The organism is Methylobacterium sp. Leaf466 (assembly GCF_001425565.1).
Taxonomy (GTDB): Bacteria; Pseudomonadota; Alphaproteobacteria; order Rhizobiales; family Beijerinckiaceae; genus Methylobacterium.
In genome coordinates, this window is the sequence record NZ_LMRC01000023.1 from 55,631 (window position 1) to 170,973 (window position 115,343).

At 69.2% G+C, this 115,343-nt stretch carries 87 protein-coding genes and 1 tRNA gene (1 of these 88 cut by a window edge); 54 read left to right on the forward strand and 34 right to left on the reverse strand.

Annotated elements, in window-relative coordinates; translation table 11 throughout:
• Positions 1–441: 441 nt before the first annotated feature.
• On the reverse strand, positions 442–1,281 hold the full coding sequence (locus tag ASG59_RS09920; protein ID WP_056408664.1) for an aldo/keto reductase: 840 nt from the start codon (positions 1,279–1,281) through the stop codon (positions 442–444).
• Positions 1,282–1,502: 221 nt separating this feature from the next.
• On the opposite strand from ASG59_RS09920, the gene ASG59_RS09925 reads away from it, so the two are divergent.
• The 6 genes from ASG59_RS09925 (at position 1,503) to ASG59_RS09950 (ending at position 10,031) form a co-directional block, all read left to right on the forward strand.
• Positions 1,503–2,600 (forward strand): adenylate/guanylate cyclase domain-containing protein, encoded by a 1,098-nt coding sequence (locus ASG59_RS09925; RefSeq protein ID WP_055879394.1) that lies wholly within the window; start codon positions 1,503–1,505, stop codon positions 2,598–2,600.
• The gene (locus tag ASG59_RS09930; RefSeq protein ID WP_056408667.1) at positions 2,597–3,061 is read left to right on the forward strand and encodes a YaiI/YqxD family protein; all 465 of its coding nucleotides are present in this window, start codon (positions 2,597–2,599) and stop codon (positions 3,059–3,061) included. The genes ASG59_RS09925 and ASG59_RS09930 overlap by 4 nt, the downstream gene beginning before the upstream one ends.
• A gap of 2 nt (positions 3,062–3,063) precedes the next feature.
• Positions 3,064–3,804: a DNA repair protein RecO gene (recO, locus tag ASG59_RS09935; protein ID WP_055879401.1), complete on the forward strand. Its 741-nt coding sequence runs from the start codon at positions 3,064–3,066 to the stop codon at positions 3,802–3,804.
• A gap of 45 nt (positions 3,805–3,849) precedes the next feature.
• Positions 3,850–6,099, forward strand: coding sequence for a DNA topoisomerase IV subunit A (parC, locus tag ASG59_RS09940; RefSeq protein ID WP_056408670.1), 2,250 nt, complete (start codon positions 3,850–3,852; stop codon positions 6,097–6,099).
• A gap of 900 nt (positions 6,100–6,999) precedes the next feature.
• Positions 7,000–8,301, forward strand: a complete 1,302-nt coding sequence (locus ASG59_RS09945) for a Gfo/Idh/MocA family oxidoreductase (protein WP_056408672.1) — start codon at positions 7,000–7,002, stop codon at positions 8,299–8,301.
• A gap of 203 nt (positions 8,302–8,504) precedes the next feature.
• Positions 8,505–10,031, forward strand: a complete 1,527-nt coding sequence (locus tag ASG59_RS09950; RefSeq protein WP_056408675.1) for a carbohydrate porin — start codon at positions 8,505–8,507, stop codon at positions 10,029–10,031.
• A 16-nt stretch (positions 10,032–10,047) separates the two neighbouring features.
• On the opposite strand, the gene ASG59_RS09955 is transcribed toward ASG59_RS09950, so the two are convergent.
• Positions 10,048–11,448, reverse strand: coding sequence for a TAXI family TRAP transporter solute-binding subunit (locus ASG59_RS09955; protein WP_056408888.1), 1,401 nt, complete (start codon positions 11,446–11,448; stop codon positions 10,048–10,050).
• 98 nt (positions 11,449–11,546) lie between these two features.
• Here ASG59_RS09955 and ASG59_RS09960 point away from each other — a divergent pair, with 98 nt between their 5' ends.
• The 4 genes from ASG59_RS09960 (at position 11,547) to ASG59_RS09975 (ending at position 16,310) form a co-directional block, all read left to right on the forward strand.
• Complete coding sequence (locus ASG59_RS09960; RefSeq protein WP_055879417.1) at positions 11,547–12,116, forward strand: regulatory protein RecX; 570 nt, start codon at positions 11,547–11,549, stop codon at positions 12,114–12,116.
• 90 nt (positions 12,117–12,206) lie between these two features.
• The gene (locus tag ASG59_RS09965; protein WP_055879420.1) at positions 12,207–13,418 is read left to right on the forward strand and encodes a putative DNA modification/repair radical SAM protein; all 1,212 of its coding nucleotides are present in this window, start codon (positions 12,207–12,209) and stop codon (positions 13,416–13,418) included.
• Between the two features lie 152 nt (positions 13,419–13,570).
• The gene (locus ASG59_RS09970) at positions 13,571–14,968 is read left to right on the forward strand and encodes a UdgX family uracil-DNA binding protein (protein ID WP_056408890.1); all 1,398 of its coding nucleotides are present in this window, start codon (positions 13,571–13,573) and stop codon (positions 14,966–14,968) included.
• A 190-nt stretch (positions 14,969–15,158) separates the two neighbouring features.
• Positions 15,159–16,310: a YihY/virulence factor BrkB family protein gene (locus ASG59_RS09975; protein WP_055879423.1), complete on the forward strand. Its 1,152-nt coding sequence runs from the start codon at positions 15,159–15,161 to the stop codon at positions 16,308–16,310.
• Positions 16,311–16,322: 12 nt separating this feature from the next.
• Here ASG59_RS09975 and ASG59_RS09980 read toward each other — a convergent pair whose 3' ends face one another.
• On the reverse strand, positions 16,323–17,513 hold the full coding sequence (locus tag ASG59_RS09980; RefSeq protein WP_056408677.1) for a PQQ-dependent sugar dehydrogenase: 1,191 nt from the start codon (positions 17,511–17,513) through the stop codon (positions 16,323–16,325).
• Between the two features lie 147 nt (positions 17,514–17,660).
• Between ASG59_RS09980 and ASG59_RS09985 the strand changes: the two genes are divergently transcribed.
• From ASG59_RS09985 to polA, 3 genes are read left to right on the forward strand one after another with little or no spacing between them, the layout of a single operon-like run.
• A complete protein-coding gene (locus ASG59_RS09985; RefSeq protein WP_244472225.1) occupies positions 17,661–17,975 on the forward strand; it encodes a nucleotidyltransferase domain-containing protein in 315 nt (104 codons plus the stop codon).
• Positions 17,965–18,315, forward strand: coding sequence for a HepT-like ribonuclease domain-containing protein (locus ASG59_RS09990; protein WP_056408679.1), 351 nt, complete (start codon positions 17,965–17,967; stop codon positions 18,313–18,315). Before ASG59_RS09985 ends, ASG59_RS09990 begins: the two co-directional genes overlap by 11 nt.
• 43 nt (positions 18,316–18,358) lie before the next feature.
• Positions 18,359–21,367, forward strand: coding sequence for a DNA polymerase I (gene polA, locus ASG59_RS09995; RefSeq protein ID WP_056408682.1), 3,009 nt, complete (start codon positions 18,359–18,361; stop codon positions 21,365–21,367).
• A 360-nt stretch (positions 21,368–21,727) separates the two neighbouring features.
• Here polA and ASG59_RS10000 read toward each other — a convergent pair whose 3' ends face one another.
• Positions 21,728–22,141, reverse strand: coding sequence for an NADH:ubiquinone oxidoreductase subunit NDUFA12 (locus ASG59_RS10000; RefSeq protein ID WP_056408684.1), 414 nt, complete (start codon positions 22,139–22,141; stop codon positions 21,728–21,730).
• A 511-nt stretch (positions 22,142–22,652) separates the two neighbouring features.
• On the opposite strand from ASG59_RS10000, the gene ASG59_RS10005 reads away from it, so the two are divergent.
• Positions 22,653–26,384 (forward strand): vitamin B12-dependent ribonucleotide reductase, encoded by a 3,732-nt coding sequence (locus ASG59_RS10005; protein ID WP_056408685.1) that lies wholly within the window; start codon positions 22,653–22,655, stop codon positions 26,382–26,384.
• 481 nt (positions 26,385–26,865) lie between these two features.
• Positions 26,866–30,045: a glycosyltransferase gene (locus ASG59_RS10010; protein WP_156399202.1), complete on the forward strand. Its 3,180-nt coding sequence runs from the start codon at positions 26,866–26,868 to the stop codon at positions 30,043–30,045.
• Between the two features lie 186 nt (positions 30,046–30,231).
• Here ASG59_RS10010 and ASG59_RS10015 read toward each other — a convergent pair whose 3' ends face one another.
• From ASG59_RS10015 to ASG59_RS10025, 3 genes are all read right to left on the reverse strand, one after another.
• Positions 30,232–31,188, reverse strand: coding sequence for an MBL fold metallo-hydrolase (locus ASG59_RS10015; protein WP_082523843.1), 957 nt, complete (start codon positions 31,186–31,188; stop codon positions 30,232–30,234).
• Between the two features lie 234 nt (positions 31,189–31,422).
• Positions 31,423–32,631, reverse strand: a complete 1,209-nt coding sequence (locus ASG59_RS10020) for a murein L,D-transpeptidase family protein (protein WP_056408689.1) — start codon at positions 32,629–32,631, stop codon at positions 31,423–31,425.
• 273 nt (positions 32,632–32,904) lie between these two features.
• Complete coding sequence (locus tag ASG59_RS10025; RefSeq protein WP_056408691.1) at positions 32,905–35,448, reverse strand: ATP-binding cassette domain-containing protein; 2,544 nt, start codon at positions 35,446–35,448, stop codon at positions 32,905–32,907.
• 137 nt (positions 35,449–35,585) lie between these two features.
• Here ASG59_RS10025 and ASG59_RS10030 point away from each other — a divergent pair, with 137 nt between their 5' ends.
• Positions 35,586–36,002 carry an HIT domain-containing protein gene (locus tag ASG59_RS10030; RefSeq protein WP_056408892.1) on the forward strand — a complete coding sequence of 139 codons (417 nt, stop codon included), beginning with the start codon at positions 35,586–35,588 and terminating at the stop codon, positions 36,000–36,002.
• A 4-nt stretch (positions 36,003–36,006) separates the two neighbouring features.
• Positions 36,007–36,933 (forward strand): NAD(+) diphosphatase, encoded by a 927-nt coding sequence (nudC, locus tag ASG59_RS10035; RefSeq protein WP_056408693.1) that lies wholly within the window; start codon positions 36,007–36,009, stop codon positions 36,931–36,933.
• On the opposite strand, the gene ASG59_RS10040 is transcribed toward nudC, so the two are convergent.
• From ASG59_RS10040 to ASG59_RS10055, 4 genes are all read right to left on the reverse strand, one after another.
• Positions 36,903–37,529 carry a thioredoxin family protein gene (locus ASG59_RS10040; RefSeq protein WP_056408695.1) on the reverse strand — a complete coding sequence of 209 codons (627 nt, stop codon included), beginning with the start codon at positions 37,527–37,529 and terminating at the stop codon, positions 36,903–36,905. The genes nudC and ASG59_RS10040 overlap by 31 nt on opposite strands.
• A 5-nt stretch (positions 37,530–37,534) precedes the next feature.
• On the reverse strand, positions 37,535–39,706 hold the full coding sequence (locus ASG59_RS10045) for a protein-disulfide reductase DsbD domain-containing protein (RefSeq protein ID WP_056408697.1): 2,172 nt from the start codon (positions 39,704–39,706) through the stop codon (positions 37,535–37,537).
• A 215-nt stretch (positions 39,707–39,921) separates the two neighbouring features.
• Positions 39,922–41,751: an aminopeptidase P family protein gene (locus tag ASG59_RS10050; RefSeq protein ID WP_056408699.1), complete on the reverse strand. Its 1,830-nt coding sequence runs from the start codon at positions 41,749–41,751 to the stop codon at positions 39,922–39,924.
• A 52-nt stretch (positions 41,752–41,803) separates the two neighbouring features.
• Entirely contained in the window at positions 41,804–42,721 is a 918-nt protein-coding gene (locus ASG59_RS10055) for a 50S ribosomal protein L11 methyltransferase (protein ID WP_056408701.1), read from the reverse strand.
• 156 nt (positions 42,722–42,877) lie between these two features.
• Between ASG59_RS10055 and ASG59_RS10060 the strand changes: the two genes are divergently transcribed.
• The 5 genes from ASG59_RS10060 (at position 42,878) to ASG59_RS10080 (ending at position 47,023) form a co-directional block, all read left to right on the forward strand.
• On the forward strand, positions 42,878–43,111 hold the full coding sequence (locus ASG59_RS10060) for a hypothetical protein (RefSeq protein WP_056280649.1): 234 nt from the start codon (positions 42,878–42,880) through the stop codon (positions 43,109–43,111).
• A gap of 37 nt (positions 43,112–43,148) precedes the next feature.
• Positions 43,149–43,937: a molybdate ABC transporter substrate-binding protein gene (gene modA / locus ASG59_RS10065; protein ID WP_056280651.1), complete on the forward strand. Its 789-nt coding sequence runs from the start codon at positions 43,149–43,151 to the stop codon at positions 43,935–43,937.
• A 37-nt stretch (positions 43,938–43,974) separates the two neighbouring features.
• On the forward strand, positions 43,975–44,673 hold the full coding sequence (gene modB, locus ASG59_RS10070; RefSeq protein ID WP_056280655.1) for a molybdate ABC transporter permease subunit: 699 nt from the start codon (positions 43,975–43,977) through the stop codon (positions 44,671–44,673).
• The gene (gene modC / locus ASG59_RS10075) at positions 44,670–45,785 is read left to right on the forward strand and encodes a molybdenum ABC transporter ATP-binding protein (RefSeq protein ID WP_056408703.1); all 1,116 of its coding nucleotides are present in this window, start codon (positions 44,670–44,672) and stop codon (positions 45,783–45,785) included. The genes modB and modC overlap by 4 nt, the downstream gene beginning before the upstream one ends.
• Positions 45,786–45,958: 173 nt before the next feature.
• Entirely contained in the window at positions 45,959–47,023 is a 1,065-nt protein-coding gene (locus ASG59_RS10080) for a nucleotidyltransferase domain-containing protein (RefSeq protein ID WP_082528719.1), read from the forward strand.
• A gap of 4 nt (positions 47,024–47,027) precedes the next feature.
• On the opposite strand, the gene tolB is transcribed toward ASG59_RS10080, so the two are convergent.
• The 6 genes from tolB to ASG59_RS19910 form a co-directional block, all read right to left on the reverse strand.
• The gene (gene tolB, locus ASG59_RS10085; protein ID WP_056408894.1) at positions 47,028–48,359 is read right to left on the reverse strand and encodes a Tol-Pal system beta propeller repeat protein TolB; all 1,332 of its coding nucleotides are present in this window, start codon (positions 48,357–48,359) and stop codon (positions 47,028–47,030) included.
• A gap of 186 nt (positions 48,360–48,545) precedes the next feature.
• On the reverse strand, positions 48,546–49,943 hold the full coding sequence (gene tolA / locus ASG59_RS10090) for a cell envelope integrity protein TolA (protein ID WP_056408705.1): 1,398 nt from the start codon (positions 49,941–49,943) through the stop codon (positions 48,546–48,548).
• Between the two features lie 14 nt (positions 49,944–49,957).
• Positions 49,958–50,398 carry a biopolymer transporter ExbD gene (locus ASG59_RS10095; RefSeq protein ID WP_055879494.1) on the reverse strand — a complete coding sequence of 147 codons (441 nt, stop codon included), beginning with the start codon at positions 50,396–50,398 and terminating at the stop codon, positions 49,958–49,960.
• A gap of 28 nt (positions 50,399–50,426) precedes the next feature.
• Positions 50,427–51,143: a protein TolQ gene (gene tolQ, locus ASG59_RS10100; RefSeq protein WP_055879495.1), complete on the reverse strand. Its 717-nt coding sequence runs from the start codon at positions 51,141–51,143 to the stop codon at positions 50,427–50,429.
• Positions 51,144–51,463: 320 nt separating this feature from the next.
• Positions 51,464–52,753 carry a UDP-N-acetylglucosamine 1-carboxyvinyltransferase gene (murA, locus tag ASG59_RS10105; RefSeq protein WP_055879498.1) on the reverse strand — a complete coding sequence of 430 codons (1,290 nt, stop codon included), beginning with the start codon at positions 52,751–52,753 and terminating at the stop codon, positions 51,464–51,466.
• Positions 52,754–52,823: 70 nt separating this feature from the next.
• Positions 52,824–53,012 carry a hypothetical protein gene (locus ASG59_RS19910; protein WP_082494285.1) on the reverse strand — a complete coding sequence of 63 codons (189 nt, stop codon included), beginning with the start codon at positions 53,010–53,012 and terminating at the stop codon, positions 52,824–52,826.
• Between the two features lie 383 nt (positions 53,013–53,395).
• Here ASG59_RS19910 and hemA point away from each other — a divergent pair, with 383 nt between their 5' ends.
• Positions 53,396–54,685 (forward strand): 5-aminolevulinate synthase, encoded by a 1,290-nt coding sequence (gene hemA, locus ASG59_RS10110; protein ID WP_244475689.1) that lies wholly within the window; start codon positions 53,396–53,398, stop codon positions 54,683–54,685.
• Positions 54,686–54,824: 139 nt separating this feature from the next.
• Here the strand turns inward: hemA and ASG59_RS10115 are convergent, their stop codons facing one another.
• Positions 54,825–56,006, reverse strand: a complete 1,182-nt coding sequence (locus ASG59_RS10115; protein WP_082528720.1) for a type II asparaginase — start codon at positions 56,004–56,006, stop codon at positions 54,825–54,827.
• A gap of 387 nt (positions 56,007–56,393) precedes the next feature.
• Between ASG59_RS10115 and ASG59_RS10120 the strand changes: the two genes are divergently transcribed.
• Entirely contained in the window at positions 56,394–58,370 is a 1,977-nt protein-coding gene (locus tag ASG59_RS10120; RefSeq protein ID WP_055879500.1) for a CoA-transferase, read from the forward strand.
• A gap of 75 nt (positions 58,371–58,445) precedes the next feature.
• On the opposite strand, the gene thrB is transcribed toward ASG59_RS10120, so the two are convergent.
• Positions 58,446–59,411 carry a homoserine kinase gene (thrB, locus tag ASG59_RS10125; protein ID WP_056408709.1) on the reverse strand — a complete coding sequence of 322 codons (966 nt, stop codon included), beginning with the start codon at positions 59,409–59,411 and terminating at the stop codon, positions 58,446–58,448.
• A 100-nt stretch (positions 59,412–59,511) separates the two neighbouring features.
• Positions 59,512–60,510 carry a 4-hydroxy-3-methylbut-2-enyl diphosphate reductase gene (gene ispH / locus ASG59_RS10130; protein ID WP_055879505.1) on the reverse strand — a complete coding sequence of 333 codons (999 nt, stop codon included), beginning with the start codon at positions 60,508–60,510 and terminating at the stop codon, positions 59,512–59,514.
• A gap of 264 nt (positions 60,511–60,774) precedes the next feature.
• On the opposite strand from ispH, the gene ASG59_RS10135 reads away from it, so the two are divergent.
• From ASG59_RS10135 to ASG59_RS10145, 3 genes are read left to right on the forward strand one after another with little or no spacing between them, the layout of a single operon-like run.
• Entirely contained in the window at positions 60,775–61,857 is a 1,083-nt protein-coding gene (locus ASG59_RS10135) for an acyl-CoA dehydrogenase family protein (protein WP_244475693.1), read from the forward strand.
• Positions 61,858–61,873: 16 nt separating this feature from the next.
• On the forward strand, positions 61,874–62,566 hold the full coding sequence (locus ASG59_RS10140; protein ID WP_244475690.1) for a cytochrome b/b6 domain-containing protein: 693 nt from the start codon (positions 61,874–61,876) through the stop codon (positions 62,564–62,566).
• The gene (locus ASG59_RS10145) at positions 62,559–63,305 is read left to right on the forward strand and encodes a molybdopterin-dependent oxidoreductase (protein WP_056408896.1); all 747 of its coding nucleotides are present in this window, start codon (positions 62,559–62,561) and stop codon (positions 63,303–63,305) included. Before ASG59_RS10140 ends, ASG59_RS10145 begins: the two co-directional genes overlap by 8 nt.
• A gap of 109 nt (positions 63,306–63,414) precedes the next feature.
• On the opposite strand, the gene ASG59_RS19915 is transcribed toward ASG59_RS10145, so the two are convergent.
• The 6 genes from ASG59_RS19915 to ASG59_RS10170 all read right to left on the reverse strand — a co-directional run bounded on the left by ASG59_RS19915 (position 63,415) and on the right by ASG59_RS10170 (position 74,933).
• Positions 63,415–65,601: an NERD domain-containing protein gene (locus tag ASG59_RS19915; protein WP_082528733.1), complete on the reverse strand. Its 2,187-nt coding sequence runs from the start codon at positions 65,599–65,601 to the stop codon at positions 63,415–63,417.
• A gap of 186 nt (positions 65,602–65,787) precedes the next feature.
• Positions 65,788–67,014, reverse strand: a complete 1,227-nt coding sequence (locus ASG59_RS10150) for an acyl-CoA dehydrogenase family protein (RefSeq protein ID WP_056408714.1) — start codon at positions 67,012–67,014, stop codon at positions 65,788–65,790.
• 66 nt (positions 67,015–67,080) lie between these two features.
• A complete protein-coding gene (locus tag ASG59_RS10155; RefSeq protein WP_056408715.1) occupies positions 67,081–67,737 on the reverse strand; it encodes a haloacid dehalogenase type II in 657 nt (218 codons plus the stop codon).
• Positions 67,737–69,266: a murein biosynthesis integral membrane protein MurJ gene (murJ, locus tag ASG59_RS10160; RefSeq protein WP_056408717.1), complete on the reverse strand. Its 1,530-nt coding sequence runs from the start codon at positions 69,264–69,266 to the stop codon at positions 67,737–67,739. The genes ASG59_RS10155 and murJ overlap by 1 nt, the downstream gene beginning before the upstream one ends.
• Before the next feature lie 180 nt (positions 69,267–69,446).
• On the reverse strand, positions 69,447–73,223 hold the full coding sequence (locus ASG59_RS10165) for a glycosyltransferase (protein WP_082528721.1): 3,777 nt from the start codon (positions 73,221–73,223) through the stop codon (positions 69,447–69,449).
• 588 nt (positions 73,224–73,811) lie between these two features.
• A complete protein-coding gene (locus ASG59_RS10170; protein WP_056408721.1) occupies positions 73,812–74,933 on the reverse strand; it encodes an ATP-dependent RecD-like DNA helicase in 1,122 nt (373 codons plus the stop codon).
• Positions 74,934–75,085: 152 nt separating this feature from the next.
• Between ASG59_RS10170 and ASG59_RS10175 the strand changes: the two genes are divergently transcribed.
• Complete coding sequence (locus tag ASG59_RS10175) at positions 75,086–75,325, forward strand: hypothetical protein (protein ID WP_055879532.1); 240 nt, start codon at positions 75,086–75,088, stop codon at positions 75,323–75,325.
• A 107-nt stretch (positions 75,326–75,432) separates the two neighbouring features.
• Here the strand turns inward: ASG59_RS10175 and hemF are convergent, their stop codons facing one another.
• The 3 genes from hemF to ASG59_RS10190 are packed head-to-tail and all read right to left on the reverse strand — an operon-like array spanning position 75,433 to position 77,653.
• On the reverse strand, positions 75,433–76,359 hold the full coding sequence (gene hemF / locus ASG59_RS10180; protein ID WP_055879536.1) for an oxygen-dependent coproporphyrinogen oxidase: 927 nt from the start codon (positions 76,357–76,359) through the stop codon (positions 75,433–75,435).
• 32 nt (positions 76,360–76,391) lie between these two features.
• On the reverse strand, positions 76,392–77,126 hold the full coding sequence (locus ASG59_RS10185; RefSeq protein ID WP_056408723.1) for an aspartate/glutamate racemase family protein: 735 nt from the start codon (positions 77,124–77,126) through the stop codon (positions 76,392–76,394).
• 59 nt (positions 77,127–77,185) lie between these two features.
• The gene (locus ASG59_RS10190) at positions 77,186–77,653 is read right to left on the reverse strand and encodes a tRNA (cytidine(34)-2'-O)-methyltransferase (protein ID WP_055879543.1); all 468 of its coding nucleotides are present in this window, start codon (positions 77,651–77,653) and stop codon (positions 77,186–77,188) included.
• 102 nt (positions 77,654–77,755) lie between these two features.
• Here ASG59_RS10190 and ASG59_RS10195 point away from each other — a divergent pair, with 102 nt between their 5' ends.
• The 14 genes from ASG59_RS10195 (at position 77,756) to coaA (ending at position 91,345) form a co-directional block, all read left to right on the forward strand.
• On the forward strand, positions 77,756–79,621 hold the full coding sequence (locus ASG59_RS10195) for an ABC transporter ATP-binding protein (protein ID WP_056408725.1): 1,866 nt from the start codon (positions 77,756–77,758) through the stop codon (positions 79,619–79,621).
• Positions 79,622–79,793: 172 nt separating this feature from the next.
• Entirely contained in the window at positions 79,794–81,743 is a 1,950-nt protein-coding gene (locus ASG59_RS10200) for a PAS domain S-box protein (RefSeq protein WP_056408727.1), read from the forward strand.
• 221 nt (positions 81,744–81,964) lie between these two features.
• On the forward strand, positions 81,965–82,540 hold the full coding sequence (petA, locus tag ASG59_RS10205; protein WP_244472229.1) for a ubiquinol-cytochrome c reductase iron-sulfur subunit: 576 nt from the start codon (positions 81,965–81,967) through the stop codon (positions 82,538–82,540).
• Between the two features lie 52 nt (positions 82,541–82,592).
• Complete coding sequence (locus ASG59_RS10210) at positions 82,593–83,882, forward strand: cytochrome b N-terminal domain-containing protein (RefSeq protein ID WP_055879554.1); 1,290 nt, start codon at positions 82,593–82,595, stop codon at positions 83,880–83,882.
• A gap of 21 nt (positions 83,883–83,903) precedes the next feature.
• Positions 83,904–84,797 (forward strand): cytochrome c1, encoded by an 894-nt coding sequence (locus ASG59_RS10215; protein ID WP_055879558.1) that lies wholly within the window; start codon positions 83,904–83,906, stop codon positions 84,795–84,797.
• A 258-nt stretch (positions 84,798–85,055) separates the two neighbouring features.
• On the forward strand, positions 85,056–85,931 hold the full coding sequence (locus ASG59_RS10220) for an S-methyl-5'-thioadenosine phosphorylase (protein WP_056280695.1): 876 nt from the start codon (positions 85,056–85,058) through the stop codon (positions 85,929–85,931).
• A gap of 123 nt (positions 85,932–86,054) precedes the next feature.
• Positions 86,055–86,642, forward strand: coding sequence for an imidazoleglycerol-phosphate dehydratase HisB (gene hisB / locus ASG59_RS10225; RefSeq protein WP_055879566.1), 588 nt, complete (start codon positions 86,055–86,057; stop codon positions 86,640–86,642).
• A 33-nt stretch (positions 86,643–86,675) separates the two neighbouring features.
• Positions 86,676–87,161, forward strand: a complete 486-nt coding sequence (locus ASG59_RS10230; protein ID WP_056408729.1) for a DUF2628 domain-containing protein — start codon at positions 86,676–86,678, stop codon at positions 87,159–87,161.
• A complete protein-coding gene (gene hisH / locus ASG59_RS10235; protein WP_056408731.1) occupies positions 87,158–87,820 on the forward strand; it encodes an imidazole glycerol phosphate synthase subunit HisH in 663 nt (220 codons plus the stop codon). Before ASG59_RS10230 ends, hisH begins: the two co-directional genes overlap by 4 nt.
• A 45-nt stretch (positions 87,821–87,865) precedes the next feature.
• Positions 87,866–88,609, forward strand: a complete 744-nt coding sequence (gene hisA, locus ASG59_RS10240; RefSeq protein ID WP_056280701.1) for a 1-(5-phosphoribosyl)-5-[(5-phosphoribosylamino)methylideneamino]imidazole-4-carboxamide isomerase — start codon at positions 87,866–87,868, stop codon at positions 88,607–88,609.
• Between the two features lie 40 nt (positions 88,610–88,649).
• Positions 88,650–89,132 carry a DUF29 domain-containing protein gene (locus ASG59_RS10245; RefSeq protein WP_056280703.1) on the forward strand — a complete coding sequence of 161 codons (483 nt, stop codon included), beginning with the start codon at positions 88,650–88,652 and terminating at the stop codon, positions 89,130–89,132.
• A gap of 62 nt (positions 89,133–89,194) precedes the next feature.
• Positions 89,195–89,986 (forward strand): imidazole glycerol phosphate synthase subunit HisF, encoded by a 792-nt coding sequence (hisF, locus tag ASG59_RS10250; RefSeq protein WP_056280705.1) that lies wholly within the window; start codon positions 89,195–89,197, stop codon positions 89,984–89,986.
• A 19-nt stretch (positions 89,987–90,005) separates the two neighbouring features.
• Positions 90,006–90,329: a phosphoribosyl-ATP diphosphatase gene (locus tag ASG59_RS10255; protein ID WP_055879585.1), complete on the forward strand. Its 324-nt coding sequence runs from the start codon at positions 90,006–90,008 to the stop codon at positions 90,327–90,329.
• Between the two features lie 32 nt (positions 90,330–90,361).
• Positions 90,362–91,345 carry a type I pantothenate kinase gene (coaA, locus tag ASG59_RS10260; protein ID WP_055881099.1) on the forward strand — a complete coding sequence of 328 codons (984 nt, stop codon included), beginning with the start codon at positions 90,362–90,364 and terminating at the stop codon, positions 91,343–91,345.
• A 15-nt stretch (positions 91,346–91,360) separates the two neighbouring features.
• Here the strand turns inward: coaA and thpR are convergent, their stop codons facing one another.
• The gene (gene thpR, locus ASG59_RS10265; protein ID WP_055879588.1) at positions 91,361–91,918 is read right to left on the reverse strand and encodes an RNA 2',3'-cyclic phosphodiesterase; all 558 of its coding nucleotides are present in this window, start codon (positions 91,916–91,918) and stop codon (positions 91,361–91,363) included.
• A 37-nt stretch (positions 91,919–91,955) separates the two neighbouring features.
• The gene (locus ASG59_RS10270; protein WP_055879591.1) at positions 91,956–93,794 is read right to left on the reverse strand and encodes a chloride channel protein; all 1,839 of its coding nucleotides are present in this window, start codon (positions 93,792–93,794) and stop codon (positions 91,956–91,958) included.
• Positions 93,795–93,956: 162 nt separating this feature from the next.
• Here ASG59_RS10270 and ASG59_RS10275 point away from each other — a divergent pair.
• Positions 93,957–94,033, forward strand: a tRNA-His gene (locus tag ASG59_RS10275).
• A 247-nt stretch (positions 94,034–94,280) separates the two neighbouring features.
• Here the strand turns inward: ASG59_RS10275 and ASG59_RS10280 are convergent.
• Complete coding sequence (locus ASG59_RS10280) at positions 94,281–96,239, reverse strand: polysaccharide deacetylase family protein (protein WP_056408733.1); 1,959 nt, start codon at positions 96,237–96,239, stop codon at positions 94,281–94,283.
• 266 nt (positions 96,240–96,505) lie between these two features.
• Here ASG59_RS10280 and ASG59_RS10285 point away from each other — a divergent pair, with 266 nt between their 5' ends.
• The 6 genes from ASG59_RS10285 (at position 96,506) to ASG59_RS10310 (ending at position 106,901) form a co-directional block, all read left to right on the forward strand.
• Positions 96,506–98,107: a hypothetical protein gene (locus tag ASG59_RS10285; protein WP_156387504.1), complete on the forward strand. Its 1,602-nt coding sequence runs from the start codon at positions 96,506–96,508 to the stop codon at positions 98,105–98,107.
• 197 nt (positions 98,108–98,304) lie between these two features.
• Positions 98,305–100,530 (forward strand): tetratricopeptide repeat protein, encoded by a 2,226-nt coding sequence (locus tag ASG59_RS10290; RefSeq protein WP_056408736.1) that lies wholly within the window; start codon positions 98,305–98,307, stop codon positions 100,528–100,530.
• Between the two features lie 106 nt (positions 100,531–100,636).
• The gene (locus tag ASG59_RS10295) at positions 100,637–101,689 is read left to right on the forward strand and encodes a HEAT repeat domain-containing protein (protein ID WP_055879604.1); all 1,053 of its coding nucleotides are present in this window, start codon (positions 100,637–100,639) and stop codon (positions 101,687–101,689) included.
• A 19-nt stretch (positions 101,690–101,708) separates the two neighbouring features.
• Positions 101,709–103,145: a glycosyltransferase gene (locus ASG59_RS10300; protein ID WP_244472231.1), complete on the forward strand. Its 1,437-nt coding sequence runs from the start codon at positions 101,709–101,711 to the stop codon at positions 103,143–103,145.
• Positions 103,146–103,511: 366 nt separating this feature from the next.
• Entirely contained in the window at positions 103,512–105,587 is a 2,076-nt protein-coding gene (locus tag ASG59_RS10305; RefSeq protein ID WP_056408738.1) for an EAL domain-containing protein, read from the forward strand.
• Between the two features lie 162 nt (positions 105,588–105,749).
• Complete coding sequence (locus ASG59_RS10310) at positions 105,750–106,901, forward strand: diguanylate cyclase (RefSeq protein ID WP_056408740.1); 1,152 nt, start codon at positions 105,750–105,752, stop codon at positions 106,899–106,901.
• 36 nt (positions 106,902–106,937) lie between these two features.
• Here the strand turns inward: ASG59_RS10310 and ASG59_RS10315 are convergent, their stop codons facing one another.
• Complete coding sequence (locus ASG59_RS10315) at positions 106,938–110,081, reverse strand: ATP-binding protein (RefSeq protein WP_162245449.1); 3,144 nt, start codon at positions 110,079–110,081, stop codon at positions 106,938–106,940.
• A 353-nt stretch (positions 110,082–110,434) separates the two neighbouring features.
• On the opposite strand from ASG59_RS10315, the gene ASG59_RS10320 reads away from it, so the two are divergent.
• Positions 110,435–110,821: a response regulator gene (locus ASG59_RS10320; protein ID WP_056408744.1), complete on the forward strand. Its 387-nt coding sequence runs from the start codon at positions 110,435–110,437 to the stop codon at positions 110,819–110,821.
• On the opposite strand, the gene ASG59_RS10325 is transcribed toward ASG59_RS10320, so the two are convergent.
• The gene (locus tag ASG59_RS10325; RefSeq protein ID WP_056408746.1) at positions 110,743–111,309 is read right to left on the reverse strand and encodes a VCBS repeat-containing protein; all 567 of its coding nucleotides are present in this window, start codon (positions 111,307–111,309) and stop codon (positions 110,743–110,745) included. The two genes, ASG59_RS10320 and ASG59_RS10325, sit on opposite strands and share 79 nt — an antisense overlap.
• A 642-nt stretch (positions 111,310–111,951) precedes the next feature.
• Between ASG59_RS10325 and ASG59_RS10330 the strand changes: the two genes are divergently transcribed.
• From ASG59_RS10330 to ASG59_RS10345, 4 genes are all read left to right on the forward strand, one after another.
• Complete coding sequence (locus ASG59_RS10330; RefSeq protein WP_056408898.1) at positions 111,952–112,701, forward strand: FkbM family methyltransferase; 750 nt, start codon at positions 111,952–111,954, stop codon at positions 112,699–112,701.
• Positions 112,702–112,842: 141 nt separating this feature from the next.
• Entirely contained in the window at positions 112,843–113,982 is a 1,140-nt protein-coding gene (locus ASG59_RS10335) for a transglycosylase SLT domain-containing protein (protein ID WP_055879628.1), read from the forward strand.
• 327 nt (positions 113,983–114,309) lie between these two features.
• Positions 114,310–114,855 (forward strand): response regulator, encoded by a 546-nt coding sequence (locus ASG59_RS10340; protein ID WP_055879631.1) that lies wholly within the window; start codon positions 114,310–114,312, stop codon positions 114,853–114,855.
• Positions 114,856–115,051: 196 nt separating this feature from the next.
• Positions 115,052–115,343 carry the 5' end (the start) of a transglutaminase family protein gene (locus ASG59_RS10345; RefSeq protein ID WP_056408749.1) on the forward strand. The gene runs 629 nt beyond the window's last position, so the window shows 292 of its 921 coding nt (coding positions 1–292); it begins with the start codon at positions 115,052–115,054; its stop codon lies off the right edge, out of view.

A 115,343-nucleotide genomic window follows, 5' to 3' on the forward strand; every position in this document is an offset into this window, starting at 1 on the left:
TTCCGCTTTCGGGCGCTTGGCTGGAGCAGCCCTAACGCCTGGAGCCGATCAGCCCACCCGACAAAGCTCGTGTATGTGCTTTGTACGCAGCAGACCCGTATCATTTTCCGCGCAATACTCGCCAAAAATGGGGAGAAGACGATGCGAAAAAACCTTATCGCGACCTTGATCCTCGCTTTTATCGTATCCGGTTGCTCAACGTCGAATACGAGTGGTCGGAACCCGGATCGCGACAACGCATCCTCCCTTGACCCTAGCCGATCGAAGTCGTGTTACGGCGGCCCTGTTTACGTACCTTGTTAGCTGTTCCGCCAACCAGAAAAATGGCGCTCGCAACCGCAATGTTCGCTTGGAGGCGGAATGTCTGCTTCTGGCCGAAGGGCTGAGGTCCGTTTGCCACCCATTCCAGTCGCTCGGCCGCCACACCGATCGAGCTTCACCCTAAAGCATCGGCAAACTACGCGGCTGCGTCCCACGCGGAAAAGCCGCGTCGATGGCCATGAGGTCGTCCCGGTCCAGAACCAGCGCGGCGCCCGCCGCGTTCTCGACGGCGCGGTCCGCCCGGGCGGTCTTGGGGATCGTGAACACCCCCTCGAGCCGGGTGAGGAACGCCAGGGCGACGGCGTAGGGCGTGGTGCGGTGGCGGGCGGCGACCTTGGCGAGGACGCGGCCGCCGGTGGTGGCGGGACGCGGGAAGGAGCCGCTGCCGAAGGGCGAGTAGCCCACCACCGCGACGCCGTTGGCCCGGCACCAGGGGATCACCGCATGCTCGATCGCCCGCTGCCCGAGGTGGTACAGCACCTGGTTGCAGGCGATCACGCCGGGGCCGGCGATCTTCAACGCCTCGTCGAGCTCGGCGACATCGCAATTGCTCACGCCCCAGGCCAGGATCTTGCCGGCCGCCTTGAGGTCCTCGAACCCGGCGATGGTCTCGGCCAGGGGATGCCGGCCGGGCCAGTGCAGCAGGTAGCAATCGAGCCGGTCGGTGCCCAGGCGCCCGAGGGAGGCCTCGCAGGCCTTCACCACGCCGGCCCGGGTGGCGTGGTCCGGCACCACCTTCGAGACCAGGAAGACCGCGTCGCGCCGGCCGGCGATGGCCTCGCCGACGATGGCCTCGGCGCCGCCGTACATCTCGGCGGTGTCGATATGGGTCAGGCCCGCGTCGAGCCCGGCCCGCAGCGCCGCCACCGCCTGGTCGCGCGGGCCCGCGTCGATGCCCCAGGTGCCCTGCCCGATCACCGGGACGCGCGGTCCGCCCCGTCCGAATTCCCGTTCCGCCATCGGTTCAAGGCTCCGTCCATCGCCGACCCCGGGACGCCCCGCGGCCTTATTCACGCCATCATGCGCCGGTGATCAAGGAACCGGCTTGGATGCAACGCACAGGGCGGCGTATCGCAGCATCACCGAGGACCGACCGTGAGATTGCCCGCCCCGCTCCAACGTCGCGACGGCCGGCCGGGCGGCGCACGCGTCGGGGCCCGGCCCGCTCGGGCGGTGTCCTGATGCTGCCGCAGCACCGCTGGTTCTGGGTCGTGATCCTCCTCGCCTGCGGCGGGGCGGGGCTGCTCTACAACATGCTGTTCGCCGCCGGGGCGACGCCGCTGGCCGGCCTCGCCTACGGCCTGGCCGTCGGCGGCACCGTGCTGGCCTTCGACCGGGGGTTGATCCTGGCCGGCCTCCAGGCGCGGATGCGCCGGCTCCCGGCCTGGTTCTACGTGCCCGCGGCCGAGATCGCCTACGTCCTGATGATCGCGCTGGGCATCGCCGTCGGCGGCGTCGTGGTCTGGGCCCTCGGGCTCACCCACGACAGCCTGGCCGACGCCGTGCGGATCACCCCGCGGGTGCTGGCCTATTCGCTGGCCGTCTCGGCGCTGCTCGTGTTCGTGATCCGCATGCGCGACCTCATCGGGGGCGAGGTGTTCGTGAACTTCCTCGTCGGGCGGTACCACCGGCCGGTGCGCGAGGAGCGCATCTTCCTGTTCCTCGACGTGGTCGGCTCCACCGCCTTCGCCGAGACCCACGGCGACCTCAAGGCCCAGGCCTATCTCGGCGCCATCTTCGCCGCCATGGCCGAGCCGGTGCGACGCAACCTCGGCTCCACCGACGACTACATCGGCGATATGGCGATGATCACCTGGCCGATGGAGCGCGGCCTCAAGCGCGGGCGCTGCGTGGCCTGCGTGTTCGACGTGCTCGACCGGCTGGAGGCGGAGGCGGAGATCTGGAAGGCCCGCTTCGGCACCGTGCCGCGCCTGCGCGCCGCCCTCCACGGCGGCTCCGTGGTGACGGCCGAAGTCGGGGTCGACCGGCACAAGATCGCCTATTTCGGCGACACCGTGAACGTCACCGCCCGGATCGAGACCCTGTGCCGGCCGCTGGGCACCGAGATCCTGATCTCGGACGACCTGCTCGCACGATTGGGCGGCCTGCCGCCGGGCATCAGCGCCCGCTCGCTCGGCGCCCATGCCCTGCGCGGGCGCGGCGCCCCGCTCAGCGTCTCGACCCTCGAGCGGGGCGCCCCCGCCCAGCCGGAGGCGATCGCGGCGCAGGGGCGGGCGGAGGAGGTCGTCCCCTCCCGGATCGCGGCCTCGGCCCGATGAGCGCCATCGTCGTCTACATCGACGCCGACGCCTGCCCCGTGAAGGACGAGACCTACCGCGTCGCCGAACGCTACGGCCTCCGGGTGGTGATGGTCGCCAACAGCTACATGCAGCTCCCCCGAGCCGACTGGATCGAGCGGGTGGTGGTCTCCGACGGGTTCGACGCCGCCGACGACTGGATCGCCGAACGGGCGCGGCCGGGCAGCATCGTGATCACCTCCGACGTGCCGCTGGCCAGCCGCTGCGTGAAGGCGGGCGCCGAGGTGCTGGCCCCCACCGGCAAGCCGTTCAGCGAGAACTCCGTGGGCATGGCGCTGGCCACCCGCAACCTGATGCAGGACCTGCGCGAGGCCGGCGCCATCACCGGTGGGCCCAAACCCTTTTCGGCGCGGGACCGCTCGGCCTACCTCGGCGCCCTCGACCGTACCGTGGTGCGCCTGAAGCGCGGCGGCTTTGGCTGACGATGCAGTGGACCGACGAAGGGCTTGTGATCGGCCTGCGCCGGAACGGCGAGACCGCCATCGTCCTCGACGTGCTGACGCCCGGCCACGGCCGCCACCTCGGCCTCGTCCACGGCGGCCGCTCGCGGCGGATGCAGCCGGTGCTGCAGCCGGGCAACCACGTCCGGGTGACCTGGCGGGCACGCCTCGACCAGAGTCTCGGCGCCTTCGCGGTCGAACCGATCGCCGCCACCGGCCTGAACCTGATCGGGTCGGCGCTGGCCCTCTACGGCATCGGCCACATGACCGCCCTGCTGCGGCTGCTGCCCGAGCGCGACCCCCATCCCGACCTCTACGCGGCGGCGCAGGTGCTGCTGGCGCACCTCCAGGACGAGGTGGTGGCGCCGATCCTGATGGTGCGGTTCGAACTCGCCATGCTCGCCGAACTCGGCTTCGGCCTCGACCTGTCGGCCTGCGCCGCCACCGGCGGCAACGACGCCCTGATCTACGTCTCGCCCCGCAGCGGACGCGCCGTCAGCGCCTCGGCCGGCGAGCCCTACCGCGAAAAACTGCTCGCCCTGCCGGCCTTCCTGCGCGCACGCGGCGAGGACGCGCGCATCGCAGCCCCCGACGCGCGATCCGTTACGGAGGGGTTTACCTTGACGGGATACTTCCTCGACCAGCACGTCTGGGGACCGCGCGGCCTGAGGCCGCCGGAGGAGCGGGCGCGATTCGTCGCGCTCGGCAAAGCCGCGGACCGTTGATGTTCATGCTATGTTCCACGTGAAACACACGCCCCGGAGTCCCTGATGGGCCAACCCTTCGAGCCGCGATCCGGCGACGGCATCGAGAGCGTCGAACTGAAGTCGGCGCTGGAAGAGCGCTACCTCGCCTATGCGCTCTCCACGATCATGCACCGGGCGCTGCCGGACGCCCGCGACGGGCTCAAGCCCGTCCACCGACGCATCCTGTTCGCCATGCGGCTCCTGAAGCTCGACCCGACCTCGGCCTTCAAGAAATGCGCCCGCATCGTCGGCGACGTCATCGGCAAGTACCACCCCCACGGCGACACCGCCGCCTACGACGCCCTGGTGCGCATGGCCCAGGACTTCGCGCAGCGCTATCCGCTCGTCGACGGCCAGGGCAACTTCGGCAACATCGACGGCGATAACCCGGCCGCCCAGCGCTACACCGAGGCGCGGATGACCGAGGTCGCGCGCCTGCTGATGGAGGGGCTCGACGACGATTCCGTCGACTTCCGGCCGAACTACGACGGCCAGGAGGAGGAGCCCATCGTCCTGCCGGCGGCCTTCCCGAACCTGCTCGCCAACGGCAGCCAGGGCATCGCGGTGGGCATGGCGACCTCGATCCCGCCCCACAACGCCGCCGAACTCTGCGACGCGGCCCTCTACCTGATCGGGCACCCGGAGGCGACCTCGGGCCAGCTCCTCACCTTCGTGAAGGGGCCGGACTTCCCCACCGGCGGCATCCTGATCGATTCCGCCGAGTCCATCGCCGAGGCCTACCGCACCGGGCGCGGCGGGTTTCGCGTGCGCGCCCGCTGGGCCAAGGAGGACCTCGGCCGGGGCACCTGGACCATCGTCGTCACCGAGATCCCCTACGGCATCCCCAAGGCGCGGCTCATCGAGAAACTGGCCGAACTCCTCCAGGAGAAGAAGCTGCCGCTGCTGGCCGACGTGCGCGACGAATCGGCCGAGGACGTGCGGGTGGTGCTGGAGCCGCGCTCGCGCAGCGTCGATCCGGTCATCCTGATGGAATCTTTGTTCCGGCTCACCGAGCTCGAAGCCCGCGTGCCCCTCAACATGAACGTGCTGGTGGGCGGCCTCGTCCCCAGGGTGATCGGCCTGGCGGAAGCCCTGCGCGAATGGCTCGACCACCGCCGCGTCGTGCTCCAGCGCCGCTCGCGCCATCGCCTCGGCCAGATCGAGCGGCGCCTCGAGATCCTCGGCGGCCTGCTCGTCGTCTACCTCGACCTCGACGAGGTCATCCGCATCATCCGCGAGGAGGACGAGGCCAAGCCCGCCCTGATCAAGCGATTCGACCTCACCGAGGTGCAGGCCAACGCCATCCTCGACACCCGCCTGCGCAGCTTGCGCAAGCTCGAGGAGATGGAGCTCAAGCGCGAGCGCGACGCCCTCACCAAGGAGAAGAACGGCCTCGACGAGCTGCTCGGCTCGGACAAGCTGCAATGGTCCGACATCACCAAGCAGATCCGCGCGGTGAAGAAGACCTTCGGCCCCGAGACCAAGCTCGGGGCCCGCCGCACCACCCTGGAGAACCCGCCCGACACCGCCGGCATCGACTTCGCCTCCGCCATGGTCGAGCGCGAGCCGATCACCGTGATCGTCTCCACCAAGGGCTGGATCCGGGCGCTCAAGGGCCACGTCACCGACCTGTCGGGGGTCGCCTTCAAGGGCGACGACGCGCTCAAGCTCAGCTTTCCCACCGAGACCACCGCCAAGATCCTGGTGCTGGCCTCCAACGGCAAGGTCTTCACCCTGGAGGCGGCCAAGCTGCCCGGCGGGCGCGGTTTCGGCGATCCGATCCGCCTGATGGTGGATTTCGACGACGGCACCGAGATCGTCGCCGCCCTGCCCTACCAGCCCGGCGGCCGGTTCCTGGTGGCGGCCAGCGACGGGCGCGGCTTCCTGGCGCCGGCCGATGCCCTCGTCGCCAACACCCGCAAGGGCAAGGGCGTGATGGGCCTCGACGCGCCCGCCACCGCCGCCCTGCTGGTGCCCGCACAGACCGGCGACCACGTCGCCGTGTGCAGCGCCGACCGGCTGCTCCTGGTGTTTCCGATCACCGAGATGCCCGAACTCGTGCGCGGCAAGGGCGTGCGCCTGCAACGCTGCCGCCAGACCACGCTGTCGGACGCCTGCGTCTTCACCCTGGCCGAGGGCCTGCCCTGGCGCGACGCCGGCGGCCAGCCCCGCCTCGCCAACGCCGCCCTCCTGGAGCGCTGGATGGGCCACCGCGCCGACGCCGGCACGCTGATGACGCGCAGCTTTCCGAAGTTCGAGCGGTTCGGGAAGTGAGGGTGAGGTGACGTCGCTGCGGCAGCGATTTTGCCGGTGTGGAGGGTCTACATTTGGGAGGTGCTTTGGACGTCCGGTGTGGGTTGGGAACCCGACGTTGACTCTTCGCCCTGAAGCGAACGTCCCGCCTTTGACCCTCAAGAGCACCGTTGATCCTTAAGAGCAATTGGCGTGCTAGTGGTGGAAATCTGACAGATGGTACCCACGCCCACCGTCCGCGATGGGTGGAGAACTGCCGTCCGCTACTCTATTGGTGGTGCGTCACCGGAGCCGAAGGGTGCGATTTTCTGAGACTTGCATATGTTGATCTTCGATGTGCTGCTTGAATGGGTCGGGCATCGGACCGCTCGGTGGCTTCTCCCAACCATAAGTCTAGGGATCATAACGGCGGACGACATTCTTTCGAACAAACTCGGGTTTAATTGGTTCGGCTTTCAGCAGACCAAGGAAGGCTCACTTCTATGTTCGGCTACTATGTCAGCCTGGATAGGTTTGATCTTCTGGGCCTTGGTGCTCGTTCTAGTTTTAGCCCTTCTTGGCGCGAGTTGAATGTGCATCCTACTGACCGCTTTGGGTCGATTTCGCTGAAAAACCCAGGACCGGATAAAAGCAGCATCGCGGGCTGCTCCAGACGTAGAAGATCGTACCATCGCATCACTTGGAGACCGCCGCGTTATTGGGATTGCACCGGCAATGAGAGACGAACTTTCTCCGAATTGCAACCTTAGATGACGCCTATTGTGCTATATCCGAGTTTTTCAAGAAAATCGGTCGAAAGCCGCCATCCAAATTCGACGTTATGCCAACCTCGTCTTCCGCTCCAGCATCTCGACGGTGCCGGAACTCGCCCTCCGCGCCCGAGGTTGACCGAGCCTCTCCCAAAACAAGCGGCACAGGTTCATGGCGAGCGATTCGACTCTTTCACGACGCCGTCTCATCCAGGCCGGCTCGGCGGCAGTCACCGGGGTGGCGCTGGGTGCGGCGGCTCCGGCCCGTGCCGCCGGGCCGTCGAGACCGGCCGATACCGGTGTGGTCGAGGACGGGCGGGTGACCTTTCCGAACTGGCGCGGCGGCGGCGACATCACCCCGCCGCCGCCGCCGGCCCCGATGCCGCCGGGCGAGCGCGTCGGCTTCGCCGTCGTCGGCCTCGGGCGCCTGAGCCTGGAGGAGCTGCTGCCGGCCTTCGCCCAGACCAGGAAGGCCCGCGTCGTCGCCCTGGTGTCCGGCTCGCCGGACAAGGCGCGGCTGGTGGCGGGCCAGTACGGCATCGCTCCCGATGCGGTCTATGGCTACGACGACTGGGAGCGCATCGCGAAGAACCCGGCGATCCGCGCGGTCTACGTCGTGACGCCCAACGGCCTCCACCGCGAGCATGTCCTGGCCGCGGCCGCCGCCGGCAGGCACGTGCTGTGCGAGAAGCCGATGGCCAATTCCTCGGCCGAGGCGCGGGAGATGATCGCGGCCTGCGAGGCGGCCAAGGTCAAGCTGATGATCGCCTATCGCTGCCAGTACGAGCCCTTCAACCGCGAGGTGACGCGCCTCGCCCGCTCGGGCGAGTTCGGCAAGCCCCGGATGATCCAGGCGTTCAACGGCCAGACCACCGGCCTGCCCGAACAATGGCGCCTCAGGAAGGATCTCGCCGGCGGCGGCGCCCTGCCCGACATCGGCCTGTACTGCCTCAACGGGGTGCGCGCGCTCCTGGGCGAGGAGCCGGTGTCCGTCAGCGCTCGGCTGCATTCGACGCCCGGCGACAAGAAGTTCGCCGAGGTCGAGGAGAGCGTCGCCTTCACGCTCACCTTCCCCTCCGGCGTCATCGCGCAATGCGCCACCAGCTACGGCGTCCATGAATCGCGCCGGTTGCAGGTGCATACCGAGCGCGGCGACATCGACCTGCGCAATGCCTTCGCCTACCGCGGCCAGCGGCTCGTGGTCTCGCACCCCGACGGCAAGGTCGAGGCCCGCGACGAGCGGGTGCTGGCGCAGAAGAACCAGTTCGCCCTCGAGATCGACCACATGGCCGACTGCATCCTGAGCGACCGCCGCCCGCACACGCCCGGCGAGGAGGGCCTGCAGGACCATGTGGTGATGGAGGCGATCTACGAGGCCGCCCGCACGGGGGCGGTGGTGACGGTGGCGCCCCCCGCCGGGGCGGCGGCCGGGCTCGACGCGACGCGGGGGCCGCAACCCGAACCGGCGGGGTGATCCCGACCGTTTCGCGCATGGCGGCAGGGGCGCCGCCCGTCCGGTCGACCCTGTGGCACGCCGGCACTGGCCGCGTGAAAAACGCCCGCGCGGCGCTGCGAGGCGGATAACGGCGGTCAGGCCGGTTGCCGATCTGTCACGACGGCGTGATAGATCGACGCGACCGGCGGTTGTCGCCCTTCCACGAGCCGTTTCGAGAGACGATGAGGCGCTTCTTCCGGTTGCGGGTGCTTGCCGTCGCAGCGCCCCTTCTCTGGCTCGCTCTCGCGCAGACCCCCGTCCTCGCCCAGAACGGCGCTGACGCGGCCGCCGCGCGGCTCGCGCGTGTCGCTCGCGAAGGTGTGCGCATCGGCTCGCCGCTCGGCGCCGGCGACGATCCGCAGACCTCGGTGGCCCAGCCCGAAGCCTCCGGCAAGCCCTCGGCCAACCTGAACACCTCCATCGAGGGGAGTCTGGGCGCCTACGGCGATCCCCTCGGCCTGCGCGCGTTCCTGCGCACCCGGGGCATCGAGTACAGCCTGACCTACATCGGGGAGAGCCTGGGCAACGCCACCGGCGGATCGCGCCGCGGCGCGATCTACCAGGGCCGGCTCGACGTCCAGTTCGACGCGGATCTCGAAAAGCTGATGGGCTGGCAGGGCGCGAGCTTCCACACGAACTACTACCAGATCCACGGCACCGGCCTGTCGCGCTACTTTCTCAACAACATCATCGCCGTGAGCGCGATCGAGGCGCTGCCCTCGTCCCGCCTCTACGAGCTCTGGCTCGACCAGAGGCTCTTCGACGGGCAACTCAGCCTCAAGGTCGGCCAGATCGCCGCCGACACCGAGTTCGCGGTCAGCCAGACCGGGACGCTGTTCGTCAACTCGACGTTCGGCTGGCCCAACATCATGGCCGACGTCCTTCCCAGCGGCGGTCCGGTCTACCCGCTCGCCGTTCCGGCGGTGCGGGCGAAGTATGTGCCGAACCAGAACTTCTCGCTCCAGGTCGGCATCTTCGACGGCGACCCGTCCGGCCCGGCCCGGCCCGACAACGATCCCGACCCGCAGCGCCGCAACCGCACCGGCACCAACTTCCGGACAAACGACCCCGCCCTGGTGATCGCGGAGGCGGCCTATGCCTACAACATCTTGAGCGGCGATCTCGGCGAGCCGGGCACGGTGACGCTGGGCGGCTGGCACCATTTCGGCCGCTTCGACAGCCTGCGGTTCGACGATGCCGGCGGCCGGCTCGCCGACCCCGCCACCACCGGCATCGCCAGGCGCTTCCGGGGCGACAGCGGGATCTACGGCATCGTCGACCAGACCCTCTACCGCGAGCCCGACGACCCCAACGACGGTGCCAGCGCCTTCGTGCGCGTCTCGGGATCGCCGGGCGACCGCAACCTCGTCGACCTCTACGTGGACGCCGGCATCGCCTACAAGGGCCTGTTCAAGGGCCGCTCCGACGACACCGTCGGCATCGCCTTCGGCCTGTCGCGGTTCTCGCGCAGCGCACGGGGCTTCGACCTCGACACGATCCTGGCCACCGGCGTCCCGGGCTCGCGCCGCAGCAGCGAGGCCGTCATCGAGGCGACCTATCAGGCCGTGCTCGGCCCCGGCGTGACGGTGCAGCCGGACGTCCAGTACATCTTCCGTCCCGGCGGCGGCATCGCCAACCCGCGCGATGCCAACGGCGCGCGCATCAGGAACGCCGCCGTGTTCGGCCTGCGCGCCATCGTCCGGTATTGAGGCGGGCGCTAGCCCGTCACTCCGCGGCGGGCATCCGAAGCGAGACGAGGCGCGTCTTGCGAAGGAGGGTCCCGTCACCCGCCTCCACGCCGTCGAGGACGCGCCGCGCGTCGGCGATGGCGGCATGGACGGCGTCGATGGCCAGGATCAGGGCACTGACCGTGCGGTTGTCGATCGCCCGCTCGCGCGCCTGCCGGACCACGTCGGCCACGAGGTCGTCGGTCTCGGTCACCAGCCCGTCGAGGTCGGAGGGAAAGCGCGCCGTGCGGACCTCCTTGAGGATGTCGAGGAGGCGGTCGAGCACCACGTCGATGCGCTCGCGGCGCTTCCTGGCGAGGCGCTGGCCGAGCCAGGCGACGCCGGAGCCCAGCGTGCCGCCGAAGAAGGCGACCAGGTAGATGTAGTCCTCGTAGCGCTCGAAGAGGGTCTGCTGCTCGCGCTCGAAGTAATCCACCGCGCCGGGGTGGTTGGGCAGCCGGGCGCTGGTGGCGGCCACCGTGCTGTCGAACTCGGGCGCCTTCATCTGGTTGGCGAGGGGGGCCGCCGTGGCGAGTTTCGATCGCCATTCGAACAGGTGCTGGACGACGGAGGCCACCGAGACCCGACTGATGCTGCCCCGGGCCATCAGGCGATAGGAGGCCCCCACCGTCTTGATGTCGTCGTCGGGGCGCTTGGGCCGTCCGCCGAAGGTCCCGGCCGGGATGGTGGTCGCCTGCAGCTCCGGCATCCGCTGCACGATGGCCTCGCCGTCGGGCACCGCGACGAAGCCCACCGCCTTGTCGGCGGAGGCCATCTCGACGGCGCGCACCGTCGAGATGGCGGCCTTCGAGGCCGGGGCCGCGATCACCGCGACGGCATCGACCCGGTTCTCCTGCACCGCCTTCGTCACCTCCGACGGCTTGAGCGGCACCAGCACGACATGGCTCGACCCCAGGAGGGCGCCGCCTTCCGGCTCGGCCGCCGCGGTGAGGTCGTAGAAACCCAGGAGGCTCGTGAGGAACGGGATGTCCGCCCCGTGTCGCTCGACGATGCCCAGACGCTTGCGGGCGAGATCGGGAAAGCTCTCCAGCCCCTGCGCCTGCGGCGCGACGATGAGCAGGGCCTCGTCGTGGAGGATCGCCAGGGTCAGGCCGTTGTCGGGCAGGAGCACGTCCGGGCGCACCACGGCGAGGTCGGCGCGGCCGGACTGCAGCGCCCTGGCGCTGTCGCGCACGTCGTCGAAATGCTGGACCTTGAGGCGCACGTCCTCCCGGGCCCGCGCCAGGGCCTGGGCGTAGACGTCGAGGAGCGCCGCCTCGGCGCCGTCGCGCGGGCCAACCGCGACCACGAGGGTGTTGGGACGCGACAGGTACACGATGGCGCCGGCCACCGCCGCCAGCCCCAGGGCCAGCAGGAAGAGGACCCATTCGCGCCTCAGGAGGATTGACGGCGTGCCCAGTGGTCGGCCCTTCCTCGGTTGCCTCGCCTCACCCTCGTCCATCAGCCCGCCGAACCCGTCAGGATCATGATGAAACCATGGCCGATGATGAACCCCTGACCCGGCGGAACGTTGCGCCGCCCAAACCGGTCACCCCGGCCTATCTCGAGCGCGTCGCCCTGCACTACCTCGAACGCTACAGTGCCTCCGTCGCGATGCTGCGCGCCGTCCTCCTGCGTCGCGTCAAGACCCGCTGCCGCCTGCGCGGCGAGGAGCCCGGCGCCTTCGCCGACCTCGTGGAGGCGACGGTGGCGCGGGCGGTCGCCGCGGGTCTGGTGGACGATTCGCGCTTCGCGCAGGCTCGGCTCGCAAGCTTGCGCCGGCGTGGCGCCTCCTCACGCATCGTCCGGGCCAAGCTGGCGGCCAAGGGCGTGCCTCGCGACCTTGTGACGGACGCCCTCGGCAACGAGGCGACGACGGCGGAGGAGGACGGGGTGCCGATCGAGGAGGAGGCCGCCCATGCCTACGCCAAACGCCGGCGCCTCGGCCCGTGGCGCCGGCCGGACCTGCGCGGCCCGTCGCGCGACCGCGACATCGCGGCCATGGCGCGGGCCGGCTTTTCGTATTCGCTGGCGAGCCGGATCGTGGACGCGGAGGCGGAGAAGTGACGGGCCTTCTGCCGCCCGCAAATGGTCGCACGCGGGCCGCCGCGGCGATCGGAGCTTGAACGAACCGGGAACGGGGAGCATCTTCGACCGATGGACGAAGCCCTCGCCAAGAAGCTGCGCATCCTGGCCGATGCGGCCAAATACGATGCGTCCTGTTCCTCGTCCGGTGCGCCCCGGCGCAAGGCCGGCGCGGGCGAGCTCGGCTCGACCACCGGCGCCGGCATCTGCCATGCCTACACACCGGACGGGCGCTGCATCTCGCTCCTCAAGATCCTGCTCACGAACTACTGTCTGTTCGATTGCGCCTATTGCATCAACCGGCGCTCCTCGAACGTCGCCCGCGCCCGATTCAGCGTGGCCGAGGTCGTGACGCTCACGGTGGAGTTCTACAAGCGCAACTACATCGAGGGGCTGTTCCTCTCGTCCGGGATCATCAAGTCGCCCGACTACACCATGGAACTGCTGACGCGGGTCGCGAAGTCCCTGCGACGCGACCACGGCTTTCGCGGCTACATCCACCTCAAGTCCATCCCCGAGGCGAGCCCGTGGCTGATCGAGGAGGCGGGGCTCTACGCCGACCGGCTGTCGATCAACCTCGAACTGCCCACCGAGGCGAGCCTCGAACGGCTGGCGCCGGAGAAGAGCGGCCCGGCGATCCAGGGCGCCATGGCGCAGATCGGTGAGCGCATCGTCGAGGCCAAGGCCGAGAAGCGCCGCTTCTCGCCGGCCGGGCAATCGACCCAGGTGATCGTCGGTGCCGATGCGACCACGGACGAATCGCTGATCCGCAAGAGCGCGCACCTCTACGGCTCGTACAAGCTCAAGCGGGTCTACTACTCCGCCTTCAGCCCGATCCCCGAGGGCTCCTCGATCCTGCCGCCGTCCCCGCCGCCGCTGCAGCGCGAGCATCGGCTGTACCAGGCCGACTGGCTGCTGCGGTACTACGACTTCTCCCCCGACGACGTGGCGGACGCCACCGACGAGGGCATGTTCGCCCTCGACATCGACCCCAAGCTCGCCTGGGCCCTCAAGAACCGCCACCGCTTTCCCGTCGACGTGAACACGGGTGAGCGCGAGATGCTGCTGCGGGTGCCGGGGCTCGGGGCGCGGGCCGTGGACAAGATCCTGCGGGCACGGCGCCACACCCGCCTTCGCCTCGACGACGTGGCGAGGTTGACCTCCAGCCTGAAGCGGGCGCGGCCCTTCCTCATCGCCGCCGACCATCGCCCGACGCAGCTCACCGACAGGCTGGACCTGCGCAGCCGGCTCGCCGAACCGGCAAAGCAGCTGAGTTTGTTTTGAGCGAGCACGGGAAAGTGCGCGCCTCCCCTTCCCCTTGCGGAGGGGGATCGAGGTCGGGGGCGGTTCCGCTCGGTGAGCGGCAGGGTCGCCCGCCCGCCACCACCTCCGGCTCCAGCCCGCAGGGGGGAGGAGCGCACGTTTCGCTCCGCGCGATCACCCTGCGCCCCGGCGCCGATCCCGACGGATTTCGCGACGCCGCCCGCCGCCTCGTCGCGGAAGGGGTGCCGCCGGATTCCGTGTCCTGGCACCTGGGCGGTGCGCTCGATCTGTTCGGAACGGACGCGAGCGACACGCCGGCACCGCCCCTCGCCCTGCCGCGCGGCGTCGGCGACCTCGTCAGGATGGTGGTGCCGCACAGCGACCCGGAGCGCTACGCCCTGCTCTACACCCTGGTCTGGCGCATCCTGCACGGGGAACGGCGGCTCCTGGAAATCTCGAGCGATCCGCTGGTCCACCGGCTCGAGCGCATGCGCAAGGCCATCGCGCGCGACCTCCACAAGATGCACGCCTTCCTGCGTTTTCGCCGGAGCGAGGACGCCGGCATCGAGCGCTTCGTCGCCTGGTTCGAGCCCGACCACCACATCCTCGGTGCCGCCGCGCCGTTCTTCGTCGATCGCTTCCGCTCGCTGACCTGGTCAATCCTGACGCCGGAGGGCTCGGCCCATTGGGACGGCACGGCGCTGTCGTTCGGGCCGCCGGGCCGGCGCGAGGACGTGCCGGCGAGCGACGGCTTCGAGGCCGGCTGGCGCGACTATTACGAGAGCACCTTCAACCCGGCCCGCACCAACCTGCGGGCGATGCGCTCGGAGATGCCCAAGAAGTACTGGCACAACATGCCCGAGACGGCCGCCATTCCCGGCCTCGTCCGCGCGGCCGCCGCCCGGACGGAGGCGATGATCGAGCGAGGACCGCAGATGCCCGTCAAGCGCAACCCGGCCCGCGCCGTCGCCGCCATGGGCGACCAGGAACCCAAGAGCCTGGAGGCGCTGAACGCGATCATCCGGCGGTCGGAGCCGCTGGTGCCCGGCGCGACCCAGGCGGTGCTGGGCGAGGGCCCGCCGGGAGCCATCGTCGCCTTCGTCGGCGAGCAGCCCGGAGACCAGGAGGACCGGCAGGGACGCCCCTTCGTCGGGCCGGCCGGCCAGCTGCTCGCCCGCGCCATGGCCGAGGCCGGGATCGACCGGGGCCAGGCCTACCTCACGAATGCCGTCAAGCACTTCAAGTTCGAGGAGCGCGGCAAGCGCCGCATCCACCAGAAGCCCACCGCCGGGGAGGTGAGCCATTACCGCTGGTGGCTCGACCGCGAGCTCGACTTCGTGGCGCCCAGGCTCGTGGTGGCGCTGGGGGCCACGGCGGTTCTCGCCCTGACCGGCAAGGCGATCCCGGTGACGCGGGCGCGCGGGCCGGCCGATTTCGCCAAGCCCTATGCGGGGTTCATCACGGTGCACCCGTCCTACCTCCTGCGATTGCCGGACGAGGCGAAGGAGGAGGCCTACGGCGATTTCGTCGCCGACCTGCGCCGTATCCACGACATCGCGGCAAGTCTGTAGGACCACCTCCGGTTGCCGGCATCTGATCGTCCACCGGGGGCGGCGGGCCAGAATCTTACCGGACCGAACCGAGACGTGCCTTTCCCGACGCGAGATCGCACCGTTACGGACGGAAACATTGCCTGAACGGTCGTGTTGACTGGCGATCAAGCCCGGCCCGCGGCGGCCGGCGTCAGCGACAGGCGGCGGCATGGCCCATTCGAACGATCCACGACCTTCTCCCGATTCCTCGCTCGGTTCCTCGACGGTCTGGAGTCTCGCCATGGCGACGGCCCTGATCGGCCTCGTCGTACTGCCGCGCCGATCCGCTCCCGCCGGTGCCGTCCCCGCTCCGGCGGGGCCGGTGCGCGAACCTTCCCCGTCCCATGCCGGAGCCGACGCCGAGCAGGTGGCCGCCGAGGAGCCGGATCGCGGCCGCGGTGCGCAGACCCCCTCCGCGATCCCTGTCAAGGGCTGGAAGGACATCGCGATGCGGGTCTACGGCGACATCAAGGAGAACCGGATCGTCTCCGTGGCCGCGGGCGTGACCTTCTACGTGCTGCTCGCGATCTTCCCGGCGATCGCGGCGCTGGTGTCCTGCTACGGGCTCGTCGCCGATTCAGCGACCATCAACGAGCAGATCGCCAGCCTGCAGGGCATCCTGCCGAGCGGGGCCCTCGAGATCGTCGGCGAGCAGGTCAAGCGCATCAACGAGAAGGGCGACACCACGCTCGGCCTCACCTTCTTCACCGGCATCGTGCTGTCGGTGTGGAGCGCCAACGGCGGCATGAAGGCGGTCTTCGATGCCCTCAACGTCGTCTACGAGGAGCGCGAGACGCGCAATTTCGTCTGGCTCAACCTGCGCTCGCTCACCTTCACCGCCGGGGCGCTGCTGTTCGTCGTGCTGGCCCTGGTGGCCATCGTCGTGCTGCCCGCGGTCTTCGCCCTGGTGGGTCTCAGCGAGAAGGCCTGGTTCATCGCGCTCCTGCGCTGGCCGGCCCTGCTGCTGGCGGTGCTGGGCGGGCTGGCGCTGCTCTACCGATACGGCCCCAGCCGCGACGCGCCGAAATGGCGCTGGGTGACCTGGGGCAGCGCCGTCGCCGGCATCCTCTGGCTGGCGGCCTCACTGCTGTTCTCCTGGTACGTCTCAAACTTCGGCAAGTACAACGAGACCTACGGCTCGCTCGGTGCGGTCGTCGGCTTCATGACGTGGATCTGGCTCTCCACCACCATCGTGCTGGTCGGGGCCGAGATCAACGCCGAGATGGAACACCAGACCGGCGCCGACACCACGGTGGGCAAACCGCAGCCCCTCGGAACCCGCCGCGCCCGCATGGCCGATACCATCGGGGCGGCGAGCTGACCGGACGCCGGATCAGCCCTCGTGGCTGATCCGGTAGACGATGCCGTGCTGGTCGTCGCCGAGGTAGAGGCTGCCGTCCTTGGCCACCGCGAGGCCGAACGGGCGGGCGAAGCGCGACCAGCCGCTCGGCCCGCCCTCGGTGAGGAAGCCGGACACGAAGGGCTCGATGGAGACCGGCCGCCCCTTGTCGAACCGCACCCGCAGCACCTCGTAGCCGCTCGGGGGCTTGCGATTCCATGAGCCGTGCATCGTCACGAAGGCGTCGCCGCGGTACTCCGCCGGGAACTGGCCGCCGCGATAGAAGGCGAACTGCATCGAGGAGGCGTGGGCGGTCCAGGTGAGCACCGGCCGCTCGCTGTCCTTGTCCCACTGCTCGAGCGAACTCTTGGGTACCTCGCGGTAGAGGTTCTTCATGCCGTTGCCGAAGATGTAGGGCCAGCCGTATTTCTTGCCGGGCTCGATCCGGTTGAGCTCCTCGGGCGTCTCGTCGTCACCGTGCCAGTCGACCCCGTCGTCCCAGCCGTAGAGGGCCTTGGTGGTGGGCTCCCAATCGAAGCCGATGGTGTTGCGCAGGCCCGAGGCGACGATCTCGCGGCCCGAGCCGTCTGGCTTCATGCGGACCATGGTGGCGTTCTCGGGGTTGCGCTCCTCGCACTCGTTGCAGGTGGAGCCGAGGCTGGCATAGAGCCAGCCGTCCGGCCCGACCGCGATGGTGCGGTTGGGATGCTGGCCGGCGTCGGGCAGGTCGGCGACGAGCCGCCGCTCCGGTCCGAGCCCACCGTCTGCCATGAGCGGCGCGGAAAAGATCTCCTTGACGGTGACGTAGAACAGGCGGCCCTCGTGGATGGCGAGGCCGTGCACGTCGGGCTTCGTCAGCACCACTTTCCGTTTCGCGCCGTCGCCGGCCTCGATCCGGGTGACGGTGCCCGCATCGCGGTCGCTGACGTAGAGCGCGCCGTCCGGGGCCACCACGATGACGCGCGGGGCGCCGAGGCCGGTGGCGAAGGGCGCGATGCGAAAGCCCGGCGGCAGCTTCAAGGATGCGATGCGCTCGGGCGTCGCCTCCAGGGGTGCGGCCTTGACGACGTTCGCCTCGATGCGCGTGCTGCCGGGGGTCTGCAGCGCCTGGGCCAGGGCGGGCAGGGATGCGACGGAGAGGGTGAAGGCAAGGGCGAGGCGGGTCGGACGGCGGGCCGGTGTCATGGAGATCCTGTCGGATGGTGGGTTTGGAGATCCAAAACGGGAACGCCGCTCGAAAATCCGCTGTTCCGCCACGCGACATCGGGGCTCGCGGGACCCGTTTCGATCGGGAGGCGGCGCGGCGCGGATGCCCTTCTTCGGGACCTCGATATGGGTTATCACCGCCTTATGGATCGAGAGACGGCCATCGCCATACTTCGCAAGCACGAAGGCGAACTCCGCCGCCGCGGCGTGCGCCATGCCGCATTGTTCGGATCCACGGCACGGGGGGAGGCATCGATGTCGAGCGACGTCGACGTCATGGTCGCCCTCGACCGCGAGACGGTCCGCGATCTCTACGATTACGTCGGGGTGGTCCACTTCATCTCGGATCTGTTTCCGATTGCCGTGGACGTCGCGAATCGTGATGTCCTGAAAGCCTCCATCCGCGACAAGGTCGAGCAAGACGCGATCCATGCTTTTTGAGCGGGAGCGCGATGCACTGATCGATATCATCGAGAATGCGAAGGCGGCCGAGGAATTTACCACCGGCATGACCTTCGAGGCATTCGCCGTAGACCAGAAAACGGCCTATGCCGTGGTTCGGTGCTTGGAGATCATCTCCGAAGCGAGCCGGCGCCTCAGTTCCGAAACGAAGGCGCGCCATCCCGACCTCCCTTGGCGGATCATTGCCGATCTCGGGAACGTCTATCGTCACAGCTACCATCGCGTCGAACCGGACATGGTCTGGTTGACGCTGAAAGACCGTCTCGGTGCCCTCGTCGCTGCCTGCCACAGCGAAGTGGCGCCTCCGCCCGAGGTTTGAGCAAGACCGCTCACGCCTTTGAAGACACGAGCGTTCTGATTCGATGACTGGCGTTTCCGCAAACTCTCCCGTCGGCCCCGGCGACCAGATCATCCTGGTGGACGGCTCGTCGTTCATCTTTCGCGCCTACTTCCAGTCGATCAACCAGGACCAGAAATACAACACCCGGCCCTCGGACGGCCTGCCCACCGGGGCGATCCGGCTGTTCTGCACCAAGATCGCGCAGTTCGTGCAGGAGGGGGCGGCGGGCATCATGCCGACGCACCTGGCCATCGTGTTCGACAAGTCGGAGGGCTCGTTCCGCAAGGAGCTCTATCCCGACTACAAGGGCCACCGCCCCGATGCGCCCGACGACCTCAAGCGGCAGATGCCGCTGATGCGCGAGGCGGTGCGCGCCTTCGGCCTCGAGCCGATCGAGCTTGAGCGCTACGAGGCCGACGACCTCATCGCCACCTATTCGCGCCAGGCGGAGGCGCGGGGGGCGGGCGTCATCATCGTCTCCTCCGACAAGGACCTGATGCAGCTCGTGGGGCCGCTGGTGCGGTTCTACGACTTCGAATCGGGCGTGAAGGGCAAGCCGGGGCACCGGCCGGAGCGCAACCTCGACCTCGAGGCCATCGTCGCCAAGTGGGAGGGCCTGCAGCCCGACCAGATCGGCGACGCCCTGGCGCTCATCGGCGACACTTCCGACAACGTGCCCGGCGTGCCCGGCATCGGCCTCAAGACGGCGGCGGCCCTCATCAAGGAATACGGCAGCCTCGACGCGCTGCTGGAGCGGGCGGGCGAGATCAAGCAGCCCAAGCGCCGCGAGACCCTGCTGGCGAGCATCGACCAGGCCCGGCTGTCGCGAAGGCTCGTGGCCCTCGAGGAGAACGTGCCGCTGCCCGTGGCCCTCGACGACCTGCGCATGCCCGCCCCCGACCCGCAGAAGCTGGTGGGCTTCCTCAAGGCGATGGAGTTCAACACGCTGACCCGGCGCATCGCCTCGATGCTGCACGTGGACCCGGAGACCGTGAAGCCCGATCCGGCGCTCCTGCCCGGCAAGGACGGCGGCGAGGCGGCCCCGTTCGAGGCGGCGTCCCCCGGCGGCGAGGTCGATCCCTTCGCCGACCTCGGCCTGCCCGACGGTGCGCCCAAAGCCCGCATCCCGGGCGAGGCGACGCCCTCCGCCCTGGTGGCGGCCCGCGCGGCCGAGGCGACCAACCCGATCGACACCACCGCCTATGAGACGATCTCGACCCTGGAGCAGCTGGACGCCTGGATCGCCGAGGCGCGGGAGGCCGGCGTGGTGGCGGTCGACACCGAGACCGACGCGCTCGACGCCAACAACGCCGGCCTCGTGGGCGTCTCGCTCGCCGTGGCGCCGGGGCGGGCGGCCTACATCCCCTTGAAGCACACCGGCGGCGACGACCTGTTCGGCGAAGGCCTGCTGCCCGGCCAGATTCCCTTCGAGGCGGCGCTCGAAGCCCTCAAGCCGCTCCTGGAAGACGAGGGCGTGCTCAAGGTCGGCCAGAACCTCAAGTACGATTGGGTGGTGCTGGCGCGCCACGACATCCGCATCGCGCCCCTCGACGACACCATGCTGATCTCCTACGTGCTCGACGCCGGCAAGGGCGGCCACGGCATGGACGAGCTCGCCCGGCGTCACCTCGGCCACCAGCCGATCGCCTTCTCGGAGGTGACCGGCACCGGCAAGGCCAAGATCACCTTCGACCGGGTGCCGCTGGACAAGGCCACCGCCTACGCGGCCGAGGACGCCGACGTCACCCTGCGCCTGTGGCGGATGATGAAGCCGCGCCTCGTCGCCGAGCGGCGGGTCGCCGTCTACGAGACGCTGGAGCGCCCGCTGGTGCCGGTGATCGCGCGGATGGAGGCGCAAGGCATCCGCATCGACCGGCAGATGCTCAGCCGCCTGTCGGGCGACTTCTCGCAGATCCTGGTCCGCCTGGAGGAGGAGATCCAGGAGGACGCCGGCGAAAAATTCCAGGTGTCGTCGCCCAAGCAGATCGGCGACATCCTGTTCGGCAAGATGGGCCTGCCCGGCGCCAAGAAGACCGCCAACGGCCAATGGGCGACGCCGGCGACCCTGCTGGAGGAACTCGCCCAGGCCGGGCACGAGCTTCCCAAGAAGATTCTGGAATGGCGCCAGCTCGCCAAGCTGAAGTCGACCTACACCGACAGCCTGCAGCAGCACGCCGACCGCCGCACCGACCGGGTCCACACCTCGTTCTCGCTGGCGGCCACCACCACGGGCCGGCTCTCCTCCTCGGACCCGAACCTGCAGAACATCCCGATCCGCACGGAAGAGGGCCGGCGCATCCGCCGCGCCTTCGTGGCGGCCGAGGGCAACCGGTTGATCTCGGCGGACTACAGCCAGATCGAGCTGCGCATCCTCGCCCACATCGCCGACATCCCGCAGCTGCGCCAGGCCTTCGAGGACGGCATCGACATCCACGCGGCCACCGCGAGCGCGATGTTCGGCGTGGCGCTCGAGGACATGACCTCGGACCTGCGCCGGCGCGCCAAGACCATCAACTTCGGCATCATCTACGGCATCTCGGCCTTCGGGCTCGCCGACCGCCTCGGCATCGGCCGGGAGGAGGCCTCCGCCTTCATCAAGCAGTACTTCGAGCGCTTCCCCGGCATCCGCGCCTACATCGACGACACCAAGAGGCTGTGCCGCGACAAGGGCTACGTCACCACCCTGTTCGGCCGGGTCTGCCACTATCCGCAGATCCGCTCCAACAATCCCAACGAGCGCGCCTCGGTCGAGCGCCAGGCCATCAACGCCCCGATCCAGGGCTCGGCCGCCGACATCATCCGCCGCGCGATGATCCGCATGGAGGACGCGCTTCGCGCCGAGCACCTGAACGTCCGGATGCTGCTGCAGGTCCACGACGAACTGGTGTTCGAGGCCCCCGAGGACGAGGTCGCCGCCGCCCTGCCGGTGATCTCGCGGATCATGGTCGAGGCGCCGGCCCCGGCGTTGACGCTACGGGTGCCGCTGGTGGTGGAGGCGCAGGCGGCCGGGAATTGGGAGGAGGCGCATTGACGAGCGATCGGTCGAGCCGTCGCTGATCGGTCAGCCGTCGAACGCCCTGTCGTCGCCAAGGAAGTGCCGATTCGCAGCGATGGGAGCACTTCGCAGAACTGGGAGAAACGCCCCTCGGTGCGCGGTTCCTCCGACCGATCCGCCTCATCCTGAGGGGTACGGAGCGACGCGGAGGCCTCGCAGGAGGATTCCAGGAAGCGCATCGGGTTCTGGAGCCCTCCTTCGAGGCCGCTGTCGCGGCACCTCAGGATGAGGTCGCAGATGGGAAGGACGACATCGAAGCGGCCAGGTGTGTCGGACGATCGGCCGTCGTCAGTCTTGCCCGGATCTTCGGTCAGCCAAGGCGCCCGCTGAGGCCTGTCAGTTCGGCGTCCACGGCACGTAATCGCCCGCCGATACCGGCCGGCCGTCCGGGTTGAGCTGCGAGCCCTTGGGGCGATAGGCGGCCGCCGTGCCGGTCAGGTTCTCGACATGGGGTTTCTGCCACTCGCGCGGGCTGTAGGCCTCCTCGCTCGGGGCGACGTCGCCGTTGTGGCAGAGCCAGGCGCGCCAGCCGGGCGGGACCTTCGAGGCGTCGGCGTAGCCGTTGTAGACCACCCAGCGCCGCTCGGTGCCGACCGAGCGGTCGATCAGCGGGCCTTGCGCCTTGTAATAGGTGTTGCCGGCCTCGTCGGTGCCGACGAGCTGGCCGCTGCGCGCCGTGTAGAGCGCCAGCGACATCGTCTGCCCGTTCCACCAGGTGAAGATGCGCAGGAGCGTGTCCTTGAGAGCCATCGCCGTCGCCTGAAGGGGGCGTAGGCGCCCCGTCTGTGTGATCGCGCGGGACTATGGTGAGGGGGGACGGGGAAGTCCAGTCGCGGCCCGCCCCCGGCCCCGGCTGCGACCGGAATCCCACACCCGCCCGTTAACCAGGCCCGGAGCCCGGCCGATGTCGTCCCGGCCTGTGCGCCGACAATTTTTCCGGGCGGATTCCGCCAAGCGAAAACAGCACTTACCGGTGGCCTCGCGATATCCACAGGATTTGCATCGCCGACACAACATCTAGTCGGGAACGTAGCCGGCGCACACTAGTTGTTGACGCAAGCGGTCCGGTCGCGATACGGTCCTCTCGTCGCCGAAGCGGTCGTATCGAGCGGGCGGCACAACGGTCTTCGTCGTTTTTGCAAGAACGGCGCATCGCGCTTTCGCCGATGCGCGGCGTCGTCACGCCATGACCGCGGCACCGGCCGCGTCGGGGCGCGGCGGCATCGTCGATGGTCCTCGACACCTTAAGGAACACAGGTACATGCGGTTCGAGCGGCGCCACACCACGGCCGGGCAGTCCCCCTACGCCACGATCCCCTTCCGCAAGACCCTGAGCGAGATCCGCAACCCGGACGGCTCGGTCGTCTTCCGGCTGGAGGGCATCGAGGTCCCCGAGAGCTGGAGCCAGGTCGCCAGCGACGTGCTGGCCCAGAAGTATTTTCGCAAGGCCGGGGTGCCCGCCCGCCTCAAGAAGGTGGAAGAGAACGACGTGCCGTCGTTCCTGTGGCGCTCGGTCGCCGACGAGGCGGCGCTCGCTTCGCTGCCCGAGGCCGAGCGCACCGGCTCCGAGACCTCCTCGACGCAGGTGTTCGACCGCCTGGCCGGCTGCTGGACCTATTGGGGCTGGAAGGGCGGCTACTTCACCTCTGAAGAGGACGCGTCGGCGTTCCTCGACGAGCTGCGCTTCATGCTCGCCCGCCAGATGGTGGCGCCGAACTCGCCGCAGTGGTTCAACACCGGCCTGCACTGGGCCTACGGCATCGACGGCCCGGCGCAAGGCCACCACTACGTCGACTACCGCACCGGTGAGCTGACGAAGTCGGCCTCGTCCTACGAGCACCCGCAGCCGCACGCCTGCTTCATCCAGGGCGTCCAGGACGACCTCGTCAACGAGGGCGGCATCATGGACCTGTGGGTCCGCGAGGCGCGCCTGTTCAAGTACGGCTCGGGCACCGGCTCGAACTTCTCGATGCTGCGCGGCGAGAACGAGAAACTCGGCGGCGGCGGCAAGTCGTCGGGCCTGATGTCCTTCCTCAAGATCGGCGACCGGGCGGCCGGCGCCATCAAGTCCGGCGGCACCACCCGGCGCGCGGCCAAGATGGTCATCGTCGACATCGACCACCCGGACATCGAGCAGTACATCGACTGGAAGGTGAAGGAGGAGCAGAAGGTCGCCGCCCTCGTCACCGGCTCCAAGATCGTCTCCAAGCACCTCCAGGCGGTGATGAAGGCCTGCACCCAGTGCGAGGCCGAGGGCGACGCCTGCTTCGACCCCGAGCGCAACCCGGCCCTCAAGAAGGCGGTCAAGGCCGCCCGCAAGGAGATGGTGCCGGACGCCTACACCAAGCGCGTCATCCAGTTCGCCCGCCAGGGCTTCACCAAGATCGATTTCCCCGTCTACGACACCGATTGGGATTCGGAGGCCTACCTCACGGTGGCCGGCCAGAACTCCAACAACTCGGTCTCGCTCACCGACGACTTCCTGCGCGCCGTCGATGCGGATGCCGATTGGGAGCTGAAGGCCCGCACCACCGGCAAGACCACCAAGACCCTGCCGGCGCGCGAGCTGTGGGACAAGATCGGCGAGGCCGCCTGGGCGTCCGCCGACCCGGGCCTGCACTTCAACACCACCATGAACGACTGGCACACCTGCCCGACGGCCGGCCGGATCCGGGCCTCGAACCCGTGCTCGGAGTACATGTTCCTCGACGACACCGCCTGCAACCTGGCATCCGCCAACCTGCTGACGATGTTCGACCGGGGAACCGGCCAGTTCGACGTGGAGGCCTTCGAGCACCTCAACCGCCTCTGGACGGTGGTGCTCGAGATCTCGGTGATGATGGCGCAGTTTCCGTCGCGTGAGATCGCCGAGCTATCCTACCGCTACCGCACGCTGGGGCTCGGCTACGCCAACATCGGCGGCCTCCTGATGAGCATGGGCCTGCCCTACGATTCGGACAAGGGCCGGGCCATGGCCGGGGTGCTCACCGCGATCATGACCGGCGTGGCCTATGCCACCTCCGCCGAGATGGCGGGCGAACTCGGGGCCTTCGCGGGCTACGACGAGAACGCCGACGCCATGCTCAAGGTCATCCGCAACCATCGCCGGGCGGCACATGGCGAGGCGGGCGGCTACGAGTTCCTCTCGATCGCCCCGGTGCCCCTCGACATCGCCAACGTGCCCCAGGCGAACCTGGTCGACCGGGCCAGGGCCGCCTGGGACCGCGCCCTCACGCTCGGCGAGGAGCACGGCTATCGCAACGCCCAGGCGACGGTGATCGCGCCCACCGGCACGATCGGCCTGGTGATGGATTGCGACACCACCGGCATCGAGCCGGACTTCGCGCTGGTGAAGTTCAAGAAGCTGGCCGGCGGCGGCTATTTCAAGATCATCAACCGGGCGGTGCCGGACGCCCTGCGCTCGCTCGGCTACCGCGAATCGGACATCGCCGAGATCGAGGCCTATGCGGTCGGCCACGGCTCGCTCGGCCAGGCGCCGGCGGTCAACGCCGGTTCCTTGCGCGCCAAGGGATTCACCGACGACAAGATCGCCGTCATCGAGGCCGGACTGAAGTCGGCGTTCGACATCAAGTTCGTGTTCAACCGCTGGACGCTGGGCGACGACTTCCTGAAGGACGTGCTCAAGATCCCGGCCGACAGGCTCGCCGACCCGACCTTCGACCTCCTGTCCTTCCTCGGCTACGCGAAGAAGGACATCGAGGCGGCCAACACCCACATCTGCGGGGCGATGACGCTCGAGGGAGCCCCCTTCCTCAAGCCCGAGCACTACGCGGTGTTCGACTGCGCCAACCCGTGCGGGCGCATCGGCAAGCGCTACCTCTCGGTGGAGAGCCACATCCGCATGATGGCGGCGGCCCAGCCGTTCATCTCGGGCGCCATCTCCAAGACCATCAACATGCCCAACGACGCCACGGTGGAGGATTGCAAGAACGCCTACCGGCTGTCCTGGACCCTGGCGCTCAAGGCCAACGCCCTCTACCGCGACGGCTCCAAGCTGTCCCAGCCCCTGAACTCGGCCCTGATCGCCGACGAGGAGGAGGACGCCGAGGAGGCCATCGAGGCGCTGGTGGCCCAGCCCGCCACCGCCAAGGCGGCGCAACTCGCCGAGAAGATCGTCGAGCGGGTGATCGAGCGCGTCGAGCGCATCCGCTCGCGCGAGAAGCTGCCTGACCGGCGCAAGGGCTACACCCAGAAGGCGGTCGTCGGCGGGCACAAGGTCTACCTGCGCACCGGCGAATACAACGACGGCCGCATCGGCGAGATCTTCATCGACATGCACAAGGAGGGCGCCGCCTTCCGAAGCCTGATGAACAATTTCGCCATCGCGATCTCGATCGGCCTCCAGTACGGCGTGCCGATGGAGGAATACGTCGACGCCTTCACCTTCACCCGCTTCGAGCCGGCGGGTTTCGTGCAGGGCAACGATGCCATCAAGAACGCCACCTCGATCCTCGACTACGTTTTTCGCGAATTGGCGATTTCGTACCTGGGTCGGATGGACCTTGCCCACGTCGACCCCTCGGAGATCGGCAACACCGTGATGGGCAAGGGCGAGGGCGAGGGCGCGAGGGTGGGCGACAAGCCCGAGCAGGCCGCCTCCACGGTGGTCTCGCGCGGTCTCGTGCGCGGCTCGGCCGACCGCCTCACCCTGATCCAGGGCGGCCCGGCCGGCGGCAGCGTCGGAATCGGCTCGCCGGCGGCCGGCGTCACGGCTCCGGCCGGCGGCGTGGTCCATGCCCTGCGCGGCGCCACGGCCCTGAAGGCGGAACCGGTGGCGGCGGGCCACGCCGAGGCCCTCCTCGACGCCCTCCCCTTCGCCAAGGCGGAGCGCACGGTCTCCGACCGGCGCGCGGAGGCCAAGATGAAGGGCTATGTCGGGGAATCCTGCCCCGAGTGCGCGAACTTCACGCTGGTCCGCAACGGCACCTGCCTGAAGTGCGACACCTGCGGCGGCACGACGGGGTGTTCGTGATCGCCGCCACTCGTCGGAACGCCGTCTGACAAGCACGTCCCGTGTCGCGTTCGGACCATCGGTCCGGCGAACCATGACAGACGAAGGGCGCCGATCCGTCGGCGCCCTTCGTCTGTCGCCGGGGACGACCGCCGCGGGAATGGGGACTGTCTCGAAATAGCTCGACACAGCCCCCGGGCGAGGGGTCGGCTCACGGCCGATCCGCGAATCGGAAACGGTGCCCGGGCGGGTCGTCGGGCCGACGGGCGGTCGCCACCCGGCCGCGGCCCGCAAACTGCGCCGCCGCCCCTACCTGTCGATGTGCGAGCGCCCTATTGCGCTGGTAATCCGCAGTCGATAGCACGTGATGCCACCAATGTGTCACGTAGCGCGCATAGACGCTCTTGCGTGCAGAATCGACTCAGGATTGGGTTTCGCCGATATGACTTTGCCGTAGTCCTTTGCAAGAGCATACGACGGACGTGCTTTAGTCATTTCGGATTTGAACGGCTTTTCTGACACATATTCTATCCAGGCCGGCAACAGCATTTATCCGTTGCATCCGACCAAGGAAAATCTACCGCGCCTGCTGACGGGAGGAAACGTTCTCCTCAACCATGATTTTTCGAATGGCGTCGACAACTGGATAGCCCCCGCCGCTCTTCCGCCGACCGTCAATTTCGGGACCGATTTTTCCGAAGACACGCGCCTCGTCGAAATGTCGGCGGCTTACTTGACCGGCTCTACCGCAAGTCCCTCCTTCAGCGTCGTTTATCGCGACCCCCTGTTCGGCGAAGACATTCCGATCGATGCCGGCAGGATGTACGGCTTCACGGGTTTCTTCGCGGCCCATCGCGCACTGGCGCGTGTCGAAGTCGCGTTCTTGAACGCGGACCAGCACGTCATCGACGTCGTTTCGAGCACGGTCAACGAGCACCTGGGTGGCCCGGACCGTGAGAACTGGCAGTTCGTCGATCTGAGGGGCCAGGCACCTGCCGGCGCGGAAACGCTGCGCCTCGGCATTCGTTTCCTTCGCCATCACAACGGCGTGCGGGGAATGAACTTCTTCGTTTTCTTCACCGACCTCGGTCTTCGCATCGGCAACCAGCCCACGTCGGGTGACGGCGGTGGCTTGGAGGACGGCTGGACCCGCAACCTGCTCGCCGTCATCGGGGGCCAGTCGGATGCCAAGGTCTATCAGGCCGAGCTCGACCTGGATCGGATCAACAGCGAGAGATCGACGGTCTATCTTGCCGCGAATCATCAAGGACAGGCTGAGCAGGCCGTCGTCTACGACGCCATCTCCATGCAGGATCAGAGCAAGGCGGCGCTGACCATCCTCGGGGGTCGGACCCTCAGGGTGAATCTGGACGGCGTGTCGAACTGCAGCCTGTACTGCGATGGCCTGCGATTGGACGGTCTCGTCAGCTGGGGCGAAATCTCGGAACGATACTTCGTTCTGCCGGAACGATTGCTGGACGGGCAGGTCCATCTCTTCGACGTTCGAGACTTCGCCGGCATCGCGTTCCTGTATCGCGACTACCAGTTCGTCCCCTGCCACGTCACCCCCTGGCACATCCTCCAGGAACATACGGCACCGCGCCTGCCGACCCATCTGGCCCCGGCGGCGGCGGACCGGTATCGCGCGCTCCAGGCCCACCTCAGGCATGGGATGGACGCGACGTTCCAGGGGCGCCTGCACCACGTCCATGGCGTGGTCGTCCAGGGCTTCGATTTCAACAAGAACTTCGCCGAGATCGAATTTCCGCGGCACGCCGACCCGCAGGTCACGATCGTCATTCCGGTCCACAACAAGTTCGAGGTCACGTATTTCTGCCTGTGCGCGCTCCTGCTCGCCCACAACAAGACGTCATATGAAGTCGTGGTGGTCGACGATGGCTCGAAGGACCGAACGCTGAAGCTCGACGCCGTCGCCAAGGGCATCACGATCGTCAGGAACGAGATCGGCCTCGGCTTCATCGGCGCCTGCAACAGGGGCGCGCTCGAAGCCCGCGGCAAGTACGTCCTCTTTCTCAACAACGATACCGAGCCGACGGTCGGCTGGCTCGACGAACTCCTGGCGAGCTTCGATCTCTTCGACACCGTCGGGCTGGCGGGCTCCGAGCTCGTCTATCCCGACGGATCGCTCCAGGAAGCGGGCGGCATCGTCTGGGGAAGCGGCAACCCGTGGAACTACGGGCGCAGCCAGAACCCCCACGAACCGCGCTACTCCTACACGCGCCAGGCCGATTACCTCTCCGGCGCGGCGATCATGCTGCCGCTCACCGTTTGGAACGAAGTCGGCGGGTTCAGCGAGGAGTTCAAGCCGGCCTATTTCGAAGACACCGACCTCGCGTTCAAGGTCCGCAAGCACGGCTACAAGACGCTGTATGTCGCCACCTCGGTGGTCTACCATTTCGAGGGCGTCACGGGCGGCACCGACGTTTCGTCGGGGGCTAAGAAGAACCAGGAGATCAACCGGCCGAAGTTCAAGAGCAAATGGGTGAGCGACTATCGCAAGAACGGGCGCGAGGGCGAAACCCCCGACCTCGAGAAGGATCGCGGCATCATCGGCCGGGTCCTGTTCATCGATTTCCAGACGCCCAAGCTCGACACCGATGCCGGAAGCTACGCCGCCATCCAAGAGATGAAGATGGTCCAGGCGCTCGGCTACAAGGTCTCGTTCCTGCCGCAGAACCTCGCCTACCTCGGGCGGCATACCGAGACGCTTCAGCGCCTCGGGATCGAGACCTATTACGCGCCGTTCTACCAATCCATTTCGGAAGTCCTCGAACGGCACGGGCGCGAGTTCGATGCCATCTACATGACCCGTTACTATGTCGCGAGCCATTGCGTCGAACTCGCCCGCCGTCTCGCCCCGCAGGCGAAACTGATCATGAACAATGCCGATCTGCATTTCCTGCGCGAACTCCGCGCCGGTATCAACCTGGGCGATCGCGCGCAGGTGGATCGGGCGCTCCAGGTTCGTGACGACGAACTGGCGGTGATGCGCGATGTCGATCTGACCTTGAGCTACAACGGCGTCGAACATGCCGTCATCATGAGCCACAACCTCGATTCCACCCGCGTCATGTACGTCCCGTGGGTCGAGAAGATCGCGACAAACGTGGCGCCGTTCGAGGGCCGCTCCGGCGTGGCGTTCCTGGGGGGCTTCAACCACCATCCGAACCGCGAAGCCGTGGCCTTCTTCGTGAAGAGCGTGATGCCGAGACTGAGAAACCTGTCGCCGGCGATGGATTTCAACGTCTACGGAAGCAACGTGTCACCCGACGTCACGGCTTTGGCCGCAAAGGACGTCGTCATCCAGGGATATGTCGAGGACGTCTCCGAAGTCTACGATCACTGCCTCGTGTTCGTCGCCCCTTTGACCAGCGGCGCGGGCATCAAGGGCAAGGTCCTCGGTGCCCTGGCGCACGGCGTGCCGTGCGTGCTCTCGCCGCTGGCGGCCGAGGGAATCGGGCTTCGCCACGGCTATGACTGCTTGATCGTCGACGATCCGGCCGATTGGGCGGACGCCGTCACCCGCCTGTCCAAGGACAAGGACCTGTGGACCTTGATGTCCCAGAGGGGACAGGACCTGATCCGCTCGACGTATTCGTTCGAACTGGGCGTCAAGACGATGCGCAAGGCCTTCGAGGCGGTCGGCCTCTACATGCCCTGACCCGTCCCCCGGGGTCCGCCCCGGTTCGGACGCGCTGGTTGAGGGCGCCGGATCCGGCCGGTTGGAAGATCGGCCGGAGTGCTTCCGTTTCCGGTCGATCACGTCGTGACGTGGGACATGGGCTTCGTTCGAGCGCCGCGCGGGCTCGCCGACAGGGCCACCGCTTTCATCGGGCGGTGTCCGGGTTCAGCCCGTCCGCGCCAGCGGCGGCGTCCCCCACCCCGACGCGAGGGCGCCCACCTCGACCATCTGGCGCTCGCGGGCGATGAAGGCGGTCGGCATCACGCCCTGCATCTCGGCCTCGATCCGCCGCAGCATCGGGTCGGTGTGGGCCGGGTGCAGGTGGATGATCGCCATGGCGGCGACACCGGCGGCCTGTGCCAGTTCGGCCCCCTTCTGCCAGGTGGAATGACCCCAGCCGCGGCAGACCGGGTATTCGCCCTCCGTGAACATGCCGTCGTAGACCATCAGGTCGGCGCCGCGCACGAACTCCGTCAGGGCGGGGTCGGGCCAGGGGTCCGAATGCTCGATGTCGCTGATGATGCACAGGCGGCGTCCGCCGTGCTCGAAGCGGTATCCGGTGGAGCCCTGGGGGTGGTTGAGCAGGATCGTCTCCACCCGCATCCCGTCGGAGAACACCAGCGGCTCGCCGGCCCTGAAGCCGTGGTGCGCCAGCTTGGCCGGCATGCAGGCGAGGGTGACCGGGAACAGCGGCGGCGAGAACAGCCGGTCGAGGGCGGCGGTCGCGCAGGCGCCGTCGAGGTTGCCGCAATAGGTGTTCACGGTCCGGTTCGGGTCGAGGATCGCCGGCTTGAAGAACGGCAGGCCGGCGGTGTGGTCGAGGTGGAGGTGGCTGAACAGGAGGTCGATCTCCTGCGGCAGGCCGGCCCGGTGGTGCAGCCCGCAGGCGTTGAGGCCCGAGCCGGCATCGAGGATGAACAGGCGCTGCCCGCACCGGATCTCGAGGCAGGGCGTGTTGCCCCCGAACTCCTGGTAATCGGGCCCGCTCACCGGCGTGGAGCCGCGCACGCCCCAGAACCGGAGCGACAGGCTACGGTCCCCCAGGGCCGCGACTTCGGCGGCGGCCGCCTCGGCCCGGTGATCGCCGAAGGGACCTGTCTCGATGGCGTTGCACTGCGTCATGGACCGTCAACCACTCGCCGCGATCCGTCCGGTCGCGGTCCCATATCCGGTGTTCCGGGCTCGGCCTCTCCTGTGAAGGGCGCCGGTGCTGCGACGGGCCCGGGCACGTCGCACTCCGCCCATCATTGGCCTCATCGGTTTCGTCATCCTGAGGTAGTGATCCGGCCATGCCGCCGATGTGCGTGACCGCACACGGGCCGGAGGCCGGGCGGCGGCTGGCATACCACACGACCGTCACCGTTGCGCAAGCACCTCCACCGCCCGTGCGGGCGCCGGGGCCGCCGGGGGCACCTGTCCGGCCAGGGTGGCGGCCACCACGGTGGGCAGGGTCTGGGCGTAGCGGGTGAGGAGGGGCGCGAACGGCGCGGGCGCCGCGTCGTAGGCGGGCACGAAGGTCGGCGCCCGCCACGGGGCATGGTGCGAGTTGCGTGCGATCCAGAGCGACCACACCGCCTCGGCGACCTGCACCGGCGCACGCCGGGCGGGGATCACCACCACCTCCTGCCCGGCGTAGGCCAGGGCCTCGGGCCGGCTGAGCATGCCGACGGCGCCGCCCCGGGCCGAGAAGGCGGCCCAGAACGGATGCTGGCCCCCGTCCGAATAGGTGGTGCGCACGGCCGCCACCCCGTCGGCGACGAGGCCGGCGATGCGCGCGTCCTCCTCGGCGCGGCGGGCGGCCACCTCGCGTTCGCGCTGCGGGTCCCTGGAGGGGGCGAAGACGTAGCGCCCGGCCGCGACCCCGGTCACCAGCTCCTCGCCCGAGGCCTCGAACCGGTCCGACCCCTCCTTCAGTTGGCGCCAGAACGGATACTCCGGGTCGGTGCGGTGGCGGGCGAGGTTGGCCGCCGTCATCCGGAAGGGGAAGGATTGGAACTGGAAGGCCGCCTGGCCGCCGGCCAAGGCATCGCGGGCGATGGCGAACAGTTCGCCAGCGACCGCATCGGTCATGGCGAAGCACCCCATCGAGGAGCACACGCCGTGCACCATCACCGCCGAACCGGTGTAGCCGTGGGCGCGGTCGTAGGCGTTGGGATAGCCGACGTCGAAAGACAGATAGTAGGCCGAGTTCGGGTTCATCTGCGACTTGGCCACCGTGTAGAACCCCTCGGGGGTCTGGCGGTCGCCGGTCTTGCGCTTGGGGCCGAGCTGGCCCGACCAGCGGCAGATCGGATAGGTCTTCACATGCACGAAGCGACCGCTGCCGGCCCGCTTCCAGACCTCGATCTCGGCTTCCTTCTTGTAGGCCCGGAACAGCACCGGCGCCGCGGCGGTGGTGCCCTTGGCGGCCATCAGCGCCAGGGTCGCCCCCGGGATCGGCGCCAAAGCCTTGGCCGGCTGCGCCGCCGCCTCGCGCGCCAGGCCCGCGACCAGGATCAGCAGCACCCCCACGGCGACCCGCCCGAGCCGGCCCCGCGCGACCGCCGCCTGTGAAGAGGAATCCATACGGGCCCTGGGGGAGAAGCGAACCGCCGGCCCGACACCGGACCGGCCCACGCGCGAACGACTTTTAGGTCTTGCATCCCATTGGGGCGGGAAATGGACGGGGGACGTCGCCTAGCGTGCGTGGTTCATGGCATCCAATAAAGGTTCGGAGCCGGCCTCGTTCCACTTCTTCCCGGACGGTGTCAATCAAGGCTTTTGATCGACCGGATTTCTAAAAACGGACAGACCAAAGAGCGGTTCAAAATCAAATCGCCGATCAAACGTTGAGCCAACTCACCCCACCACCGAAACCACCCCCCGCTCCACCCCCAACACCCGGTCGAACGGCGTGTCCGCATCCAAGAACCCCGCGTCCGGCAGGCACACCACGAGGCCGGTGCCGGCGCGGGCCGTGCGCAGGGCGGTGAGCTTGGCGCGGACGCTGTCGGGCTTGCGGTCCTCGAAGGCGATGGCGACCACCACGATGTCGGGGCGGCGCACGAGGCAGCGGGCGAGGTCGATGGCGATGCGGGTGCGGGCATCGATGGCGTTTTCGCCGAGACTCGCGCCGCCGCCGCCGAGACCCGGCTCGACCCGGCTCGACAGGCCGAGCCGATAGACGCCGGGCTCGAGCCCTTGTTCAGAGAGGACGCGGCGCACCAGGGCACGCACCCTGACCTCGGCGCCGGCCTCCTCGCCGTTGATGCGGCCGAACAGGATGTTCTCCTCGAAGCTGGCGGCGGGGTTGAGGAGGGCCGGATCGTAGAAGGCGATGCCGGGGCGCAGGTGCGCCGGCATCATCGCCCGGAACGAGTGGCGGGCGGCCACGATCCGGTCCTCGAAGGCGGCGTCGACGAGGCCGAAGCGGTGGCGGGTCTCGCTGTAGAGGAGGGCGAGCCCGATCAGGCGCTCGCGGTCGCGCTGGCCGGCGGGGCCGCGCCGCCAGCCCCGCGCCTCCGGCTGGCGGGCGACGAGGTCCTCGAAGAAGCCGCGCTCGGCCGCGGAAAACAGCGAGAACGCGTCGAACAGGGGGTGGTCGTCGGGCAGGTCGGCGAAGATCTCGACGGTGGAGCGCGCCACCTGCAGCCCGACCTCCACGAGGGGGCGGGTCAGGTCCTCGGCCTCCAGCACCGCGCGCAGGTAGGGGTGGCGGCAGAGGGCGCCTCCGATGAAGGCGGGGTCCACCGGCTCGCCGAACAGGATGTTCTCGCCCACCGTCGCCTGGTGGCCGTAGCGGGCGGGGTCGAACGGTTCGACGAAATGCGCGGCCCCGTCGGCGGCGAGCGCATCGCGCACCGCCTGGCGGGCGGCGACCACGGCCAGCGACAGCAATGGATCGGCCACCGGATCGACGGTACCCTCCAAGCCGCGGGCGTAGACGAAGGCGTCGAGCCCGGTCTGGTGCAGGATGGCGACGAGTTCGGTCTCGGAGGGCACCGCCTCGGGGGCGGCCCCGTAGAGCAGGTTCTGGCGCAGGGTGCCCTCGATCAGGATCGCCTCGGCGCCGGCGAGCGCGATGCGCCGGGCGCGCTCGGCGGGGTCGAGGGCGCGCAGGTCGGTGCCGGCGTAGAGCACCGCGCCGGCGGTGGGCTCGAGCTGGCCCGCCAGGAGGGCGGCGAGCACGCGGCTGCCGCTGCCGGCGCCGCCCAGGATCGCCACGTGGCCGGGCATCGGTACCGTGACGGTGACGCCGGTGAGGCGCTCGCCGGTGACCGGGTCGTAGGCGCCGGCCCCGGCCACCGCCAGAGGCCCCGCCTCGGGAAAGGCCGCACCGGCCGCGCCGGGGGCCAGCCGCGCCTGGAGGCCGCGCAGGCTCAGGGCGATCTCCAGGAACACCGGCGCGGCGGCGACGTGGACCAACCAGAGGCGCAGCACCACCGAGATCGCGACGACGGCGAGCACGAAGGCGCCCCCGGTGGCGGCGAGCGCGCCGACGTCCACGCTCTCGCCCTCGGCCGCCGGCCCGCGCCACAGGGAGGCGGCGAGCGCGATGGCCGGCAACAGGATGCCCAACGCCATGGAGGGCGCCCGCGCGTAGGCCAGGGCCGATTCGGACGCGGTCAGGGCCTCGCGCGCCACCCGCCCCTTGGCGCCGATGCGGGCCCGCTCGAAGGCCGCCGCACCGTGCGCCCGCACCGCCGGCATCCGCCGCACGAGGTCGGCCAGCGCGCGCTCGGCCGCCGCGCTCTCCCGGCGGCGCAGGGCCGAGCGGGCCTCGCTGCGGCGCAGGATCAGCGCCCGGGCGAGCCCGGCCGCGAGCAGACCGAGGGTCACCGCCGGCACCAGGCGCGGCGCGGCGAGATAGGCCAGGATCAGGGTGAGGAGGACCGACCCCATGGCCAACGCCGGGGCCAGGATGCCGAGGCCCAGCAGCATGTCCATCCGCGCGAGCAGCTGGCCGACGAGCTGGGTCAGGCCGCGCACCTCGTCGCGGGCGGCGGCCGGCGCGCGCAGGATCGCATCGGTGACGCGGCCGTTGAGGCGCTGGAGCGCCCGCGTCTGCGCGCGAAAGCACAGCCGCCCCACCGCCCAGCCCAGGGCGGCGGCCAGGGTGGCGGCCAGCGCCAGCCCGACGAGGGCGGCCAGGGTGAGTTCGACCACGGGCAGCGGCCAGCCCGGTAGTAGCACCGTCGGCTCCGCCCGCCCCGGCCAGGCGACGACCACCCGCAGGAACGGCACGATGCCCGCCTTGGGCGAGACCAGCACGGCGACGAGGTCGCGCAGGCACAGCAGGGTCGCCAGCGCCAGCGGGCCGCCAGCCCCCAGGGCGAGGGCGAGGGCGAGGGCGTGCTGGCGTCTCGCGGAATGCCAGGTGAAGAGGATCGGCCCGCGTTCCATCCCTGCCCCTGAGCGCCGCTGTCAGGGCCCCTTAGTGGATTGCGGGTGGGGGGAAAAGCGTGTCGGCGCACCTGACCCGCGCGCCGGTCGCCTCGCGGCATCGCCCCGGGCGCGGTTTCGCCCTACATCGCGTCGTCATGACCGATGCCTTCGCCCTCGACCCGCGCCTTTCCTCCGACACCGTGCACCTGGGCGACCTCGCCCTGTGCAGCGTCCTCCTGATGGACGACGCCCGGTTTCCCTGGCTGGTGCTGGTGCCGCGCCGGGCGGGCGCCAGCGAGATCACCGACCTCACGCCGGAGGACGGCACCGCTTTGATGGCCGAGATGCGCCTCGCGGTGGGCGTGATGCTCGCCCTGGCCAAGCCCGACAAGGTCAACGTCGCCGCCCTGGGGAACGTGGTGCCCCAGCTCCACGTCCACGTGGTCGGGCGGTTCCTGTCGGACCCGGCCTGGCCGGCCCCGGTCTGGGGGGTGGGCACGCCCTCCCCCTATCCGGCCCATGCCCGCGCCCAGATGGTCGAGCGCATCGCCACCCTGTTCGCGGCGGCCTGAGCCGATGGCTGATCGCCCCGACTACGGCCTCGGCTATGCCCGGAGCCGCCTCGTGCGCCACTCGGCCGAGCGCGAGGCGCCGCCGTTTCCGCCCGAGGCCGCCGAGGCGCTGACCGTCTGCGTCGCCCCCGACGGCATCGTGCTGTCCGGCGACACCGCTCTGCTGAGCCACGACCTCGCTCCCGGCGCGGGCGAGCGCAGCCTGACGATCTACCTCGGCCGGGTCGACGGGCGCCCGGTCTTCGCCGCCGCACTGACGGCAGAGGCCGGTGGGCGCTTCGACGTCGTGGACCTGCGCTCCCTCGCCTCGGCCGGCCGCGTGGCGCCGGACGAACTCGGGGTGGTGGCCACGGCCCGGTCGTTCCTCTCCTGGCACGCCAGGAACGGCTTTTGCGCACACTGCGGCACCGCGACCGCGGTGGCGGCGGCCGGCTTCAGGCGCGACTGCCCGGCCTGCGGCGCGCATCATTTCCCTCGCACCGATCCGGTCGCGATCATGCTGATCACCCGCGGCGACGCCTGCCTGCTCGGCCGCGGCCCGCATTTCCCGCCGGACATGTACTCGTGCCTCGCCGGCTTCATCGAGCCGGGCGAGACCATCGAGGACGCGGTCCGTCGCGAGAGCTTCGAGGAGGCCGGGGTGAGGATCGGCGCCGTGACCTACCTCGCCTCGCAGCCCTGGCCGTTCCCGTCCTCGCTGATGATCGGCTGCGTCGCCGAGAGCCTCACCGAGGCCATCACCCGCGACGCCGCCGAACTCGAGGACGCGCGCTGGTTCTCCCGCGACGAGGTCACGGCGATGATCGTCGGGGCCCATCCCGGCGGCCTTTCAACGCCGCCGCCGATGGCGATCGCGCATCTCCTGATGCGCAGCTTCGTCGCGGGAACGACCGTCGCCGCTTACGAGGAATACTTCACCGAGCAGCCGTAGGGCTTGGAGGTCTTCACGCTCACCGGCTTGCCGGCCGCGACCTCGGTCAGCGCCGCGTCGACGTAGTTCTTGGCGGTCTTGAGGTCGTCGAGGTTGGCGGTGGGCTTGTCGTCGATGGCCCCGTTGTAGACGAGAGTGCCGTCCCCGGTGATGACCACCATCTGCGGCGTGGTGCGGGCGTCGTAGGCCTTGCCGACGGTGCCCGTCGTGTCGAGCACGACGGCGGTGGGCGCGGCACCGCGCTCCTGGGTCAGGCGGTTGGCCTCCTGGCCTTCGACCGCGCCCTGCTCGCCGGGGGCGGAGGAAATCACGGTGAGCCAGACCACGCCGGCCTCGGTCCACTTCTTCTGCAGGGCCTGCATCGCCTGCCCGCCGTACATCTTCTTCACGAACGGGCAGTCGTGATTGGTCCATTCGAGCACGACGGTCTTGCCGGCGTAATCGGAAAGCCGGACGGCCTTGCCGTCGGCATCGGTGGCGGTGAAGACCGGGGCCGATTTCCCGATCTGGGGGCCCGCGGCCTTCGCGGCGAACGGCAGGGTCAGCAGGGCGGCGGCAACGGTCAGGGTCAGGCAGCGGCGGCGCGTGGTCGTCATCACTCTCACCTCGTCAAGGTCGCATCGAAAGCCGCGCTGCGGTCGGCGACGGCCAGGGGCAAAGGCTCCAGGGCGGCAAGGACCGCGCCCTGGGTGAGGATCTGCGGCAGCACGGCCGGTGCGGCTCCGCTGCCGTAGAGGAGATAGAGCGGCACGCCGTTGCGGCCATGCTTTTCCAGGAGCCGGGTGATCTCGGGGTTCTGGTTGGTCCAGTCGCCCTTGAGGTAGGTGACGCCGCGCGCCTTGAACGCCGCCTGCACCGCGTCGGTGCGCAGCGCCGTGCGTTCGTTGACCTGGCAGGTGATGCACCAGGCCGCCGTCATGTTCACGAACACCGGCTTGCCCGCGGCCACCAGGGCGTCGAGGCGGCTCTGGGTGAACGCTTCCGTGCCGCCGGCGACAGCCGTCCCCTCCGCCCGGTCCCGGTCGAGCCCGAGGGTGAGGGCGGCGACCGCCACCAGGGCGGCCACGGCCGCCCCGCGCCCGATCGCCCGCCCGGTCGGGGCGGCCGCGCCGGCCTTCTCCCAGGCCCAGGCGGCGAACCCGACGAGGACGAGGCCGAGGAGGGCCGAGAGCAGCCCGGTCGAGCCGACCTGCTGGGCCAGCACCCAGATCAGCCAGGCGGCGGTGGCGTAGAGCGGGAAGGCGAAGGCGCCCTTGAGCACGTCCATCCAGGCGCCGGGCCGCGGCAGGCGCCGCACCGCCGCCGGCCAGGTGGTGAGCACGAGGAACGGCAGGGCGAGGCCGAGGCCCAGGCTCGCGAACACGGTCAGCGCCACGCCGGCCGGCTGCGTCAGGGCGAAGCCCACCGCCGAGCCCATGAAGGGAGCGGTGCAGGGGGTCGCCACCACGGTCGCGAGGACGCCGGTGAAGAACGAGCCCGACAGGCCGGACTTGCGGGTGAGCCCGTCGCCGATCCCGGCGACCGAGCCGCCGAGGTGGAACACCCCGGACAGGCTCAGGCCCATGGCGAACAGGAGGTAGGCCAGGCCCGCCACCACCAGGGGCGATTGCAGCTGGTAGCCCCAGCCGATCGACGCCCCCGCGCCCTTCAGGGCGATGAGCAGGCCGGCGAGCCCCAGGAACATCGCCAGCACCCCGGCGGTATAGGCCAGCCCATGCAGGCGCACCCGCGCCGGCGGCTCGCCGGAATGGCGCACGAGGCTGAGCACCTTGATCGACAGCACCGGGAAGACGCAGGGCATCAGGTTGAGGATGATGCCGCCGAGGAAGGCGAGTCCGGCCGCCCCCCACAGGGTCAGGTCCGCCTCGGCGGGCGGGGGCGTCGCCACGGCGGCGTCGGCGGCGACGGGCACGGCCGAGACGGGCGGCGGCGGTGCCTCGCCCAGGGCGAACGACCGGGCCAGGGTCCCCTCCGGCGTCACCTCGTCGAAGGTGAGGACGCCGGGCAATTCGGCAGGCGGGGTCGCCTCGATGGTGGCGCGCGTCAGCGTCAGGCGCAGGCCGCGCCCGTCGACCGCGACATCCTGCGGGGCGGCGTGTTCGACGGCGGTCTCGGCATAGGGGAAGAAGGCGACGTTGCGGATCGCCTCGGGCGTCAGGCCGGGAGCCTCGAGGCTCACCACCAGCCGCTCGCCGTCCCGGCTCAGGGACGAGGGCCACGGCGAGGGTTTGGGCAGCGCCGCGCGGGCCTTGGCGAACAGGGCGCGGTTCTGCGGGTTGGGCGCGGCACTCGCCCCCTCCGGTGCGACGGGGACCGTCAGGCGCAGGTCGGCGGTGCCGGGCACGCATTCGCGCTCGCACACGAGGTAGCTGAGGCGGCCCGAAAGGGTCACGGGCTTGCCCGGCGCGAGATCGGCCGGGGGCGTCACCGTCGCGAGCAGCACGACCTCGTTCTCGAAGCCGAAGTTGACGAGGTGAGCCACCGGGATGCGGCTCGGGGTCGGCCAGTCGATGGCGCCGGCCGAAAATCCCTGCGGCAGGGTCCAGGCCATCTCCGGCGGCAGGCCGGAATCGCCGGGGTTGCGCCAGTAGACGTGCCAGTGCTCCCGCATCGCCATGCGGATGCCGATCGCGAACGGCTCGCCCGCCCGGATCGCGCCGGGCTCGGCCACCAGGCTGGCCTTGACGAGATCGGCCGGGAGCTTGAGGCCCTGGGCCGAGGCGCCGGACAGGCCGGCGATGGCGATGAGCAAGAGGGCGAGAAGCCGGGTCATCCGCGTCCTTCGGTTACACGCCTCTCCTCCCCCTTGCGGAGAGGAGTTGGAGGTGGGGTGGCCGGGGGACCCTGCGTCGAGACCGGCCGAACCACCCCGACATCCCCGCCCCCTCCCCGAAGGGGGGAGCGCCGTCAATCACCGCGACGTGTGCCTTTGTACATAGGCGCCGCAATTCCGCCGGCCAACGCGAGACCGCGGGACTGCGGCAAAGCCTACCGCTGGTTCGCCGCTCCGAGCGGCCGGGTTACGTCGTCGAGCCACGCCCGCGTCGCCGGCTCGAGGCCGGGGGAGAGCGCCGCGCGCACCCGGGCGTGGTAGGCGTCGATCCAGGCGATCTCGCCGGCATCGAGGAGACCCGTGTCGATCAGGCGCGGGTCGTAGGGGGCGAGCGTCAGGGTCTCGAAGCCGAGCATCGGCCGCTCGGCGCCGGCGATGGCCCGGGTCTCCACCAGGATCAGGTTCTCGATGCGGATGCCGTAGGCACCGGCGCGGTAGTAGCCCGGCTCGTTCGACAGGATCATGCCCGGCACCAGGGCGACGTGCCCGGTCTTGGCGATGCGCTGCGGCCCCTCGTGCACCGAGAGGAAGGCGCCGACGCCGTGGCCGGTGCCGTGGTCGAACTCGAGGCCGGCCTGCCACAGGGGCTGGCGCGCGAAGGCATCGATCTGCGCGCCGGTGGTCCCCTGCGGAAACACCGCGCGGGCGATGGCGAGGTGGCCCTTGAGCACCCGGGTGTAGCGGTCGCGCATCTCCTCGCTCGGGGTGCCCACCGCCAGGGTGCGGGTGATGTCGGTGGTGCCGTCGGCGTATTGGGCGCCGGAATCGATCAGGAACAGCTCGCCGTCCCGGACCGTGCGGTCGGTGCCCCGGGTGACGCGGTAGTGGACGATGGCGCCGTTGGGGCCGCTGCCCGAAATGGTCGGGAACGAGACGTCGCGCAATTCGCCGCCCCGGTCGCGAAAATCCTCCAGCGCCTCCACGGCGGCGATCTCGGTGAGGGAGCCGGCCGGCCGCCCATCGACCCAGGCGAGGAAGCGGGCGACCGCGAGGCCGTCTCGGTGGTGGGAGGCCCGGGCGCCGTCGATCTCGGCGGCGTTCTTGGCGGCCTTCATCGCCGCGATCGGATCGGGACCGAGATCGACGCTCGCACCCGCCGACTCGATCCGGCCCTTGAGCGCCACCGCCGCCGTGGCGGTGTCGAGGCGGATGCGTCCCGTCGTCAGGCCGGCGAGGGCGGCGGCGAAGGCGGCGCGCGGATGGATGTCGGCCAGCCCCGCCAGGGCGTCGCGCAGGTCAGGTGCGATGTCCTGCGAGGTGAGGAACAGCGCGGGCCGGCCCTCGCGGGGCAGGATCGCGTAGCCGAGCGCCAGCGGGGTGTGGGCGATGTCGGCCCCGCGCAGGTTGAACGCCCAGGCGAGGTTGTGGGGATCCGAGACGACCAGAGCGTCGCAGGCCGCCGTCTCCAGCACCGTGCGGATGCGTGCGAGCTTGCCCGCCACCGGCTCCCCGGCCAGGGCCTCGGGATGCAGCACCACCGGCCCGGCGGGTGCCGCCGGCCGGTCCGGCCAGACCGCATCGACGGGGTTGGCCTCCACCGCCCGGATCGTGGCGCCGGCCTTGGCCGCCGCCTTCTCCAGGCGGCCGACGCCTTCGGCGGTGTGAAGCCAGGGGTCGTAGCCGAGCACGGCGCCGGCCGGCAGATGGCCCGAGATCCAGGCCTCGACGGTGGTCTCGGCCAGCGCCACCGGGGTGATGTGGGCGGTGTCGACCTGCTCGGGGGCCTGCAGCGTGTAGCGCCCGTCCACCACCAGGGCCGCGGCATCCAGGAGGACGATGGCGGTGCCGGCCGAACCGGTAAAGCCCGTGAGCCAGGCGAGGCGCTCGGCGTTGGCCGGCACGTATTCCGACTGGTGCTCGTCGGCGCGCGGCACCACGAACCCGTCGAGGCCGGCCCCGCGCAGGGCATCGCGCAAGGCCCCGAGGCGGGCGCCACCCTCGCGGTGGCTCGGATCGTCGAAGGTCTGGAAGCGGCGGCGGCTCATCCCGCCAGGGTTAAGGCCGGCGTCCGCCACCGGCAAGCCGGCGAGGACGGTCTCAGAACGGCCGCGCCGCCGCACCGCCGCGACGCAGGACCAGGGTCGCCCAGCCCTCGATCAGGCCGTGGGCGGCCAGATGAAAGCCGCGGTGGCGGTAGGTGGAGAGCACGCCCGGCACGTCGCGCTCGATCAGGCCGGACAGGATCAGCACGCCGCGGCCGGAGACGGTGGCGGTGAGCGAGGGGGCGAGGCGCTTCAACGGCCTGGCCAGGATGTTGGCGAAGACCACGTCGAACCGGCGCGGGCGGTCGGCCAGCGCATGGCGCACGCCCGGCCCCTGGTAGAGCCGCACCAGGGGACCGAGCCCGTTGAGACGGGCGTTGCCGCGGGCCGTGAACACCGCCTCCGGGTCGAGGTCGCCGGCGATCACCGGCTTGCGCAGGGCCTTGGCGGCGGCGAAGGCGAGGATGCCGGTGCCGGTGCCGACATCGAGCACCTGCCCCGGCCGGCCGCGCTTGAGCACGGCGGCGAGCGCGCGCAGGCAGCCCAGCGTGGTGCCGTGGTGCCCGGTCCCGAAGGCGAGCGCCGCCTCGATCTCGATGGCGAGGTCGTTGACCCGCACCGTGTCGCGGTCGTGCGAGCCGTGGACGAGGAAGCATCCGGCCCGTACCGGCTTGAGGCCCTCCAGGGAGGCGCGCACCCAATCCTGCTGATCGATGGTCTCGAAGCTCGCCGCATCCGCCTGGTCGCCGACCACAGGGCGGATCATGTCGCGGATCATGGCCTCGTCGGGGGCGTCGGCGAAATAGGCCTCCAGGCGCCAGGTGCGGCCATCCTCGGCCTCGAAGGCGGCCACCGCCGTCTGGGTCGGATCGAACATCTCGCCGAGGAGATCCGTCATCGCCCGCGCCGAACCCTCGTCGGTCATCAGGCGCAGGACGTGTGTCGGGCGGTGGGGGGGCAGGCCTTCGAGCATGGTGCCGGCTCTATCACCGGCGAAGCTCCGCCGCCACCGGCGGCTTGCGTTCTTGAAACGTTCCAATCTTGCGGCGGCGCCGGAACACGGCAACGGGGGTCCGCGTTTTCGGTGGCTTCTCCGAGGTCGACCCGACATTCGAGGGTGCGTGTGCGTATGACGAACAAGAAAGCCGGCCGCAAAGCGTCGGTGGTGCTCGCGCCCGGGTTGTCGCTGCGGCGGCGGCGGGGACGCAAGACCGGGATGGAAACGTTGGGGGCACAGGCGCTGGCGGCGCCGGTGCCCGGGCCGCTGCTGGTTCTCCTGAGCCGGCTGCATCGCCGCGAGGACGTGTCCCATGACGAGGCCGAGGCGGCCGGCGGCTTGCCGCCGCGCAACCGCGACCTATGATGCCGCCGCCCCGCCACCGGGTCGACGGAGACGCTCGATGACGACTGCCACGCGACGACTCTGCCTCGCTGCCCTCCTCGCGATGACGCTGGGCGCGACACCGGTTCGCGCGCAGACGCCCGTGGTGGTGTTCGCCGCCGCCAGCCTGAAGAACGCCCTCGACGAGGCCGTCGCCGCCTGGTCGAAGGAGACCGGCAGGACGGCGAGGGTCTCCTATGCGGCCTCGAGCGCGCTCGCCAAGCAGATCGAGGCCGGCGCGCCGGCCGACCTGTTCTTCTCCGCCGACCTCGCGTGGATGGACGACGTGGCGGCCAAAGGCGGCATCCGACCCGAGACCCGCGTCGACCTCCTGCGCAACGCCCTCGTCCTGATCGCCCCCAAGGACGGCCCGGAGGCGATTCCCCTCGTGCCCGGCCTCGACCTCGCCGCGCGCCTCGGCGGCGGCCGGCTCGCGGTGGCCAACGTCGATGCGGTGCCCGCCGGCAGGTACGGCAAGGCGGCGCTGGAGAGCCTCGGGGCCTGGGCCGGCGTCAAGGACAGGCTGGCCCAGGCCGAGAACGTGCGCGCCGCGCTTCTTCTCGTCTCCCGCGGCGAGGCGCCGCTCGGCATCGTCTACGCCACCGACGCGGTCTCGGATCCGAGCGTGCGGGTCGTGGGCACATTCCCGACCGGCAGCCATCCCCCCGTGATCTACCCGTTGGCGCGCACCAGGGACTCGACCCACCCGGACGCGGCGGCACTGCTCGGCTACCTGCGCAGCGCGCCGGCGCGGGTGTTCTTCGAGCGGCAGGGTTTTGGCGTGATCGGCGCCGAGAACAGGACGTGAGCGCTTCGCGCGCTTTGTCATCACCACGCCGACCATCGTGACGGCCTGGCTCGGCCTCACGCCCGACGAGACCACCGCCATCTGGCTCAGCGTGAAGGTCGCCTCCATCGCGACCCTGGCGAGCCTCGGGCCGGGGCTGGCCGTCGCCATGCTGCTGGCGCGGGGAAAATTCGTCGGGCGAGCGTTCCTCGACGCCCTCGTCCATCTTCCGCTGATCCTGCCGCCGGTGGTGACCGGCTACCTGCTGCTGCTGACGTTCGGCCGGCGCGGCTGGGCGGGCGGGGTCCTGGCCGATCTCGGCATCGTGTTCTCGTTCCGCTGGACCGGGGCGGCGCTGGCCTGCGCCATCATGGGATTCCCACTGATGGTGCGCGCGATGCGCCTGTCGATCGAGGCCGTCGACCGGCGCCTCGAGCAGGCGGCGGCGACGCTCGGCGCCCGGCCGCTCGCGGTCTTCCTCACGGTGACGCTGCCCCTGAGCCTGCCCGGCATCCTCGCCGGGGCGGTGCTGGGGTTCGCCAAGGCGATGGGCGAGTTCGGCGCCACCATCACCTTCGTCTCGAACATCCCCGGCGAGACCCAGACCCTGCCCTCGGCGATCTATACCCTGACGCAGGTCCCCGGCGGCGAGGCCGGCGCCCTGCGCCTCACCCTGATCGCCGTGGCCATCGCCCTCGCCGCGGTGCTGGCCTCCGAGGTGCTGGCGCGGCGCCTCGCAGCGCGGATCGCGGGATGACCCTGTCCGTCGCGGCCGGCCTGACGCGGGGCACCTTCGCCCTCGACGTGGCGTTCGAGACCGGCCCGGGCCTCACCGCGCTGTTCGGACGCTCGGGATCGGGCAAGACCACGGTGATCGACCTCGTCGCCGGCCTCGTCCGGCCCGACCGCGGCCGCATCGTCCTGTCCGGCGAGACGCTCCTCGACACGCAAGGCGGCGTCAGCGTGCCGGCGCACCGGCGCGGCATCGCCACCGTGTTCCAGCAGGCCCGTCTCCTGCCCCATCTCACGGTGCGCCAGAACCTCGGCTACGGGCGCTGGTTCGCGCGGGCGCGGCCCGAGACCACCGGCCTCGACCCCGATACGGTCGTCGCCATCCTCGGCATCGGCCATCTCCTCGCCCGCCGTCCCGCCGGCCTGTCCGGGGGGGAGGCGCAGCGGGTCGCCATCGGCCGGGCGCTGCTCAGCCGACCGCGCCTCCTCCTGATGGACGAGCCGCTGGCCGCCCTCGACGAGGCCCGCAAGGACGAGATCCTGTCCTGCATCGAACGCCTGCGCGATGCGGCCGGGATCCCCATCGTCTACGTGAGCCACGCCGTCGCCGAGGTGGCGCGGCTGGCCGATACCGTGGTGGTGATGGAGGCCGGCCGCATCGCCGCCTCCGGCCCGGCCGATGCGGTCCTGCGCCGGACCGACCTCGTCCCGGTCGGCGACGGCGAGGCGGGGGCGGTCCTGGACCTCGTCGTGGCCGCCCACGACGCGGACTCCGGCCTGACGCGGATCGACGGGCGCGTCGGCACGCTGACGGTGCCGCGTCTCTCCCGGCCCGTCGGCAGCGCAGTGCGGCTGCGCATCCCGGCGCGCGACGTCCTCGTCGCGCTGGCGCCACCGGTGGGCCTGAGCGCGCGCAACGTCCTCCGGGGCCATGTGCTCGGCCTCGTGCCCTCGGTAGCGGCCACGGTGCTGGTCGAGATCGACTGCAACGGCGCCGTCCTCGCCGCCCGCCTCACGCGCGCCTCGGCACGCGACCTTCGCCTCGAACCGGGCCGACCGGTCTTCGCCATCGTCAAGAGCGTCGCCTTCGACCCGCAGGATGTGGGTCGCGGCCGGCCGCCGGTGATCGAGATCTGACGGGCGGCGCACTGGGGCTCGCCCACTTACCCTCCCAGCAGCGCCGATGAATTATCCCTTTTTGATCGCGTTCGGCGTCAAAAAGGGATAATCACAATCGAGACAAAGGCTTGCAGCGGACGACGGACGATCATTCGTTCCCTGGGCTCGATCGGTACGGCTGGGGGGATAGCATGCGGCCCTACAGTGAGTTGAACGGAGACCAGGCCCGCCAGGCGATCGATGTCGAGCAGGTGCTCGCCGCCTATCGCACTGCTTGGGAGCGACACCACCGTAGTTTTACGGGTTCGATGGCCTGGAAGTCCGTCAGCGGTCATCGCTACCTCTACCGGAAGCGGCAGGGCATCTGGTCCTCGCTCGGAGCACGCAGTCCGGAGACCGAACGGATCCATCGCCAGTTCCTCATCGGACGCCTGCAGTCTCGCTTTCGCGTCGCTCGGCTGGCCAAACGCCTCGATGCGATGGCCCCGGTGAACCGCGCCCTTGGCCTTGGGCGCGTACCGGTCATAGCCGGACGGATCCTGCGGCGGATCGATCAAGCCAAGCTCGGAGACGCCGCCCTCACGGTCGTCGGCACCAACGCCCTGTTCGCGTACGAACGCTTGTGTGGCGTTCAGGTCGCGAGCGGCCATCTGGCGACCGAGGACATCGACCTTCTCTACGACGCAAGGGTACGCCTGAAGCTCCTCGCGCCCGACATCGCCCGTGAGGGAGTGGTGGGCCTGCTGAAGAAGGTCGACCGCTCCTTCGACATCCTGGGCAAGGGCGGGTTTCGGGCCGTGAACCGCGATGGCTACATGGTCGATCTGATCGCGCCGATGCCGAGGAACAGGATGGCATCGATCCATCGTGCCCGATTGGGATCGGACGACAACGATCTTCAAGCCGTCGAGATCGAGGGCCTCGCCTGGCTCGTGAACAGTCCGAAAACCGCCGTCACCGTCGTCGATGAGCGCGGCTATCCCTTGACGATCACAGTGCCGGACCCTCGCGCCTTCGCCCTGCACAAGGCGTGGCTCGCAAAGCGCCCCGATCGTGATACCCTCAAGCGATCACGCGACGCCGCCCAGGCCAGCCTGGTGGCCGAGCTCCTGACCACACGCCTGCCGCACCTCCGGTTCGACGATCCGGCTCTCGGCGCCCTTCCCCTCGCCCTTCGCGACGAGGCGGAGGGGCTGATGGGCGGTCTTGCCGCCGCCCACGAGGAGGACGACGGCGCGCTGACCCCGGGTTGGTGAGGCCCTACTTCCCCGCCAGCAGCGGCGACCAGCTCGGGTCCGAGGCGTAGGAGGGGGTCGGCACCGGCTGTTCGACCTTGCCGGTGATGTCGACCATGTAGAGCTTGCCGCCGCCCTCGCCGCCCGGATCGCGGAAGAACACCACGTACTGGCCGTTGGGCGCGAAGGTCGGGCCCTCGTTGTGGAAGCCCTCCGTGAGCACGCGCTCGCCCGAGCCGTCCGGCTTCATCACGCAGATCGCGAAGGAGCCCTTGCGCTGCCGGGTGAAGGCGATGAGATCGCCCTTGGGCGACCAGGCCGGCTGCGAGGCCGAGCCGTCGCCGAAGGAGATCCGGGTCGGGTTCGAGCCGTCCGCCCCCATCACGTAGATCTGCTGCGAGCCGCCCCGGTCCGATTCGAACACGATCCGGCCGCCGTCCGGCGAGTAGGTCGGCGAGGTGTCGATGGCGTTGCCGTTGGTGATCGGCGTCTGCGCCTTCGAGCCGAGGTCCATGCTGACGATGTCGGCGTTGCCGCCCTGCTGCACGCTCATCACGATGCGCCGGCCGTCGGGCGAGAAGCGCGGGCTCGTGCTCATCGAATCGGCCCGCCCGATGGCCTGGCGCGCGCCGGTCTCGAGGTTGACGACCTGGATGCGCGGCTGCTGGCCCGTCGCCTGGGTCATGTAGGCGATGTCCTGGGTGGCCGGCGAATAGCGCGGCGCCACCACCGAGGTCTCGCCGCTGGTGAGCGCGCGCACGTTGGCCCCGTCCTGGTCCATCACCATCAGGCGCTTGCGGCGGTTCTCCTTGGAGCCGGATTCGTCGACGAAGGCGATGCGGCTGTCGAACCATGGCCCGAGGCCGGTGATCTTGGTGTAGACCGAGTCCGACACGAGGTGCCCGGTGCGCCGGGCGTTGGCCGGGTCGGTGCCGTACTGCTGGCCGGTGATCTGCTGGCCGCTCGTCACGTCCCACAGCCGGAACTCGACCTTGAGCCGCCCCGAGGCGTCGCGCCCGACCCGGCCGGTGACCAGGGCCTGCACGCCCGCCGCCCGCCATTTGTCGAAGCCCGGCACCGCATCGAAGCCCGGCGCCTCGGGGAACTTGCCCTTGTCCAGCGGCGTGAAATAGCCCGAGCGCCGCAGGTTGTTGGTCACCACGCTCGACACCAGCAGGCCGAGGCTGGCGTCGCCGGAAAACTCGGTGATCGCGATCGGCATCGGCTGGAACGCGCCGCCGCCGATGCGCAGTTGCAGCTGCGCCTGCGCCGGGGCGACGAATCCCAGGCAGACGAAGGCCAGGGCGGCGAGGAGCGTCGCGAGGGCGAACGGGCGTCGGTGAGAGCTGTGCGGCATGGTCCAATCCGAGAAGGTGTCGAAGCATCGCACGAGCGTGAGGCTGGCGCGTCGCACTCGCCTCCCCCCGTGTGGGGAGGAGTTGGAGGTAGGGGTGGTCCGCTGGTTGGGGGCGGCAGGGTCAGCCGGCCACCCCCACCCGCGATCCCTCCCCACGCGGGGAAGGGACGGGCGAGACACCGGCGCTTACGCCCGGGAGAACTCGAACTCCGCGTTGATGGCTTTCCAGTCGTTGTAATAGGGCGCGTATTGGGCCGGGATGCGGTAGGGCGCGCAGCGCCGCACCGCGCGCAGGGCCGCCTGCGCGATCGACTGGTCGATGGCGTTGGCGCCGCCGCGCAGGAGCCGCGGCTCGGTGGACAGGGTGCCGTCCTGGTTCAGGCGGATGTCGAGCATCGGCAGCACGACCCCCTGCGCCGCGCCGGGAGGCGCCGAATAGCACCGCTCGATCTGCTGCTGCAGCATGCCGACCAGCGCTTCGCGCAAGGACGGTGACAGGCGCTGCGAGGTGCCCGTGGCGGCGCCCAGGGCCGCCGTGCGCTGGACGTCGCGGCCGGTGGCACCGGTGGATTGCGAGGCCGCCTTCGAGGCGAGCAGCTGTTGGATGTCGCCGGCGCTGAACTTCTCGGCGAGCTCGGCCTGCTTGCGCGCCTTGGCCTCGGCATCGGATTTCGCTTTTGCCTCGGCGAGCGCCTTGGCCTTCGCCTTGGCGGCGGCCTCGGCCTTGGCCTTGGCGGCCGCTTCGGCCTTGGCCGTCGCCTCGGCCTCGGCGGCCTCCTTCTGGCGTTCGGCCTTGGCTTCGGCCACGGCCTTCGCCTGTTCGGCGGCCGCCCTGGCCTGCGCCTCCGCGACGGCCTTGGCCTGGGCTTCCGCCTTCGCCTTGGCGGCTTCCCTAGCCGCTTCTCTGGCCGCTTCCTTGGCCGCCTCTTTCGCGGCTTCCTTCGCTGCTTCCTTGGCGGCTTCGGCCTTGGCCTGTGCCTCGGCCCGCTCCATCAGTTCGGCCATCTGCTCGCGCTTGACCGCCTCGGCCTTGGCGGCTTCCTTGGCCGCTTCCTTGGCGGCCTCTTTCGCAGCCTCCTTGGCCGCGGCCTTCGCGGATTCCTTGGCGGCTTCGGCCTTGGCGGCGGCAGCCTTGGCCGCGGCCTCCCTGGCGGCCTCGGCCTTCGCGGCTTCGGCTTTCGCGGCCTTCTCCGCCGCCTTGGCGCGCTCGGCCTCCTCCACGGCGGTGGGATCGGCCTCGCTCACGCGCAGGGGCATCTCGTCGGCGGCGGCGACCTTCATCTCGGGCGGGCGCTTGGGAGGCGCCGGTGCATCGACCGCGGCGTTCTCGGGCTCGCGTTCCTCGGGCTTGTCGGAGGCACGGTCGGCGCGGGGTTTCGCCTCCGGCTGCGGCGTCTGTCCGTCGCGCGCGCCCTTGGTCAGTTCGGAGAACTGCTGCTCGGTCATGACCTCGACGGGCACGCCCTCGTCGGCATCCGGCAGGGCCGGCGCGGCGACGGCGAACAGCGCGGCGGCCAGCAGCGCCACATGGGTGGCGGCCGAGATCCAGACGCCCGGCTGGCTGCGGTCGAAGGGGAGCTGCACCGGTGCCGCGCCCGCTACTTCTGGTCCGGCTCGGTGACGAGGGCGACCTTCTTGAAGCCGCCTCCCGTCACGATCGCCATCACCTGGGCGACCCGGCCGTAATCGACCCGCTTGTCGCCGCGCACGAACACCCGCTCCTCGAATCCGGCCTTGGCGGTCTCGGTGAGCTTGCCCACGATGGTCTCGTCGGTGAGTTCGTCCTCGCCGAGGAAGATCTGGCCGCTCTGGCGGATCGACAGGGTCACGGGCTTGGTGTCCGAGTTGAGGGGGCTCGCCTTCGATTGCGGCAGGTCGAGGGGCACGCCCACCGTCATCATCGGCGCGGCCACCATGAACACGATGAGCAACACCAGCACGACGTCGATGAACGGCGTCATGTTGATCTCGTTGATGGCGCCGCCGCGACGGGCGCGCCGCCGGCGCTTGCCGCCGCCCTGTACCGCTCCGTGGGCCATGATCGTCGTCCTTCGGGGCTCTTCGGGGTCAGGCGACGAGGGACAGCCGCTCGTCGATCTGCCGCGAGAGGATGGCGGAGAACTCGTCGGCGAAACCCTCGAGCCGCGACTGGAACTTCGAGACCGAGGATTGCAGCTTGTTGTAGGCGAGCACCGCGGGGATGGCCGCGAACAGGCCGATGGCGGTGGCGAACAGCGCCTCCGCGATGCCCGGCGCCACCACGGCCAGCGACGTGTTCTTCGAGGCGGCGATGGCGGTGAAGGCGGTCATGATGCCCCAGACCGTGCCGAACAGACCGATGTAGGGGCCCGCCGAGCCGATCGAGGCGAGGAACAGGAGCCGCGATTCGAGGCGCTCGACCTCGCGCTGGATGGTCACGTCGAGGACCTTGTCGATGCGCTGCGACAGGCTCTGGATCTGGCGGCCCGAGCCCTCGAACGAGCGCTTCCACTCGCGCATGGCCGCCACGAACAGGGCGCCGAGCCCGATCGGCTGGCGGTCGTTGAAGGAGCGGTAGAGCTCCTCCAGCGAGCGGCCGGACCAGAACGCCTCCTCGAAGGCGTCCATCTCGGCCTTGGTGCGGCGATACAGCAGCGTCTTGTCGACGATCACCGACCAGCTCCAGACGGAGGCGCCGATCAGGCCGATCATCACCGCCTTCACGACGAAGTGGGCCTGCCAGAACAATCCGAACAGGCTCATGTCGGCTGCGGGCAACGCCTGCATGGCATCGGCGGAGGTCATGGCGGGTCCTCGTCCAGGGTCGCCGGTACGGCCGTCCCTCGCGCTCTCGACGATCCGAGCGGTCGATCCGCCGAGCGGCCGATCCCTTAGGATCGATGCACTTGGAATCGCGCGGGATTCTGTCGAAAGTATGGGTCGGCCACCGGGCGGTCTCGCCACCCTGCATGACGGCATAGGGTTAACGCTCCCTTGCCGGGGCTCGGGATGCCGCCCGCGAACGCTGCATCGCAGCATCGGCGAGCGCCCGGGCCTCGAACCTCAGCCCGCCAAGCCCCGGACCGCCGTGCGCGAAACGTCCGGGGCCACGAGGGACGGCGGGATCAGCTCCGCTCGCGCCGGATCTGGGCGCCGCAGCGGCCGAGCTTGGCCTCCAGGGCCTCGAAGCCGCGGTCGAGGTGGTAGACCCGGTTGATCTGGGTCTCGCCCTCCGCCGCCAGCCCGGCGATGACGAGGGAGACCGAGGCGCGCAGATCGGTGGCCATCACCGGCGCGCCCCGGAGGCGCTCGACGCCCTCGACGATGGCCAGGTCGCCCTCCAGCCGGATCCTGGCGCCGAGGCGGGCCAGTTCCTGCACGTGCATGAACCGGTTCTCGAAGATGGTCTCGCGGATGTGCGAGCGGCCCTTGGCGAGGGTCATCAGCGCCATGAACTGCGCCTGCAGGTCGGTGGGGAAGCCCGGGAACGGATCGGTGGTGACGTCCACCGCGGCGATGCCGCCGCCGTTGCGCCGGATGCGGATGCCGTCGGCGGTGGAGGTGACCTCGGCGCCGGTGGTGGTGAGGATGTCGAGGGCGCTGTGCAGGAGGTCGGCGCGGGTGTTCTCCAGGGTGACGTCGCCGCCCGTCATCGCCACGGCCATGGCGTAGGTGCCGGTCTCGATCCGGTCGGGCAGCACCTCGTGGCGGGCGCCGTGCAGGCGCGAAACGCCCTCGATGGTGATCCGCGGCGTGCCGGCCCCCTCGATCCTGGCGCCCATCTTGGTGAGGCAGGCGGCCAGATCCACCACCTCCGGCTCGCGGGCGGCATTCTCGATCAGGGTCGAGCCGTTGGCGAGCGCGGCCGCCATCAGGGCCACATGGGTGCCGCCCACCGTGACCTTGGGGAAGTCGATCTCACCGCCGCGCAGGCCGTTCTTGGCCTTGGCGATGACGTAGCCGCCGTCGATCTCGATGGTGGCGCCCAGGCGCTCGAGCGCCATCAGCAGCAGGTCCACCGGACGGGTGCCGATGGCGCAGCCGCCCGGCATCGAGACCTTCGCCTCGCCGAAGCGCGCCAGCAGCGGCGCGATCACCCAGAAGCTCGCCCGCATGGTGGAGACGAGGTCGTAGGGCGCGGTGGTATCGATGACGTTCGAGGCGGTGAGCCGGATGGTCTGGCCCGTCTCGGTGGTCTGGCCCGGGCGCTTGCCCACCACCATGTGGTCGACGCCGTGGTTGGACAGGATGCGCAGCAGCGCCTGGATGTCGGCGAGCCGCGGCACGTTGACGAGTTCGAGGGACTCGCCCGTCATCAGGCTGGCGATCATCAGGGGCAGCGCCGCGTTCTTGGCGCCCGAGATCGGGATCACCCCGTGGAGCGGCGCGCCGCCGGTGATGTGGATACGGTCCATCGTCGTCCCTTGTGGGCGGGTGGCGCGCTCGGGCGCCGGTCGCCGGTTCCTTCAAGCTCGATGCGCCGAGCTATACGGTATTTCGTGGTCGAAAAGGGGAAGCCGGCTCGTCACCGGCATCCGGCGGGTCGCGGCGGCCCCCGTCCCGCCCCGGCGGCGGGGCCTCGGCACGGGCCCGCGACTGATCCTTGCGCCGCCGCAGGTTGTCGCGCAGGGCCGCCTTGAGTCGGTCCGCCCGGTCGTCGGTCTTGTCGGCCATCCGTCGGTCCGTGTGGCTGAAATGCCCTGCCCGAGGCCCTCGCGATGCCGGCCTCGCGCGACCCTTCGTCGCCATGACGCCGTAGCGGCTTTCGCGCGATCCCTCAACGGATGCACACCAGGGCCGCTTGACGCGACTTGAACCAATTCCAGATTGGCCTGTATCGTCAGGAGCGCCGGAGACCCCGGCACACCGATCGAATGTTAACGTCAGCCGAGGCAGAATCAGACGGCGCCACCCTCTTCCGACGAAGACCGCCGGCGCCGCGGCTCCCGACTCCCGGGGGCCAACACTGTGAGAGATCTGCCCGACCGGCCGCGCGATAGCACCGCACGGCCCGACACAGCCCATAAGGACGGTTGCCCGTGAATCGGATGCCCGCGATGACCCAGATCGTCCCGATGACGACTCTGACACAGGACTCAGGCTCCAGCCGCACCGACTACGACGCCTACTTCCGGTCCGCCCTCGACCGCCTGCACGGCGAGCGCCGCTACCGCGTCTTCGCCGACATCGAGCGCATCGCCGGCCGCTTTCCCATCGCGCACTGGCGCCGGCCCGACGGGGCGACCTCCGAGATCACGGTGTGGTGCTCGAACGACTATCTCGGCATGGGCCAGCACCCGGACGTGGTCGGCGCCATGACCCAGACGGCCGCGCGCTGCGGCGTCGGGGCCGGCGGCACCCGCAACATCGCCGGCAACAACTCGCCGCTGGTGGACCTCGAGCGCGAACTGGCCGACCTGCACGGCAAGGAGGCGGGCCTCGTCTTCACCTCGGGCTACGTCTCGAACCAGGCCGGCATCTCCACCATCGCCAAGCTGCTGCCGAACTGCCTCATCCTGTCGGACGCCTTCAACCACAATTCGATGATCGAGGGCGTGCGCCATTCCGGCTGCGAGAAGCGCGTCTTCCGCCACAACGATCTCGCCCATCTCGAGGAGCTGCTGCGCGCCGCCGGCGACCGGCCCAAGCTGATCGCCTTCGAGAGCGTCTACTCCATGGACGGCGACGTCTCCGACATCGGCGCGATCTGCGATCTCGCCGACCGCTACGGCGCCATGACCTACCTCGACGAGGTCCATGCGGTCGGCCTCTACGGTCCGCGCGGCGCCGGGATCGCCGAGCTCCACGGCGTGATGCACCGGGTCGACGTGATCGAGGGCACGCTCGCCAAGGGCTTCGGCTGCGTGGGCGGCTACATCACCGGATCGACCATCCTGTGCGACGCGGTGCGCAGCCACGCACCGGGCTTCATCTTCACCACCGCGCTTCCCCCCGCCATCGCGGCGGCGGCCCGCGCCTCGGTGCGCTACCTCAAGCGCTCGGGCACCGAGCGGGCGGCGCACCAGCGCCAGGCGGCGCAGACCAAGCGCGCCCTCGAGGCCGCGGGCCTGCCGGTGCTGCCCACCCAGACCCACATCGTGCCCCTGATGGTGGGCGACGCCGAACTGTGCAAGGCGGCGGCCGACCACCTGCTCGAGCGCCACGCCATCTACATCCAGCCGATCAACTACCCCACCGTTCCCAGGGGCACCGAGCGCCTGCGCATCACGCCCTCGCCCTTCCACGACGACGCCCACATCGCCCGCCTGACGGCGGCGCTGGTCGAGACCTGGGACACCCTCGACCTGCCGCGGGCCGGCACGGTGTTCGTCGAGGCGGCGGAATAGGCGGTCGATCCGCCGCCCGCCGCCCCGGGGCTCCTCATCCCCTTTCCGGTTGATCACTTCGTGATGCGGACATGGGCTTCGCTCAGGCGCCGCGCGGGCTCGGTGATACGGTTCCCACTTGATTTGAGCGGAAACCATATCAGTACTGCCAAAAAATCCGCTGCAGCTCCTTGCTGTCCTGGGTCTTCGTCAGCGCCACCGCCGCCAGGATCTTGGCCTTCTGCGGGTTGAGGTCGTGGGCCACCACCCAGTCGTATGTGTCGTCGGGCTGCTCGGCGTTGCGCAGCACGAAGCCGTCGCCGACCCGCGACGAGCGGATGACCTGCACGCCCTTGGACCGGATGTCCTTGAGGGTGTCCACGAGGTAGCCCGCCACCGAGCCGTTGCCCGTCCCGGCGTGGACGATCGCCTTGGCGCCGCCGGCCACGGCGGCGGCGTAGGGCGCCGGGTTCATGTTGCCCGAGCCGTAGACGATGGCGACCTCCGGCAGCGTCTCGATGGCGTCGATGTCGAACTCCGAGGTGGTGCCGTGGCGCTTGACCGGTGCGCGGAACCAGTAGGTCTTGCCCTCCACCACCATGCCGAGCGGACCCCACTGGCTGAAGAAGGCCGAGGGCTTGATGTTGACGCGCTTGGTGGTGTCGCGGCCGGCCTGGATCTCGTCGTTCATCGTCAGCAGCACGCCCTTGGCCCTGGAATCCTTGGCCGCGGCCACCACCACGGCGTCGAGGAGGTTGAGCGCCCCGTCCGCCGAGATCGCGGTGGAGGGGCGCATCGAGGCGACCATCACGATGGGCTTGTCGGTCTTGACCACGAGGTCGAGGAAGAAGGCGGTCTCCTCCACGGTATCGGTGCCGTGGGTGATCACCACGCCGTCGACGTCGTCGCGCTTGACCAGGGCCGACACCTGCTTGGCGAGCTGCACCAGCTGGACGTTGGTGAAGCTTTCCGAAGCGATCTGGAAGGCCTGCTCGCCGCGGACCTCGGCCACCTGGGCGATGGCGGGCACGGCGGCGATCAGCTTGTCCACCGGCACCTTGGCGGCCTGGTAGGTGGCGCTGTTGGCGGCATCCGCCCCGGCGCCGGCGATGGTGCCGCCGGTGGCGACGATGACGACGCGGGCCTTTTGCCCGGCCGCCGCGGGCTTGTCCGTCGCCGCCGCGGGCTTCTCCGTCGCCGCCGCGGGCCTGTCCGTCGCCGCCGCGGGCTTGCCCGGATCAGGCCCCTCGAGGGCACGGGCGCCGCCGCCGGCGAGGAGGAGGGCGGCGAGGCTCGCGCTCGCGAACAAACGGAGGTGGGGGGCGGGCGCCGAACGAGTCATGCGAGGGTCTCCTGGGGCGTGTCACGGCGCCGGGCCGCAGGCCGCGCGGCGCAGGCCAGCCATAGTGCAAAAACGTGGCCGCCGGCACCAGCGGCCCGACGCGAGCAGGCGGCTTCGACGGACCGGCCGGCGCGTCGAGCGTCTCCGGCCAAGATTCGGCCGGTCACATCCTGCGCTGCACCATGAACTGGCGGCATCGCGGCACTATAGTCGCGATGTCCGCGCCGTTCTGCTGGTCGACCAGGCAAGCAGTGGCGGTTCTTTACGGTCCGGTGAAGAAATTTGACTGGACTTCCCGCCGGCCTGCGGCAAAACCTCATGCCCTTGAGCGATTGTGCCGGCGCTCGCCCCGAGGGTGGACGTGCGGCGAGTGAGGGCGTCTCGCCGATGAAGAAGAACAAGGTGATCTCGGCCGAGGAAGCGATCGCGCTGATCCGGCAGAACGACGTGGTCACCACCACCGGCTTCGTCCAGAGCTGCATTCCGGAGGCCCTGCACGCGGCCCTCGAGAAGCGGTTCGTCGACACCGGTGCGCCGCGCGACCTCACCCTGATCATGACCGCCGGCGCGGGCGACAGCAAAGGCCTCGGCACCGGGCGCCTGCACCACGAGGGCCTGCTCAAGCGCGTCATCGCCGCCAATTTCGGGCGGATGCCGAAGGTCGCCAAGGCCGCCCAGGAGAACAAGATCCTCGGCTACAACCTGCCCCAGGGCGTGATCTCGCAGCTCTACCGGGCTTGCGCCGCCGGCCAGCCGGGGCTGTTCTCGAAGGTCGGCCTGCAGACCTACGTCGACCCGCGCCACGGCGGCGCCAAGGTCAACACGGTGACCAGCGACGACATCGTCAAGCTCGTGGAGGTCGATGGCGAGGAGTGGCTGTTCTACACCGCCACCAAGATCGACGTGGCCTTCATCCGCGGCACCTCGGCCGACCCCTCGGGCAACATCTCCTTCGAGAAGGAGGCCCTGACCCTCGACTGCCTCGCCCAGGCGATGGCGGCGCGCAACAACGGCGGCATCGTCATCGCGCAGGTGGAACGCATCGTCGAGGACGGCTTTTTGCTGCCCAAGGACGTGCGGGTGCCCGGCATCCTGGTCGATTGCGTGGTTCTGGCCGAGCCCGAGATGCATCGCATGAACTACGGCGTGCAGCACGATCCCGCGCTCGCCGGCCAGATCCGCGTGCCGGTGACCGGCATGAAGAAGATGGCCCTCGACGCCCGCAAGATCGTGGCGCGCCGCGCCGCCTTCGAGCTGCCGCCCAACGGCGTCGTCAACCTCGGGGTCGGCGCGCCCGAGGGCATCGCGGCGGTGGCCAACGAGGAGAAGGTGACCCCCTACATCACGCTCACCACCGAGGCCGGTGCGGTGGGCGGCGTGCTCGCCTCCGGGTCGAGCTTCGGGGCGGCCACCAACGCCGACTGCGTCATCGACCAGAACCAGATGTTCGATTTCTACGACGGCGGCGGCCTCGACATGACCTGCCTCGGCTTGGCCGAATGCGACCAGCACGGCAACGTCAACACCAGCATGTTCGGCGGCCGGCTCAACGGCTGCGGCGGCTTCATCAACATCAGCCAGAACGCCCGCTCCGTGGTCTTCGCCGGCACCTTCACGGTGGGCGGGCTCGAAATCGCCATCGAGGATGGCAAGGTCCGCATCGTCCAGGAGGGACGCTCGCAGAAATTCCTGCCGGCGGTGGAGCAGATCACCTTCAGCGGCCCCTACGCGCAGTCGCGCTCGCAGCCGGTGATCTACGTCACCGAACGCTGCGTCTTCCAGCTGCGCGAGGAGGGCCTCGAACTGATCGAAGTCGCGCCGGGCATCGACATCGAGCGGGACATCCTGCCCCACATGGGCTTCCGGCCGATCATCAACCAGCCCTCCCTGATGGACGCGCGCATCTTCCGCGACGAGCCGATGGAGCTGTTGTCCGACCTCCTCAACCTCAACCTGCCAGAGCGGGTGAGCTACGACAGCGAGCGCAACATCCTGTTCCTCAACCTCGAGGGCTGGCACTGCCGCGTGAAGAGCGACATCGACGACCTGCGCAAGGTGCTGGTCGACGCCTGCAAGAAGGCGGGCAAGCGCGTCAACTCCGTGGTCAACCACGACGGGTTCCGGATCAACGAGAACCTCTACGACGACTATGCCAGCATGATCCAATACCTGTCGGCGAACTACTACCTCACCACCACCCGCTACGCGACGAGCGCGTTCCTGCGCCTGAAGATGGAGGAGGCACTGAACCGCCGCGGCCTCGCCCCGCACGTGTTCGAGCGCAAGGAAGACGCGCAGGCCTTCCTGGAAGGCGCCGACCGCAAGATAAGGCGCGCTTCGACCATCATCGCATCGGCGGCGTAAGGGACCGAATCCTCCCGTGGGGCGGGGAGCCGCCGTTCCCCTGCCCCACGGAGACAAGGGAAGAGCGACCGGCGGCTAATCCGTCCAGCCGTAGTCCTCGGCCCGCGTCGCGCCGCGGTGGAACGTCAGCCTGCGATCGTATTCGAGGGGATCCTTGGGCTGCACCAGGGCGCCGGGCGGCACGTTGAGCCAGTCCACCAGCCGGGTCAGCATGAAGCGCAGGGCCGCACCCCGGCACAGGATCGGCAGGGCCGCGACCTCGGCCGGCTCCAGCCGGCGCACCGCTTGGTAGCCGGCGATCAGGGCCTCGCCCCTGTCGCGATGAAATGCGCCCTCGGCATCGAAGCACCAGGCGTTGAGGCAGATCGCCAGATCGTAGGCGAAGGCGTCGGTGCAGGCGAAGTAGAAGTCGATCAGCCCCGACAGGGCGTCGCCGATGAAGAACACGTTGTCGGTGAACAGGTCGGCGTGGATGACCCCGCCGGGCAGGCCCTGCGGCCAGCCGGCCTGGAGCACGGCGAGGTCGGCGCGGGTGCGGGCGGCGAGGCCGGGCGCCACCGAATCGGCCTGCGCCTCGGCCTGGGCGAACAGCGGCCCCCACGCCTCCACCGACAGGCCGTTCGCGCGGACCATGGGAAAGTCGGCTCCGGCCGCGTGCAGGCCGGCCAGCGCGCGGCCGAGTTCGGTGCAATGGTGCAGGCCGGGGCGCTTGACCGATACCCCTTCGAGGAAGCTCACGATGACCGCCGGCCGGCCGCACAGGCGCCCGAGGGCCTCGCCGTCGCGCCGGCGGATCGGCTGCGGGCAGGCGAGGCCGCGGGCGCAGAGGTGCTCCATCAGGTTGAGGAAAAACGGCAGGTCGCCCTCGTTCACCCGCTTCTCGTAGAGGGTGAGGATGTAGGAGCCGGCGGTGGTGTGCAGGAAGAAGTTGGTGTTCTCGACACCCTCCGCGATGCCCTTGAAGGAGAGCGGCGTGCCGATGCCGTAGCCGGCCAGGAAGGCGGTCAGGGCCTCGTCGGAAACCTCGGTGTAGACGGCCACGGCGCGAGTCGCTTCAGTTGTCCGGTCTGCCAAAACGAAGGGGCGCCTGAGAAGGCGCCCCGGGGCTATTCCGGCCGATGCCGGCAGAGGGCCTGCCGCGTCAGGCGGCGGCGTCGCTGCGCAGCTCGCGCGGCAGCGGGAACGACATGTCCTCGACCACCGTCGAGACCGTGTCCACCGTCACCTCGTAGCGGGCGGCGAAGGCGTCGATGATCTCCTCCACCAGCACCTCGGGCGCCGAGGCGCCGGCGGTGAGGCCGAGGCGGCGGATGTTGGTGAAGGCGTCCCAGTCGATCTCCTCGGCCCTGAGCACCAGGCGGGTGATGGGGCAGCCGACCCGCTCGGCGACCTCGCGCAGGCGCTGCGAGTTCGAGGAGTTCGAGGAGCCGACCACGATCACCGCATCGACGAGCGGCGCCACCTGCTTGACCGCCTCCTGGCGGTTGGTGGTGGCGTAGCAGATGTCGTCCTTGTGCGGCCCGGTGATGCTCGGGAATTTCTTCTTGAGCGCCTCGACGATGTGGTGGGTGTCGTCGACCGAAAGCGTGGTCTGCGTCACCCAGGCGAGGTTTTCGCGGTTCTCCGGCTCCAGGGCGGCGATCTGCTCCAAGTCCTCGACCAGGGTGATCGAGCCCTTGGGCAGCTGGCCCATGGTGCCCACCACCTCCGGGTGGCCGGAATGGCCCACCAGCAGCACGTGGCGGCCACGCTTGTGGTGGATCTCGGCCTCGCGGTGGACCTTGGTCACCAGCGGGCAGGTGGCGTCGATGGTTGTGAGCCCGCGCGCATCGGCGTTGTTGGGCACGGTCTTGGCGACGCCGTGGGCGGAGAAGATCACCGGAGCGGAGCCGTCCGGCACCTCGTCGAGCTCGCGCACGAACACCGCACCTTTGCGCTTCAGGCTCTCGACCACGTACTTGTTGTGGACGATCTCGTGCCGCACGTAGACCGGCGGCCCGTAGATGGCGAGCGCCCGCTCCACCACGTCGATGGCCCGCACCACGCCGGCGCAGAAGCCGCGCGGCGCGCACAGCAGGATTTCCAGCGGGGGCTTTCCCGATCCGGAGGCAGGCGCAGTCAGTGTGGTGATATCGCTCATGATAACCGGGATGTGGCGAGGCGGGGCCGCCCCTGTCAACCGCTTATAGCGGGAAACCGCGCGCGGGGCACCGTCGCCGTCGCCAAACGCATGGCGAGGCTCACCGCGGCGGGAAACGGCAGGGTCGGCTCGGGGCGAAATCCGCACCTCCGCCTGGACCTCTCGGCCGCCCGCCCATGTTACATTGGGATGAACGACGCCGTTCCCATCCGAATCCCGGGCAGCGCCATGCGGATCGCCGCCACCGCCCGAACGGTCGGCATCATGGCCGCCGAGCGGGCCGATGCCCTCGACCGGTCCGGCGCGTTTCCGTCCGAGGACGTGGCGCTCTGCCACGAGGCCGGGCTGCTGGCGGCCCCCCTGCCCGCCGACCTCGGCGGGCTCGACCTGTGCGCCCCTCGGCACGCCCCGATCCTCCTCGACGTGCTGGCGCACGTCGGGCGCGGCAGCCTCGCGCTGGGGCGGCTCTACGAGGGGCACGTCAACGCGCTGGCGCTGGTGCTGCGCTACGTGCGGGGGCCGGTCGCCGAGCGCCTGGCGGCGGACGCCCGCGCCGGGCACCTGTTCGGCGTCTGGAACACGCAGCCGCCGGAGGGCGGGCTCGCCATCGACGGGCCGGCGGCGGCACCCCGGCTCGTCGGCTGCAAGTCGTTCGCCTCCGGCGCCGGCTCGGTCACCCGCCCCCTCGTCACCGCCCGGCTGCCGGACGGGCGCCAGCAGATGCTGGTGGTCGATCTCGAGGCCGGCACCCGGATGGACCTGTCGGGCTGGCGGGCGCACGGCATGCGCGCCTCCGCCTCCGGCACCCTCGACTTTTCCGGCATCCCGGTCGATCCTGCCATGACGGTCGGCGAGCCGGACGACTACTTTCGCGAGCCGGATTTCTCGGGGGGCGCCTGGCGCTTCACCGCCGTGCAACTCGGGGGGATCGAGGCGGTGTTCGACGCCATGCGCGCCCATCTCGTCGCCACCGGCCGCGGCGGCGACCCGCACCAGCGCGCCAGGGTCGGCGAGGCCGCCATCGCCGTCGAGACCGCCCGCCTGTTTGTCGGCCGCGCGGCCGACCTGATCGCCGAGGGCACGGCCGCGGCCGACCGGCTCATCGCCTACGTCAACCTCACCCGCCTCGCGGTGGAACGGGCCGGCCTCGACGTCCTGGAGAAGGCGCACCGCTCGGTCGGCCTTTCCGGCTTCCTGCAGGACCATCCCCTGGAGCGGCTGAGCCGGGATCTCGCGACCTACCTGCGCCAGCCGGGGCCGGACCGGGCGCTCACCGATGCCGCCGCCTACGTGCTCGCCGACCCCTCCCCCGCCGATGCTCTGTGGCATGGGCGGGACACGGCCTGAGGCCATGGGCGGGACGATGACGGACACAGCGACCGTCCTGCGTCACCCGCTCTGGCTCCGCTTGACCCATTGGGTGAACGCGGCCGCTTTCCTGGCGCTGGTGGTCAGCGGCATCGCGATCCTGCTGGCGCTGCCGCGCCTGTTCTGGGGCGAGACCGGCGCCAACGGCGCGCCCGCCGCCTTCGACCTGCCGCTGCCCGTCAACCTCGAACAGACCGGCTGGGGCCGCAACCTGCATTTCCTCGCCGGCTGGGTGCTGGTGCTCAACGGGGCGGTCTACCTCGTCACCGGCGCCCTCACCGGCCGCCTGCGCCGCGCGGTGGTCCCCGACCGCGACCAGATCGCCCCCGCCCGCCTCGCCCGCGAGATCGCCGACCACGCCCGGCTCACGCCCGCCCGCGGCCGCGAGGCGCTACGCTACAACGCCCTGCAACGGATGGCGTATTTCGGCGTCATCGCGGTCCTGATCCCGACCATGATCCTCTCCGGGCTGACCATGTCGCCCGGCGTCACCGCCGCCTACCCCGAACTCTTCACCCTGTTCGGCGGCCGCCAGTCGGCCCGCACCGTCCATTTCATCGCGGCGTGCCTGCTCGTCCTGTTCCTCGTGGTCCACGTCGCGCAGGTCTTCGTCGGCGGCGCCCGCAACCTGATGCGGTCGATGATCACCGGCCGCTTCACCGTCCCGCCGGAGCGTGCCGATGCCTGACCCCTTGCTGTCGCGCCGGCGCCTGCTCGCGGGCGCCTCCACCCTGGCCGGCGCCGGCCTGCTCGGTGGATGCGAGGCGCCCGTGCTGGGCCGGCTCACCAGCCCCTACGACCTCAGCAACGGCCTCACCTTCGCGGTCCAGCGCTGGCTGCTGCGCGGCCAGCCCCTGGTCCGCGAGTTCGGCCCCGAATCGATCTCGCGCGTCTTTCCCACCATCAACACCACCGACCCGGACAACGCCGACTACCGCCGCTCGAAGGCGCAGGCGTTCGCGGATTGGCGCCTCCCGGTGGGCGGCCTCGTCGAACGCCCCGGCGCCTTCTCGCTGGCCGAGCTGAAGGCGATGCCGGCGCGCACCCAGATCACCCTGCATGCCTGCGAACAGGGCTGGTCGGCCATCGCCGGCTGGACCGGCGTGCAGCTTCCGCACCTCCTCGCCCACGTCGGGCTAAAAGCCGAAGCCCGCTTCATCGTCATGCGCAGCGTCGACGGCTGGTGGGACAGCTACGACCTGTTCGACGCCCTCCACCCCCAGACGATCCTGGCCTACGGCATGAACGGCGCCGATTTGCCGGTGGCCCACGGCGCCCCCGTGCGGCTGCGGGTGGAACGCCAGCTCGGCTACAAGAGCCTCAAGTACCTGTCGCAGATCGAGGCGGTGGACCGCATCGACGGACTGGGCCAGGGGCGCGGCAGCATGGTCGCGGAGCTGGGGTTTCCTTGGTACGCGGGGATTTGATTTCTGAAAATTGACAATTATTTAATAGCGCAGCGCCCATTTGCTTATTTCGGATATTTTTCAAATTATTCATATTATATTTAAAAAAATTGTAAATAAATAAAATTTATCAATTTAAGCAGCAATTTTTATATTTTCTTCCACTTCCGCATGGGCAACGCTCATTTCGTCCGACCTTATGTCTTTGAAGATTTGCCGATAGTGTTGATAACGGCACCATTGGCACCCTCGCCCAAGACTTCAGGGCCTTCTCCATGTCTGCATCAATATTCCATTTCTCTTTTATAGCGAAAATTCTTCTAATTGCTCCGGAGCCCGGCGAAAGCAAAACTCCGTACCAAGAATCTGACTTTGTATCATACTTTCTCAATCTACAGTGAAGCGATAAAATTTCCTGCGCAGATAAATCTGAGTGCGCGTTAACATGAATAGTAAAACCAGATTTATCGATCTCCGAAGGAACCGATAAGTCATGGCTTGTGTTATTAAATAGCGCGGATTTAATAATTTTATTTAGACCGTTATTGATATGGCTTGCCGCATCCGAACTTGTTTGTAAAAGCAACATTCCAAGATCAACTAATTGTGGCGCCGCACTTAGTTGGATTTCGGAAAGCAATTTTCCAATTGGAGTGTTTTCGAAGCGTGTCAGAATCGCGTTTGGATTTTTGTCACCAGGAATTCCAAGCCTCCGTGCTGACATAGCTATATCGACACAACTGGCAAAATCATCTGCTAAATTTACTAAATTGTATTTATCTTCGAGCCATAGGTTATGCTTTAAATGATAGCCCAGCGCAACAATTTCATTAGATATAACTATATTTTCGTTAAACCTTGTGCGTAATGTCAAGTAATTTAAAAATTCTAGTGGATTATCTAAAATCTCAGATAATGTGTCCATAAAGAAAATATCCGAAACTATTGGCGGTCTTATAAATTCATTTGTATCTATATTCAGAAACTGCCGTGCTTGCATTGCCAGTGCCGGGTAATGATCAGATAGTATACAAAATGGAAAGATGATTGTTGGTCTTTCTTCAAGAATTATTTCACTGCCCGAATTTGAAATTAATTTGTATTCACCATCAAGAATTGCACTTGAGCATGCTAAAGCTTGGTCATAAGCCTCGCGGATTGCTTTTTTGAAGTCGCTTTTTAATTGTTGATCGTTACCTTTGCGCGCCTCAATAGTAAGACACTTGGATTTTGTTTGCGCAACAATCGCCCTGGAACCATATATAACTAAGACATCTATCTCCGCAAACCGATTTTTTCCTTTATAAATATTTACATTTTGATAAACATTTTGTGCGCCAAACACATGCGATAAACGATCAGCTAGAAACTTTTCCGCGAAGTATCCACGGTTTCGAAAAGCTGTTGCGCTATAGGATTTATCGCTGCCCATCCAAAAAAACGGTGTTTCGCTTAACGCTTCAAGTAAACTGTAATGCTGAAATGAAATATAGTAATTATCTGAAAGTTTTATAATAGGCGTAGAATTAGCCTCATTGAATGCGCTTATGCTTGAAAAGGCAGCGTTCCTTTTTTTACGATCGCTACAAAAAGCATTGATCACACATTCGATTGTTTGACTATTAATTCCTGTCGATTTCTCTAAATATTCTAAGGAGATAAAAAAGCAGTGTAAACAAGAATCTACATATTTAGACTGAAGCGTCGTAGTTATTTGATTGGCTTTCATTTTTTGAATTTGCTGTTTACCGATAGCTTTGAAGACTACACATGCCTCGTCAATCGTGAACCCAAAATTTATCCTAAGCCATTCATTATCACAAGAATATTTCAACCTTGCAATATTCTCGTACTGAAAATTATAGGCCGATTCTCCGCTATAAAAAATTGGCTCCCGCAAACCTTGGGCAGTACTAAATGGATCACTTCGATCCATGTTATCCAAATTGCCACTTATCGATTGGAATGCTTTTGTCCAGGGCTTCTGCATGCTCAAATGAATCTCATGCAAAAGAGCCTCAGATTCTTCGATATAATTTCTAACAATTTTAGGATGAGGAGTGCTAGGATCAATATCTTCTTTCAAAACTAAGCCAATCAGAGTTGATATCTCTGTTGTAAGCAATCTATTAGGTGAATATTGGCTCTGTAAATCATTTTCAGTAATTTCTTGGCCGAAGTATTTAATCAGATTATCTCTCCAGCAAAAATAAGCAATGGCGTGTATGTAACCGGCAGAGCAGCATAATTTTTTGAGATCGTCAAAAATTTCATTTTCAGGGCGCGCCGTAAGTGGTGTAAGATCTTTGTTGTGCATTTCCAAAGCCTATCAATTGTTTGATTGATGCTCGATAAGAAAAATATTCTTAATTATATTAAATTTTTATAGTGTGTTACGATTTATTTTAATTGAACATAGCTTTTTGTTTCGAATAGTAACATATTTCGATAAAATTTGTGCTTTTTTAATTGAAGCAGTACTACTAAGATTATTCTCTGAATTTCACCCCTTCGGCAACATCCGATCACTGATGATCCGCTTCTGGATCTCGCTCGTCCCCTCGAAAATCGTCGTCAGCCGCGCATCGCGCCAATAGCGCTCCACCCGCCGCTCGGTGGTGTAGCCGTTGCCGCCGTGGAGTTGCATCGCCTGGTTGGTGACGCGCACGGCCATCTCGGTGGCCAGGAGCTTGACCATGGCGGATTCGCTCTCGGCCGGCTCGCCCTCGTCGAGGAGGTGGGCGACCTGTTGCCAGTAGGCGCGGGCTTGGTTCACCTCGGCGGCCATGTCGGCGAGCGCGAAGCGCAAGGCCTGGAATTCGCCGATGGGGTGGCCGAACTGCTCGCGCTCCTGGAGGTAGGCCTGGCTGTCCTCCACCGCCGCGCGGGCGACGCCGACGGCGCGGGCGGCGGTGTGGACGCGGGCGATGTTGAGGCCGCGCTGCACCGAGGCGAAGCCGCCGGAATCGGCATCGGCGCCGCCGTCGCCGTAGAGGCCGGTGAGGCGGTCGCCCTCGGGCACGCGCACGCCGTCGAGCGCGAGTTCGAAGGTGAGGAAGCCGTGGTAACCGATTTTGTCGATGACATGGCCGGTCATCCCCTCGGGGAAGGTGCCGGGCTGCTTGACCACGAGGAACGGCTCCAGCCCGGCCGAGCGCGGCTCGCCCTCCTTCGGGTCGCGGGTGCGGGCCAGGACCTCGACGAAGTCGGCCGCCAGCGCGAAGCCGGCCCAGCGCTTGGTGCCGGTGAGCACCCAATGGTCGCCGTCGCGCACCGCGCGGGTCTGGACGCCGGCCAGATCCGAGCCGGCGGTGGGCTCGGACAGCGCGATGCCGCCGATCCATTCGCCGCGGGCGGATTTGCGCAGGAGGGCGATGCGGCGCTCGTCGTCGAGGGTCTGGGTGCCGAGCCCCTGGCCGCGCGCCAGGATGCTGCCCACCGAGAGCCAGGCGCGGGCGAGTTCCTCGGAAACGAGGCAGTACTCGAACACGCCGAGCCCCATGCCGCCGTGCTCCTTCGGGATGGTGAGGCCGAACCAACCTTTTCGCGCCATCGCGTCGATGAGGGAGCGCGGCATCTCGGCCTTCTGCGGGTCGAGCTCGTCGGCGATCGGCATCACCACGTCGGCGGCAAAAGCGCGGGCCTCCGCCTGCAGCGCGACCCGTGCCTCCGTGCGCCAGGGCGAATGCAACTCCGGGGGGCGAGGCGCGTAGCGCTCCGGCTTCGACATGTATCCTCCAGATTGTTTTTTTGACGCGACAGGTGCAAGCGCCGAGCTCGCCCGTCGGTTCCCGCGTCAGGCCAGGGCGTCGAGGGTGGCGATCACGGAAACGGGCGGGAAATCGGGATATTCGTCCGCCAGGCCGGCCCGGTTCACCCAGATCGCCTGGAACCCGAAGGCGGCCGCGCCGGCCACGTCCCAGCGGTTCGAGGAGACGAAGCGCACCGCCCCGGGCGCCACCCCGAACCGTTCGGTCACGAGGGCGTAGGCCGCCGGCGCGGTCTTGAAGGTGCCGGCGGGCTCCACCGAGAGCACCGCGTCGAGGCGCGCGCCGATGCCGGCGGCGTCCACGGCGCGGGCCAGCATCGCCGCGTCGCCGTTGGAGAGGATGGCGGCGCGCCGCCCGGCCGCGCGCAGGGCATCGAGGGTGGCGGCGACCTCCGGATAGGCGTCGAGATCGCGGTAGGCGTCGAGGAGGCGCGCGCGCAGGCCCTTATCGACGGCGGGGTGCCGGGCGAGCGCATGGTCGAGGGCCCGCTCGGTGAGGGTCCAGAACGGGCAATAGCGGCCCATCAGGGCATGGACCCAGGAATACTCGAGTTGCTTGGCCCGCCAGACCTCGGAAAGCCTCGCGGCGTCGGGGCCGATGGCGGGGGCGTGGCGGGCCACCGCCGAATGGACGTCGAGCAGGGTGCCGTAGGCATCGAACACCACGAGCGGGGTCTCGGTCATCATCGTCTCCTCAGGCGCAGGCCGCACAGGCGCAGGGTCGCCAGCAGCAGCGCCCCATAGACAACGCTGCCGGCGAGCCCGAGGGCGGCGAGGACGGCCAGATCCCGGAACCCGAGGCCCGCCGGCATCCAGCGCTCGGCCAGCGGCAGGCCGTAGACGGCGGTGGCCGTCAGCCCGAGGCAGGCGACGGCGACGCCGACGAGGGTGATGCCGAAGGTCCGGTCGGGCGCGGTCCATCCCCGCCGCCAGGCGAGGCCGACGAGGAGGGCGAGGTTGACCCATTGGCCGATGGCGGTGGCGAGTGCCAACCCGGTGACGCCGTAGGGACCGGTGAGCACGATCTTGAGGCCGACGTTGATGGCGATGGCGGTGAGCGAGGCATAGAGCGGCGTCGTCGTGTCCTGGCGGGCATAGAAGCTCGCCACGGCGCTGCGCACCAGCACCACCGCCGGCAGGGCCAGCCCGTAGGCCGCGAGCACGGAGGCGGCGCGCGCCGCATCCTCGCCCGAGAAGGCGCCGCGCTGGAACAGGGCGGTCATGATCAGGCCGGGGATGACCAGGAAGGCGACGGTGAAGGGCGCCGAGAGGGCCAGCGAGAACCCGGCCGCCCGGTTCTGCGCCGCATGGGCGCCGGCCACGTCGCCGCCCGCGATGCGGCGGCTCATCTCGGGCAGGAGCACGGTGCCGGCGGCGATGGCGATGACGCCGAACGGCAGCTGGTAGAGCCGGTCGGCGTAGTACAGCGCCGAGACCGCGCCGGTGGCGAGGTAGCTCGCGATGATGGTGTCGGCGAAGGAAGCGATCTGGAACCCGGCCGAGCCGATCACCGCCGGACCCAGCACCGTGAAGAATTTCTTCATCGCCGGATCGGTCAAGGACGGGTTGCCCAGGCCCGGTGCGATGCCCGCCCGGCGGCAGGCGGCCCAGACCAGGGCGAGCTGGAGCACGCCGGAGACCGCCACCCCCCAGGCGGCCGCATGCGCTACGCTCGGGAACAGGAAGGCGAGGCCGAGTGCCGCCAGCATCGAGAGATTGAGGAGCACCGGCGCGCCCGCGGCCACGGCAAAGCGCCGGTGGGCGTTGAGGATGCCCGAGAGCAGCGTCACCAGGGTCATGCACAGCAGGTAGGGGAAGGTGATGCGGGTGAGCGCCACGGCGAGGTCGAAGCGGGCGGGGTCGTCCGCAAACCCCGGCGCCAGGGCCCGCACCACGAACGGCATGGCCGGCAGCGCCACCGCGAGGAGAACGATTTGGCTCGCCAGCATCAGCGTGAAGACGCGGGTGGAAAAGCGCCGGGCGGCCCCCGCCTCGGCGGTCTCCGACAGGCCGGCATAGGCCGGCACGAAAGCGGTGTTGAAGGCGCCCTCCCCGAAGATCGCCCGGAAGTGGTTGGGCAGGCGGAAGGCCACCACGAAGGCATCGGCGACGGGGCCCGCCCCCATCACCCCCGCCATCACCACGTCGCGGGCAAAGCCGGTGATCCGTGAGACCAGCGTCCAGCCGCCGACGGAGAGGATGGAGCGAATCATGGGCGGCCGATCGCGAGGAGCCGGGGCGCGGACCCGACCCGCCGGAGGACGGGCCAGGCAGGCCTGGGCGGGGCCGCTGGTTAGCACGATCGCTTTCGGGAAGACGACGGGCTTCGCGACCGCGCCGTCGCGGCCCGGGCACCGGCGCGAGCGGCCGGTCGCTCGACGATCACCGCTCCTTCAGGCGGCGGTGATCGTCGCGTAGAGGGCCAGCAGGTCGTCGCCCTGATCGGCGGCGGTCCGCTCGGGAACCTCCAGGGGAGGCGGGCTTCGGCCGAAGCGATCCGGATCGGCGTCGATGCGAGCCAGGACGTCGCGCAGGGCGTCCGGGTGGCCGACGTCGATCCGGAAGCCGTCGACGCCCTCCCTGATTCCGGTTCCGATCCCACCCCGGTCGCTGGCGACGACCCAGAGACCCGCGGCCCTGGCCTCGCGGGTGACGAGACCGAAGCTCTCCGGCCAGATCGAGGGCGCGAGCAGGACATCGAGGTTGGCGTAGGTCTCCGGGACGCGGTCCTGCGGGATCTGGCCGATGATCCGTACCGGCGTCTGGCCCCAGATCTCGGAGCGGACGTCACCGGTCGGCCGGGCGTGGTCGACGATGGTGAGATGCAGGTTCGCGAAGGCCCCCGCACGCAGAACGACCTCGATGAGCGTGGCGCCCTTGTGGGTGCTGCGTCCGCCGATGTGTCCGAGGCGGACGGTTCCCTTCGGACCCGCCACGCGCGGAAGTCGCGTCATGGACGGCACCCCGTTTGCCAGGACGGCCGTCCGGGGATGGCCGGCGGCACGATAGATGTCGGCAAAGCTGTCCGACACCGCGAGCAGAGATCGCGCATCGTCCAGCAGCCCGGCCAGAGCCCGGCGCCGGGCCAGGGAGGCGAACGGTCCGTGTGCCGGGTCCATGGTGCTGGTCAGATGGTCGGACGTCGGTGCGTGCACCTGGCCGTCGTCGTCGACCAGGAACTGGAAATCCGAGATCCACCACGCGTCGTGCAGGGTGATGACGTAGGGGATGGCGCGCGCCCGGACCGCTTCCACGATCGTGCCGGTGAGCTGCTGAATGCAGTGCAGATGGACGAGGTCGGGCTCGAAGTCGTCGAGGAGCCGATCGAACGGCGCCCGCATCTCCGGGTTCAGGGGACGCCAGTCCATGTGCATCGCGCGCGGGGCCGCGATCCGGTAGATCGGGACGCCGCGGTAGTTGTCGATCCGTGTCCCGTAGACCGGGTCGGCGCCGGTGTCCGTCGCGGCCACGGCAAAGTCGAAGCGGTCGCCGGCGTGGTCGAGGAAGTGGTCGAGATTGTTGCGGGCCACACGGGTCGCACCGCCCACGAGCTGGGGCGGGAAGTAGACGTTCACGAGGAGGATTCGCGGCTTTCGCCCCGGAACCCTGCGGTACGGCGGCGGCGGCGTCTCCGGGCGCGGCAGGAGACCGTCGGCCGGGCGCTTTCGCGACGACGGCGCAGGCAAGGCCTCGGACAGCACCGCCACGGCCTGATCGAGCCCGTACTCGGACGCCGCCTTGGCGCGGGCGCGGCGGCCGATCTCGCGCCGCAGGGCGACATCCTTGATCAGCCGTTCGAGAGCGCGCGACCAGTCCGCCGCGGTATCGGCGAACACCGCCGTCTCCCCGTCGACGAGGAGTTCTTTGTAGGTCCGCGTGCCCGAAACGATGGAGGGAACGCCGCACATGGCCGCCTCCAGCCATTTGATCTCGCTCTTGGCATCCGCCATCGGCGTCTGCGCCAGGACGGCGAGATTGATGTCCGCGCCGGACAGGACCTGCCAATAGGCGGCGACATCGCTGGAAAATCCGAGCTGCCGCACCCGGTTCGCGAACGGCGCGAAACGCGCGTCGAGGTGGAGGTATCCGGCGATGACCAGCCGCACCCGAGGATGGCTGGCCAGCGCCTTGAGCAGTCCGGGCGCCGCAAGCTCGGTGAAGTCGCGATTGTGCGCTTTCGTCCCCGTTCCATAGAAGATCGTCAGCGCATCCTCGGCGTAGGGCACCCAGGACTTGTCCAGGAACGGCGCGTTACGCCGATCCAATCCGTTGCGCAGGACGTGGCACACGCCGGTGCGCAGGTGGGGCCGCATCGCCTCGGCCAGGGCCGGCGTCGAGGCGATGCCGGCGTCGCACATCTGCAAGGCGTAGCGGAAGAGCGGCACCCCGTACTGGAGGGAGACGTAGTCGTGATGGCTGATCTGCCCCTCGAAACTCTCGAACGGATCGGGGTAGACGCTAGGCTCGAAGATCAGGTCGTCGATATCGTAGATGGTCGGCACGCCGAGGGCGCGGGCATAGAGGATCGCGTGCACCGTGCCCGGAAGGGCTGGAACACGGTAGAAGACGACCGCCGCCGCCCGGTCGAGGCTCGGCCGGCAGCGATGGACCTGGTCTTGCGCGAAGAGCTCGACCTCCCATCCGCCGGCCGCGAGTTGCGCGCACTTCTGCACGACCCGGTAATGGTCGCACTGGGGAAGGTCGCGGTTGGCCACGAGGACGATATGGCCTTTCGGCGGGGCCGGGCGTCGTCCGGGCAGCGGATCGACGATTTCGATCATCTTCGCGATGAGATCGAGGCAGGCGACGAGATGGGCGTCGGCCTCCCGTCGTTTTCCGACGAGGTAGAGGGCGCGTGCGTCGGCGCTGGCGATGTCGAAGACCCGAGCGATCGTTCGATGGGCCGCGGCCAGCCATATCGCCGATCCCTGACACGTCTTCGCGGAGTGCACGAGGAGATCGAGTGCCGCCCCGATCCCATTCGGCGAGGAGGTGAGTCCGTCGACGGCGTGGATGTGGCTCCAGATATTGGCGTCCGATGCGTCGACGGTCACCGCCAACACGTACGCGCTGGTCGATTCGGCCGGTTGCCCCAGATTACGCAAGACGTCGCCGCGGCAGTGGTGGATCGAACTGTTGGCTGGATCGATTGTCAGAGCCTGGTCGCAAGCCTTGAGCGCGATATGAAAGTTGCGTCGGATATTGTGATAATCTGCCAGTTGTTTGAGCAGCTTTGCGATTCCGTTGCCGCGAAGGGCGGCGATATCGCGCGAAAATCCGTGTTCGAAAAAGTGCACCAGGGCACTGAATCGATCTGAAAAGACATGTCCGTCGGCGTTTTTGATGATCGTTCGATACAGATTTTCATCGAAACACGGAGGAAACGTACTTTCCCCGATGATGTTGACCAGAGCCGCACCTTCATTGCACGCGATTCCGTCGACGATCCCTTGGTTGAGCCAGGCCCGATAAAGGTCTGCGTCGGAAAGAGTTTCGAGGGAAGCCGGAGCTTGAGACCGATAGAAGACGGGATCGAACCTCAACTGCATGGCAATGGGTGCGAGTCGGTCCACCCCGTGCGTGAGGAACAGCTGGATGCCGTCGGTCCGGGAGAAGGGGACACGCGGCAGCCATCCGGCGTTGAGGATCGTGAATTCGTACAACATGAATCGGTCGAGCCAGGGGCCCAGCGTCATCCCGGCAGCGGCCAGGATGTCGGCGAAGCGCAGGTGCGGCCCGGCGATCGCGTGTCCATGCTTGTCGCGCAGGCTCTTCAGGTCGGCATCGTACGATTCATGAAGAATGACACCGTATTTTCTTTCCTCGAACTGCCCGAAGCGGAGATAATGCTCCTGCAATCGCCACGGTTCATCGAGATTCCTTAGATCGTTATGCAAGAGCTTGTAGTGGCCGGGAACGAAATCCTCCGGCAGGGGGCCGAATTGATCTTCAAGTGATGCGATGAATGCATCGGCGCTGGCAAAGCGCCCCTCCGACAATCCACTGGCCTGATAATGCTTGATCAACGCCGCGTCGTCTGGAAGATCCTTGAGATCCGCATAATAGGCGCGGTAAAATTTACAGTCGATATCGACGGCGGCAACAGCGGGGACGTCTTGCCGAGAAGAAATACGCAACTTGTTTCGTATCTTACGAAGCGCGTGCAGCATTCGACTATCCCACCCTCTAATCAATCGCCGACACAATGATTTTCAATTCAGCTTTTGGTCCGACCCGCAAAACGGAGCGAGAAACACCGATAAAAACTGCATTGATGCATTAAAAGACAGTTAGAGCGTGCCATACACGAGCAAAGCGCAATCGCCAAGACCCGATACATCATGGCAGACCAGACAGATCCGAACGGCTCGCCCAGATCTTGACCGACATAGGCCTGACATATTGCCGACGTCCACAGTCACCGACACGATCAGGCAGCCAAAAATCCGATTTCCGCAGATCGTATCGCCACCTCCCCCGCACAATGACACCGACCGATCTCGATAAGCTGCGCGCGATACCTGGATCTCGGCCTCGCGAAGCGTGTCCGAAGAGCAATGCCATTCCAGTCGACACCGGCACGCAGGCGGAATTGCACCTTTCGCGTTACAAGATCGATATTATACTAATCCAGGTTGCACGGAGTTTCTCGAGATCCCTCGGTATCTCTGCGCATGCTCGCCGGCCTTCGCGGAACTCCCTTACGTCGCCGATGTGTCCGTCCGAAGACTGGGTCCTTGAAGCAAGGACCGCTCCACTCACACCACCACGGTGATCGCCCGCGCCGCCCGGGTGAGGCCGGTGTAGAGCCAGCGGGCCCGGTGCTCGCGGAACGCGAAGGATTCGTCGAACAGCACCACGTCGTCCCATTGCGAGCCTTGCGCCTTGTGGACGGTGAGGGCGTAGCCGTAGGTGAACTCGTCGGTCTCGCGCTTGAGGGCGAAGGGGATCTCCTCCTCCGAGCCGGCGATGATCGCGCGCAGGACGGTGATGTCGATGGGGCGCCGGCGCAGGGCCGGGTCGTCCTCGGGCACCACGTCGAGGCGGATCGCGTCGGGGCGGGCGGCGCCGCGCAGGGCGTGGACGGTCCAGGTCGAGCCGTTGAGGAGGCCCTTGGTGCGGTCGTTGCGCAGGCAGACCAGCTTCTCGCCCACCGCCGGCATCGGGTCGGTATGGCCCGCGAGCTCCCGCAGGCGGTTGTTGTAGAGGCGGCGCGTCTTGTTCATGCCGACCAGCACCTGGTCGGCCTCCAGCACCAGGGTCGGGTCGATCTCGCGGCGCGAGACCACGCGGCTGAGGCCGTACGTGCCGATGGTCAGGCGCCCGCCCTCGCGCACCGTCATCGCCATGCGCACGATCGGGTCGTCGGCGGCCTGGCGATGGACGTCGGTGAGCATCACGTCGGGTTCGGCCTCGGTGAAGAAACCGCCCCCGCGTACCGGCGGCAGCTGGGCCGGGTCGCCGAGCACCAGCACCGGCTTGTCGAAGGACAGGAGGTCGTTGCCGAGGTCGGAATCCACCATCGAGCATTCGTCGATTACCACGAGGTCGGCCTTGGCCACCGGCCCGGCCCGGTTGAGGGTGAAGGCGGGGCCGCCGTCCTCGGTCTCCTTGGTGCGGTAGATCAGGCTGTGGATCGTCGCGGCGTCGTGGCAGCCGCGGGCGCGCATCACCGAGGCCGCCTTGCCGGTGAAGGCTCCGAACACCACGGGCCCGTCGACGTCGTCGGCGATGCGCCGGGCCAGCGTGGTCTTGCCGGTGCCGGCATAGCCGAACAGCCGGAACACCTGGGCGCCGCCGCCCTTTCGCCAGGCGGAAATGGCCTTGAGCGCGTCCTCCTGCTGGGGGGCGAAGCGCGTCGGGAGATCGGTGCCGCTCATGGGGCCGGGGCGCCCGCCGCCTTCGTGCGGCCGCGCACGCCGCGCGAGGCAAGGCTGCGAGATGCGCTCGCGGGACACAAAGAAGCAACGAAGGCGGTCGAGGATGCCGACGGCCGCGGTGCGCGTTGCCCCGTCGCCGAGGAGATCGCACCATGGGTGTCGTCGTCGAGATCGATCCGGCCTCCGGTCGCGCCCAGGGTCCCGCCCCGATGACGGCTGAGGGCCACGCCGCCCGGATGCTGGCGGATGTGGAGATCGCCCGGGCCCGCCTGGAACTCGACGCCGTGGCGGGGAAGCCGAGCGATCCCCTCGCCCTCGAGATCCATGCGATCCGCCGTGCCCTGGCGCGCCTCGACATCACGCTGCACACGGGCCTGGGGCCACGCCGGTAGCGGCGGCGGTCGGCGCGGGGCTCCTGCGACCATCGCGGCTTCGATCCGCCGAACGGTTGCGGACGGACGCGCGGCGCGAGGCGAAGCAACGATGGTCGTGGGGACCCTCACGGCCAGCGCACGGTGGGGGGCAGCGACGACAGGATCGAGGCGACGTTGCCGCCGGTCTTGAGGCCGAAGATGGTGCCGCGGTCGTATAGCAGGTTGAACTCGACGTAGCGCCCGCGCCGCACCTGCTGCTCGAGCCGGTCGGCCTCGGTCCATGCCTCGGCGAGGTTGGCGCGCATGATGGCCGGATACGCCTTGAGGAAGGCCCCGCCGACGTCGCGGGTGAAGGCGAGGTCGGCGCCCGGGTCTCCGGTCCAGTGATAATCGTAGAAGATGCCGCCGATGCCGCGCGGCTCGTTGCGGTGCTTGAGGTGGAAGTACTCCTCGCACCAGGCCTTGTAGCGGTCGTAGTCGGCGGCCGGGGCGTGCGCATCGCAGGCCGCCTTCATGGCCGCATGGAAGGCGAGGCTGTCCGGGTCTTCCTGGTTGCGCCGGCGCTCGAGCACCGGGGTGAGGTCGGCCCCGCCGCCGAACCAGGCCTTTGTCGTCACCACGAACCGGGTGTTCATGTGCACGGTGGGGGCGTTGGGGTTCCACGGGTGGGCGATCAGCGAGATGCCGGTGGCGAAGAAGCGCGGGTCTTCGGCCGCTCCGGGCATCTGCGCCCGGAACTCGGGCGCGAACTCGCCGTGCACCGTCGAGATGTGGACGCCGGCCTTCTCGAACACCCGGCCCTTGAGCATCGCCATGGTGCCGCCGCCGCCGTGCTCGCCGGTGTGGTCGGTGCGCGTCCACGGCGTCTTCACGAAGGTCCCGGGCTCGGCGGGCGCATCCTCGTGGAACGGCCCGGTCGCCTCCGCCTCCAGCGCCTCCAGGGCGGCCACGATCCTGTCGCGCAGGGTCGCGAACCAGGTCTGGGCCTGCCCCTTGAGGGCGGTCAGATCCGCGTCGGGGAGCGTATGGGCGGCGAGGTCTGGCTTCGTCATGGACCGGGATGTCCCATCCCCTCGCGCAGGCGTCAATCGCCCGACAGGCGCCGGGTCAGGGCGGGGCCGAGGCCGATGCTGTCGAGGGCGAGGGCGAGGGCGGGGGTGGACGGCCGTCGGTCGCCCGACGAGGCCGCTGCGATCGCCGCCTCGGTGCCGACGGCGACCGAGCAGAGGACCGGCACCGGCACGTCCGCCTGGATGCGCGCCGCCAGACCGGCCAGCGCCGCCCCGCCGAGGATGACCACCCCGGCATCGTCCTCCTCGGCGCACCTGCGGCAGGCCGCGGCCAGGTCGGCCAGCGCCGCGTCGGGATCGTTCGCGATCCGGTCGCCGGTGGGCGCGATGGTTCGCACGCCCGTGAAACGCTCCCCGAGGCCGAGGCTCCCCACGAATTCGGTGAGCATCGGCGCCCACGCCGCTCCTCCCGTCACGATGCCGAAGCGCCCGCTCGCGGCGGCCTTGCCGCACGAGGCCTCGGCCATGCCCACCACCGGCACCGGCGAGATCTCGCGCAGCGCCGCCAGCCCCGGATCGCCGAAACAGGCGAGGTAGACCGCGTCGCAGCCTGTGACGTGCTCGGCCAGGGCGTCGAGGGCGGCGTGCCCGGCGATGCAGGCCGCCGCCCGGCTGGCGATGTAGCGCGCCCCGAACCGACCGGTCACCGGCACCACCTCGGCGCGGTTTCCCGCCACCTGTCGGACATGGGTCGCCACGAGGTCGGTGACGGAGGCGAGGGTGTTCGGGTTGATGACGAGGATGCGCAAGGGAAGACTCCGGCTCGCTCGGGCGGGTCAGGCAGGCGTCGTGCCAGGGACCGGTCGCGTCATGATCCCTCGCGCCCGCTCCCCGTCTGCCGGATCGCCTCCCCCACGATCATGCCCGCGCAGACGGCGACGTTGAGGGAGCGCAGCCCGGGGCGGATCGGGACCACCACGCGGGCGTCGGCGTCGGCATGGACGCCGTCGGGCACGCCGGCCGATTCGCGGCCCATCAGGATGCAGTCGCCGGGAGCGAAGGAGAAATCGGTGTAGGGCAGCGCGCCGGCGGTGGTGGCGAGCACGAGCCGGACCCCGGCCTGCTTGCGCCATTCCGAGAAGGCGGCCCAGGAGCGGTGCCGGGTCAGGGCGACGTGGTCGAGGTAGTCGAGGCCCGAGCGGCGCAGGTGCCGGTCGGAGACGTCGAACCCGGCCGGCTCGATGATCTCGACGGCGACACCGAGGCAGGCGGCCAGCCGCAGCATCGTGCCGGTGTTCTGCGGGATGTCGGGCTGGTAGAGGGCGAGACGGAGCATGGCTGCCGGTGGGTCCGCGGGAGGATGCGGCATCGCCCCCCGCTTGGTCCTTCGTCAAGGCGGCCTATATCGCATTGCAGCATCCACATCTGGCAGACCCGCATGTTCCTCGACTGGCTCGAGCGCCGCATCGACCCTTTCGCGCCGTTCGACGAGGAGCGGATGCCCCCCAAGAGCGTGACGGGGTTCGCCGGCTTCTACCTGCGGCCGATCCGCGGCGCCCTCGTCGTCCTGTTCGTCATCGCCCTCGTGGCGGGCGTCGTCGAGGCCTCGCTCTACCTCCTGATGGGGTGGTTCGTGGATCTGCTCGCCACCGCCGACCGGGCGACCCTGCTGGCCGACCACGGCGGCGCCCTCGCCCTGGCCGCCGCCATGGTGCTGGTGGTGCGCCCCATCTCGATCTGGCTGCACGAACTCGTGTCCAACCAGCTCATCGTGCCCCAGGCGACCAACCAGATCCGCTGGCGCACCCACCTCTACACCCTCGGCCACTCGCTCTCGTACTTCCAGGCGGATTTCGCCGGGCGGCTCGCCAACCGGGTGGTGCAGGTGGGGCCGGCGGTGCGCGAGCTCGCCGTGGTGTTCATCGACACGCTCCTCTACGTGGCGATCTACGCGGTGACGGCGATGGGGCTGTTCGGCTCGATCTCCCTCTGGCTCGCCCTGCCGGTGGTGGTGTGGGTGGTGGCCTACGGCCTGCTCACCCGCTGGTTCGTGCCGCGCGCCCGCTCGCGGTCGCTGGCCACGGCCGACACCCGCTCGGCGCTGATTGGCCGAGTGGTCGACAGCTACACCAACATCCTCACCGTCAAGCTGTTCGCCCGCACCCGCGAGGAGCGTGCGGCGGTGCGCGGGGCGGTGGACGTCCACACCAAGGCCTACCTCCACCAGTTCCGCCTCGTCACGCTGACGACGACGATGCTGGGGCTCCTCAACAGCCTGCTGATCGTGGCCATCGCCGGCATGTGCCTCGTGCTGTGGCAGCGGGGCGGGCTGACCACCGGGGAAGGGGCCGCCGGCCTCGCCCTGGTGCTGCGCCTCATCGCGATGTCGGGCTGGGTGATGCAGACCGTGCGCGGCATCTTCGAGAACGTCGGCGTGATCCAGGAGAGCATGCAGACCATCGCCCGGCCGCACGGCATCGTCGACCGGCCCGCCGCCGTGCCCCTGACGGTGACGGGCGGCGAGATCCGGTTCGAGGACGTCGGCTTCCACTACGGCCGGGGCGACGCCAGCATCATCGACGACCTCAACTTTCGCATCGCTCCGGGCGAGAAGGTCGGGCTCGTGGGCGTCAGCGGTGCCGGCAAGACCACCATCACGTCGCTGCTGCTGCGCCTGCACGAGGTCGAGAGCGGGCGCATCCTGGTCGACGGCCAGGACATCGCGCAGGTCACCCAGGATTCCCTGCGCGGCGCCATCGCCATGGTCACGCAGGACACCTCGCTCCTGCATCGCTCGATCCGCGACAACATCGCCTACGGCCGGCCGGACGCGACGCAGGAGGAGATCGAGCGGGCCGCCCGCCTGGCGCAGGCCGACGTGTTCATCCGCGATCTCGTCGACCACAAGGGCCGCACCGGCTACGACGCCCAGGTCGGCGAGCGCGGCGTCAAGCTGTCGGGCGGCCAGCGCCAGCGCATCGCCATCGCGCGCGTGCTGCTCAAGGACGCGCCGATCCTGATCCTCGACGAGGCGACCTCGGCGCTGGACAGCCAGGTCGAGGCGGCGATCCAGGACAGCCTCGACACGCTGATGGCCGGCAAGACGGTGCTCGCCATCGCGCACCGGCTCTCGACCATCGCCGCCCTCGACCGCCTCATCGTCATCGACAAGGGCCGCATCATCGAGGAGGGCCGGCACGCCGACCTGGTCGCGGCAGGCGGCGTCTATGCCGGCCTGTGGCGGCGCCAATCGGGTGGCTTCCTGCCGGCCCGGGATGCGACGTTGAGGGATGCCGCCGAATAACGAAGGGATTTCGAGAATAATATTGTATTCAACTCTACTCGACCTGAAAGCGGATGGCTTTATTCGAGCGCCATCAATGACTTGGGCTGAGAGAAGACAGTAAGCAACTTAAAATTAACCTATGTTTGCGAGGCTGCCGGGCGTTAAAGACACCGAAGGCGCGGCAGGGTCGATGCTTCTCTCAACGTACCGTCGATCCCATGAGCAGAAGGCCTGGCTCAGCGCCATCGACAGATCGCGCGGAACGATCGAGTTCGCGCTGGATGGGACCATCCTCAACGCGAACCGCAACTTCCTCGCCGTCGTCGGCTACGGCCTCGACGAGATCCGCGGGGGACACCACCGGATGTTCGTCTCCCCCGCCCATGCGGCGAGCGCGGATTACGCGGCGTTCTGGGAGTCGCTCAGGGCCGGAACGTACCAGTCCGCGGAGTACGAGCGGGTCGCCAAGGACGGTCGCACGATCTGGCTGCAGGCGACCTACAACCCCATCCTCGACCGGCGCGGCAGGCCGGTGCGCATCGTCAAGTTCGCCACCGACATCACCGCCCAGAAGCGGCTGAGCGCGGAGTTCCTGGGCGAGACCCAGGCGATCGGCAAGTCGCAGGCGGTGATCCATTTCGACCTCGACGGCACGATCCGCGAGGCCAACGCCAACTTCCTCGGTGCGGTCGGCTACACCATCGAGGAGATCCGCGGCCGGCATCACCGGATGTTCGTGGGGGCGGCCGAGGCGGCGAGCCCGGAGTATGCCGATTTCTGGCGCCGTCTCGCCGCGGGTGAGTTCCAGGCCGCCGAGTACAAGCGCTACGGCAAGGACGGACGCGAGATCTGGCTCCAGGCCACCTACAACCCGATCCGGGACATCGACGGACGGCCCTTCAAGGTCGTGAAATACGCCTCCGACGTGACGCGGGACAAGCTGGTGCGCGCCGACGCGTCCGGGCAGCTCGCCGCGATCAACCGGGCCCAGGCGGTGATCCAGTTCGATACCCAGGGCCGCATCCTCGAGGTCAACGAGAACTTCCTGAACGCCGTGGGCTACGGCCGGGAGGAGGTCCTGGGGAAATCCCACAGCCTGTTCGTGGCGCCCGACTACGCCGCGAGCGACGGGTACAAGGCGTTCTGGGACCGCCTGCGCAGCGGCGACTTCGTCGCGGGCCTGTTCCAGCGGATCGCCAAGGACGGTCGCCCGGTCTGGATCCAGGCGAGCTACAACCCGATCTTCGATCCCGACGGGCGGCTGATCAAGGTCGTGAAATTCGCCACCGACGTCTCCGCCAGCATGACCGCGCGGAAATCCGCCATCGATGCCGCCGACCGCACCCTCGATAACGTCCAGGCGGTGACGACCTCGGCCGAGGCCATGAACACGGCGGCCCTGGCGATCTCGCAGACCATGGCCCGGTCACGGGCGGCGGTGGACGAGATCCACGGCCGCACCCACGAGGCCGACGCCGCCACGGCCCGCCTGCGCACGGCCGCCCAGTCGATGGGGAACGTGGTGCAGCTGATCACCGACATCGCCGAGCAGATCAACCTGCTCGCCCTCAACGCCACCATCGAGGCGGCGCGGGCGGGTGCGGCCGGGCGCGGCTTCGCGGTCGTCGCCGCCGAGGTCAAGGGACTGGCCAGCCAGACGACGGCGGCCACCGCCAAGATCGCCGCCGACATCGCGGGCATGCAGGACGTGTCGGACGCCGTGGGCGGACAGCTCGCCTCGATCACGGAATCCATCGGCACCATCCGTGGCTTCGTGGCGGAGGTCGCCGATTCCACCGACGCCCAGAGCGAGGCGACCGGCGAGATCCTGAAAAGCATGCGCCAGGCGTCCGGGGGCGTCTCCAGCATCAGCCTCAGCCTCGACGACTGGACCGCGGGCATCGAGGAGCGGCGCGCCGATCACCGCACCCGCGTGCTGATGCCGGCCGCGATCCTGGCCGCGGGTCGGACGATCCAGGCGACGGTCAGGAACCTCTCGCGCACGGGCGCCAAGCTGCACGTGTCCTCGCCGGACGCGGTCCCGGACCGGTTCGACCTGCACGTGGAGGAGACCGGGCGACGGATGAGCTGCGCCGTGGTCCGCCGGGCGGCGGGCGAGATCGGCGTCCGCTTTCTCTGATCCGGTTCGTCCGCCCTGCGTCGCCGTCCCGCCCCGCGACGACGGCGCGGGCCCGTCTTGACTTCTGGTGACGTGCGGTCGCATTGCACGAAATCGCGGGATGGTGCTTTCCTCCCGCGACGTTGCTTCCGGGGCGACGGTTGTGCGATGTCGCGGTGGCCTCACCGGCCCGCGCCTCCCTCCTCCGATCCGGCGCCCTCCGTAGACCTGGAGTCTCCACCTTGGCGAACACCGTGCCGACACCCGACACCGCCACCGGCGCAGCGGACGGCTCACGTCGTGACTTTCTCTACCTGGCGACCGGCTCGGCCCTCGCCGTCGGCATGGCGGCCGCCGCGTGGCCGTTCGTCGCGTCGATGGCGCCCGATGCCGCTACCGTGGCGGCCGGCGCCCCCCTCGACGTCGACCTCGCCCCGATCCAGGACGGGCAGATCGTCAACGTGTTCTGGCGCGGCAAGCTGATCTTCGTCCGGAACCGGACCGAGAAGGAGATCAAGGAGCTCTCCGAGGTCAAGCTGGCCGACCTCATCCAGCCGCAGGCCGATTCTGACCGCGTCAAGGAGGGCCACGCCAAGTGGCTCGTGGTCTACGGCAACTGCACCCACCTCGGCTGCGTCCCGATCGGGCACCAGGGCCAGTACGATGGCTGGTCGTGCCCTTGCCACGGCTCGCTGTTCGATGCGTCCGGGCGCGTTCGCCGCGGCCCGGCGCCGTCCAATCTGCCGATCCCGCCCTATGTGTTCGAGGGCGACACCAAGATCCGCATCGGCGAAGAGGCCGGGAAAGCCGTCGCCTGACGCCACGTCGGTCGTCCGATGCCACAGTCACAGCATTTGAGCGGGTAGCCTCATGAGCGCACACGGCACTGCCTACGTCCCCAAGAGCCGGCTGGCGAAATGGTTCGAGACGCGCCTGCCGCTGGTGGGGCTCGTGCATTCGTCGTTCGTGTCGTTCCCGGTCCCGCGGAACCTGAACTACTTCTGGACCTTCGGCGCGATCCTGATGCTGATGCTGGGCGTCCAGATCGTGTCGGGCATCTGGCTCGCCATGCACTACGACCCCTCGGCGACCGCTGCGTTCAACTCCGTCGAGCACATCATGCGCGACGTGAACTACGGCTGGCTCCTGCGCTACATGCACGCCAACGGCGCCTCGATGTTCTTCGTGGCGGTCTACATCCACATGTTCCGTGGGCTCTACTACGGCTCGTACAAGGCCCCGCGCGAGGTGCTCTACATCCTCGGCGTGATCATCTACCTCCTGATGATGGCCACCGCCTTCCTCGGCTACACCCTGCCGTGGGGCCAGATGAGCTACTGGGGCGCCACCGTCATCACCAACATCCTGGCAGCGATCCCGGTGGTCGGCGACACCATCCAGAGCCTGCTCTGGGGCGGCTACTCGGTGGGTAGCCCGACGCTGAACCGGTTCTTCTCCCTGCACTACCTGATGCCGTTCATGATCGTCGGCGTGGTCGTCCTCCACGTCTGGGCGCTTCACGTCACCGGCCAGAACAACCCCACCGGCATCCCGATCAAGTCCGGCAAGGACGCGGTGCCGTTCACACCCTACGCGACGATCAAGGACGTGTTCGCCGCGACCGTGTTCATGGTGTTCTTCGCCTACTGGATCTTCTACCAGCCGAACTACCTCGGCCACGCCGACAACTACGTGCCGGCCAACCCGGGCGTGACCCCCAAGCACATCGTGCCGGAGTGGTACTTCCTGCCCTTCTACGCGATCCTTCGCGCGGTTCCGGACAAGCTCGGCGGCGTCATCCTGATGTTCGGCGCGGTGCTGATCCTCGCCTTCGCGCCCTGGCTCGACACCTCGCGCGTGCGCTCGGCCAACTACCGCCCGATCTACCGTCAGTTCTTCTGGCTCTTCGTCGTCGTCTGCATCGTGCTGGGCTGGCTCGGCGCCAAGCCGCCCGAAGGCGGCTACGTCATCGCCTCGCAGATCTGCACGTTCTACTATTTCGCTCACTTCCTCATCGTCATGCCGCTCGTCGGCCTGTTCGAAACACCGAACCGACTCCCCGGCTCGATCCTCGAGAGCGTGACGGGGCCGGGCAAGCAGGTCCACGGCGGCTCGGGCATGCCGGTGGGCGCGGCCGCCGCACCACCGTCCAAGGGCTGAGGGCAGGGATACGCAACGACCATGAAAACGACTCGCGTCCTCGCCGCGTCCCTGCTGGCGGTCGGCCTCAGCTTTACGGCCGCCCGCTCGGAAACCGCGCACAGCCCGAACCCGCCCCGTGAGAGCTGGAGCTTCGCCGGCATCTTCGGGAAGTTCGACCAGGCCCAGCTCCAGCGCGGCTTCCAGGTCTACCGGGAAGTCTGCTCGAACTGCCACAGCATGAACCTCGTGCGCTTCCGCAACCTCGCGGAAGCGGGCGGGCCCGGTTTCAACGCCGGCCAGATCAAGGCCCTGGCGGCCGAGTACAAGGTCAAGGAGCTGAACGACAACGGCGAGGAGATCGAGCGCAACGCACGCCCCGCCGACGCCTGGCCCTCCCCGTTCCCCAACGAGAAGGCCGCGGCTGCCGCCAACGGCGGCAAGGCCCCGCCGGACTTCTCGGTGCTGGCCAAGGCCCGCACGTTCGAGCGCGGCTTCCCGCTCTTCGTCGTCGATGCGATGCCCTTCGTCGGCTATTCCGAACAGGGCGTCGACTACATCCACGCGCTTCTGAACGGCTACGAGGAGCCCCCCGCCGGCAAGGACGTTCCCGACGGCGCGCACTACAACAAGTACATGGACGGCAACCTGATCGCGATGGCCAAGCCCCTCAGCGACGGTCAGGTGACCTACGCCAAGGGCGCCAACGGCGAGCCGGTGGTGCCCGAGACGGTCGAACAGTATTCGCGCGACGTCGCGGCCTTCATGGCCTGGGCGGCCGAGCCGCACCTCGAGGCCCGCAAGGCGCTGGGCTTCCGGGTGATCCTGTTCCTCATCCTCCTGTCGGGCCTCCTCTACTACGTGAAGAAGAGGGTCTGGGCCGACGTCGGCGGCGAGGTCCACGGCCTCCAGCCGGAATTGCACAAGGCCGGCTGATACGGTTTCCGCTTGAATAAAGCGGGAACCGTATCACTGAGCCCGCGCGGCGCCTGAGCGAAGTCCATTTCCGCATCACGAAGTGATCAACCGGAAATGGGATGGAGCCTCGAACGGTCGCGACGAACGACGGACGGGCTCGCGCAGGCGGGCCCGTTTTCGTAAGGGCGTGACCACGGGCGCGAAGCAAGCGCCGCAGGCGGCCCTCCTCGACCGTGCGGGGCCATCCACAGCGGATCTCATAGAAGGACGATCGCCATGACGACAGCCGTGCTCGGGGTGATCGGCGGTTCCGGGGTCTACGACCTGCCCGGCCTGGAGGAGGTTCGCGAAGAGGTGGTGGAGAGCCCCTGGGGCGAGCCCTCCGACGCCCTGCGGATCGGCAGGATCGGCAGGACCAAGGTGGTGTTCCTGGCCCGCCACGGCCGCGGCCACCGACTCTCGCCCTCGGGCATCAACTACCGCGCCAACATCGACGCCCTGAAGCGGGCCGGGGTCACCGACCTGGTGTCGATCTCGGCCTGCGGCTCGTTCCGCTCCGAACTCCACCCCGGCCTGTTCGTCCTCGTCGACCAGTTCGTGGACCGTACCTTCGGGCGGGAATCCTCGTTCTTCGGAAACGGCTGCGTCGCCCACGTGCCCTTCGCGCACCCGGTCGGCCCCGTCCTCCAGGCCCGCATCGCGGCGGCCGCGGCGGCCGAGAACCTGCCGGTCCACAAGGGCGGCACCTACGTCTGCATGGAGGGACCGCAGTTCTCGAGCTTCGCCGAATCCAAGACCTACAAGGGCCTCGGCTACGACGTCATCGGCATGACCAACCTGCCCGAGGCCAAGCTCGCCCGCGAGGCCGAGATCACCTTTGCCACCATCGCGATGGTGACGGATTTCGACTGCTGGCATCCGAGCCACGACGACGTCGACGTGGCCGCGGTTGTGGCGGTGGCCCGCGCCAATGCCGACAAGGCCGCCCGCCTCGTCGCCCGCCTCGCCCGCGACTTTCCCGCCGAGCGCGAGGATTGCCCGGCCGGGTCGCATCGCGCGCTCGACGGCGCCGTGATGACCGCCCCGTCCCACCGCGACCCCGATCTCGTCGCCAGGCTCGACGCGGTGGCCGGGCGCGTCCTGCGCGGCTGATCCGCCGGAGGATGCGTCCGGACGGCAGGATTATGCCGGTGACAGCCTTTCCATCGGGCGAAGGTTCGCACTAGAAGGCGGGCACGTCATCCGTCACCCGTCACCATGAGCGAGCCTGTCACGATGCGCGCCGCGAGCATCAGCCGCCGCACCGCCGAAACCGACGTCGCCGTCACGGTGGCGCTCGACGGCACCGGTCGCTGCGCGATCTCCACCGGGGTCGGCTTCTTCGACCACATGCTGGAGTTGTTCGCCCGCCATTCGCTGTTCGACCTCGACGTGGCCGTGACCGGCGACCTCCACGTCGACCACCACCACACGGTGGAGGACACCGGCATCGCCCTCGGCCAGGCCTTCGCCAAGGCGCTGGGCGACAAGCGCGGCATCGCCCGCTACGCCGACATCCACCTGCCCATGGACGAGGCATTGACCCGCGTGGCGGTGGACATCTCGGGCCGCCCGTTCCTGGTGTTCCGCACCGCCTTCCGCGTCGAGAAGATCGGGCAGTTCGACACCGAACTGGTGCGCGAGTGGTTCCAGGCCTTCGCGATGAACGCCGGCATCACCCTGCACGTCGAGACGCTCTACGGCGACAACGCCCATCACATCGCCGAGAGCTGCTACAAGGGCTTGGCCCGCGCCTTGCGCGCCGCCGTGGCGATCGATCCGCGCGAGGACGGCCGCGTGCCCTCCACCAAGGGCTCGCTCTGACCGTTCCGCCCCAGGGCCGCGAGGTTTGACAGGATGCGCACCTACACCCTCCACCTGCCCGAGCACACGCTGGCGGGCGAGACCCAGGAGATCGACCGGGCCCAGGTGGTGCCGGACGGGTTCTCCTGGCCGGCCTTCGCCTACGGGCCGCTGTGGTTCCTCTACCACCGCCTGTGGCTCGCCGCCCTCCTCGTCACCGTGTTGCTGGTGGGTGCGGTCGTCCTCGGCCAGGTCCTGAACCTGCGGCCGGTGGCCGGCGGCGCCGTCGCCCTCCTGATACAGCTGCTGATCGGCCTCGAAGCGTCGAGCCTGCGCCGCTGGACCTACGCCCGCCAGGGCCGGCCGGTGCGCGACGCGGTGGTCGCCGGCAGCGCCGAGGAGGCCGAGATCAAGGTCGTGGGCCGCTGGCTCGATCCGGCCCGGGCGGCACGCCCCCCGGCCGCGCCGTTCCCGTCCGCCTCGTCGCGCGTTTCGGAGGGTGTGATCGGCCTGTTCCCGTTCAGCGAGGACCGGCGGTGAGCGGCGAGACCGTCGCGATCATCGACTACGGATCGGGCAACCTGCATTCGGCGGCCAAGGCGTTCGAGCGCGCCGCCCGCGAGGCCGGCCTCGATGCGACGCGGATCACGGTGACCGACGATCCCGAGACCGTGGCGCGGGCCGACCGCGTGGTGCTGCCGGGTGTCGGCGCCTACGCCGACTGTCGGGCCGGCCTCGACGCGGTGCCCGGGATGGTCGAGGCGATGACCCATGCCGCCAAGGTACGCGGCCGCCCCTTCCTCGGCATCTGCGTCGGCATGCAGCTCCTGGCGACCCGAGGCCTCGAGCACGGGACGACGCCGGGCCTCGATTGGATTCCCGGCGACGTCGCGCCGATCAGCCCGTCCGATCCCGACCTGAAGATCCCGCACATGGGCTGGAACACGCTGGTCGCCGACCGCGACCAGGCGTTGCTCGCGAACATTCCCACCGGCGAGACCGGGTGGCACGCCTACTTCGTCCACAGCTACGCCCTGCGCCCGCGCGAGGCCGGCGACGTGGTGGCGCACGCCGTCTACGGCGGTCCGGTGACGGCGCTCGTGGCACGCGACAACGTCGCGGGCACGCAGTTCCACCCCGAGAAGAGCCAGCGACTGGGCCTCGCCCTGATCGCCAATTTCCTGCGCTGGGCGCCCTGACCCGGCCCCCTGTTCTCCGACCGCGACCGATGGCGAGCTGACCCCGTGATCCTGTTTCCGGCAATCGATCTGAAGGAAGGGCGCTGCGTTCGCCTCGTCCAGGGCGACATGGCCCAGGCCATCGTGTTCAGCGACGACCCCGCCGCCCAGGCCGCGGTGTTCGAGGAGCAGGGCTTCTCCTGGCTGCACGTGGTCGACCTCGACGGGGCCTTCGCCGGTGCGCCGATGAACGCGGCCGCCGTCGATGCGATCCTGGCGCGGGTGAAGCTGCCGGTGCAGCTCGGCGGCGGCATCCGCGAGATGCGCACCCTCGAATCCTGGATCGCCAAGGGCGTCAGCCGCGTCATCATCGGCACGGCGGCGGTGCGCGATCCCGCCTTCGTGCGCGAGGCCGCCCGCCTCCACCCCGGCAGGATCGCGGTGGGCATCGACGCCAAGGACGGCCGCGTCGCGGTGGAGGGCTGGGCCAAGACCTCGAGCATGACCGCCGAGGAGCTCGGCCGTCGCTTCGAGGACGCAGGCGTCGCCGCGATCATCTACACCGACATCTCGCGCGACGGCATCCTCAAGGGCCTCAACATCGAGATGACCCTGGCGCTCGCCCGTGCCGTGACGATCCCCGTCATCGCCTCGGGCGGCCTCGCCTCCATCGCCGACGTGCACCGCATGCTCGAACCCGATTGCGCGGTCCTGGCCGGCGCGATCACCGGGCGCGCCCTCTACGACGGCCGCATCGACCCCAAGGAGGCGCTCGCCGCGATCCGCCGGGCGAAGGGCGGCGCGCTGTGATAGAATGCGGGCCGATGCAGTTGCATGGTGCGAGGCTGAGATGACGGCCGTGACGAAGACCGCGCCCCTCCCGGCCGCCGGTGTGTCCTACACACAGGACTTCTACACTTGGACGCAGGAGCAGGGCGCACGGCTGCGGGCGGGCGACCTCGACGCCCTCGACCGCGAGAACCTGGCCGAGGAGATCGAGAGCTTGGGCCGCAGCCAATTCGACAGCCTGGTGAGCGCGTGGCGGATCGTGATCCTGCACATGCTCAAATGCGATCACCAGCCGTCGAAGCGCACGCGCAGTTGGGCGATCTCCATCGCGACGCATCGTTCCAACGCTGGCTTCGTCCTGAAGGACAGTCCCGGACTGAAAAGCAGGCGTGAGGAAGCTTTGGCACGTGCCTACCATGGAGCACGCCTCGAAGCTTCGAAGGAGACGCGCCTGCCCTTGAAACGCTTCCCCCTCGACTGCCCCTATACCCTGGACGAGGTCCTGACCCGTCCCTTCGCCATCGACCCCGACGACACTCCCTAGAGGGGACGCGGGTTTCGTCACGAAACCGGCGTCCACGTTCCTGAAACCTGCCGAGAGGCCGCGTGCTCAAGACCCGCATCATCCCCTGCCTCGACGTCAAGGACGGGCGCGTCGTCAAGGGCGTGCAGTTCCTCGAACTGCGCGACGCCGGCGATCCGGTCGAGGCGGCCAAGGCCTACGACGCGGCCGGTGCCGACGAACTGTGCTTCCTCGACATCACGGCGAGCCACGAGGCCCGCGGCACGCTGCTCGACGCCGTCAGCCGCACGGCCGAGGCCTGCTTCATGCCCCTCACGGTGGGGGGCGGGATCAGGACCGTGGCCGACATCCGCACGCTGCTGCTGGCGGGGGCCGACAAGGTCTCGATCAATACGGCCGCCGTGAACGACCCCGACTTCGTGGCCGCGGGTGCCATGAAGTTCGGCAGCCAGTGCATCGTCGTGGCCATCGACGCCAAGCGCACCTCGGGCGAGGGCGAGCCGCCCGCCTGGGAGATCTTCACCCACGGCGGCCGGACCCGCACGGGCATCGACGCCATCGCCTTCGCCCGCACGATGGCCGCGCGCGGGGCGGGCGAACTCCTCGTCACCTCGATGGATCGCGACGGGATGCGCTCGGGCTACGACCTGGCCCTCACCCGGGCCATCACCGATGCGGTCTCGATCCCCGTCATCGCCTCCGGCGGCGTCGGCAGCCTCGACGACCTCGTGGCGGGGGTCCGCGACGGCGGCGCCAGCGCGGTGCTCGCCGCCTCGATCTTCCATTTCGGCCAGCACACGGTGCGGGAGGCCAAGCGCCACATGGCGGCGGCCGGCCTGTCGATGCGCCTCGACGACGGCGAGGCCGCGCCGTGATTCCAGGGTTCGGAGCCGCATGACTGAGTTCACCCTCGGCGATCTCGAAGCACTGGTGGCGGTGCGGGCGCAGGCCCCGCCGGACCGATCCTACACGGCCAAGCTCCTGGCCGGAGGCCCGGCCAAGGCCGCCAAGAAGCTCGGCGAGGAAGCGGTCGAGGCGGCCATTGCCGCCGTCCAGGGCGACCGGGCGGGCCTCGTCGCGGAGGCGGCCGACGTGCTCTACCATCTCCTCGTCGTTCTCAAGGGCGCCGAGATCGGCCTCGACGAGGTGCTCGCCGAGCTGGAGCGCCGCACCGTGCAGTCCGGGATCGCCGAGAAGGCGGCGCGGAGGCCGGCGTGAGCGAGCGCGACGCGATCCGGCCGACGCCGGCCCTGGGGCAGCCTCTGGGGCAGGACCCCGTCACCGGAGACGGGCCCGAGCGGCTCTCCCCCTATCGCATCTTCCCCCGCGAGGATTGGGCCCGGCTGCGCGCGGACACGCCCCTGACGCTCACCGCCGAGGACGTGACGCGGCTGCAGTCCCTCAACGACCCGATCTCGCTCGAAGAGGTGGTGGCGATCTACCTGCCGCTCTCGCGCCTGCTCTCGCTCTACGTCGCGGCGACGCAGGGGCTGTTCAAGGCGACGCAGCGCTTCCTGCTCGCCGAGCAGGATGCCAAGGTGCCCTACATCATCGGGGTGGCCGGCTCGGTGGCGGTGGGCAAGTCGACCATGGCCCGCGTCCTCAAGGCGCTGCTGGCGCGCTGGCCCAACACGCCCAAGGTCGACCTCGTCACCACCGACGGCTTCCTCCTGCCCAACGCCACCCTGCAGCGCATGGGCGCCATGGACCGCAAGGGCTTTCCCGAGAGCTACGACACCGCCGCCCTCCTGCGCTTCCTCACCGACATCAAGGCGGGCAAGAAGCGGGTGGCGGCGCCGCTCTACTCGCACCTCGTCTACGACGTGGTGCCCGGCGAGGAGCGGGTGGTGGAATCCCCCGACATCCTGATCGTCGAGGGCCTCAACGTGCTCCAGCCCGCCCGCCTGCCGCGGGACGGCACCGCGATCCCGTTCGTGTCGGACTTCTTCGACTTCTCGATCTACCTCGACGGTCACGAGGACGACCTGCACCGCTGGTACCTCAACCGCTTCCTGCGCCTGCGCCTCACCGCCTTCCGCGATCCGCTCTCCTACTTCCGCAAGTACGCCGAGGTGACGGAGGCCGAGGCCCTGGAGATCGCCGACCGGCTGTGGACGACGATCAACCTGCCCAACCTGCGCGACAACATCCTGCCCACACGCCAGCGGGCGAGCCTGATCCTGGCCAAGGGCGCCAGCCACCGGATCGAGAGCGTGGCGCTGCGCCGGTTGTGAGCCGGGGCCGGCTTTTCAGGACGCCTCGGTCCCCGAGCCGAGCGGATACGCAGCCTCCACCACATACGGCCCGCCGCCCTTCGACTCCCGCGCCGAGAACAGCGCGACGCGGCTCGCGGTGAAGGTGAGCGGCGGGAAGAAGCCGGCCTCGACGAGATAGCCAGCCACATCCATCGCCGAGACCTCGCGGCGCAGGCGCGCCAGGGTGACGTGCGGTGTGAAGGCGCGGCGCTCGGGCTCGGCGCCGGCCTGGCGGCAGATCCGCTCGTGCTCGGCCTGGAGCGCGTCGAGCTCGCGGCAGGGGGCGAGCGTGGCGATGATCGCGCGCGGCTTGTCGCCGCCGAAACTCGCGAGGCCCGACAGGGTGACGGACAGAAGCCCGCGCGGGCGCGACCGGGCGAGGAGGTCGTGGACCTCCTCCGCCAGGGGAATCTCCACGTCGCCGAGGAAGCGCAGGGTCACGTGGAAGTCCGGGGGCGCGATCCAGCGGGCGCCCGGCAGCCCGGCCTGACGGCGCGCCAGCGCCTCGGCGATGTCGGGCGGGATCTCGAGGCCGGTGAAGAGGCGGGGCATCGCGGGGCGACTCCGGGTTCGGGTGTGGGCGGTTCGGTCAGACCGTCTCGCCGACCATCGCCCGCCGCTGGCGGTCGAGTTCTTCGCTGTAGCGCTTGAGCGTATGGCTCTCGGTGAGCAGCCCGACGACCCGGCGGGTGTCGCGGGCGTCGAGCACGGCCAGGGCCTCGCTCTCGCTGCGGTCGAAGGCGGCTGCGGCGGCCTTGGCGTTCATCTCCGGCACGAGGAAGGCGTCGCGGTAGCGCACCAGGTCCGACAGCGGCGGCGGGGTCTCGGCCGAGGCCCGCGCCGCGGCATGGGCCTCGGGCACGAGAACGATGCCGGCATAGCGCCCGGTGACGTCGACGGTCACCACCCGAGAGACCGAACCGAGGGGATGGGCGACGAGGAAGGCGTCGAGCGGCGTCGCGACATCGATCGTGGCCACGTCCCGGCGCATCAGTGCGCCCACCGTGAGGCTGCGGATCCAGCCGATGTCGTGGGCGCTGCGGATGCTCTCGCCGCGCAGGTGGAAGCGCCAGGTGGCGAAGGAATAGCCGAAGGTCTTGCGCACCGTCAGCGAGGAGGCGATCACCGCCGCGAGGACCAGCCCGGTGATGGGCAGGCTGCCGGTGAGTTCGAGGGCCAGGAAGGTCATGGTGAGGGGGCCGCCGATGACGGCGACGGCCAGAGCGCTCATGCCGACCACCCCGTAGGCCAGCGGCGTCAGGCCGAAGCCGGAAAGGCCCGGCAGCATCTCCGTCATCAGGACGGCGAAGACCTTGCCGGCCAGGGCGCCGAGGAACAGCGAGGCGAAGAACAGGCCGCCGCGAAAGCCCGAGCCGATCGAGATCGCCGACGCCATCGCCTTGGCCGCGAACAGCACCATCAGGGCGAGGGCACCGGCCTCGGGCACGGCGTGCCCGAACTGCAGGTGGAGGGCGCCGTGACCGCCCGAGAGGACCTGGGGCGACACCGCCAGCGCCAGGGCGCCGACGCACAGGCCGCCGAGGATCGGGGCGAGGGCGGCCGGCAGGCGGCTGGCGCGGACCCCGGCCTCGACCAGCGTCACGCCGCGCATGATCGCGATGCCGAGGCCCGCGCAGATCAGCCCGAGGGCGAGGCTCGGCAGGATGTCGAGCGCGCTCAAGGGGGCGGTGGTGAAGGTCTCCGGGAGGGTCGCGGCCACGAGGGGCGGCTGCGCCAGGACCGCCTTGGCGACGAGGCTGCCGCACAGGGCCGCAACCACCACCGGCGTCAGGATCGCGATGGAATAGGTGCCCACGATCAGTTCGAAGGCGTAGAAGGCGCCCGTGAGCGGCGCCCCGAAGGCCGCGGCGATAGCGGCGGCCGAGCCGCAGCCGACGAGGGTGCGCAGGTCCGAGCGCCGCAGCTCGAAGGCGAGGCCGAGGCGCGAGGCGAGCCCGGCGCAGAGCTGGGTGTAGCCGGCCTCCAGGCCCACCGAGGCGCCGCTGCCGTTGGAGATCACGTTCTGGAGCGCGAGGAGGCCGGAATCGCGCACCGACATGCGGCCGCCGTGCAGGGCGTTGGCCTCGATGGGATCGATCATCGCCCGGCGCGGCCGCTCGCGCCGCCATGACATCCACACCAGCAGCACGCCCAGTCCGACCCCGCCGACGGCCGGGCCGAGGATCGTCACGACCGGGTCGAGGTCGGTGGCCGCGCTCAGGCGTGCCCCGGCGGGCAACCGGTAGAGGGTCTCGCGCAGGGCCTGGGCCGCCAGGCTCATCGCCGCCACGGCGAGGCCCGCGACGCAGCCGACCACGGCAGCCAGGATCACAAGCCCGATCTCGCCCCCGCGCACCAGCGCCCTGAGCCGGGCGGGCACGCGGTTCACGGCCGCCTTCGGGGCGGGTGACGGTGCGTGGATCGTCATGACCGACGGCCCGACCGACCCCGATCGATCCCCTGGTTCCTACACTCTGCTGTCGGCATGGCCCCATGAGGCGCCAACCCGATCGATCGTCAAGGGCGGCCCCGAAGAAGACGCGGCTTGCGCTTGAAAAGCCGGCACGGGCGGGATACACGCCCCTCATGTGCCGCCGTAGCTCAGTTGGTTAGAGCACCAGATTGTGGATCTGGGGGTCCCCCGTTCGAGCCGGGGCGGTGGTACCATAGGTTTCTCGAATTGATCGAAGGGGTTGGCTTGTTGCCGGCCCCTTTTGTCGTTCGGCATCGCTGACGGGAGAGGCTGCTTGGCGAGCGCACGGTCAGCGGCGGTTGCCAAGCCCGTCGCTGATGGACGAGCACGTCTCGAGCTCGATGGTCACCTGCCTCGCGTCGACCATGCGCTTCCCGTAGCTTCGCATGTCGGCTTCGCCCGCAGCCGCGCGGAGGCTTTCCGGCCGACGATCACCCAGGGTCACGGTGAAGCGAGGCCGCCTGTTCTCAGCTTGAAATCATCGGACCGCGCTCCGGTGCCCCTCGGGGCGGTGCGGAACCGAAGCGTGGTGGTGCCCACGGGAAGCGGGAGCGTGACCGCGCCGGGGCGCTGCCGAACGCGGGCGTCGGTGGCCTCGGAGCCGTCCAGGGACCAGTGCGGCGGGATCTCGACCGTGAGGCCGTCCAGGGCGCGCGGCGCGGTCAGGCGAACCGTGACGCCGTCGCCCTCGCGCCGGGCATCGAGGCCGACGCCGTCCCTGGCCGCCCACCAGGCGCCGAAGTCGTCGACGCTCCCGAACCAGGCCCGGTCCCGCATGGCCCTGGTGAAGCCCCTCACGAATTCGAGCTTGTGGCCGAGGATGTTGGGGTGGACCAGGACGGGATAGATGCCGCCGTCGCGGGCGATCTTGCGGGCGACCTCCAGGGATTGCGGCAGGCGCAGGCCCATGAGGGGCGCCCGCTCGTCCTCCACCGTGAGGGGGAACTCGAAGATTCCCGTCTCGGCTTCCGCCCCGCGGCCGTAGGTGAGGCGGACCGGCAGGTGCGAGAGCGCGTTGCCCGCGGTCACGGACGAGCTGTAGCGATACCCCGTCGCTTCGAGCGCCTGGGGCAATCCGCCCGGGTTCGACAGGTGGCCCGGGCGAAAGCTGACCACCTTGGCCGGCGGCGCCAGGGATTCGACGAGGAACTTGCTGACGCGCAGTTCCCCCAGGATGGTGCCGTCGCGGGCCTCGTTGCGGTTGACGACGATCGGGCGGTAGGCGGGATATTGCTCCTTGCCGTCGCCCATGGGGAAATCCCGGAAGATCCAGGAGTGTGCGACGGTGTGGCTGCCGAGTTCCATCCCGAGCTCCCCGAGCCGCCTGAGATGGGCGGCGGATTCGTCCGTCAGGATGATCTCGTCGTTGTAGTCGCGCAGGTACTTGGTCTGGATGAAGAAGGTGCCCCGCACGCCGAACTCCTTGAGCAGTTCGGCATAGGCGACCGCGTTGGGCAGGGAGCGGGTGAAGTCCACGTCGAAGGTCATCATGACGGCGAGCGCCTTGCCGTCCGGCACCCGTCCGAGGCTCACCGCCAGCGGTTCGCCCTCGCGCCAGACCTGCCGCAGGAAGCGCAGGACGAGGTCGTTCTGCGGCGAATAGGCGTTGACGTAGTCGCGCTCGATGTCGGCGCCGCGGGCGTTCTGGCCGATCAGCAGCAGGAAGCCCGGATCGAAGCCGAGGGCATAGGCCGCCCCGCCCGTGGGGAAGCGCCGCCGTGTGATCGCCGCCGTGCCGTCCTCGAAGAAGGCCAGCGCGTCCGCTGCCTGGCCGTAGCCGTGGGTGCCGAGCTGCGCCTCCGGATTGCGGGCGGGATCGCCGAAGCGCACGGTCTGCTCCTCGGGCTCGTCGAAACCGAGCCAGGTCCGGCTGGCCCCCGAGAAGCTCATGGCGAAGCGCTTTCGCGAGGGCTGGACGTCGCCGAAGCCGAACACCTCCTTGAGGCCTCCACCGAGGACGTTGGCCGCCAGGAGCGTTCCGCCGCCCTGCGGATGAGCGGCCAGGGCCCTGAGTTCGTCGGGCTTGAGCACCAGCCCCGAGACGTAGGGATAGACCAGCACGACCTTGGACCGAACCGCCTCCGCCACGTCCCGGGTGAGCGTGAAGGGCACGCCCAGGCTCTTCAGGCCGTGGACGAGGCCGAGCCAGGCCGATGCCTCGTCCGTGAGCAGGATGGCGAGGCGGGCGGTGTCCCCGTCGCGGTAGCTGCGCCAATCCGCGGGGCTCGGCGGCTTCACCACCGAGGTTCCGGCCGGGCCCGACAGGCCGCCGAAGATGAAGATCCGCGACCGGTAGTACAGGACACCGAGGGCGATGGGTGTGAGGAAGACGAGGACGAGAAGACACAAGCCGACTTTCCGCCACAGGTCGCCCTGCTGCCTCGAGGCGCCGTCGCTCATGGTCCACCGTCATCCAGCCCGCGGGCGAGGCTAAGCCCGCAGGGTCAACGGGGGGTTAAGCGCGATCACTGCCCCGAAGGCGCGATGGCGGCAGCGTTCCTTAAGCGAGCGCCAACCCTCGGGCGCATACCCTGGCGGCGGTCCTCGCGTGAGGCCGCGCGGCACAGTGGATGACAGCGAAGATGAGCCCTCGGGCAAGGCGTATGGCAGGCTCCTTCTCCGCCGTGACCCTCGCGCTCACGATCCTGCAGCAGGGAGGTCCCGCCATGAGCCGAACGGTCGATGGCGGGTCGCCGTACCGGTCAACCCTTTGCCGCACCGGGGACGGCCGGCTGACGATCGCCGATGCGCCGGCCGGATCGACCCCGGCCGAGGGATGCCGCACGCTTTCCCTCCCGGTGCCGCCGGCCAGCGTCGCCTGGGTCGGCGCGGTGGCGCGATCCGATCCGCCGGGACGCGACCGCCTCGTCCTCTCCGGGACCGGGCAGGGAGCCGGCTTCACGGCCTCGGGTGTCGGTTTCGAGGAGCCGCCGACGCCGTCGCGCGCCACCCCGCTGGCCCTCGACCGGTCCCTGATCCCGGCGATGACCGCGCGGACCTTCGGCGTCGAGGAGCGCGCCGTCGTGAGCCGCACCGAGGAGGCGGTGACCCTGCGCTGCGGCCCCGGCGTCAGGCCGGCCGGCGTGGTTCTCGATCCCGGCCCGGCGCGACTGCCCGACGGGGCCCGCCTCACCCTGCGCTGGCACGTCACGGGCGATCCCGGTTTCTCGGCGTCCGTGGCCGGTCCGGCGAGCGAGGGAGAGGCCGCCGCTCTTCCCATGGACGGCCGCCTCGACCGGACACCGCCGGCGGGGGACTCGCCACGGTTCGTCCTGGCCTGCCCGGCGTCCGCCGGCACGACGACCCTCCTCGACCTGCGTCTCGTTTCGCAAGCCGCGAATGGCGAGGCCGTCCGGCCGCCGCTGTCGGCCTGGGCCTGGCGCCCGCACCGCTGGCGCGAGGCGCCGGACGACCTCGTGGCCGAAGCCCTGGCGCGCCGGATCACGCGCCTGTTCGTCAGCGTCGCGATCGCCGAGGACACCATCGCCGAGGAGGCGCGGTTCTCGACGTTCGTCGGGCTCGCCCGGGCATCGGGCATCGCCGTGGCGGTGGTGGAAGGAGATCCCGGCATGGCGCTGGACGAAGGCCGAGCGGCGGCACTTCGCCGGCTCGGCGCTCTCGTCGCCTATCAGCGGCGCGCAGCCCCCGAGAGCCGCCTGGCGGGCGTGCAATACGACATCGAGCCCTATCTCCTGCCCGGATTCCAGGCCCACCCGGATGCCATCCTGCGCGGCTGGGCCACCACCCTCGACGCCCTGTCGGCGGCGGCCGACCCCCTCGACCTCGACCTCGTGCTGCCGTTCTGGCTGCCGCTCCACCCTGCCGCCGGCCTCGTGATGCCGGCGGTCGGGCGCGGGGCGAGACGCGTCACCGTGATGGCCTACCGCACGACGCCGGCCGAGATCGTGGCGGCCGCCGAGCCCCTGCTCGCCTGGACCGCCTCCGCGGCGAGGCCGCTGCATGTCGCCCTCGAGGCCGGGCCGGTGACCGACGAGACCGCGCGGACCTACCGCCCCGCCGACAGCGGCGATCTCCTGCTGCTGCCGCAGGCCGGAGGCGATGCCCTCGCCCTCCTCCTGACGACGCCAATCGGATCGCCTGCGTCAGGTCGAATCTACGCCCTGGAGCGTGAAAGCGTGGCTCCGGCCTCGCGCGTGAGTTTTCTCGGCGATCGCCAGCGACTCGATGACGCCATCGCGCAGATCTCGACCGGCCTCTCGGCGTGGTCGAGCTTTTCCGGCCTCGCCCTGCATGGGGTGATCGACTGAACGCACGCGCCGGCTGCTTCACGGCGAGTTAACCACCATCGGACAAAGCTGTGACCTCGTCAGACTATCCTTGAAGGCCCCCAGGGTCGGCGTCGCGTGATCGCGGCGGTGGTCCGCGTCCCAAGCGGGTTCGTCGCGTGAGTTGCCAGCCTTCGCCTTCCCGACGCCGACCGCTCCGACCGCTCCTGCTCCTCGCCGTGGCGAGCCTGTCCGGGATCGCGGCCGCCGCACCCGTGCGGGCCCAATCGACCGACGACGTCACCGCCGAACGCCTGTCGCGCGAGGGTACGAGCGCGCGCCAGGAGGGGCGCGTCGATGAGGCGATCGCCGCCCTGAACCGCGCGACCGCGCTGCGGCCGGCGGACACCGACACCCGGCTCCAGCTCGGCCTCGCGCTGTTCGCCAAGGGCCGCTTCGACGAGGCGGGTGCCACGTTCCGCACGGTGCTGGCCGAAGCCCCCGCCTACGACGACGCGCGGGCCGGCCTGGTGCGGGTCTCGCTGGCCACCAAGGACCTCGACGGGGCCGAGCGGGAGTTGGCCACCCTGAGGCGGAATTCGCCGAACGACCCCGATGTGAAGGCCCTCGAAGCCCAGTTGGCGGCCGCGCGAAAGCCGCCGCCGGAGGCGCGACCGGCGATGCCTGCGAGTGCCGCGACGACGCCGGGGCCCGAGGCCGCCCGCACGGAAGCCCGGAGGCCCTTCGTCGAGGGTCAGGCGGCGCGCAAGGCCGGACAGTTCGACCGGGCCATCGCGCGCTTCTCCGACGCCGTCGCCCTCGATCCCGACGACGTCGACGCGCAGGTGGAACTCGGCCTGTCGCTGATCGCCCGGAACCGCTTTCCCGAGGCGCGCGCGGCCTTCCTCAAGGCGCTGGCCCGCACGCCGGACTACGGCGACGCCCGGCTCGGGCTCGCCCGCATCGCCTATTACGAGAAACGTCCCGCCGAGGCCGCCCGCGAAGTCGGCATCCTGCTCGCCCGCGAGCCCAGGAACCGAGAGGCGCTCGACCTCCAGGCCCGGATCGCCCGTGCGAGCGCGGACCTCGTCGCGGCGGCCGAGAAGGCCGCCCGCGACCGCGAGGCCCAGCGGATCGAGCGCGCCAGGAAGCAGGTGCAGGAGGCCGAGAGACGCAGCCGGGACGAGGCCCAGGCCCTGCGCAAGGCGGGACGGTTTCCCGCCGCCGAGGCGATCTACCGGACCCTGCTGCGGGCCCACCCGCGGGATGCCGACCTCCTCGTCTCGGCGGGCGCGATGGCCGCCTTCCAGGGCAAGGCCCGCTTCGCCGACGCCCGCCGCGACTTCGAGGCGGCGGAGGCGATCGCGCCTGACTCCGCCGATGCGATCCTCGGCCTCGCCCGCGTCGATCTCTACGAGAGCCGCCTCGACGAGGCTGCGGCGCGCATCGCCCGCGTGCTCGCCCGCCGGCCGGAGAACACCGAGGCGCAGGCCCTGTCGGCGCGGGTGATCCTCGCTCGAGGGGAGCCGGCCGAAGCGGAAGGCATCTTCCGGCAGCTGCGCACCCGCCTGCCGCAGGACCCCGACATCCTGCTGGGACTGGGCGATTCCCTGCGCGGAACGTTGCAGGACGACGAGGCCCGCGTCGTCTACCGCGACGCCGCCGCCGTCGATCCGGCCTCGGCCGAGATCGAGGCCCGGCTCGCGCAGGCGATCCGCCCGCGCTGGCGGCTCGACCTCGACGGGTCGGTGAGCAGCCTCACCCGCGACGGCGACGGCTGGCAGGAGGGCAGCGCCCGCCTCGGCTACGCCCTGAACGAGCGCACCACGATCTCGGGCGGCGTCGAGGTCACGAACCGCTTCAGAATCGTCAACACTCTCATCGACGCCCGCCTCGACCATCGCTGGTCGGATGCTTCGACGAGCTACATCCGCCTCGGCGGATCGCCGGACGCGGTCTACCGGCCGATCGTCTTCACCGAGGCCGGCGGATCCTTGCGCGTCTGGAAGGGCAACGCGCATCTGGGAGCGACCCTGCTGACCCTGGACGCCGGCTACGCCAAATACGACGCCACCGAGGTCGAGACGGCGAGCCCCGGGCTGCAGCAGTATTTCCTCGACGGCCGCCTCTGGATCTCGGGCAGGGTCATCGGCACGCTGGCGAATTCGCGGGTGACGACGCGCGCACCCGACGGGTTCGCCTTCGTGCGCGACCGCCTCGACAAGTTCGGCGGCTATTCGGTGCGGGTGGACGGCATGCCCACCGACCGCCTGACGCTGTTCGTGGGCTGGGCGGATGCGCCCGACACCTCCGACGGCCGGGTGATCCCCACCCGGGCACTCTACGGCGGCGGCATCTACGACATCGACGACACCGTCAGCGTGAAACTGTCGGCCTCGCACGAGGACCGGGTCAAATCTTTCGATCGCACCAGCGTGAGCGTCGGCCTCACGACGCGCTTCTGATGGCGCGTCTGGGCCCCCCTCCCCCCGCGCGCACGACGCGACGTCCTCACGAAGGCGCAACGGTTCCGTGCCAGGGTCTGGCGGACGGACATTTCGGGCCTCGCACGTGTTCCTGACCCTCATCTGGGAGATCTCGCTGGGTCTCGCGGCCCTCTCGCTGGCGACGATGACGGTCCTCGTCGGGCTGCGCCTGAAGAGCGTCGGGCGCCTGCGCGACGAGGCGCAGCGGCGCGAGACCCTCCTCGGCCTGATGCTGGAATGGACCGAGACCGGCTACGCCAGCCAGGCCGCCGCGATCACCGAGGCCCTGTCGCGGGACCAGAAGCTCGCGACGGACCTCCTCGTCGAGGTCTTCGAGATCGTGCGCGGGGAAGGCCAGCAACGGCTGGCGGCCCTGGCCGAAGCGGCCGGGATCGGGGACCGCCTGCGCCGCGAGCTCGCGACGGGGCCGGTGCGCAACCGCCTCGCCGCCGCCGAAGGCCTCGCCTGGTTCCCGTCGGCGGCGACCTCGCAGGCCCTGGGCAAGGCCGTCCTCGACCGGCACGACGACGTCAGCTTCACCGCCGCGACGACCCTCTCGGCCCACGGCAGCGACCTCATCTTCGATACGGCCCTGATCGCCCGGCTCGCCCAGGCCAACAGCTCCCGCCGCATCGAACTGGTGCTGGCCCAGTTTGCGCAGACGCGGCCGGAAGCCCTGCTCGACCTCGTCGTCGACCCTCGGCAGAGCGACCGCATCCGCACCGCGGGCCTCGACGCGCTGACGCAGACCGGGATCGAGGGCATCCTCGAACTGATCCTGTCCCTGGAACACGCGCCCTCCACCGACATGCGGGTGGCGGTGGCGCGCAACCTCGGCAGCCTCGGGCACCCGGACGGCTACGGCACCATCGCGCGCTACCTGTCCGACGAGCGCTGGGAGGTCCGCTGCAAGGCGGCCGAGGCGGTGGGGCGCGTGGGGCTGCTCGAACTCGGGCCGCAGCTCTGCGACCTCCTGCTCGACGACAACTGGTGGGTGCGCCACCGCGCCGGCGAGGCCCTGGCCCGGCTCGGCGACTTCGGGATCGGCGCCCTGCAGGAAATGGTGGCGCTGGCCGGCCAGACGACGCTCGGCCAGACCGCCGAGCACGTCCTTGCCGAACGCAAGCGACGCGCGTGATGGATCGGGAGAGCGCGTGATGGACCTGACCGGCTTCGACCTCTCGATGGGGACGATCGTCACCTCGACCCTCGAGATCGTCCTGCTCATCGTGATCGGCACGGGCCTCATGCAGAACGGGCTCTACGTGCTGCAGCTCGTCCTGGCGATGCGGGAACTGGCGACGCAGCGCCCGGAGAAGCGCGCGAGCCTGCTCTGGCGGCGCTACGCCGAGATCAGCCCGCCGATCTCGCTGCTGGTGCCCGCCTACAACGAGGAACTGTCCATCGTCGACTCGCTGCGCTCGATGCTGGCGCTCAACTATCCCGACTTCGAGGTCATCGCCGTCAACGACGGCTCCAAGGATTCGACCCTCCAGACGATGATCGACGGGTTCGGGTTGAAGCCGATCCTGCGTCACTACACGGAGGTCGTGCCCCACGAGCGCGTGCGCGGGCTCTACGGCTCGCCGGACTATCCCCGGCTGCTGGTCGTCGACAAGGGCAACGGCGGCAAGTCGGACGCGCTGAACGCCGGCATCAACCTGTCGCGGTTCCCGATCTTCTGCGCCGTGGATGCGGATTCCATCCTCGAGAGCGACGCCCTGCTCCGGGCGGTCCAGCCCTTCATCGACGATCCGGTGCGGACGGTGGCGGTGGGCGGGACCATCCGCATCGCCAACGGCTGCCGGATCGAACGGGGACGGGTGCTGTCCTTCGGCCTGCCGCGCAACCTCCTGGCCCTGTTCCAGACGATGGAATACCTGCGCGCCTTCCTGATGGCGCGTCTGGCCTGGAGCCGCCTGCGGACCCTGACCATCATCTCCGGCGCGTTCGGGCTGTTCAAGCGCCAGACCGTGATCGAGGTCGGCGGCTACAGCCACCGCACCGTGGGCGAGGACATGGAACTCGTCGTCAAGATCCACCGCCACCTGCGCGAGCGCGCCCAGGACTACCAGATCGTGTTCGTGCCCGAACCCGTGTGCTGGACCGAGGCGCCGGAATCCTGGACGGTGCTGGGCCGTCAGCGCAGCCGCTGGCAGCGCGGCGCGCTGGAGACCTTCTTCCGCCACCGCGACATGCTGTTCCGCCCCCGCTACGGCCGCATCGGCCTCTTGGGCTTCGGTCACGTCCTCGTCGTGGACGTCCTGGGACCGCCCATCGAGGTGCTAGGCTACTTGCTGGTGCCGATGCTGTGGATGCTCGGCCTGCTGTCGGTGGAGTACCTGCTGGCGTTCCTGGCCCTGACCTTCGTGTTCGGAATCTTCGTGAGCGTCGCCTCGCTCATCCTCGAGGAGATCGAGTTGCAGCGCGTCCCCCGCGTCATGGACCTCGTCCTGCTCACCGGCATCGCGGTCATCGAGAACTTCGGCTACCGCCAGATCTCCAATTTCTGGCGCCTGCGCGGCATGTGGCAGTACCTGCGCGGCGCCCAGGGCTGGGGCGTGATGAGCCGCGTCGGCTTTCGCGGGGCCTGAGGCCGGCCGTGGACAACAGTGTCGCGACGGGTTGCCCACAACAATCGATCCGGATCTCACCTGACCTTTCGACGCGGCAAGGAATCGCAAAACCGTCGTCAAGACAACGCTTCATCGCAAAGATACCGTCATATGATCCAACGGTATCTTTAATGTGCTTGATATTTATCATATATATAGTGAACTTCTTATCGGACGACGGAAATCTTTATCGACTTCGGCGCGCGACGACGTTGAAGTTAATTTAACGAACCGCCCGCACTCTCGGGCCGATGGGCGACCTCGTCGAGGAGCGGCGGTTCAGGCAGGATGGGGATGGCTCGAACCTCACGGCGTCTGTCGGAACCGCGTCATCCGGAGACCGGGATGCAACCGGCGATCGACCGTCTTCGGACCCTGTGCGGACTCGCGGCCGAGACGTTCCGGGTCCCCGTCGTGCGATTGATCTTCGACGACCCGGCCCTGGCCCTGCTCGAAATCCGCATGGGCGCGGACCACCCCGAGACCGAATCGGAACGCGAGGCCTGCGCCCGGATTCGTGGGTGGTGCACGAAGGCGTTGCCGCCCGGCCTTCCGTCGAGCCCCGGCCTCCGCCTTCTGGCCCGCGCACCGGTCGCCATGGCGGACAGGGGCGCGATCGGCAGCCTGTGCCTGTTCGAGGACGCCCACCGCCGGGTCTCGCAGAGCGAGAAGCGGCACTTGGCCGACCTCGCGGCCCTCGTCTCCGAATGGCCGGACCTGCGGGAGGAGGTGGCGGGTGAGGCCCATCCCCCCTACCGGCAGATCCTGGAGATCGCCCAGGACGCCTTCGTGGGAGTCGATTCCGAGGGCGCCATCGTCGAGTGGAACGCGGCCGCCGAAGCGGTCTTCGGCTGGACCGCCGCCGAGGTGCGCGGCCGCCCGATGGCCGAGATCATCATCCCCGAGCCGCTACGGGCCCGGCACGCGGTCGGCATGGCGCGCTACCTCGCCACCGGGGCGAGCGCCGTCGTCGGCCGGTCCCGCCTCGAACTGACGGCCCTGCACAGGAACGGATCGACCTTTCCCGTGGAGATGGCGATCTCGCAGTCGGGCGGGAACGACCGCATGCGGATCTCGGCCTTCCTGCGCGACATCTCGCAGGTGAAGGAGCGGGAGCGGCAGATCGCGCACATGGCCCAGCACGATGCGCTGACGGGTTTGACCAACCGGAGCCGGTTCCATGCCTGCCTCGCCGAACGGCTCGAGCGCCTGGAGCGCGACGGCATCCCCTTCGCGCTGCTCTACCTCGACCTCGACCGCCTCGTGGTCATCAACGAGACCCTCGGCCACAGGGCGGGCGACGCCGTGCTCGTCGAGGTGGCCGCGCGCCTGCGCGGCGCGCTCCGCCAGGAGGACGTGGTGGCGCGCCTCGGCGGCGACGAGTTCGCCATCCTCCAGATCGGGGCGGCCAGCCAACCCGCCAGTGCCGCCGCCCTGGCCCAGCGCCTCATCGACGCGGTGACGGGGCCGACATGGGTCGAGGGCAAGCTCGTCGAGATCGGGCTCAGCATCGGCATCGTGGTGGCGCCGACCGACGGGCGCGACAGCCGGACCGTGCTCAAGCGGGCCGACCTCGCCCTGGCCCGCGCCAAGGCCGACGGCCGCAACACGCGGCGGTTCTACGAGACCGACATGGATGCGGCCGCGGAGGCCAAGCGCAACCTGGAGATCGACCTGCGCGGCGCCCTCTCCCGCGGCGAATTCGAAGTCTACTACCAGCCGCTCGTCGATGCGCAGAACTTGCGTCCGTCGGGAGCGGAGGCCCTGGTGCGCTGGCGCCACCCGCGCGTCGGCCTCGTCTCGCCCGCAGCCTTCATCGCCCTGGCCGAGGAGACCGGGCTGATCGTGCAACTCGGCGAATGGGTGATGCGCACCGCCTGCCTCGAGGCTGCCGGCTGGCCCGCGCACATGCGGATCGCGGTCAACATCTCCGCCATCCAGTTCCGGCAGGCCCGGTTCGTGGAGATCGTGATGCACGCCCTGGCGGAGACCGGCCTCGCCCCCGAACGGCTCGAACTCGAGATCACCGAGACCGTCCTGATGCAGAGCCTGCCGCAGGTGGTGGACGCGCTCCACCTGCTGCGGCGGTTGGGCGTCCGCATCTCCCTCGACGATTTCGGGACGGGCTATTCCAGCCTGTCGTACCTGCGGAAATTTCCGTTCGACAAGCTCAAGATCGATCAGTCCTTCGTGCAGGACCTCGCCAACCCGGCCACGGCCTCCATCGTCCAGGCCATCGTCGCCCTCGGCCGCGGCCTCGGCATGACCGTCACCGCCGAGGGGGTCGAGACCGAGGAGCAGCGGGCCACGGTCACGCAGTACGGCTGCACCGACCTCCAGGGCTACCTGTTCGGCCGCCCGGGGTCCAAGGACGACTTTTCGCGCGAGCACCTCACCGGCTGCAACCAGCATGCTGCCTGACAGGGGTTCACGCCCCTGCTAAGCAGGCTGCGCGCATGCGGCCTTCCGCTCGAAGAGCGGAGCCGACCGAACGTTCGACCCTGGCCGGCGGTCCCGTTCTTCCTTCCCGGACCAGCCCCGCCGGACGGGACCGGCCTGTCAGCAACCGGATGTGACGACCCGATGGCGAACGACCTCGCGCAACGGCCGTTGCGGCAACGCCAGACCCTGCTCGTCTATCTCGGCACCGTCGCCTTGGCAGTCGTCGCCCTGGCCGCGATGCATGTGGCCACCGCGACGGCGCTCGCCACCCGCCGCGACGCGGTCGTCCTCCTCGACCTCGTGCGCGAGCAGCAGGCCCAGGCCCAGCGGATCGCCTACCTCGCGGCCCGAGCGGCGACGGGGGATACCGCTTCGGAATTCCAGGGCGGACAACTCGTGACGCGCTTTGCGCGCACGCACGAGCACCTGCGCCAGGCCGACCGGGCGCTCGGCGTGTCGCCGGCGTCGGCCGAGGCGTTCCAGGCCCTCTATGCCGCGGGGGAACGTCCCCTGGTCGGGCAGGTCCAGGAGTTCCTGACCCAGGTCCGTTCCGCCGAGGACGGCGCCCGGCAGGATCCGAACAAGGCCGACCGGCTGTCGGCGATCGCGCGGTTCGCCGGCGAGACTTTCCCGTCCGGCCTCGACCCCGTCGTCAAGGCGTACCAGCGCAGCGTCGCAGCCAGGGCCGACTCCCTCGAATGGACCGCGCTCGGCCTCGGTGCCGTCGTCCTCGTCGCCCTCCTGACCCAGGGTCTCGCCGTGGCGAGGCCGACGTGGCGCCGGCTGGGCGCCCATGACGAGGCGTTCACCGCCCTCGGCGCCACGGACCCGGCCGGCGGCGCGCTATCGGCACAGAGCTTCGCCAGGCGCGCAGTCGCGGAGATCCGGCGGGCGCGACGCTATCGCAGGCCCGTCTCCGTCCTGGCGATCGCCACGGGGACCTCGGGCGAAGCCACCGATGGCGCGGTCCTTCGGACTCTCTACGGCGAGTTGTCCGAGACCCTGAGACCCAGCGATATCGTCGGGATGCACGAGACCGGCGTCTTCTCGCTGGTCCTGCCCGAGACCGATCTCGAGGCGGCGGAACTCGCCGGCCATCGCATCCTGCGCGTTCTCGACGGGCGCTCCATGCCGGTCGACGGTCGGGTCGTGACGGTCGCCGTCAGGATCGGGGTGGCGCAGATCCGCGCCGACGAGGCGGTCCCCGACGAGGCCCTGGGGCGGGCCATGGCCGCCCTGCGCGACGCTCGGGCGGGCGGCGGGGACCGCGTGGCGGTCGGCGCCACGCGCTGAGCGATGATGCCCGTGGATTACGGAAGGGCGCTGGGATCAACCGGCGACCCGGACCGGCACCGCGGCCTCGGCGATCGCATGGGTATGCGCGATTCGACCGCAGGCGGCGATGGCGCGCTGTGCCTCGACGCGGCAGCGGTCGATCGCCTCGCCGATGTCGCCGCCGGACCGATGCGCGGCCTCGACCGCCTGGCAGGCCTCGGACAGCGCGGTGAAACCGAGCATGCCGGCCTGCGAAATCAGGGTGTGGTTGTCGGCCATGAAGTGGTCGGCGACCTCGATCGTCCCGGCGGCGGGATAGATGTAGGCGATCCGTCCCCGGACATCGTCGAGCCACGCCAGCACCTGCGCGAGGCCGGCGAGGCCGATCAGCTCGTCGAGGACCAGAGCCTCGGGGGCGCCACCGGAGGCGGCAGGCGGGCCCGGCGCCTCGAGCGGAGCGTCGTCGATGTCGGATCGGCAGCACCGCTCGATCGCCTGGAGGAGGTCGGCACGGCGGAAGGGCTTGCCGACGTGGTCGTCCATCCCGGCTGCGCGCAGCGCCTTGACCTGATCTGAGAGCACGTTCGCGGTCAGCGCGATAATCGGGATGCGGGCGGCCTCCCCCGGCAGCTTGCGGATTTCGGCGGTCGCGGTCAGCCCGTCCATGACCGGCATCTGCACGTCCATGAGGACGGCGTCGTAGTCGCCGCCGGCGACGGCCTGCACGGCGGAGGCCCCGTCCTCGACGACGTCGACGCTGTGGCCCGACGCCTCCAGGATGATCCGCACGATCTCCTGGTTGGCCGGGAGATCCTCTGCCAGGAGGAGCCGGCGCGGTCGCGCCGGCGCGAGCAGGACCGGCTCGGGCGCCGCCAGGCTCGCCGCGTCGGCGAGGTCGAGGGACAGCGAGAACGAGAAGGTCGAGCCCTTCCAGGCCTCGCTCGATACGGTGATCTCGCCGCCCATCAGGCCGACGAGGCGCTGCGAGATGGCGAGGCCGAGCCCGGTGCCGCCGAACTCCCGCCGGATCGATCCGTCGACCTGGCTGAAGCGCTTGAACAGGCGGTCGATCTTCTCCGGCGGGATGCCGATCCCGGTATCGGTCACCGAGACCACGACGCGCTCGCAGGTCTCGGTCCGGTCGAGAAAGGCGACGCGCAGGGTCACCGACCCGTCGCGGGTGAACTTCACGGCATTGTTGACGAGGTTGAGCAGGACCTGCCGCAGGCGGTCCTCGTCGCCGACGTGGCAGGGCGAGAGCCGCGGGTCGATCTCGAGGGTGAGGACGAGCCCCTTGTCGTCGGCGAGGCTGGCGACGATCGCGAGGGCATTGTCGGCGAGGCCCCGGATCGAGAACGGGCGCGGCTCGAGCTCGATGGCCCCCGATTCGATTTTGGAGAAGTCGAGCACGTCGTTCACGACCGTGAGCAGGGCGTTGCCGGAGGTCTGGATCGTCAGGACCTGGCGCGCGAGGTCGGGCGGCAGGTCGGTGCGGGCGAGGATGATGCCGGTAAAGCCGATCACCGCGTTCAGCGGCGTGCGGATCTCGTGGCTCATGGAGGCCAGGAAGGCGGACTTGGCTTCGCTCGCCGCATTGGCTTCGGTCGTCAGCCGCTGCGCCTCCGCCGTCGCCGCACGCTCCGTCTCCGCCTGCGCGTGTTCGATCGTCCGGTCGCGGATGATGCACAGGACCCGTTCGACGTGGTTGTGGCCGTCGTGCATGAAGCTCACGAGCACGCTGAGCCATTGGCCGGAGCCGGTCTTCGAGGGGCAGAAGATCTCGGTCTCGACGACGGGGGTCTCGCAGGCCTGCAGCATGGCCGCCTGCAGGTCCTCCACGCTCGTCCTGGGGAACAGCGAGAATAGGCGGCGGCCGACCAGGGCATCCGCCTCGGGCATGTTGTGGAGCCAGTGGGCGCTGCGGCTGGCGAACTCGACTTGGCCGTCGGGGCCGGCCACCAGGATCACGTCGGGGCTGTTCTCCATGATCTTCTGAGTGAAGGCGGAGGCCTCGCGCAGTGCCAGGGTGCGCGTCTCGACGCGATTCTCGAGCGCCCGGTTGTTGGCTTCGAGGGCGGCATCGCGCGCGGTCAGGTCGGAGATCAGGCGTTCGAGCGAGGCGCTCAGCACGTTGGCTTCCCGATAGCCACCGGACGGCACCGCCGTGCTGCGGTCGCCGAGGCGGTGGCGCTGGGCGAAGGCGACGAGCGCCAGGAGCGGACGCGTCGTCATCCGGGCGACGAGGAGCCCCAGCACCCCGAACAGGAGCGCGAGGGCGAGGCCCCAGAAGAGGATCGCACGACGCAGGTCCGTCACCGGCGCGAGGGCGGTGCGGGTCGGCTGCCGGATGACCACGGTCCAGTCCATGCCCGCATAATCGGCCGCGCCGACGGACCGGCTGGCCGAGACGAGGAAGGATTGGTCGTCGCCGAAGGATACGACGGCGGAGCTGCCCTTGCGGGACGTGGAGGCGTCCGCGATGGCTTTGATGACGTCGGGGGCGAGGCGCTTGCCCATGATATCGGACGGCCCGAGCAGGACCTCGCCGTCGTCGCGCAGGATCAGGCTTTCGATACCGCTCTGCCGCTCCTCGAACGGTGCCAGGATCGAGCGCTCGATCCGACGCGCCCAGGTCCAGCTCATGTGACCGCCGAGGACGCCCACCAGCCGCCCCTGCCCGTCGTGGACGGGCGTCGAGACGTCGACGAAGCGCAGGGGTTCGCCGTCGGGCAGCGGCGGAAGCTTCTGGGCCAGGAGAAGGGCTTCGTGGACATCGCCGGCGTAGGGCTTCAGCAGCGCCTCGCGAAACCAGGGCCGCTCGCGCACGCTCTTGCCTTCGAGCAGACCGCCCGAGCTCGCCATGACCACGCCGTTGGTATCGGCGATGCCGAGCCAGGCGTATTCCTTGTGGTCGGCCTGGACCGTATCGATCCACTTGCGCCACGTCGCCGGCGTCGCCGACACGCTCTGGCCCATCGTGGCGAGGGTGCGCACGAGGAGCAGGTTGTCGTGCATCACGGCGTCCAGGCGGCCGCGCAGGTGCTCGACATAGCCCGACAGCTCGTGCCCGATCTGCTCGCGGAGTTGCGGGGCCGCGATCCGCTCCGCCGCGAGGCTGACGCAGAACGTCAAGGCGAGCGCCAGGAAGCCGAAGACCGAGGCGAGCAGCGCCTGCAAGCTGATGGAGCGCTGTGGCACGCGTACGATCCTGACCGACACCCTCCACCACAAAGGCGAAAAATCCTTAGTTTTTCGCTACGTCTCACCGCTCGACGAGCGCTGGCCCATCGCAACCGATTGCGTGAAGCCAAACAGACCACCAGACGTCATGGACGATCGAGGCATTGTGTCGATGTCGATATCCGTCATCGGTCCGGCGGATCAGCTGATACCGCGCCGGGAGCCTGCAACTTTCAGTATTCTGACGAAGCGCGGGACAGGCCGCGTCTTTCGAAGAGCCTTTAACGCCTCATAGACACATTTTGGATTTCATCACGGCCACGCTGCCGCCCTTCCGCATGCACGCTGTTGCTCACTTCCGGAGATCGACGATGTCCATCGCCCCCCTCGTCGTCGTCGCCGACGACGACACGATCACGCGCTCGATCATCAACTTGAAGCTGAAGAGCCGCGGCTACACCGTCATCACGGCCTCGGACGGCAGCGAGGCGCTGCGGATCATCGAGGCGGAAAACCCCGCCCTCGTCGTCCTCGACGCGATGATGCCGGGCATCAACGGCTTCGAGCTTCTGCGGCAGATCAAATCGACGCCCAAGACGGCCGACACCCTGGTGGTGATGCTCACCTCCCGCAAACTCGAACAGGACATCGTCGGCGCCCTGAACGCAGGAGCGAGCGACTACCTCGTCAAGCCGTTCATCCCCGAAGAACTCGCCGTGCGGATCGCCCGCCTGTTGCCGATCGGCCGCCCACAATAGGCCTCCTCCTGGAGTGGGCCCGTCGGGGTCGACGGGAGCAGCCTGCTGGTTTGACCGCCTGGGTGAGCCGCGATGGTGCCGGCGCCGAAGGTGCCCGGCGCGGCGGACGCGTTCAGCAGCGTGACCACCTTGCCGTCAGCGCCGGTCGCGACCAGGTCGGGCCGCCCGTCGCCGTTCGCGTCCACCGCCGAGCGTGCGACCAGCGGCGAGGTGCCGGCGCGACTGCGGATGGGACCGCCGAAGGCACCGGCGCCGTTGCCGATCAGCACGTTGATCGTACCGAACAGATCGGAGACGGCGAGGTCGAGCTTGCCGTCGCCATTCAGGTCGGCGGCCGCGACCGCCAGGGCGCCGATGCCCGAGCCATAGGCGACGGCCGACCGGAAGCCGCCGACGCCATTCCCGATCAGGACCGAGATGTCGCCGCTCGACCCGTTCGCGACGATGAGGTCCGGCGTGCCGTCCCCGTTCGCGTCGGCCGCCAGCACCGCGCTCGGGGCGGTCCCGGCGCCGTAGCTGATGCACGCGTGGGGTCATGGGGTGTCTTGCCTTCGGGTCGTCGAGCGGAGGAGGCGCCGTATGGGAACGTCAATGCCGCAGACAATTCTGTCGGAATTTGTATTGGAAATCATATGGTATCTGGATATAAATAAAGACTTTGATTGATATAAGTCCTACGAATTATCGACTTAATCGATTCATGATTACACATCGATAAAAGCAGACCATCTCCAAACCAAGCAGTCGCACCTGACTTTTTCGGATTTTTACTATCGTATGATTGGGCATGACGGACCGCCAGGGGCGACAAGACCTCGGATCGCAGCGCGGCGCATTTTGGGCTCGCGATGAGACGCGACGCCAAGCATTTCTGCGGAACCCGCCGGCCGGCCCTGTTCGTCGGCCCCGCGTCTCGATCGATCGCGGACGGCGATGCGCGGCATCGTCGGATACCACCCGAACGAGGATGAAGGCCCCGTTCGCCGCATCGACCGTTCCGGAGGATCGTTGACACGTCGGCTCGCGCTGTCGAGGATTCCGACGCCATGGCGGTCGAACCGGCCGTCGCCGCCCATCCCCTGTCGGGACCGGGCGAGTTCAGAACCGCGCCGTCGACGGACAGAGGTTCCATGCATCCAGCCGTGGCCGCCGCCAACACGCTCCGGAGCGTGCATCGGACGGGACAGATCCCCGACTACGAGGACATCCTGACCCAGGGCTACGGCCGCCTCCTGAAGCCGGGAGACGTGGCGATCGACGTCGGGTGCCACGCCGGGCGCCATCTCGAGCACTTCGTCGACCTCGTGGGCCCCGAGGGGCACGTCCACGCCTTCGAGCCGATCCCCTTCCTGATGGAGAACCTGCGGGCCCGCTTCGGCGCCCTGCCCGAGGTGACGCTGCACCCCTGCGCCCTGTCGGCCGAGGCCGGGGAGACGGATTTCACCGTGGCGAGCGCGCTCGGCGAGAGCGGATTGCGGCCGCGCCATTTCAGCCAGCCCACCGTCACCGCCCGCACGATCCGGGTGCGCGTCGAAACCCTGGACGCCGTGCTGGGCGCGGTGCCGGCCGTGGCCTTCCTCAAGCTCGACATCGAGGGCGGCGATCTCGATTGCCTCGCGGGCGGGCAACGGCTGCTGGCGCGCTGCCGTCCCTTCGTGAGCATCGAGTACGGCTGGGCCGGCTACTCGGTCTACGGCCATAGCCAGCGCAGCCTGTTCGATGCCGCCACCGCCGCCGGATACGTCTGCGCCGACCTGATCGGGAACCTCGTCGAGGATCTCCCGACCTGGCTGCAGGTGTCCGACACCGTGACCTGGGACTTCTTCCTGGTCCCGCTGGAGCGCCGGGCGGAATGGAGCGCGGCCTTCGCCCATGACTGACACGGTGGCCGGCCGGGGGACTCGCCGGGGGAGACTTGCCCCGGGATCGCCACAGGCTCGGCCGTGTTGTCGCCACAACTGTCAACGCATGTTTCCCCGGAGAAGCGCGCTCGGCGCGGAATCACGGAGCATGGGTTGGAAATGCAGGGACGCAGGGTCGGATCGCAACGGACTGTCCCGGCTCACCGCAACGCGGGACGGCCGGCCGGCGATGCCATCATCGTCTCGGCCCGCGTCGGACGCGACCACGGCAGCCGCCCCGCCCTGACCCGGTCGCTGATCGCGATGTCGCTCCTCGCCGCCGGCCTCGGCGCCCTCGTGGTGCGCAACGGCGGCGACCTCGGCGCCGTCGGCATCGGCAAGGCCGTGGCCTCGTCCTCCACCGAGGCGACGCTGGCGATGCCCCGTCCCCGGATCCAGGCCGTCGCGCCCGCCATCCTGCCCCCGGCACCGATCGTGCTCACCGCCTCGTCGGCCTTCGCGCCGATCCACGACCTCGACACCGAGATCGGCTCGAACGCGGTCGACCGGGTCTCCTACGACTACCTCCTCACCGAGAGCGCGGTGGGCGACCCCAACGACATCCTCGAGTTCGGGCCGATGAAGATCCGGCGCCACCTCGTCCAGAAGATCGTGCGCGCCGCCCAGGCCGTGGCCACCGACCCGGTGTTGCTGATGGCGGTGGCCGACAAGGAATCGAGCTTCATCACCGAGGTGCAGGCCAAGACCTCCTCGGCGACCGGGCTGTACCAGTTCATCGAGCGGACCTGGCTCGGGGTGGTGCGCGACTTCGGCCCCAGGTACGGCCTGGCCCAGGACGCCGCCCTCATCCTCACCGCGGAGAACGGCCGCCCGAGCGTGGCCGATCCGGCCGAGCGCACGCGCATCCTCGAACTGCGCCGGGACCCCTACCTGTCGGCCCTGATGGCCGGCGAGATGCTCAAGCGCGACGCCGCCCGCATCTCCCTGCGGATCGGCCGCGAGTTGTCCCTCGGCGAGGTCTACCTCGCCCACTTCCTCGGACCGGACGACGCCGAGGACTTCCTGGCCACCGTGGCCGACAAGCCCAAGGCCGCCGCCGCGCAGATGCTGCCGGGTCCCGCCAAGGCCAACCGCTCGATCTTCTTCGCCGCCCAGCGCGGACGCAAGAAGGCCGCGAGCCTGTCGGTGGCCGAGGTCCACGAGAAGTTCGAGAGCATGATGGCCAAGCGCGGCGACCGCTATCGCGACGTCCGCTCCGTCGCCGGCATCCTCGCCTTCGCGGACGCCGCCACCGAGTGAGCGTCGCTCGGCCCGGTCCCGCGACCGGGTGGCGAACGACGGGTCGCGGACGAATCCCGGCTCGCGAATCCCGGCCGACGAATCTTTGGCAACCGATCCCTGCCGGCGTGATTTAACACGCATCAATCCGTCTTGGCGCGGACGGCAGCGCGGGCAGCGTTAAGGAGATTCGACTTGGGCGATCGGAAAGGCATCGTGCCGGATACTCCGCCATCGGCGCGGGTGAGCCCATCGACCGAGAGTACGGCAGCGGCACGTCCCGGCCTCCATCAGGTACCGGTTCGGACCGGGCCGGGCCCCGGCGGCGACAACACCCTGGCGCCCTCCTTGTCCCTCGACCGGATCGGGCAGGCCCTGGCCGCCTTCTACGACGACCTCGTCGCCGAAGGCCTGCCCGAGCATCTGGCCGCCCTGGTCCGCCAGGTGAAGCCCATCGAGGCGTCCGCTCCCCCGCCCGTACCGGCCCCCGCGCCGGCCGCGACCGCCTGGAAATCCGGGCGGATCGCCTTGATCGTCGAGGACGACGTCGCCACGCGCGCGCTCGCGGAGTCGCTGTTCGAGGTGACGGAACTGGAGGCGGTGGGCTGCGACAGCGCCGAGGCGGCCCTCGACATCCTGCGCGAGCGCGGCACCGACGTGGCGCTGGTGTTCGCGGACGTGGCCCTGTCCGGCGCCATGGACGGATTGCAACTGGCGCGGGCCGTCTCCACCCTGTGGCCGCGCGCCCGCATGGTCGTGACCTCCGGCCGACCGGCGCCGCGACCCGACGCGCTGCCACCGCAGGCCGTCTTCATCCCGAAGCCCTGGCGGCCGTCCGACGTGCTGGTGGAAGCCGATCTGGCCGTCACCGAGCCCCCGCCGATCCAGCCCTGACCCGGCGGGTGCGCTGGCGCGGGACGCGAGGGCGGGGCACGGCAAATCCCTGCCGGCACAGCGGAACACGCAACCGCAGAGCTTTGTTTTCACGACAAGCTCCGGATATCCGGTTCGGCCGTCGGGCGCCGTGGGCTCACCTCTTGCATTCCCCGGTCCAAGGGGCCGCGCATGGGCGCGGTGGAGCGTTTCAGCCGTGCCGATCCTGTCCGTCCGCCATGTCACCACCTATCGCTACCGGCAGCCGGTGGGGTTCGGCGAACACCGCATCATGTTCCGCCCGCGCGACAGCTACGACCAACGGTTGATCGCGGCGAGCCTGTCGATCACCCCCGAACCGCAGGCGGTGCGCTGGCTGCACGACGTCTTCGGCAACTGCGTCGCGGTGGCGGGCTTCACCGGGCGCTCGTCGACCCTGCGCTTCGAATGCGCGATCACCCTCGACCACACTCCGGAATCGACCCCGCACTTCGCCCTGGCGCCCAATG

Excerpts from the sequence above, each read along its gene's own strand:
- ASG59_RS09920 (WP_056408664.1), bottom strand. The coding sequence starts at position 1,281 with ATGGCGGAACGGGAATTCGGACGGGGCGGACCGCGCGTCCCGGTGATC.
- ASG59_RS09925 (WP_055879394.1), top strand. The coding sequence starts at position 1,503 with ATGCTGCCGCAGCACCGCTGGTTCTGGGTCGTGATCCTCCTCGCCTGC.
- ASG59_RS09930 (WP_056408667.1), top strand. The coding sequence starts at position 2,597 with ATGAGCGCCATCGTCGTCTACATCGACGCCGACGCCTGCCCCGTGAAG.
- recO (WP_055879401.1), top strand. The coding sequence starts at position 3,064 with ATGCAGTGGACCGACGAAGGGCTTGTGATCGGCCTGCGCCGGAACGGC.
- parC (WP_056408670.1), top strand. The coding sequence starts at position 3,850 with ATGGGCCAACCCTTCGAGCCGCGATCCGGCGACGGCATCGAGAGCGTC.
- ASG59_RS09945 (WP_056408672.1), top strand. The coding sequence starts at position 7,000 with ATGGCGAGCGATTCGACTCTTTCACGACGCCGTCTCATCCAGGCCGGC.
- ASG59_RS09950 (WP_056408675.1), top strand. The coding sequence starts at position 8,505 with ATGAGGCGCTTCTTCCGGTTGCGGGTGCTTGCCGTCGCAGCGCCCCTT.
- ASG59_RS09960 (WP_055879417.1), top strand. The coding sequence starts at position 11,547 with ATGGCCGATGATGAACCCCTGACCCGGCGGAACGTTGCGCCGCCCAAA.
- ASG59_RS09965 (WP_055879420.1), top strand. The coding sequence starts at position 12,207 with ATGGACGAAGCCCTCGCCAAGAAGCTGCGCATCCTGGCCGATGCGGCC.
- ASG59_RS09975 (WP_055879423.1), top strand. The coding sequence starts at position 15,159 with ATGGCCCATTCGAACGATCCACGACCTTCTCCCGATTCCTCGCTCGGT.
- ASG59_RS09980 (WP_056408677.1), bottom strand. The coding sequence starts at position 17,513 with ATGACACCGGCCCGCCGTCCGACCCGCCTCGCCCTTGCCTTCACCCTC.
- ASG59_RS09985 (WP_244472225.1), top strand. The coding sequence starts at position 17,661 with ATGGGTTATCACCGCCTTATGGATCGAGAGACGGCCATCGCCATACTT.
- ASG59_RS09990 (WP_056408679.1), top strand. The coding sequence starts at position 17,965 with ATGCTTTTTGAGCGGGAGCGCGATGCACTGATCGATATCATCGAGAAT.
- polA (WP_056408682.1), top strand. The coding sequence starts at position 18,359 with ATGACTGGCGTTTCCGCAAACTCTCCCGTCGGCCCCGGCGACCAGATC.
- ASG59_RS10000 (WP_056408684.1), bottom strand. The coding sequence starts at position 22,141 with ATGGCTCTCAAGGACACGCTCCTGCGCATCTTCACCTGGTGGAACGGG.
- ASG59_RS10005 (WP_056408685.1), top strand. The coding sequence starts at position 22,653 with ATGCGGTTCGAGCGGCGCCACACCACGGCCGGGCAGTCCCCCTACGCC.
- ASG59_RS10015 (WP_082523843.1), bottom strand. The coding sequence starts at position 31,188 with ATGACGCAGTGCAACGCCATCGAGACAGGTCCCTTCGGCGATCACCGG.
- ASG59_RS10020 (WP_056408689.1), bottom strand. The coding sequence starts at position 32,631 with ATGGATTCCTCTTCACAGGCGGCGGTCGCGCGGGGCCGGCTCGGGCGG.
- ASG59_RS10025 (WP_056408691.1), bottom strand. The coding sequence starts at position 35,448 with ATGGAACGCGGGCCGATCCTCTTCACCTGGCATTCCGCGAGACGCCAG.
- ASG59_RS10030 (WP_056408892.1), top strand. The coding sequence starts at position 35,586 with ATGACCGATGCCTTCGCCCTCGACCCGCGCCTTTCCTCCGACACCGTG.
- nudC (WP_056408693.1), top strand. The coding sequence starts at position 36,007 with ATGGCTGATCGCCCCGACTACGGCCTCGGCTATGCCCGGAGCCGCCTC.
- ASG59_RS10040 (WP_056408695.1), bottom strand. The coding sequence starts at position 37,529 with ATGACGACCACGCGCCGCCGCTGCCTGACCCTGACCGTTGCCGCCGCC.
- ASG59_RS10045 (WP_056408697.1), bottom strand. The coding sequence starts at position 39,706 with ATGACCCGGCTTCTCGCCCTCTTGCTCATCGCCATCGCCGGCCTGTCC.
- ASG59_RS10050 (WP_056408699.1), bottom strand. The coding sequence starts at position 41,751 with ATGAGCCGCCGCCGCTTCCAGACCTTCGACGATCCGAGCCACCGCGAG.
- ASG59_RS10055 (WP_056408701.1), bottom strand. The coding sequence starts at position 42,721 with ATGCTCGAAGGCCTGCCCCCCCACCGCCCGACACACGTCCTGCGCCTG.
- ASG59_RS10060 (WP_056280649.1), top strand. The coding sequence starts at position 42,878 with ATGACGAACAAGAAAGCCGGCCGCAAAGCGTCGGTGGTGCTCGCGCCC.
- modA (WP_056280651.1), top strand. The coding sequence starts at position 43,149 with ATGACGACTGCCACGCGACGACTCTGCCTCGCTGCCCTCCTCGCGATG.
- modC (WP_056408703.1), top strand. The coding sequence starts at position 44,670 with ATGACCCTGTCCGTCGCGGCCGGCCTGACGCGGGGCACCTTCGCCCTC.
- ASG59_RS10080 (WP_082528719.1), top strand. The coding sequence starts at position 45,959 with ATGCGGCCCTACAGTGAGTTGAACGGAGACCAGGCCCGCCAGGCGATC.
- tolB (WP_056408894.1), bottom strand. The coding sequence starts at position 48,359 with ATGCCGCACAGCTCTCACCGACGCCCGTTCGCCCTCGCGACGCTCCTC.
- ASG59_RS10095 (WP_055879494.1), bottom strand. The coding sequence starts at position 50,398 with ATGGCCCACGGAGCGGTACAGGGCGGCGGCAAGCGCCGGCGGCGCGCC.
- tolQ (WP_055879495.1), bottom strand. The coding sequence starts at position 51,143 with ATGACCTCCGCCGATGCCATGCAGGCGTTGCCCGCAGCCGACATGAGC.
- murA (WP_055879498.1), bottom strand. The coding sequence starts at position 52,753 with ATGGACCGTATCCACATCACCGGCGGCGCGCCGCTCCACGGGGTGATC.
- ASG59_RS19910 (WP_082494285.1), bottom strand. The coding sequence starts at position 53,012 with ATGGCCGACAAGACCGACGACCGGGCGGACCGACTCAAGGCGGCCCTG.
- hemA (WP_244475689.1), top strand. The coding sequence starts at position 53,396 with ATGACCCAGATCGTCCCGATGACGACTCTGACACAGGACTCAGGCTCC.
- ASG59_RS10115 (WP_082528720.1), bottom strand. The coding sequence starts at position 56,006 with ATGACTCGTTCGGCGCCCGCCCCCCACCTCCGTTTGTTCGCGAGCGCG.
- ASG59_RS10120 (WP_055879500.1), top strand. The coding sequence starts at position 56,394 with ATGAAGAAGAACAAGGTGATCTCGGCCGAGGAAGCGATCGCGCTGATC.
- ispH (WP_055879505.1), bottom strand. The coding sequence starts at position 60,510 with ATGAGCGATATCACCACACTGACTGCGCCTGCCTCCGGATCGGGAAAG.
- ASG59_RS10135 (WP_244475693.1), top strand. The coding sequence starts at position 60,775 with ATGGCCGCCGAGCGGGCCGATGCCCTCGACCGGTCCGGCGCGTTTCCG.
- ASG59_RS10140 (WP_244475690.1), top strand. The coding sequence starts at position 61,874 with ATGACGGACACAGCGACCGTCCTGCGTCACCCGCTCTGGCTCCGCTTG.
- ASG59_RS10145 (WP_056408896.1), top strand. The coding sequence starts at position 62,559 with ATGCCTGACCCCTTGCTGTCGCGCCGGCGCCTGCTCGCGGGCGCCTCC.
- ASG59_RS19915 (WP_082528733.1), bottom strand. The coding sequence starts at position 65,601 with ATGCACAACAAAGATCTTACACCACTTACGGCGCGCCCTGAAAATGAA.
- ASG59_RS10150 (WP_056408714.1), bottom strand. The coding sequence starts at position 67,014 with ATGTCGAAGCCGGAGCGCTACGCGCCTCGCCCCCCGGAGTTGCATTCG.
- ASG59_RS10155 (WP_056408715.1), bottom strand. The coding sequence starts at position 67,737 with ATGACCGAGACCCCGCTCGTGGTGTTCGATGCCTACGGCACCCTGCTC.
- murJ (WP_056408717.1), bottom strand. The coding sequence starts at position 69,266 with ATGATTCGCTCCATCCTCTCCGTCGGCGGCTGGACGCTGGTCTCACGG.
- ASG59_RS10165 (WP_082528721.1), bottom strand. The coding sequence starts at position 73,223 with ATGCTGCACGCGCTTCGTAAGATACGAAACAAGTTGCGTATTTCTTCT.
- ASG59_RS10170 (WP_056408721.1), bottom strand. The coding sequence starts at position 74,933 with ATGAGCGGCACCGATCTCCCGACGCGCTTCGCCCCCCAGCAGGAGGAC.
- ASG59_RS10175 (WP_055879532.1), top strand. The coding sequence starts at position 75,086 with ATGGGTGTCGTCGTCGAGATCGATCCGGCCTCCGGTCGCGCCCAGGGT.
- hemF (WP_055879536.1), bottom strand. The coding sequence starts at position 76,359 with ATGACGAAGCCAGACCTCGCCGCCCATACGCTCCCCGACGCGGATCTG.
- ASG59_RS10190 (WP_055879543.1), bottom strand. The coding sequence starts at position 77,653 with ATGCTCCGTCTCGCCCTCTACCAGCCCGACATCCCGCAGAACACCGGC.
- ASG59_RS10195 (WP_056408725.1), top strand. The coding sequence starts at position 77,756 with ATGTTCCTCGACTGGCTCGAGCGCCGCATCGACCCTTTCGCGCCGTTC.
- ASG59_RS10200 (WP_056408727.1), top strand. The coding sequence starts at position 79,794 with ATGCTTCTCTCAACGTACCGTCGATCCCATGAGCAGAAGGCCTGGCTC.
- ASG59_RS10210 (WP_055879554.1), top strand. The coding sequence starts at position 82,593 with ATGAGCGCACACGGCACTGCCTACGTCCCCAAGAGCCGGCTGGCGAAA.
- ASG59_RS10215 (WP_055879558.1), top strand. The coding sequence starts at position 83,904 with ATGAAAACGACTCGCGTCCTCGCCGCGTCCCTGCTGGCGGTCGGCCTC.
- ASG59_RS10220 (WP_056280695.1), top strand. The coding sequence starts at position 85,056 with ATGACGACAGCCGTGCTCGGGGTGATCGGCGGTTCCGGGGTCTACGAC.
- hisB (WP_055879566.1), top strand. The coding sequence starts at position 86,055 with ATGCGCGCCGCGAGCATCAGCCGCCGCACCGCCGAAACCGACGTCGCC.
- ASG59_RS10230 (WP_056408729.1), top strand. The coding sequence starts at position 86,676 with ATGCGCACCTACACCCTCCACCTGCCCGAGCACACGCTGGCGGGCGAG.
- ASG59_RS10245 (WP_056280703.1), top strand. The coding sequence starts at position 88,650 with ATGACGGCCGTGACGAAGACCGCGCCCCTCCCGGCCGCCGGTGTGTCC.
- ASG59_RS10255 (WP_055879585.1), top strand. The coding sequence starts at position 90,006 with ATGACTGAGTTCACCCTCGGCGATCTCGAAGCACTGGTGGCGGTGCGG.
- thpR (WP_055879588.1), bottom strand. The coding sequence starts at position 91,918 with ATGCCCCGCCTCTTCACCGGCCTCGAGATCCCGCCCGACATCGCCGAG.
- ASG59_RS10270 (WP_055879591.1), bottom strand. The coding sequence starts at position 93,794 with ATGACGATCCACGCACCGTCACCCGCCCCGAAGGCGGCCGTGAACCGC.
- ASG59_RS10280 (WP_056408733.1), bottom strand. The coding sequence starts at position 96,239 with ATGAGCGACGGCGCCTCGAGGCAGCAGGGCGACCTGTGGCGGAAAGTC.
- ASG59_RS10285 (WP_156387504.1), top strand. The coding sequence starts at position 96,506 with ATGAGCCGAACGGTCGATGGCGGGTCGCCGTACCGGTCAACCCTTTGC.
- ASG59_RS10300 (WP_244472231.1), top strand. The coding sequence starts at position 101,709 with ATGGACCTGACCGGCTTCGACCTCTCGATGGGGACGATCGTCACCTCG.
- ASG59_RS10305 (WP_056408738.1), top strand. The coding sequence starts at position 103,512 with ATGCAACCGGCGATCGACCGTCTTCGGACCCTGTGCGGACTCGCGGCC.
- ASG59_RS10310 (WP_056408740.1), top strand. The coding sequence starts at position 105,750 with ATGGCGAACGACCTCGCGCAACGGCCGTTGCGGCAACGCCAGACCCTG.
- ASG59_RS10320 (WP_056408744.1), top strand. The coding sequence starts at position 110,435 with ATGTCCATCGCCCCCCTCGTCGTCGTCGCCGACGACGACACGATCACG.
- ASG59_RS10330 (WP_056408898.1), top strand. The coding sequence starts at position 111,952 with ATGCATCCAGCCGTGGCCGCCGCCAACACGCTCCGGAGCGTGCATCGG.
- ASG59_RS10335 (WP_055879628.1), top strand. The coding sequence starts at position 112,843 with ATGCAGGGACGCAGGGTCGGATCGCAACGGACTGTCCCGGCTCACCGC.